Raw genomic sequence first — 115343 nt, 5'->3', positions numbered from 1 at the left:
AGATCGAACAGGCGATCGTGGCCGGCCTGTATGCAGCGCATGCGGAAAGCCGGCCGCTCGACACCGAGCTGCTGATGACCGAGATCCGTGCCACGCGGCCGCTGTCGGTGCTGATGGCCGAGCAGGTGGAGGCGCTGCGGGCGTGGGCGTCAGGGCGGACGGTTTCCGCGGACGACTGAGGGGTTTACCGCGAACGGCGCAGCCCCTCGTGGCGGGTTGGCCGTGAACATCAAAAGCCGCGCCTGGCCGGGCGGGGTGGGTTCGCGGGGGACGCCGTGAACCCCCTCCGGGGCCCGGCCCAGCCGCTGGCGGCTGTGCGTTCGGGCGCTCGCGAAGCAGTGCTTCGCAAGCAAAGCGCCCTCACCCCTGGGGGCTTGGCCGCGGCATCCATGCCGCGGACACCCCCGCGAACCCACCCCGCCCGTCCTCTGACAATTTCCGAGTGCGTCCGCCACGGAAAAGAAAAAAGAAGGTCAAAAGCAAAGCCGGTTGGCTGGCCGCCTCTTGTAGAGCCGAGCCCACGCTCGGCTGCATTTCGATCAGATATCGAATAATCGATTCCGATGCAGATTCACCCACGCATGGCGTGGATACCGTGTCGACCAAGGTCGACACCTACCAGCAGCAGGGAGCTGTCAGAGGCGGGGCGGTGTGGGCAGGCAGGACCGTTGGCGCCATGGATGGCGCCATCGAGCCCCCATGGATGGGTTTACGGCGTGTCCTGCCTGCCTGCACCGCCCCGCCTCCCTCGGTAAGTCCGCTGTTGCTTTGGCTTTGGCTCTGGCCCTTGCCTCTGCGGGTGCCGGGTGCAACCCGGCCGAACCCCTTCCTCAGGGCCAGGCTGGCGGCGCGGCCGCCCACGCCTGCTGCACCTCTGCCAGCGACGCACGCTCATCCTCGCGCCAGTGCGGCAACAACTGCGCAAACTGGGCCGTGCTGCTCCACTGCGACGGCTCGGTCCGCACCGCCGCCGCATACCACTGCACCGCCTCCTGCTTCTGCCCCGAGCGCCACAGCGCCAACGCATAGGTCGGCGGCACCCAGCTGGGCTTCGTGCGCGCATTGCCCGCCGAGGCCAGCCACTGTTCCAGCGCCGCTTCCGGCTTGCCCTGGCGAAGCAGGTCCCAGCCGTAGTTCCAACGCACGCTGCGGCCACTGCTGCTCTGGGCCGGCGCCTCTTTCATGGCCTCGCCATACAACTGCTCGGCCAGCTCGCCACGGCCCTGTGCACCGGCCACCATCGCCAGCTGCACCGTGGCTTCAACGGCACGCCTGCCGCGTTCACGCAGCTTCAGCAGCTGGGCGACCAGCTCATCGCCCTCGCCCTGCACCGCCACCATCGGCGCGGCGGCCGGATCGCTGTCGAAGTAGAACTCCTGGGGGGCCGGCAACGCCGGCGCCGCCCACGCTGTGGCCGCTCCCGAGGCCAGCAGAACGCTGGCCAGGATCTTTCCTGGAACTGACATCCCTTCTCCCCAGGCTGCAACCGCAGCCTCCCTCTCTCTGCCCGATCCTAACCCCAGCAGCGGCGCGGGCGCGAGTGCCGGGGGCATTACGGGCGCGCTGCTACAATCCGCGCCTTTCCCGCCGCGTGCCCGCACGCGGCCGGTGCCAGCCGATCCTACCGGGCCAGCCATGACCAGTACCGCGCAACTCACTTCGCCCTCTTCCGCCGACCTGATCGACCGTGACTACACGCTCGACCACAAGTACACCCGCAACGAGGGGCGGATCTACCTGAGTGGCGTGCAGGCACTGGTGCGGTTGCCGCTGATGCAGCGCCTGCGCGATGCCGCCGAAGGCATCGACAGCGCGGGCTTCGTCAGCGGCTACCGTGGCAGCCCGCTGGGGGGCTTCGACCTGGAACTGTGGCGCGCGCGCAAGCACCTGGAAGCGGCCAGGGTGAAGTTCACCCCCGGCCTCAACGAGGATCTGGGCGCCACCATGGTCTGGGGCACCCAGCAGACCAACCTGTTCCCCGGCGCCAACGTGCAGGGCGTGTTCGGCATGTGGTACGGCAAGGGCCCCGGCGTGGACCGCTGCGGCGACGTGTTCAAGCACGCCAACGCCGCCGGCACCTCGCGTTACGGCGGCGTGCTGGCGCTGGCTGCCGATGACCATGCCTGCCGCAGTTCGACCCTGCCGCATGGCAGCGAGGACGAGTTCGTCAGCGCGATGATGCCGGTGCTGAACCCGGCCGGCGTGCAGGACATCCTCGACATGGGCCTGCTCGGTTGGGCGATGAGCCGCTATACCGGCCGCTGGGTCGGCTTCAAGACCATCGCCGAAACGGTGGAATCGTCGGCCTCGGTCGAGGTCGATCCGCTGGCCCGCCGCATCGTGCTGCCCGAAGACTTCGACATGCCCGGCGGCGGCCTCAACATCCGCTGGCCGGACCCGCCGCTGGACCAGGAAATGCGCCTGCATCGCTATGCGGTGAAGGCGGCGCAGGCCTTTGCCCGCGCCAACGGCATCGACAAGGTGGTGATGGATGCACCGCGCGCGCGGCTGGGCATCGTCACCACCGGCAAGAGCTACCTGGACGTGCTGCAGGCGCTGGAATACCTGGGCCTGGACGAAGCAGCATGCGCCGACATCGGCATCCGCGTGTACAAGGTCGGCATGACCTGGCCGCTGGAACCGGAGGGCATCGCCCGCTTCGCGCAGGGCCTGGAAGACATCATCGTGGTGGAGGAGAAGCGTGCCTTCATCGAGCGCCAGATGAAGGAGCAGTTCTTCAACTGGCCGGCCAGCTGGGGCCAGCGCCCGTCCATCGTCGGCAAGTACGACGAGAGCGGTGAATGGATCCTGCCGTCCACCGGTGAACTGACGCCGGCCACCATCGCCGGCGTGATCGGCCGCCGCATCCAGAAGTTCTTCAACAACGACTCGATCGAACAGCGCCTGCAGTGGATGCAGGAAAAGGAAGCCGAGCTTGCGTTGCCGCGCGCCAGCTTCCCGCGCGTGCCGCACTACTGCTCGGGCTGCCCGCACAACACCTCCACCCAGGTGCCGGAAGGTTCGCGTGCGCTGGCCGGCATCGGTTGCCATTACATGGTGACCTGGATGGACCGCAGCACCGACACCTTCACCCACATGGGCGGCGAAGGCGTGACCTGGGCCGGGCAGGCGCCGTTCACCGATACGCCGCACGTGTTCCAGAACCTGGGCGACGGTACCTATTTCCACAGTGGTTCGCTGGCGATCCGCCAGGCGGTCGCCGCCGGCGTCAACATCACCTACAAGATCCTCTACAACGATGCGGTGGCGATGACCGGCGGCCAGCCGGTGGACGGCCCGCTGAGCGTGCCGGACATCGCAAGGCAGATGCGCGCCGAAGGCATCCACACCATCGTGGTGCTGTCGGACAACATCGGCAAGTGGACCGGCCAGCGCGAGCACTTCCCCAGCGATGTCGAGTTCCATGACCGCAGCGAACTGGATGCCGTGCAGAAGCGCCTGCGCGAAGTGAAGGGTGTCTCCATCCTGATCTATGAGCAGACCTGCGCCACCGAGAAGCGCCGTCGTCGCAAGCGCGGCAAGCTGGAAGACCCGCAGAAGCGGGTGATGATCAATTCGCTGGTCTGCGAAGGCTGCGGCGACTGCGGCAAGAAGAGTTTCTGCGTGTCGGTGCTGCCGAAGGAAACCGAATTCGGGCGCAAGCGCGAGATCGACCAGTCCAACTGCAACAAGGACTATTCGTGCGTGAACGGCTTCTGCCCGAGCTTCGTCACCGTGCACGGTGGCCAGCCGCGCAAGGGCAGCAAGCGCGATGCCTCCACGCTGCTGGACAACCTGCCGGCACCGGTGGTGCGCGGTACGCTGGAACAGCCCTGGAACATCCTGATCACCGGCGTCGGCGGTACCGGCGTGGTGACCATCGGCGCGCTGCTGGGCATGGCCGGCCACCTGGAAGGCAAGGGCGCGACCGTGCTCGACCAGACCGGCCTGGCACAGAAGGGCGGCGCGGTGACCACGCACATCCGCATCGCGCGCCGGCCGGACGACATCCACGCCGTGCGCATCGCCGCCGGTGAGGCCGACCTGGTGCTGGGCTGCGACATGGTGGTGGTCAACGACTACTGGGCACTGTCGAAGGTGCGCGCCGGCCGTTCGCAGGTGGTGCTGAACACCTACGAGGCGATGCCGGGCACCTTCACCACCCGCCCGGACATGCAGTTCCCCGCCGCCGACATCGTCGCCGGTGTGCGCGTGGCGCTGGGTGGCCAGGAACCGCTGCTGCTCGATGCCACCCAGCTGGCCACCGCGCTGCTGGGCGATGCCATCGCCGCCAACCTGTTCATCCTCGGCTATGCCTGGCAGCAGGGCCTGGTGCCGCTGTCGTTCGACTCGCTGATGCGTGCCATCGAACTCAACGGCGCCGCCGTGGCAATGAACCAGCAGGCCTTCGCCTGGGGCCGCCTGGCCGTGGTCGACCCGCAGGCCGTGCAGCAGGCGGCTGGCCTGGTGCGCAACCGCCACACCGATACCGAATCGACCCCGGGCCCGCTGCATCCGCTGCCGCCGGGCGAATGGGAGGGCAACGAATGGGGTGCCACCGCCGCACCGCGCAACACCGGCGACGAGCGCGAACTGCGGGGCCTGCCCTCGCACGGTGGCGATGTGGCGTTCCTGCCGCTGGACGACGCGCGCCTGTCGCGCTCACTGGATGAAATGATCGAGCGCCGCGCCGCGTTCCTGGTCGAGTACCAGGACGCAGCCTACGCCAACCGCTATCGCGATCTGGTGTCGCGCGTGCGCGCCGCCGAAGCCGAGCGCATCGGCGGCTCCACCGCGCTGACCGAGACCGTCGCCCGTTACCTGTTCAAGCTGATGGCATACAAGGACGAATACGAAGTGGCGCGCCTGTACACCAGCGGCGACTTCCAGCGCCGCCTGCAGCAGCAGTTCGAGGGCGACTACCAGCTGCGCTTCCACCTGGCGCCGCCGCTGTTCGCCAGGAAGGACGAGCAGGGCCGGCTGCTGAAGAAGGAATACGGCCCGTGGATGTTCAAGGCGTTCGGCCTGCTGGCGAAGCTGAAATTCCTGCGTGGCGGCCGCTTCGATGTGTTCGGGCGCACTGAAGAGCGCCGCATGGAGCGCAAGCTGATCGGTGACTACGAGGCGACCGTGCAGGTGCTGCTGGACGGCCTGGAAGACGGCCGCCTGGCCCTGGCGGTGGAGATCGCCAGCATTCCCGAGCACATCCGCGGCTATGGCCACGTCAAGGAAGCGCACTTCGCGCAGGCCAAGGCGCGAGAGGCTGCCCTGCTGGCGCAGTGGCGCAATCCGAAGGCGCTGCACATCGTGCAGGTGGCGTAACGCCGCGAAACAGGTAGTGCCGGCCGCTGGCCGGCATCCATCCAGGCAACAGGTTGCCGGCCAGCGGCCGGCACTACCGCCGGTTTACCCCAGCCGCCACAGCAGCAGGCGGTTGTTGGCCGGCATCGCCACATCGCCCAGTCGGGTGAACCCGTTGTCGGCAGCAAGCGCCTGCACCGCTTCGCTATCGCGGATGCCGCTGCGCGGATCACGCGCTTTCAGCCAGGCATCGAACTGCGCATTGCTGTCACTGGTGTAGCGGCCGCCATAGTTGAACGGGCCGTACACCGCCAGCAGCGCGCCGTGGCGCAGCACCGGTGGCAGCGCGGAGAACAGCGCCTGCACGTGTTCCCAGCCCATGATGTGCAGCGTGTTGGCGCTGAACGCGGCGTCGAATGTGCTGCCCTGCGGCAAACTCAGGCCGGGTGCCGGCGGCAGTTCCACCTGCAGCGCCAGCGGCGGCAACAGGTTCAGCAAGGCCGCTTCGGCGCGCCATGCCTCGATGCCAGGCAGGTGGTCGGGATGATCACTGGGCTGCCAGCGCAGCCACGGCCAGCGCTCGGCAAAGAACGCGGCGTGCTGGCCGGTGCCGCTGCCGATCTCCAGCAGCCGGTGGCGGTCGCCCATCCACGGGTCGAGTGCGGTGGCGATCGGTTCGCGGTTGCGCTCGCAGGCTTCTGAATACGGCTTGCTCGACATCAGGACGGTGTCCAGGCGGGGTCGGCTCCATTGTGCACGAGGGGGGATGACTGAGCAGGGCTGCGCCCTGCACCTGCTCAGAGCCAGAGCCGGAGCCGGAGCCGGAGCCGGAGCCGGAGCCGGAGCAACAGCAAAGGCAGAAGCGGGCTTCCTGTGGGATGGCGGGATGGGTCCGGTTGCGGGGGACGCCGTAAACCCCCCTCCGGGGTCCGGCCCAGCCGCTGGCGGCTGTGCGTTCGGGCGCTTGCGAAGCAGTGCTTCGCAAGCAAAGCGCCCTCACCCTTGGGGGCTTGGCCGCGGCATCCATGCCGCGGACACCCCCGCAACCGGACCCATCCCGCCTTCGACAATTTCCGGAGATCTGTCAGATCTCATTCGATTCATTTCGATATCTGACAGATGTGTCGACCAAGGTCGACACCTACCAACAGCACAGGGAATCTGTCAGAGGCGGGGCGGTGTCGGAGTGCGGGGTGTCAGCCGCATGGATGCGGCTGCCAAGCCTACACGGACGTACTTGCGGCGTCCCCGCACTCCGACACCGCCCCGCCACCCCTCGGAATGCCAGCTTTTGACGTTGGCGTTGATTCGGCGGGTGCAGGGCTGCAAGCCCTGCCGAAACCCTCCCCAACCATGACTGCAGTCACTTGCCCGGACGTGCTGCGCTGGCGAAAGTCGAGGGGTTGACGTGATCGGCTCGGCCTGTTGCCGGCCGCACGCAAGCGAGAGAGAGAAACGCTGTGCAACGACGTGAGTTCCTGGCTGTTTCCGGTCTGGGCCTGGCCGGCCTGCTGCTGCCGCATTCCCGAGCCATCGCTGCCGAGCAGCTGCTGGCCCCGGTCGATACCGCCCAGCGCCGGCGCCTGGCCGAGGTCGCCCTGGCCACCGCGCGCAACGCCAAGGCCAGCTACTGCGACGTCCGCATCGGCCGCTACCTCAACCAGTCGGTCATCACCCGCGAGCACCAGGTCGGCAATGTCACCAACCGCGAGTCGTCCGGCGTGGGCGTGCGGGTGATCGTCAACGGTGCCTGGGGGTTCGCCGCCACCCATCAACAGACCGAGGCGGCGGTACGCGCGGCGGTCGAGCAGGCCGCTGCGATTGCCCGCGCCAACGCCAGCATCCAGACCCGTCCGGTGCAGCTGGCACCGACGCCGTCGGTGGGTGAGGTGCGCTGGCAGACGCCGATCCGCCGCAATGCCATGCAAGTGCCGATCCAGGACAAGGTCGAGCTGCTGCTGGCGCTCAACGCCGCCGCGCTGAATGCGGGTGCCGACTACATCAATTCCACGTTGTTCCTGGTCAACGAACAGAAGTACTTCGCCTCCAGCGATGGCTCGTTCATCGACCAGGACATCCACCGCATCTGGCTGCCGTTCACCGCCACCGCCATCGACAAGGCCAGCGGCAAATTCCGCACCCGCGCCGGCCTGTCCTCGCCGATGGGCATGGGCTACGAGTTCCTCGAGGGTGATGCGCGCGGCAAGGTCCAGCTGCCCGGTGGCATCACCGCCTACCGCGATTCCTACGACCCGGTCGAGGACGCCATCGCCGCTGCCCGCCACGCACGCGAGAAACTGAAGGCGCCGTCGGTGAAGCCCGGCAAGTACGACCTGGTGCTGGACCCGTCCAACCTGTTCCTGACCATCCACGAGAACGTCGGCCACCCGCTGGAGCTGGACCGCGTGCTCGGCTACGAAGCCAACTACGCCGGCACCAGCTTCGCCACGCTGGACAAGCGCGATGCAGGGTTCCGCTGGGGCAGCGACATCGTCACCTTCTTCGCCGACAAGACCCAGCCGGGCAGCCTCGGCGCGGTCGGCTATGACGACGAAGGGGTGAAGACCCAGCGCTGGGACCTGGTGCGCGACGGCATCCTGGTCGATTACCAGGCCACCCGCGATGAAGCTCATATCCTCGGCCGCGACGCATCGCACGGCTGCAGCTATGCCGATTCCTGGGCCAGCGTGCAGTTCCAGCGCATGGCCAATGTCTCGCTGGCGCCGGGCAAGCAGCCGCTCAGCGTCGAGGACATGATCAAGGACGTGGAGAACGGCATCTGGATCCACGGCCGCGGTTCGTATTCGATCGACCAGCAGCGCTACAACGCGCAGTTCGGCGGCCAGCTGTACTACCAGATCAAGGACGGAAAGATCGCCGGCATGGTCGAGGACGCGGCTTACCAGATCCGCACGCCGGAGTTCTGGAACGCCTGCACCGCCATCTGCGATGAACGCGATTTCCGCCTGGGTGGTTCGTTCTTCGATGGCAAAGGCCAGCCCGGCCAGGTCTCGGCGGTTTCGCACGGTTCGTCCACCACCCGCTTCAACGGCATCAACATCATCAACACCGCGCGCAGTCTCGGCGCTTGAGCCACCCATCCTTCGACATGGAGAGCAGCCTTGCAAAGACGTGACTTCCTGGCCCTGACCGGGCTTACCGCGGGCGGGCTGATCGTGCCCTCCTTCTTCGGCAAGGTGATCGCCGCCGAGCAGCTGCAGTCCAGCCTCGACCCGGCGTTGAAGAAACGCCTGGCCGACGCCGCCCTGCAGGCCGCGCGCAGTGCCGGTGCCACCTACTGCGACGTGCGCATCGGCCGCTACCTGCGCCAGTTCGTGATCACCCGCGAGGACAAGGTGCAGAACGTGGTGAACACCGAGTCCACCGGCGTGGGCATCCGCGTGATCGTCAACGGTGCCTGGGGCTTCGCCGCCACCAATGCGCTGGGCACCGCCGACGTGGCCAGGGCCGCGCAGCAGGCGGCAGCGATCGCCAAGGCCAATGCCGGCGTGCAGACCGCACCGGTGCAGCTGGCCAAGGCGCCGGGCGTGGGCGAGGTGAGCTGGCGCACGCCGATCCGCAAGAACGCCATGGAGGTGCCGATCAAGGACAAGGTCGACCTGCTGCTGGATGTCAACGCCGCCGCGATGGGCGCCGGTGCCAGCTTCGTCAATTCGATGCTGTTCCTGGTCAACGAGCAGAAGTACTTCGCCTCCACCGATGGCTCCTACATCGACCAGGACGTGCATCGCATCTGGGCACCGATGACGATCACCGCGATCGACAAGGCCAGCGGCAAGTTCCGTACCCGCGAGGGCCTGTCCTCGCCGATGGGCCTGGGCTACGAGTACCTCGATGGCGCCGCCGCCGGCAAGGTGGTCAGCCCGAACGGCGTGGTCAACTACAGCACCTCCTATGACATGAAGGAGGACGCCATCGCCGCCGCCAAACAGGCGCAGGAGAAGCTGAAGGCACCGTCGGTGAAGCCGGGCAAGTACGACCTGGTGCTCGACCCGTCGCACACCTGGCTGACCATCCACGAGTCGATCGGCCACCCGCTGGAACTGGACCGCGTGCTCGGCTACGAAGCCAACTATGCCGGCACCAGCTTCGCCACCCTGGACAAGCGCGAACAGCACTTCCAGTACGGCAGCGAGCACGTCAACATCTTCGCCGACAAGACCCAGCCGGGCAGCCTCGGCGCGGTGGCGTACGACGATGAAGGCGTGAAGTGCAAGCGCTGGGACCTGATCAGCAACGGCAAGCTGGTGGACTACCAGACCATCCGCGACCAGGCCCACATCCTCGGCAAGACCGAGTCCGACGGCTGCTGCTATGCCGACTCGTGGTCCAGCGTGCAGTTCCAGCGCATGGCCAACGTGTCGATGGCGCCGGGCAAGCAGCCGCTGAGCGTGCCGGACCTGATCAAGGACGTGGAGAACGGCATCTACATCATCGGCGACGGCTCGTTCTCGATCGACCAGCAGCGCTACAACGCGCAGTTCGGCGGCCAGCTGTTCTACGAGATCAAGAACGGCCAGATCACCCGCATGCTGGAGGACGTGGCCTACCAGATCCGCACGCCGGAATTCTGGAATGCCTGCACTGCCGTGGCCGACGAGCGCGACTACCGCCTGGGCGGTTCGTTCTTCGACGGCAAGGGCCAGCCGGGCCAGGTCTCGGCGGTCTCGCACGGTTCGTCGACCGCGCGCTTCAACGGCATCAACGTCATCAACACCGCACGCAGCCTCGGCTGACCGGTCAGGAGCCCTTACACCATGAGTATCTTCACCGAAGCCCAGGCCAAGGCCATCCTCGACAAGGTCATCGCCCTGTCCAAGGCCGATGAGTGCACTGCCGTGCTGGCCGGCGCGATCAGCGGCAACATCCGTTTCGCGCTGAACAATGTGTCCACCAGTGGCATCGTCGACAACACCGAGCTGGCGGTCACCGTTGCCTTCGGCAAGCGCGTCGGCACCGCCTCGATCAACGAATTCGACGATGCCGCGCTGGAACGGGTGGTGCGCCGTGCCGAAGACCTGGCGCGCCTGGCCCCGGAGAACCCGGAGTTCATGCCGGCCATCGGCAAGCAGAGCTACCGCGCCAGCCCGACCTTCAGCGAATCCACCGCGGCGATCGACCCGGCGTTCCGTGCCAAGGTTGCCGCCGATTCGATCGCACCGTGCCGCGGGCATGGTCTGATTGCCGCCGGCTTCCTCGAGGATGGCCAGGGCTTCCAGGCCACCGCCAACAGCAACGGCAACTTTGCCTACCAGCGCACCACCAACTTCGACTACACCTGCACGGTGCGCACCGAAGATGGCCGTGGTTCGGGCTGGGTCGGCCGCAACCTGAAGGACGCAGCGGACTTCAAGGCCGACCAGGACATCCGCATCGCCATGCGCAAGGCTACCGAATCGGCCGAAGCCAAGGCGCTGGAGCCGGGCAAGTACACGGTGATCCTGGAACCGGCTGCGGCCGCGGGCCTGATCAGCTTCATGATGAACTTCTTCAGCGCCCGCTCGGCCGATGAAGGCCGCAGCTTCCTGTCGAAGAAGGGCGGTGGCAACAAGCTGGGCGAGCAGGTCTACGACCCGCGCGTGACCATGATCGCCGACCCATGGCATCCGGATGCACCGGTGCTGCCGTGGGATGGCGAAGGCATGCCGCGCGAGCGCATGGCGATCATCGAGAACGGCAAGATCGCCAACCTGGACTACTCGCGCTTCTGGGCACAGAAGCAGGGCAAGACCGCCAAGGCCACCCCGGGCAACCTGCTGATGAGCGGTGGTGACAAGAGCACCGCCGAACTGGTGCGTGGCACCCAGAAGGGCATCCTGGTCACCCGCACCTGGTACATCCGCATGGTCGATCCGCAGACCGTACTGCTGACCGGCCTGACCCGCGACGGTACCTTCTACATCGAGAACGGCCAGATCAAGCACCCGGTGAAGAACTTCCGCTTCAACGAGTCGCCGGTGATCATGCTCAACAACATCGAAGAGCTGGGCAAGCCGGTGCGCGTGGCCGGCGATGAATCCAGCTACGTGATGATGATCCCGCCGATGAAGCTGCGCGATTTCACCTTCACCTCGCTGTCCGACGCGGTCTGATGGATCGCCGGGCCTGCCTGCGCTGGTTGGCCGCTGCCGCTTCGGCGGCGGCGCTGCCGGCCTGGGCGCAGGCAGGCCCGCGCAGTTCGCGCTACGACTTCTGGTTCACCCGCCTGCAGTACGACTCCGGTGACTGGGACGTGGACGCGCGCATGCCGTCCAACCTGATCACCTCGCTGATCGACTACACCTCGCTGCGCGTGGACCCGCAGGAGCACGTGGTGGCACTGGCCGACCCGCGCATGCTGGAAGCGCCGTTCTGCTACCTGGCCGGGCACACGCTGGTCGAGTTCAACGCCGCCGAGCGGCAGAACTTCGTGCGCTACGTGCGCAATGGCGGCTTCGTGTTCGTCGACGACTGCAACCACGACATCGATGGCCTGTTCGCCACCTCGTTCGAGGCGCAGATGGGCCGCCTGTTCGGGCCGAAGGCATTGCAGAAGCTGCCCAACAGCCACGCGCTGTACCGCAGTTTCTTCCGCTTCCCGGACGGCCCGCCCGCCACCAGCTTCGAGCTCAACGGCTGGGGCGATGACCTGGTGCACGACTACCTGAAGGGCATCGAGGTCGATGGCCGCCTGGGCCTGCTCTACAGCAACAAGGATTACGGCTGCGAGTGGGACTACGACTGGCGCAACAAGCGTTTCCTGGCCGAAGACAACACCCGCTTCGGCGTCAACATCGTGATGTACGCGCTGAACAACTGACAGGACCTGCACGCCCATGACCACCCCCGACCTCGATTCCCTGCTGCCGCGCCTGGATGCGCTGCGCGGCGCCCTGGCCCGTGCCGTGGTCGGCCAGCACAGCGTGGTCGAACAGCTGCTGATCGGCCTGCTGGCCGGCGGCCATTGCCTGCTGGAAGGTGCGCCAGGCCTCGGCAAGACCCTGCTGGTGCGCTCGCTGGGGCAGGCACTGGAGCTGCAGTTCCGGCGCGTGCAGTTCACGCCCGATCTGATGCCCAGCGACATCCTCGGCACCGAACTGCTGGAAGAAGACCACGGCACCGGCCATCGCCATTTCCGCTTCCAGCAGGGCCCGATCTTCACCCACCTGCTGCTGGCCGACGAACTCAACCGCACCCCGCCCAAGACCCAGGCCGCGCTGCTGGAGGCGATGCAGGAACGCACGGTCAGCTACGCCGGCACCACCTACGCATTGCCTGCGCCGTTCTTCGTGCTGGCCACGCAGAACCCGATCGAGCAGGCCGGCACCTACCCGCTGCCGGAAGCGCAGCTGGACCGCTTCCTGCTGCACGTGCTGGTGGATTACCCCAGCGAGGACGAGGAACGCCAGATCCTGGAGCAGACCACCGGCGGCGCCACCGACGCAGTACCGAAGGTGATGGACGCCGAGGCGGTGATCACGTTGCAGGCCGCGGTGCGCCAGGTGCATGTCAGCCCCGACGTGCTGGCCTGGATCACCCGCCTGGTGCGCGCCAGCCGGCCCGGCGATGGCGCGCCGGCCGCGATCAACCAGTGGGTGAAATGGGGTGCCGGCCCGCGTGCCGGGCAGTCACTGGTGCTGGCGGCGAAAGCGCGCGCATTGCTGCAGGGCCGCTTCGCTGCCACCCGCGAGGATGTGCAGGCACTGGCCGCACCGGTGATGCGCCACCGCCTGCTGCTGTCGTTCGCCGCCGAGGCCGAGCAGAAGCGTGCCGACGACGTGGTCGCCGCCCTGCTGCAGGCCGTGCCGTTCCCGGGTTGATCCAGGCGTGAGTGCAGGCATGCCGCTGACGTTGCCACCGGAACTGCGTGCGCGCCTGCGCATGCTGCGCCTGCGGCCACGCCTGGCCAGTGGTGCCAGCGGCATCGGCCAGCATGCCAGCCGCAGCCGCGGCGCCGGCCTTGAGTTCGCGCAGTACCGTGCCTACGAGCCGGGTGACGAGCTGCGCCAGATCGATTGGAAGCTGTACGCGCGTTCGGATCGCTTCTTCGTGCGCGAATCGGAACGCGAAAGCCCGATCACGGCCTGGCTGCTGCTCGATGCCACCGCCTCGGCCAGCCAGGCCGATCGCGCAGCACCACAGCGCACGCGCCTGGACCATATGCGCGGCGTGGCCGCCTGCCTGGTCGAACTGGCCCTGCAGCAGGGTGACCGCTTTGGCCTGCTGGTGATCAATGGCGATGGGCTTCAACTGGTGCCTGCCGCCAGCGGTGCGCGACAGCGCGACCGGGTACATCTGCAGCTGCATGCGCTGCAGGCGCGCGGCAGCTGGCCCGCCGCCGATCGACTGCGCCCCCTGTGGGAGCGCGTGCGCCCGGGCGACCTGCTGCTGGCGATCGGCGATGGTTTCGATGAGGCGGGCATCGTCCTGCTGGAGCAGCTGGCCAGCGCGCGCCGCGAGGTGGGGCTGCTGCAGATCCTGACGGCCGACGAGCGGGATTTCCCGTTTGATGCCGGCCATCGTTTCCGCGATCCCGAAACCGGCGACGAACTGCTGGGCGACGGCGCGGCGATCCGCGCCGACTACCTGCAGCGCTTTGCCGCTGCACGCACCGCCTTGCAGGCGCGGCTGCAGGCCGGCGGCATCGCCCATGCCAGCGGCTGGCTCGACCAGCCGCTGGACCAACCGCTGCAGGCGCTGTTCGGCCGTGGGAGCGGCGCATGAACCTGTTGTTCCCGCTGGGCCTGGCGGCGCTAGCCACCTGGCTGCTGCCGCTGCTGATCCACCTCGCCCGGCGCCATCCGTATACGCCGCTGGATTTCGCCGCGCTGCGCTGGTTGCGCACACAGATCCGGCCGCGCCAGCGCATCCGTTTCGATGATTGGCCGCTGCTGCTGGTGCGCCTGCTGTTGCTGGCCGCGCTGGCCCTGTTGCTGGCGCGGCCAGCGTTGACCGGCCCTGCCCCGCTCCCCGCGGCGTGGACGGTCGTGGCACCGGGGTTGGACGCGACCGCACTGCGCGGCACCGCCGAAGAGGGCAACTGGCACTGGCTGGCACCCGGCTTCCCCGCCATCGATCATGCGCCACCGGTATCCAGCGCATCGCTGCCCAGCCTGTTGCGTGAACTGGACGCACAGCTGCCCGCGGGCACCGCGTTGACCGTGCACGTTCCCGATCCCTTGCCTGGCCTGGATGGCGCCCGCCTGCAGCTGTCGCGCGACGTGCAATGGCACACGCAGCCGATGCCGGTCACACCGCCGCAGACGGCAGTGGCACTGCCTCGACTACGCGTGCACGGCGAGGCATCCGCCACTACCCAGCACTGGTTGAACGCACTGCAGCGCGCGTGGGGCGTGCAGGCACTGCCCTCGCCCTTGGCGGAGGATGTTGTGCCCGAACGCGGCGAGATTGGCGTGTGGAGCCGCAACGATGCACTGCCGGCGAACTGGCAGGCGTGGCTGCGCGACGGCGGTCTTGTCATGAGTGCCGGCAAGCCTGCTGCCAGCGCCCGCATCCTGTTGCGCGACGCCGAGGGCGTACCGCTGCTATGGCAGCAACGCATCGGCCAAGGCCAACTGCTGTCGTTGCCCGGCGACTGGAATGCCGCCAGCAACGCTGCGCTGCGCGATCCGCAGTTGCCACGTGCCCTGCTGCTGGCGCTGCAGCCGCCCACGGCTCCGCGGCTGGGCGATGCACGTGACCAGGCGCCGCACCGGGCCGCATTGCCTGCTGTAACACCACCGCCGCGTGAGCCGACGCCTTGGCTGTTGCTGGCCATCGTGCTGCTGTTCGCGCTGGAACGCTGGATGGCCAGCAGTGCCCGACGCCGGGTGGCCGCATGAACACCCTGCAGCACGCCTGGCAACGCGCGCGCCGCCGTCGTGCGCTCATCACCCTGCTGCTGGGCCTGCCGTGGGCGCTGGCCGCAACGGTACTCGCGCTGCGCCTGGCGGGTTTCGATGTCGCCTGCGTGGTCGGCACGGTCAGTTTGCTCGCCTGCGCGGCCTTCGCCACGGCACGTGCCCGCCAGCTGGACCGGCAATGGCTGCAGCGCCAGCTCGATGGCAGCGGTGCCAGCGAGGACAGTGCCGACCTGCTGTTCGCCGATGCCGACACACTCAATCCGCTGCAGCAGCGCCAGCGCGCGCATGTGCTGGCCACGCTGGAGCGCACGACACCGGACCTGCGTCCGCGCTGGCCGCGCAGGGCGCTGGCCCTGAGCTGGATCGCAGGCCTGGCCATCGTTGCACTGGCAGTCGGCTGGCCACGTTCCAGCCCCAGCTCCGCGCCAGCCCGTACGGCGGCACCTGGCAGCACGGCCGCCGCGGGCCCCCTGCACCTGCAGTCGACGCGCCTGCGCATCGACGCACCCGCCTATACCGGGCAAGCCACGCTTTCCCAGAACGCGCTGGATGCCAAGGTGGCCGCCGACAGCCGGCTGTCGTGGTCGTTGCGCTTCGACCGCGCGCCGGACAAGGCCTGGCTGCAGTTCCACGATGGCCGACGCCTGCCGCTGAGCGCACAGGACGGACAGTGGCAGGCCCACGATGTGGCACGCGCGCCAGCGCTGTACCGCGTGGTGAGCGAACCTGCGCTGGCCGAAACCCGTCTGTATCGGCTGGATGTGGTGGCCGACCGTGCACCCAGCGTGCGCGTACTGGAGCCCGCGGCCAGCCTGGTGTTGGGCACGCCCGGGCAACGCCAGTGGGCGCTGCGCTTCGAGGCCAGCGACGACTATGGCGTGGCCGCGCAGGCAACGCTGTCGATCACCACCACCCAGGGCAGCGGCGAGAACATCACCTTCGTGAGGCGCAGCGTCGGCCTCACGGGCAGCGGCGAACCGACTGCACGCCGCTTCGCGCATACGCTCAACCTCGCCGCGCTGGGCGCGCAACCCGGCAACGATGTGATCGCCCAGCTGGAAGTGCGCGACAACCATGCGCCCACGCCGCAGACCGGGCGCAGCAGCAGCGTGATCCTGCGCCTGCCCAGCGCCGAGGTGGCACTCGGTGCCGAACTGGAAGGCCGCATCAAGAAGACACTGCCGGCCTACTTCCGCAGCCAGCGGCAGATCATCATCGATGCCGAAGCCTTGATCCGGCAGCGCCGCAGCCTGGCTGCCGAAGACTTCGTGAAGCGCAGCGATGCGATCGGTGTCGACCAGCGCATCCTGCGCCTGCGCTATGGCCAGTTCCTGGGCGAGGAAAGCGAAGGTGCACCGAAGCCGCCGCCGACCAGCGACCTGCCCACCAGCGATACGCCCGCCGCAGACGACCACGATCACGACCATGGTGCCGAGGCCGGAGCGCACGATGAGCATGGCCACGATCACGGCGGCAAGTCTGCCAACGCCGATACGCCACCGGTGTTCGGCAGCGCCACCGATGTGCTCTCCGAGTATGGGCATACCCACGACCATGCCGAAGCGGCCACCCTGCTCGACCCACAGACCCGCGCCACGCTGAAGGCCGCGCTTGACCAGATGTGGTCGGCCGAGGGCGAGCTGCGCCAGGGTCGCCCGGAGCAGGCGCTGCCGTTCGCCTACAAGGCGCTCGGCTTCATCAAGCAGGTGCAGCAGGCCGAACGCATCTATCTGGCCCGGGTTGGACCGGAGCTGCCACCGATCGATGAAGGCCGGCGGCTGGGAGGCGATCGTGCCGGCTTGGCAAGCCGTGAACTGCCTTTGGCCGCACGCGCGGCACCGGACCCGGCCATCGTTGAAGCCTGGCAACGTCTCGGCGACGCCACCGGCACGCCAGATCTCGATGCGCTGGCCGGCTGGCAGCAACGCAATGCCGCCTACCTGCCCGACGCTCTGGACCTGGCTGCGGCCATCGAGCAGCTGCGCATCGAACCCGGCTGCCGCGACTGCCGCCAGCGCCTGCGTGCGCAGTTGTGGCGTGCGCTGCAGCGACCGCTGCCGCAGGCGATGCGGCGCAGCGCGGCCGATGCAATGGGCCAGCGCTATCTGGACGCGCTGGAGGCTCAGCCATGAATGCCTCCGCTGTGAACCTGTGGATTGCACTGGCACTCGCCCTGATCGTGGTCATCGCCAGCGTGCGCCAGCTGCGTGGAAACACCGCGCACCCTGGCCGCCGGTGGATCGTGATCGCACTGCAGATCTTCGTCGCCGCGCTGCTGTATTTCTGCCTGGTGCCGCCCACCCGCCAGCAACCCGCAGGCGGGCTGGTCGTGCTCGGAACCGATGCCGGCAAGGCCGGCGCGCTCCCGGCCAGCGAAGGCCCGCTGTTGCTTTTGCCCGAAGCTGCCGACGTGGCCGGCGCACAGCGCGTTCCCGACCTGGCCACCGCGCTGCGCCAGCATCCGGCGTCCACACTGACACTGGTCGGTGCAGGTCTGGCCGCACGTGATCGCGATGCGTTGTTGCCGCCGGATGTACGTTGGCAGGCGGCACCGGAGCCGCGCGGCTGGATCGCGCTGCAACCACCGGCCGATGTCGCTCCCGGTGCTCGTTTTGACGTCCAGGCACAGGCGCGTGGCGTGGCCAAAGCAAAGGCAGAGCTGCTCGACCCCGCCGACAGCGTGGTTGATCGCACGGACGTTGCCGAGGACGGGCGCGTGAAGCTCAGCGGCATCGCCCGCGCCGAAGGCCGCAGCGTGTTCCAGCTGCGCCTGCTCGATGCCGAAGGCCATGTGGTGGACAGCGCGCCGGTGCCGCAGCAGACCCTGCCGGCCGCCCCCATACGGCTGCTGGTGCGTGCCAGTGCGCCGGGCCCGGAGTTGAAGTACCTGCGCCGCTGGGCCGCCGATGCCGGCATCCGCGTGCAGGTGCAGGCCGATACCGGCGCCGGGCTCAGCGTGGGTGATGGCGCGGTTTCGCTCGATGCTGCAACACTGGCACGCAGCGACCTGCTGCTGCTGGACGAACGCAGCCTGGCAGCGTTGAGTGCAGGCCAGCTGGCCACCGTGCGCCAGGCGCTGCGCGAGGGACTCGGCGTGCTGGTGCGCAGTGCAGGCGCGCCTTCGGCCAGCGCGCGCCAGCGACTGCACGATCTGGGCCTGCCGGTGCAGGGCGATGGCAGCAGCCGCCTCCTTGAACTTCCCGGCGATGGCGAAAGCACGATCCTCGCCGCACGACGCGGCCCGCTCGCCGCCGGCACGTTGCCGACCGGCTACGGTGAGGAGGCCGACCGCCGTTCGCACAGTGCCTCCCTACCCGCGCTGGAAGTCCTGGCGCTGCAGGTGCCGGGCAGCAGCGCGCTTCTGCAGGATCGTGCTGGCACCGCCATCGGCGGCTGGCGCGCGGCTGGCAAGGGCCGCATCGGCCTGCTGCCGATGACCGACAGCTGGCGCTGGGTGCTCGCCGGGCGCGACGACCGCCACGGCGAACTGTGGAGCAGCGTGGTGGCCACGCTGGCGCGTGCACAGGGCAGCGCTGATGCGCTCTGGTCACCGCAGCCGATCAGCTGGGCAGGCGAACGGCAGACGCTGTGCGGCGTGCAGGCGCCGCTGCAGGTCTTCAACGAAGGTGGCGACGGAGTACCGCTGGTCGTCGATGGCGCGACCTCGACCCTGCGCTGCGCCGGCTGGTGGCCACGTGACGCAGGCTGGCAGCGCCTGCAGCATGGCGACAGCATCGTCTGGCGCTATGTGTTCGACCCAAGGGCCGCGACCGCGCTGCATCGTCAGGTAATGATCGATGCGACTACTCAGGCGTTGGTCTCCAGCACGCCGGCGAACGCATCAGTGATGCAACCCGTGCCAGGATCGCGCTGGCCGTGGTGGCTGGCGTTCGTGCTGTGCGCCTCGCTGCTGTGGTGGCTGGAACGGCGGCGCTGAATCCAGCGATGGGATCGCAGACAGCATCCACGCATGGCGTGGATCTACTGGTCCCACCCTTCATCCCTCTTTCAACGCTTGCCGGCGCGCCGGTACACGCCATTGAAACGCACGTTCATGCCACCGCACTCGCTGTTGTCGGACACGATCAGTACGTCCCCCAGTGAATGCACGTGCACCCTGCAGGTGTCCTCGGCAAATTCCACATCCGCACCGCGAGGGATCGCGCGCGCTTCCACCTGGCCCAGGTTCGGCCCATACGGGCGCTGTTCCGGCGTGGGGTTGGCCGAGGGCCAGTAGGCATCGCCTTCCACCTGCAGCTGCCCACCCTGCACCGAAATGCGCAGGCCATTGTCGCCATCCTTCCAGTGACCCACCCAGTCCTGCAGCGAGGGGGTCGCCACCGGCAGCGGCTGCAGCGTGCTGCGCTCCACCCAGCCCGCACTGCCGCCCACTCTGTTCGGGAAGTACGCGCAGCGGTAGCGGCCGAGGTCGCGCCCGGTCACCACGACATCGCCGTTCACTACGTAGCTGCGCTGCCGGCAGGCCGGCTCGCCCTTGGCCGGGCAGCCGTCCATGTCACCGAGCAGGTACAGGCGTTGCGTGCCCACCACCCGCGCCAGTGCGAACTGGCTCTGTTCGGAGGGGAATGCACCGTTGCGGCACGCGCCGTCGCCGGCGATGCCGGCAGCGAAGGCAGGGATCGGCAGCACGGCCGCCAGCAGGACGAACGAACGCAGCAACATGGCAACGCCCCCATGGAGAAGGCCGAAGGATATACCGTCGCTACTTCACCGGAGGCGTGTCGCCGCCGGCATCCTGCTGCTGGGAGAACCGCAGCGCGCGCCGCTGCTGCTCCGCACTGAGTTCCGGCGGTGGCCGCGCCACGGCGGCCTGGATCTGCGAGGGTCCACCCGTGAGCTTGTTCACACCCTTGGCGGCCGCCATCACGCCCTTGACCACGCCCATCATGATGTAGCCGCCGCTCATGCTGACCTGTTCGGGCGACGGCGGCTCGCTCCAGTCGCGGCTGAAGCGGTTGTCACCGAACTTCACCGGGTTCTTGAAGCGGTACAGGTCCAGCGGCTGGTCGTCTTCGGGCTTGAGCGCCCGCACTTCGCCGAGGGTGGTGACGTTGTCCTGCGGCGGGGTGGTGGACACCGGCGCGGTGGTTGCCGCCGCAGCATCTGCGGGGGCAGCGGGCGCGGGATCGGGCACCGGCACGGCCTGCTGCGCGTGCGCGCGCGCAAACCCAACCAGCAACAGGCCAGCCAGCAGTGCGCCCTGCGATCCACGTCCTGCCACCGCCATCCACCCTGTTGGTTGCGTCCTGTGAACAAGGATACGGATGCGGGCTTCAGATTTCGTTGGCGTCGGCAGAGGCATTCAGGGTGTGTCACGCCTGGCCGATGCGCGGCCAGCACCGCCGAAGTTTGCAACGAACTTCATTCCCCCCGCGGGGCGGGGCCTGCATCCTGTGCTGTTCCCGCTACGGCCCCCCCCATGTCAGCTCCCTCCACCCTCCTACCGCCGCACCCGTTCGCCTGCTGATGTCGCGCGCAGCAGTGCTGGTTGGCGTGGCAATCCTGCTGGCGATGGTCGTGGCGGCCATTGCCGAATGGACGGCACGCGTGTGCAGCAGGCTGCGTGCGCTGCGCAGGGCCAGCGTGCTACGCACATTGAACGCTGACGAGGACGCCGCTCTGGCGCCCCTGCGCGCAATGACGGGCATCGTCCACGACGATCAGGTTCGATTGCTGCGCGGCGCGTTCATAGGGGGCGCTTACCGCCCCAGGCACCCGTTCAACGATGGCATGCTCGGTGGCATTCCCGTGCTGTTTCCGTCCGCTGCACGCGACCACATGGCCGCCTGGAACGAAGCGGAGGTGGTGCTTGCCGACCGTTGGGCGGTCATTGTCCGCCTCAACGGCGTGCAGATCGCCCCCCGATCACGCTCACGGCGCGTCCGGCACTGAACGGTTCACGCCCTTCGCGCGCGATGTCTCACATCCTGAGACGTGAATATGGTGCCATGTGACCCCTCGAAAAACGTCCCGGCTCCACTTTCCATGGCCTACGAACTCGCCAAGCGCACCGCCGATGCCGAGCAGAAGCTCGCTACCCGCGACGGCCTGCCCGCCCGCGACGGTGCCCTGCTCAGTGCGCGCCTGCAGCGCCGCTACCAGGACCGCATCACCGGCAGCTTCGCCATTCCCGGCCGCGAAGGCCGCTACGCGCCTATTCCCGATGCGGTACCGCCCGCCCTGGCCGCGGCACTGAAGGCACGCGGCATCGAGCAGCTGTACAGCCACCAGGCCGAGGCCTGGGAAGCCAGCCAGCGCGGCGAGCATGTGGCCATCGTCACCCCCACCGCCAGCGGCAAGTCGCTGTGCTACACCCTGCCGGTGGTCAGCGCGGCGATGCAGGACAAGGCCAAGGCGCTGTACCTGTTCCCCACCAAGGCACTGGCCCAGGACCAGGTGGCCGAGCTGCTGGAGCTCAACCGCGCCGGCGACCTGGGGGTGAAGGCCTTCACTTTCGACGGCGACACCCCCGGCGACGCGCGCCAGGCTATCCGCCTGCACGGCGACATCGTGGTCTCCAACCCGGACATGCTGCACCAGGCGATCCTGCCGCACCACACCAAGTGGGCGCAGTTCTTCGAGAACCTGCGTTACATCGTCATCGACGAAGTGCATACCTACCGCGGCGTGTTCGGCAGCCACGTCACCAACGTGCTGCGCCGGCTCAAGCGCATCTGCGCGTTCTACGGCGTGCAACCGCAGTTCATCCTGTGCTCGGCCACCATCGGCAATCCGCAGGCGCATGCCGAGGCCCTCATCGAGGCGCCGGTCACCGCCATTACCGAGTCCGGCGCGCCCAGCGGGCCCAAGCAGGTACTGCTGTGGAACCCGCCGGTGATCAACCCAGACCTGGGCCTGCGTGCCTCGGCGCGTTCGCAGAGCAACCGCATCGCGCGCATCGCGATCAAGTCCGGGCTGAAGACCCTGGTGTTCGCGCAGACGCGGCTGATGGTCGAGGTGCTGACCAAGTACCTGAAGGACATCTTCGACCACGACCCGCGCAAGGCACCGCGCATCCGCGCCTATCGCGGTGGCTACCTGCCCACCGAACGCCGCGAGACCGAGCGTGCGATGCGCGCCGGCAACATCGACGGCATCGTCAGCACCTCGGCGCTGGAGCTGGGCGTGGATATCGGCAGCCTGGACGTGGTGATCCTCAACGGCTACCCCGGCAGCGTGGCCGCCACCTGGCAGCGCTTCGGTCGCGCCGGCCGCCGCCAGCAGCCGGCACTGGGAGTGATGGTGGCCAGCTCGCAGCCGCTGGACCAGTACGTGGTGCGGCATCCGGACTTCTTCGCCGAGGCCTCGCCCGAGCACGCGCGCATCGCGCCGGACCAGCCGCTGATCCTGTTCGACCACATCCGCTGCGCAGCCTTCGAGCTGCCGTTCCGGGTCGGCGATGGCTTCGGCCCGATCGATCCGGAAGTGTTCCTGGAAGCGCTGGCTGAAACCGAGGTGATCCACCGCGAAGGCGAACGCTGGGAATGGATCGCCGACAGCTATCCGGCGAACGCAGTCAGCCTGCGTGCGGTGGCCGATGGCAACTTCGTGGTGGTCGATCGCAGCGATGGCCGCCAGCAGATCATCGCCGAGGTCGACTATTCCGCTGCCGCACTCACCCTGTACGAGGGTGCCATCCACATGGTGCAGTCCACGCCCTACCAGGTAGAGACGCTGGACTGGGAAGGCCGCAAGGCCTACGTCACCCGCACGCATGTGGATTACTACACCGACAGCATCGACTTCACCAAGCTCAAGGTGCTGGACCGCTTCGACGGCGGCGTGGCCGGCCGTGGCGATTCGCACCATGGCGAGGTGCACGTGGTGCGCCGCGTCGCCGGCTACAAGAAGATCCGCTACTACACCCACGAGAACATCGGCTACGGCCCGGTGAACCTGCCCGACCAGGAACTGCATACCACCGCGGTGTGGTGGCAGCTGCCGCAGGCGCTGTTGCTGCGCGCGTTCGCCAGCAAGCAGGATGCGCTCGATGGTTTCCTCGGCGCGGCGTATGCGCTGCACATCGTCGCCACCGTGGCGGTGATGGCCGATGCGCGTGACCTGCAGAAGTCCGTGGGCAACGGCGATGGTTCCTGGTTCGCGATCGCCGACCAGAGCGGCCGTGGCCAGCTGCGTGGCAGCGAGGGCGACCCTGGCGTTGTCGAGCTGCTGCAGGAGTTCGTGCCCACTGTTTACCTGTACGACAACTTCCCCGGTGGCGTTGGCCTCAGCGAGCCGCTGTGGCAGCGCCAGGCCGAACTGGTGCAGCGCGCGCGCGAACTGGTGCAGCGCTGCGACTGCAAGGCCGGCTGCCCGGCCTGTGTCGGCCCGGTTCTGGCCGCGCAGGAAGAGGATGAGACCTCGCCGCGTGCGCTCGCGTTGCGCGTGCTGGATCTGTTCGATGCTGAAGCCTGCCAGCACGTGCCCGACGTGGTGGTGACCATCCGCGACCCGATGGAGCTGCTGGCACCGTGAGCCTGAGCCTGGACAAGCTGCGCCTGCTGCGGAAGCAGGCCGGCGACCCGAAGGCGAGCACGCCGGCCGTGCCCGGGCCGCCACCGACGGTGCCGGCCCCAGTGGCCGCCAACGATGCACGGCAGCCACCGGCCGAGCGCTCGGTATTTGCCTGGGTCGAGCAGGAGATCCGCCACAAGCCGACCGGCGCGGCGGCGCCGGTTGCGCACCCCGCACCGCTGCGTCGGCCCGAGGTGGGCAGCCTGCATCGCCTGCTCGGCCTGCGCACACGCGGCAGTTCCGCACCGGTGCGAGCCAGTGCGCAGGATCGCCAGCTGCCCGGAGAGGAAATCGCGCCGGGCCTGTTCCTGATCGAGTCGCTGCAGGCGCAGCCGATTCCGGCACAGCCGCTGTCGCTGGATTTCGCCCGCCGCGAAGGCGAACACGTATCCCCGCGCGACCTGCTGTTCTTCGATACCGAAACCACCGGCCTGGCCGGCGGCACCGGCACCCGCGCCTTCATGATCGGGGCCGCCGACTGGCATGCGTGCCCGCAACGCGGCGAAGGCCTGCGCATCCGCCAGCTGCTGATGGCGACGATGGCCGCCGAGGACGCGATGCTGGCCACCTTCGCCAGCTGGCTGCAGCCGTCCACCGTGTTGTGCAGCTACAACGGCCGCAGCTACGACGCGCCGTTGCTGAAGGCGCGCTACCGGTTGGCACGCCAGCGTTGCCCGATCAGCGCGCTGGACCATGTCGATCTGCTCTATCCCACTCGCCGCCGCTATCGTGGGACGTGGGAGAACTGCAAGCTGTCCACCATCGAACGCCAGCTGCTGCGCGTGGTGCGCGAAGACGACCTGCCCGGCTCGGAAGCCCCGGGCGCATGGCTGCGTTTCCTGCGTGGTGGCGATGCAGTCAACCTGCGCCGGGTGGCCGACCACAACCACCAGGACGTGGTGACCCTGGCCCTGCTGCTGCAGCGGCTGGTGCACGAAGAACAGCGCGAGCGCGAGACGTTGGCATTGGTCGGGCAGTAGCGTGAAACCCCGTTGACATGCCCTGACGGGGAGGGCGGCGACACTGGCGCCACCATCCACGCGTGGAGCCCGACAATGCGCCTCAGCCCCCTTGCCCTGCTTGCCATCCTGCCGCTGGCCGCCTGCAGCCACGCCGGCAGCAGCACCACCCACGACGCCGCGCCAACGCCAGTGGCCGACGCCGCGCACGAATGCAGGCCGGAGGCGCTCGAGGCCTTCACCGGCAAGACCGCCGACGAGGCCACCCTCAAGAAGCTGGTGGCCGACAGCGGCGCGCGCAACGCGCGGGTGGTCAAGCCGGGCATGGCGGTGACCATGGACTTCCGCCAGGACCGCGTGACCGTGCAGGTGGACGGTCAGAACCGGATCGAGCGCGCCAGCTGCGGTTGATCGGCCTCGGGGAGGGTGCCGGCCAGCGGCCGGCACCACCGATCAGAGCCGCTCGGCCTTGCCGCTCGCCAGTGCACGCGCGATCACCTGCTGCGCCTGCCGCGACGCCTGCTCATGCACGCGTGCCTGGCGTTCACCCAACGCGGCCTGCTGGCTGCCCAGCGCCGCCTGGCGGCTGGCCAGTTCAGACTGCTGGCTGGCCAGGCGCTGCATGCCGCGGGTGTGGCTGGCCCGCGCGGTTTCGTTGTCCACTTCCTGCATCGCACGACGTGCCTCTGCGGCGGCCTCACGTGCAGCCTCACGTGCAACGGCCGCATCGTTGGTCGCGCCCCGCGCCGCCTTCGCCGCTTCTGCCGCCGCTTCGCGGTTGATGTCATGCGCTGCCATCGCGCTGCGCGCAGCCTCGGCGGCGGCCAGCGCCATGCGGCGTGCCTCCTCACCCTGCAGGCGGCCCATCTCGCCCATCTGCTTGCCGAGTTCGCTCTGCTGGCGACCCAGCGCACTCTGCTGGCGGCCCAGTTCGCTCTGCTGGCGGCCCAGATCCGCCGCGCCGCTGTAGGCACGCTGCAGGGTCTGGATCATCATCGGATCACGCACCACGTAGCGCTTGTCGCCCTGGCGGAACCACAGCGCCGGGCCTTTGCCGAGCTGCCTGCGGGCGACCGTCACGTCGTCCATGCCGCCGTTGGCGAAGGTCGAATCGCCATCGACCAGCACGAAGGCCTGCGGCGGCGATTTGCCCAGGTCCAGGCGGCCGTAGGTGGTGATGGAGGTCGTGCGGGAGGTCGTATGTTGACTGTGCATGCCGGTATCGACATCGACATCCGCATCCACGTCGACCGCCACATCTGCATCATCCGGACCTGACAAGGCCTCAACCCCAGCCGGCTCGGCAGGCGGCGCGGGCGCCACCGGCACGGCCGGAACGCGCGCGGACGAAGGCGGTGCGGGCGGTGCTTTCGGAGCCTTCGGCGGCGGCGGCACCACGGCCTTCGGTGCCGCAGGCGGCGCGGGCGGTGCCGGCGGCACCGGCGCGGCAACCAGGCGCATCGGCGCCACACCCACCACCAGCACCACAGCGGTCAACGCCATCGCCAGGATGCGCGGACAGGCCCGGCGCGGCTGCAGCGACATCAGGCGGCGCTTGAGACTGGTGGTGCTCGGCGCGGCACTGGCCACGCCCAGGTGCGGCTGCGGTGCCACGCCCAACTGCAGCAGCAGGCGACCATAGGCCTGGCGGCTGGCGCCGTGCTGGCCGACCACTGCCGCATCCACCGCTTCCTCGCGGGCCTGGGCGTATTCGCGCACCGACAGGCGCAGCAGCGGGTGGAAGAAGAACAGATGCTGGGCCAGCGCCGGCAGCAGGCCCCACTGCAGGTCACGCCGCTGCAGATGCTGCAGCTCGTGGGTCAGCGCCAGGTCCAGCGCATCGCCCTGCAGGGCGTTGTCGCCGGCCGGCAGCAGCAGTACCGGACGGAACGGCCCGACCAGCTGCGGCGAGTCCACCTGCGTGCTCATCCACAGCCGTGGTGCAGGGCGCACGCCGTGCGCTTCGGAGGCCAACTGCAGGGCCTGTACCAGCGCCTCGTCCTGGCAGGGATAGGCCGCCGCGAGCAGCGCGCGGCACTGGCGCCACTCACCGAAGGTGCGCCATGCCATCAGCAGCACGCCGGACACCCACAGCGCGGCCAGCGCAACGGCCCACCACGCCACCGCCGGCACGTCCGCGGCAGGCATCGGCATCGCGGCCAGCAGCTGTGCAGAGGCTTCCGGGGCCAGCGGGTAGATCATGTCGGCAGCCACATCGGTGGCGGTCATCGCCACTGCCTGCGGTGCCGGCAACCAGGCCAGCTGCAGCGGCTGGCTCCAGAACAGGCCGAGCACGGCCTGCAGCGACACCAGCCACCACAGGCGGCAGCGGGTCGCCGCCGACAGCGACGGCAGCGCGCGGCACACGCCGTACACCAGGGCCACCAGCAGCACGGTCTGCAGGCTGGTCCAGCCCAGCCGTTCCAACAACGGGATCAGCATCGTGGTGTCCATGGCTCAGCCCTCGTGGCGACGCGATTGGAGTTGGGCAACCAGCGCTTCCAGCTCGGCCAGTTCGTTGTCGCTGACCTGCTGGCGCTGCGACAGGTAGGCCACGAACGGCGACACCGACCCCTGCAGGGTGTTGTCGACGAATTGGGCCACGGCACCCTGCAGCACGCTCTGCGGGCCACGGGTGGCCTGGTAGCGGTAGATGCCGTCCTGCTGCCGGCGCTGAAGATACCCCTTCGCGCGCAGCCGCTCCATCATCGTCAGCACAGTGGAGCGGGCCAGGCCACGGGCTTCGCCGTAGCCGCTGGCGACCTCGCCGACGCTGGCCGGCGCATGTTCATCGATGTACTGCAGCAGGGCCAGTTCCTGGTCCCCGATCGTCTTGCCACGCATGACACCACTCCCTTGACTACACGTGTCGTCACTGTCAGCGTGACGACAACTGTAGTCAACCCCCCGGAAGTCATGGTCCGACGAACGGTAGCGACGCGACGCTGATGCAAGCCAAATCCAGCATCAAGGGATAACGGGATCCAAAGCCACGTGCTCAGTGGCTCTCCGGTACCTGTCCGGATGATTGCGCAGCCTTCAGCCTGAGATTGCTCGCTCGCACTCGGGTCGCCAGCACGACGTCGGCGTTTTCAACCACCATCACCCGATCTGCCCGCTCTATTGTCTCGGGGCGATGGGCGACAATGATCCGCGTCAGACGAAGTCTATCGACAGCATCATTTACCAGACGCTCATTGGCGACATCAAGATGGCTTGTCGCTTCGTCCAGAAACAGAACGCTGGGCTCACGGTAAAGCGCCCTGGCAAGAATAAGCCGCTGCTTCTGCCCGCCGGACAATGTGCTTCCCATGTCGCCTATCAGGCTGTGATAGCCCATGGGCATGCCCATTACATCGTCATGGATCGCCGCCAGCCGCGCCGCGTGCTCCACACGCTCCTGTTCGGCAGCTCCCTGAAAGAAGGATATGTTCTCTGCAATGCTGCCGGCGAAAAGCTGGTCATCCTGCATTACCGCGCCGATGGCTTCACGCAGGCGCCGAGCGCCAGCGCCGCGCAGCGTCTGTCCACCAATGCGGATACTTCCCTCCGTAGGCTCAAGAAGACCGAGCATGAGCTTCATGAGCGTTGTCTTGCCGCATCCTGATCCACCGATGAGCGCCAACGATTCCCCTGGCTTCACAACAAAACTGCAGTTGCGGAATATCCAGGGCTCACCGTTGCCATAGCGGAAGGAAAGATTCTCAACCTCCACGCCCATCTCACCGGGCAAGGCCGGGGCGATTCCCTCTCCGCAATCCTCGGGCTCGGACAGTACGATGTCCGACAGACGTTCACCATGCAGGCGCAGCATCCGGAACTCAACCCACTTGTCGACGAGATTGCCGACACGCTGCGAAAACTGCTCCCGGTATGCGAGGTAAGCGATCAGCATGCCGACGGTGAACACATTTGACATCGCAAGCAACGCACCGATCCAGATCACGGCGATCCGCTCAATGCCGAACACCAGCTGGTTGATGCTCGTAAAGCCCAGGCCCATCTGGGCCAACCTCAACTCTTCGTTGACGGTGTCAACCATCAGATTCTCGTGGGCAGCACGCCGCTGCGGCTCCTGACCCGCTACCTTCAGGCTCTGTATACCGCGGAGTGACTCGAGCAGATGCGTCTGCTGCCGGGCACCGACCATCAGCTGCTGCTCGGTCCGATTACGGAACTCACGGTAGGACAGAGATCGGGCACCCGCATAGACGGCCACGGCACACAGCGTCACCATCGCCAGTTCCCATGAGTAGATGAGCATCAGCGCGAAGGTCATGATCGCCATGAGACCGTCAATGATGCCCTCCACGAAACTGGTGGTGATGACCGTCCTGATCTCACGGATGGAGCCAAGGCGTGAGGTGATGTCACCAAGGTGACGTTTCTCGAAGAATGCCAACGGCAGACGCATCAGGTGGGCGAAAATATTGTTCGTCCACTGCAATCCGAAATGCGTGGAAAGATAGACCACAGACCAGCCACGCAGCAGGTTGATTGCAACCTGCAGAAGCAGGGCGATGCCAAATCCAATCCCGAGGACGGTGAGCATGTCACGATCCGCCGAGACAAGTGCCTGATCCACCACCCATTGCAGCAGGAATGGCGCCAGCACGACGAAAACCTGCAACGCCAGCGACAGAATCAGAACCTGGGCCAACGAGCGCCACATGCCGCGCACCGCGCCAGTCAATTGCTGCAGGCTGATCGCCGGTGCGCGCTTCACGGGCTTGAGCTCGGCCGTCGGTGTCAGCTCCAGCACAACTCCGGTAAAGTGCTCCGATGCCTCGCGGTAGCTGAGTTTCCGCTCACCGACGGCGGGATCACAAATGACGATCCCTGATGCACGCACCGTTTTCAGAACCACGAAATGGTTCATGTCCCAGTGCAGTATGCACGGAGTCGTCAGCTTCCCCAGTTCTTCGAGTTCGACTCGAATCGCGCGCGCCGAAAAGCCAATCTGCTGGGAGATCTGAACCAGCCGATCCAGACGCAGCCCTTTCAGCGAAAGATTAAACCGCTGGCGCAGCACGGCCAGCCCACCGTGCTGGCCATGGTGGTCAGCCACCATCGCCAATGCGGCCAACCCGCATTCGGCGCTTTCAGACTGCAGGATGACCTTCATGTGCGCAGCCGCTTGGATTGCCGGGAAAGGGGCATGACGGACGACACGATCACGTCAGCTGTCACTGTCGCGGTGCCCAGGGCGCTCAGGCTCCATCGGCGCATCTCCGGAAATCCGGAAGAGCGTCAGTCGTCCCTTGGTCACACCAGCATCGCCGCGCGCCTCGATGTCCGAGAACGAGACCAGGACAGACCCATCCGGCATTCGATGCGCGGAAGGAGCGAATGGATTGTAGGCAAGCCGTTCCGTCAGGAGCTGCTCGGGACCTGCCCTGCCCTGCACATCCACTGCGCGCCTGTACAGATCGAAACTGACGGGAAACCGCGCTGAGGCGCCCTTGTAGGAAGGGTAGACATAGTAGATGTCCACGCCGCCGTCCTGTCGAGGCAGCGCGAACCCGTCGTGGACATCCGGCTTGTTCGGAGACTTTGCTGGCGAAAGCTCCACAGGGCCGGACCAGGTTCTGCAGTCGGGGCTGACGCTATACAGCGTTGTCATGTAGCCACCTTCGGGCGCCTTCTGATAACTCATGAAGCAGCCATGCTGGCCCAGCGGCACCACGCGCGGATACGCCACGGGTGTCGATGCCGCCCCCTGAAACTCCGATGGTGATCGGGCATTGCGCATCGACATCCAGCGAGGACCGGTTCCCATTCCACGGAATGTCAGATAGAGATCGCCTTCTGCCTGCACCCATCGAGGTGCCTGGACCAGCTGGGTCAGTCCCGGGACATCCGGCAGCCGCTGTGGCGCCCCAAACCCCTGCGGCGTGGCCCGCGCGCGCCAAAGCGTGATATTGCTGAAATCAGCGTCACTGCCTGCAAAGTAGAGCCACGCATCGTTATCGATGTGAACGAGCACCGGAGCATCCTCCAGCACTGAACCAAACGACAGCGGCTCAGGCTGGTCCATGAGGCGACCATCAGAGGACCGGATCTGCATCAGCCGTGATGAGTCCATGTCGCCGCGGAGATACTGCGCATACACCACTTTGAATCCGCCGGCGGGCGCACTCAGTACCGCGATCTGCCGATCCACGCCGTTAGACACTGGAGACCGCCAGGTGCCCGCGGGGCCGACAGGCAGTTCCGTGGCCTTCGGAAGCACCATTGGCTTCGATGACACTGGATGTTGCGCAACCGGAGGCAGGCTTGGAGCAGCATCGGCCAAGGCGGGGGCGACGGCTGCATGGAACAGAAAGAAGACCGCGATCAGGCATCTAATTGGCATCTGAACACCAGATATTGCAGGCATACTTGCTCCCGCGGGTCACCGGTTGGCCCGCATGCAGCGCACCCGGATTGACGCTTCGCTGTTGTCGGCCACGGTTACGGAACATGAGCAGGGCGCCACGAAGAGGGCGCACACTCAGGTCGAAGGCAGGAAAGAGGGTTTCCCCGCCTTCGAACCCATCGTTGAGGTACGCAAGAAGTGTCCATGCGCGCGTGGACTGATCTGGCAGTCCTGCATCCAGGGGAACATCATAGTGTGGGGCGAACTTCTGTCCCATCTCATACCTGACGCACTGGATCGGCTCGAACAACGTGCTCGCACAGCCAAGCAGCTCCGCCGCGCGATCGGTGATGCGGGCACACAGGTCCCCCGAGCAGGCCGCCGATTCACTTGTGCGGCCGCTGGACATGACCTCACTCTGCAAGCTGCCATCCGCACTGACCATGCTCTTGCGGAACGCAGGTGACGCGCTGGCCATGAGTTCCTCGCATTCGTCCACCGTCATGAAATCCTGGATGAGTTGAATCTCAAGATCTGAAAGCAGCGCTGCGTCCCTACCTACGCGGCAAGGCCCACGGACAGCAGCCTCAAGGGTGAGAGCTACGCCTGTCCAGCGCTTGGAAAACGAACTCAGGCCGTCCAACTGCCATCCCAGGCGGCCGCTGTAGTAGACGATCGCATGATCGTCGATGCGGCTCACTACGACGAACTCCTGGCGTGTACCGGACCGCACTTGGGCCAGGGCGGGAAATCGCAGTTGTGCCAATCCGCCGAGGTCGGTGCGAACCGCGACACTGACGATGCCCAGATCACCAAGGATGCCTGCAGCTCGCTGCAGGGAGAAAGTTTCCGTGTACCTGCGGGGTGCGCCCAGCAGCGCGACGTCAGAAGACTGCACTGAGCACCCCGCGAGCCGAGCGGCAACGTCGATGATTGCCAGGTGCGGGCAATGGCCCTTCAGGATGGAATGCTCCAGCTGCATTGCGCTTCAGCTCCGTTCTCCGGAAAAGCGAGGCCGCGACGCCCACCTTGACGGCCAGGCATCGCAGCACTCGCCGTATTCAGTTACTCAAGGACCGGATGCGTGGTTCCGTTGTCACTGGCCGGCGTCGTCTTCACCGGCGGGAGCGTCGGAATTCCATCGCCATCGCCGCCGCCTACCTGCTCCATTTCTTCCTGGGAAAGAATGTGACCAAGCACGCGCGACTCCAGATCCTTCTTGATATCTTCGTTCTTCATGCCATTTTCTCCTCGATTTTCGACAACAGGAGTGTTGTCGGTGGATCACGCCAGGCGCCTGACGCAATGGGTTGACGTCCCACCTGCCGGGGTCAGGACGTAATCACTGAAGTGCTCTCGATGAATTCCGAATAGGAGATCCGGCGATGCGCATGTCCCATGTCGTATCGCCACTGCAGCGACGGTGCACGGATGAACTCACAGAACATGTCGAGCATCGGCAATCCAGGGCACCACTGTTCGACGAAAAGGAACTGTCCGGCCTGATTGATCTCAAGGAAGATCCAGCGCCCATCGTCCGTAACGAGAAAATCGAACCCCGCCGCCACGAGGCCGAGCGCTTCCATCAGACGATGGCAGCGTTGCTGCAGGTCGAGCGGGACATCCACCACTTCGCAGGTGTCAATCGTGCCCTGGCTGCGCCGCCAGTCGAGACTGCCATCTGTCGGCTGCTCGATACGGATCGCAGCGCACTGGCGGCCGAAAAACTGCGCCCTGACTTCGAAAGCATATTCCACGCGGGCCTGATAGATGCCTGGGGCGGCGCGCAGCAGTGAATCCGCCGGGAGATCTGCTTCGCTGACCTTGGCGGTGTAGGTCGCGCGTCGAGCAGAATCGGACTTCCAGACATGGCCGCGTAGCGGCTTGTAAACGCACTCCGCGTGTTGGGCAAGGAAACCTCGGACATCCTCAGGTGAGCCGCTTATCAACGTGGCCGGAAGCTGGAAGCCAAGCTCGGCCGCGTGCTTCAGCTGATGGATCTTGTTTTCGGCCCGGACAAGGGCATCCAATGGATTCACTGCCGGGACAAGCTCCAGGGATCGATACAACCCCTCGCGCATCAGTTGCGATTCGCCTCGGGCGAACACCTCATCCTCTGGTTGAACGCCAGCGTTCTGCAGCGCCTCAAACGGGCGGCGATGCCACACTGCCGACAGCTGATCAAGGGCTACGGTTTCTCCGTCGATCGCGAGCGTGGCACCACTTTGCGCAGCCCCTACGCGGATGCTGAAGGCCGTTGTCTGGCAGAACCTGTCGCTCGCCAGATGAAACACGGTCGTTCCTTTGCGCCGCAAGCCCCAAACGACGGCCTTGGCGTGTGTATCGTGCGTTCCAGCATTGATGAGAACAGTCATGCTACTGATCGCCTCGTCGGTCCGAGAAATTTCCGTCCATCGAACCGGTTCGCTGCATGCGGCCCGTCTGCATCGACGTAATGCAGGAAGAGCTGGAGCCAGGTTCCCACTGGCAGGCATTCGCGCCAGTGGGGCAGCTCACGTCCGGAGAACAGGAGCCCATCACCTGGAGCCAGGTCGAACGCCTGCACACCCTCCTGGGTCTCAATCATGATCGGCCAGGGCGCCCGTGTACCTTCGCTGCCAACGGTCAAGGTCAGCGTGTATTCGCAGGATGTGCGGTCAGTGTGTCTGCGCAGCCTCGATTCAGGCGTGTAGAAGCGCAGGAACGAGTAAGTGGCATGCAGCCGCTTTCCTACACAGTCTTCCACCTCAGGCAACAGTTTGGCCAGCAGCACCTCGCCCATGGCGTCGGCATATCGCCCCAGCGACGCGGTTTCTGTTTCCAGCTCATAGTACTTCGGCATGCGCGCATAGCTCTTCGCATACTGGAAGTAGAGATCCATCACTTCTGCCGCCACCAGCTGCTCAAGCCGCGCAAAACGGTCAACTGCAAATTTCCGACGGATGGATGAAGCGTTCAATGGAGTTCCTCCGCTGTCGGCCTGCCAGGGGCGGCGGGCGCCTTTCCACCCGCCGCGTACCCAGCAAGGAGCGAGCGCAGGCCAACGCTCAGCGGAAGGTCTGGATATGCGCTCACCCATGCGGACAGTCGCTTCAGGAACTGCTCGCCGCATCCCTGCTCGATGAGGTTGGCGGATTCGATCTCAAGCAACGCCGCACAGACATCCACGCCCGCACTGAAGCTTTCGCCGCTTGTTCTGTGGCGAATGATGCCGGTACCCAGCGCTTCGAGGAACGCACCGGGCCGATCACTGACGCAGAACAGATACACCAAATGCTCGGCACGTTCGCCCAGCATCCGACCCACCAGCGGCCGATCACTCCACCCAAGACGCTTGAATCCGAACACGTTCGTTCCGTAGATGCTGTGGAACATGCCAGCGATGCATACCGCCTCGTCGCATCCCCACTCCCGCAGAATGCGGCCCGTTCCTTCCAGATGATCCTTCAGCGTTCGCCCCGAGTGCGGCACCTGGTCAGCGCGCAGGAGTGACAGGTACTCCTGCAGCATCTGCAGGGAGGGCCGCTCCGGCATGTTGGCGACGGGCAAGGTCATTGTGCAAGCTGGGTCTTGAACACGACGGTGATGCGCAGCTCGGGACAGTCCCGGCTGGGTGAACGTGCAACGTGTGGCGTGGCGCCCCGGAACACCACCAGGCGCCCAGGTCGCGGGTAGACAGCATGGGTGATGTCACCCGTCTCCGGCACCACGAAAGCTGTCTCGCCCGACCAGTTGGGATGCCAGATTCCGTGGGCGTAGTAGACGACAGTGAAGTAATTTTCCTTGTCTGCATTGTCTGTATGAACATAGCCCTCCACGCCGTAGGTATGGGCATTGGCGTACACACGAAGGGGTTCATGGCCGGCCAGCACCGTCTGCGACAGGCACTCCCACAGCTCGTGGATCGGTCGTGCAGCTTCGTTTGCAGCAAGTTCGGCCAGGCACCCCTGACGGCTTTCCTTGTCGCCTCCGGCAAAATGCGCATGCCAGAAGCTGAAGCGGTCTTCAGACTTGACCGACTTCCATCCATACGCCCAGATGGGTTTACGGACCAGTCGCAGGATGTCGCGCCGAAGTTCGTCTGGTACCAGGTCATCGACAACATCGACATCGCCCAGATCCGGTACGCTCCCAAGCCTTTCCCGCTGCTCTAGTTCCATCGCTGCTTCCTCTGCGTGTCCGCCCGTTCGGTTTCAACGGCAGGACGGGTTGAGTGGAGGTGACCTTCTCTAGAAGATCCGTTTGCTTCGTGCGACCAGTGGCGCAAAGATCCATTCGGCCAAGCTGCTGCGCTCGCCAAGGATGTCAGCTTCAAGTGTCATGCCGGGCTTGAGTCGCTCGATGCGACCGTAAGCGTCCATCTCCTGACTGGAGAGTGCGACGGTGACCCTGTACATCGGTTCGCCTTGGATCGTCGAGCCGGGCATCAGCATTTCCAGCTCTGTCCCAGTAAGCGCGCTGCGGCTGACGCGCTGCACTGTTCCCTCATGGTGACCGAATTTCTGATAGGGGTACGCCTGGTAACGCAGCAGTACGCGATCGCCGGGATCAATGAAGCCGATGACACGACTGGGCACCAGCAGGCCAGCTTCCAGACGGCCGTCTTGCGGCAGGATACTCAGCAGAGGTTGGCCCATGGTCACCGACTGGCCCGGCTTCAGCACCTGCGTGACAACCGTTCCATCCACCGGCGCGGTAAGCACCAGCTCACCTCGTGCGAGCAGCTCGACGTGTTCCTGTTCAAGTTGGGCCAATGCGCCCCGCAGACCGGCTCTGGTGGCTTCACGCTTTTGCGGCAGCGAGCGCATGGCCTCCTGCAACTGCGCTATGAGTCGTTGTGTTGTGATTGCCTGGCGCTGCAGGGCCTGCACACTGGCATGCTGTTCAAGCGCCAGTGTCTGCTGCTGCTTGATCTGCAGTTCGCTTACGTAACTGCCTTCTCGCAGTCTCTCCAGCCGCGAGAGTGTCTCTTCGGCCAGTACGACCTGCCTGCTTCTTGTCTGGATTTCCTCCTTGAACTGCGCCAGCTCGCGTTGCGCCGCAGCCACCTGCGCAATGAGACCGTCACTTTGTGCATCGAGCTGGGATTGATCCGCAGCCTGCACATCCTTCAATCCCTGGACCCGCTCGCGGATGCGCTTCTCCAATGCGGCGGAGGTATCACCTTCGCCAACCGTTGCCCTTGGCACGGTGAGCACGGCAACCACCTGACCTGCACGCACATTCTCTCCCTCACTGACCTTGAGAAGAGAGACGACACCGCTTGCGGGTGCCATGACAGTGGACATGCCTTCGACAGGGACAAGCTGTCCCATGGCCCGGGCACGCTTTGTATAACTGCCAAGTGCAATGAAGAGAATGACGGAAACAGCTGAGCAGGCAGCGAAGGCGGTAAACAGCCAAAGCGGAATCGGCTGCACCATGTTGATGCGGCCCAGCCAACGATTTCCCTTCGCCTGCATCACTTCCCTGCGAAAAAGATGTCGTGACATCGGGGCATCCTTTCCCGTTGCGTTGGGCCTTTTTATCGATCATCGAGCGCATCACGTCAACACTTGAGTGAAGGCAATTGCGACATCGATAACCTCGTCACATTTCGCGTGTTCATGAAAATGATCCAATGCATTCACTCCTTCTGTGTGTGAATTTGCGGATTCCGCGTGTCCGCGCGATCACGTTCTCCACATCAAAAGTGCGCATTGCGCTGCGAGTATTTCGCAACAGCGCCCTGAACATCTGCAAGCAAGCAGGCGCGCCCGGCCGCCACCTCCAGCCACATATCTGCCAAGGAATCCCCTCGAAACTTCAATTCGATGCTGCAGATCAACTGGATACTTCAACACTGGAAGCCCAGGATGTTGGCGCAACATTTCAATCAAGGACGACTGGCGTTGGCACTATCGAGCATCGCCTGATAAGGGCCAAGCGCCATCTGCGATCGACGCTTGTCCAGACCGTCAAGATCGGACGTAGGTTGCAGCACGTACACGCCGTTCTGAAGGGTCATCTGCGTGCCGTGCAGTTGCGGCTCGCCTTCTGCCAGGGGAAACCCGGTCAGCCAGCATTGCATACTGGCGTCGCGACATGCCGCGTGACTCCATCAATGGTTTGGCCAGCTCCAACGCACGCCTCTGGAACGCTGGATCCTCATCCGCGTGCTGGACCAGGAGGAAGGCCCTCGAGACACCATCAATGCCCGCCATGTCCCGCGTCGGAAAGCCTACGCCTTCGAATACCTGCTTGATCCTTCACAGGCCGATCGGAGGCAGCGATCTCCTCCTTGAGCAGCTCGACCTTTGCTGAAACGCCCTTGCTGCGGGCAGCGCTCAGCGCTGCCCGCAAGGATTGATCGGGCTGGATCAGCTCACCGAGCAGCGTCCGGATGTCGGGCCAGGTGTACGTCGCCGGTGGCTGTGACAAGGTCACTTCGTAATCGATGCCGCCCGAGGCCAGGTCCTCCTCCAGGCTGGGCAGACCGTAGAAGTCACGGAAGAACAGCAGGGAGCCCAACGAGGCTACTGGCGGATCAACCGTAGCCACATCATCGAGCCGCTGCTGCAGGGTGCCGTACAGTTGGCTGGAATTGTGGGAAGCATGGATGCGATCCGCAAGCCGTGCATGGATTGCAGGACGGATGTCATCGCCGACTTGCTGATCAAGAACGCGAAGCATGTACTTCTGGAACTCGCAATCCAGGCCAGAGCGCTCCAGCAGCTTGCCGGCCGCATCAATCAGGGCTGGCCCCGAGGTGCGATAGGTGGGCCAGCCCTGCTCGACCAGCACCGCCTTGAATGCATCCAGTTCATCGCGAAGCAGCATTCGGCCATCAGAGTTTCTCTGGAGCTCCAGTATCTGGTCGCATGAGTGCTCCGGGTAAGGGCTTTTTCCATCAAGGCCGATGTCAAAAGTGCTTGCTTCCATGCAGAAGGGTGCGAAAGCCAGCAGTAGCGCAGGGACACTGGCCAAGCGACTGAAGGGTCTGCCGAGGCTGATCATCGTGCAGGGAGTGCGAACTCCGTTGTGATCTTCCATGTGGCGTTTCTGCCCGGTGGGCCGAGTATGCAGCTCCCACGCGCCAACCGCAGCGGTTCATTCCGCGCATCGCCGATCTTTACGCATCTGCCTTTACGCATCTGCTGCAACAGCGCCCTGAACACCTGCAAGCACGCGCGCCCGGTCGGCCACCCCAGCAACATGCAACACCCGAGTGTGCGGCAGCTCCAGCGTAGAGTGCTGGGCAATGGCGCAGAACGCCGACACCTCCGCCAGGGTGTCGCGATCATGCCAGGTGGTCATCACGAAGTCGGCGCACTCGACCTCCGGCGATGCCATGTCCACCGCATCATCCCAACCGCTGCACTCGATGCCCCAGGCCATCATGTAGCGGCAACCCCTGCGCACCAGCCAATCGCTCATCGGCGCCTGCCAGTCCGCCTCCACGGCGGCTTCGACAGCAACAATGGCCCGGCAAGGGGAGCAGGCCCGTTCGGGCGGTGTGGCGCCCGGCGGCAGCCACAGGTATTCAGCGGTGCCGTCCATGCCCACCCCATCCTCTGTTCGCATGCGCCGAGGATAGCTGCCGGCCAGCGGCCGGCACCGCCGCCGCGTCAGCCGCGCGGACCGCCCATCACCGGCAGGATCACCCCGCTGATGTAGCTGGCGCAGGCCGGTGAGGCCAGGAACACATAGGCCGGCGACAGTTCTTCGGGCTGTGCAGGCCGGCCCATGTCACTGTCCTTGCCGAACGCCGCCACGTCCTCCGCCGTCTTGTCAGCCGGATTCAGCGGCGTCCACACCGGCCCCGGCGCCACGCAGTTGACCCGGATGCCACGTGGCAGCAGCTGGCTGGCCAGCGCCTTGGTGAAGGCATGGATCGCGCCCTTGGTGGCCGAGTAGTCGATCAGCGCCTTGCTGCCGAAGATTCCCGTTTCCGATCCTGTGTTGATGATGCTGGCACCCTCGCCCAGGTGCGGCAGCACCGCGCGCGCCATCTGGATGTAACCGCCGATGTTGGTCTGCAGGGTTTCCTGCAGATGCGCGTCTTCCAGGTCTTCCAGGCGCTCGCAATGCAGCTGGAACGCGGCGTTGTTGACCAGGATGTCGATGCCGCCGAACGCCTTGGCCACCTGCTTGACCGCCTTGTTGCAGAAGCGCGGATCGCGCACGTCACCGGCGATCACCACGCAGCGACCGCCTTCGCGCTCCACGTGCTGGCGGGTGATGTCCGCGTCCTCGGCCTCGTCCAAATGCAGTACCGCCACATCGGCGCCTTCGCGTGCGAACAGTACTGCCACCGCACGGCCGATACCAGAATCGCCACCGGTGATGATCGCGCGCATGCCCTGCAGCTTGCCGCTGCCGGCGTAGTCCGGTGCAAGGAAACGCGGCGCCAGCTCCAGTTCGTGTTCATGCCCAGGCTTGGCCAGCTGCTGCGCCGGCATCGCCTCCGGTTGCCGGCGCGCACCGGCCTGGGTCGCGGTCTTCTTCGTTGCTTTTTTTGCCGCGCGCACGTCCTTGGCCTTCTCCTGGTCCTGCAGGCGCCGCTGCCGGGCCGCGACGCGCGCTGCGCGCGGATCACCGGCGGCGGCCTTGCGGGTGGCGGTCTTCACCACGCGCGGGCGATCGGAATCGGCGACGGTCTGGCTTGCGGTGCTGCCCTTGCGCACCTTGGGCGAGGCTTTGCGGCGGGCGGGGGTCTTCTTGATGGTGGCCATGCAGGGTCTCCTCGGGAGGGAAAGGGGCTGCCGGCCAGCGGCCGGCACTACCGGGGGCGGCGCATGCCGCTCCTGCAGTGTCTCCACCCCTGCTTTCGGCAGCAGTGAATACGCCGTGTCCACGATGTGCACGGTATTCATTCCGCCACTACGTGCGCCGCCGCAGGCTGCACGCAACCACACAAGGAACGCCTCCATGAAACATGCAATCGCCACCGCCACCATCTGCTTCGCCCTCGCCGCCTGCAGCAGCGCGCCCATGGCCCAGGTGCAGCCGATCGACGGCGTGATTTCCGGCCAGTGCCACAGCGACATGGTGCGCGGTGCGCTGGGCCTGGCCGCTTCGGACGCCACCGTTGCGCGTGCACGCGTGGACAGCGACAGCCTGCACGTGCGGGTGCTGCGCCACGACGGTCCGCGGGTGCCGCCGGCCAGCGAAGGCGGTGACCGCCTGACCATCGAGAAGGGCCGCACCAACAACATCACCGCGATCTACTGCGGATAACAGCCGTCGAGCGAGCTCGACGCTACCGAGGGTTCAGGCGCTGCGGTTGGCCAACCGCCGCGCCCGGCGCAGCACCTTCAGCGTTGCCTGCTCCCACTGGCGCGGGCCGCGCAGGCCGGCCAGCTTGGCCAGTTCGCCGCGTTCCCAGCCGGCGAACACGCACGGGTCGATATAGGCCTTGCGGCACACCGCCGGCGTGTTGCCCAGCAACGCCGCCACCTCGCACACCACCGCCCGTTGTGCCTGGGCCAGCGCGCGCTGGCTGGCCGGTTCCGGCAGCTCGGTGGCGGCGAAGGTCTGCACCGCCGCCACGGTGCCGCCCCAGGTGCGGAAATCCTTGGCGGTGAAGTCCTCGCCCATCACCTCGCGCAGGTAGTCGTTCACTGCGCCGGAATCCACCGGCTGCAGCGCACCGTCGTCATCGCGGTACTGGAACAGCGCCTGCCCCGGCAGCTGCTGCAGGCGCCGCACCAACAGGCCCAGCCTGCGGTCGCCCACGGTCACCTCCTGCAGCTGCCCGGACTTGCCGCGGAAGCGCATGCGCACCCGCCCGCCACGCAGCAGCTCCAGATGGCGGTTGCGTAGTGTGGTCAGTCCGAACGAGCGGTTCTGTTGTGCGTAGGTTTCATTGCCGACCCGCACCAGGGTGTCGGCCAGCAGCGCCACCACCATCGCCAGCACCTTTTCCCTGGGGAAACCCGGCCGCTTGAGATCGCGCGACAACCGCCGCCTCAGCGAGGGCAAGGCCTCGCCAAAGGCGATGATGCGGTCGAACTTGCCGGCGTCACGCTCCTTCGCCCAATCGGCGTGGTATCGGTACTGCTTGCGCCCACGCGCATCGCGACCGGTAGCCTGAAGGTGGCCGTTGGCGTGCGCGCAGATCCACACGGCGGTGTAGGCCGGCGGGATGGCCAGCGCGCGGATGCGGTGCAGGGTGGCGGCATCGCGCACTGCATGGCCGTCGGCGTCGCGGTAGCTGAATCCCGTGCCGGCGCGGCGGCGGCTGATGCCGGGCTGGGTGTCATCGACATAGCGCAGGCCGGCAGCACGTGCCGCCTGGCGCTCGGGTGTGGAGGGCGTTGGCATGCCTGCAGTGTCGCGGCTGCGATGCCGCGATCCTGTCGATAACGCAAGACAAACACGTGAGGGTCGGTTCGCCGCTATGCTCGGGTCTTCACAACCCCTTCCGGAGTCATGATGTCGTTCCCGATTCGCGCCCGTTCGCTCTCCGCCCTGTTGCTGCCGGCCGTGCTGGCCCTGACCGCCTGCCAGGCACCGGCGCTGGATGAACAGGATTCGGCCACCGCCCATGCCCAGCAGGCCGCCGAAGCCGCCAAGGCACCGGCCGACGACGCAGGCAAGGCGACCGAGGCGCCGCCGGTCGGCACCTGCGACGCCAGCCAGGTGCAGAGCCTGGTCGGCCAGGCCTACACCGACGCGCTGGGCAAGCAGGCGCAGGAAGACGCCGGCGCCAGCCAGCTGCGCGTGCTCAAGCCCAACGACGTGGCCACGATGGAGTTCCTCGGCGACCGCCTCAACATCGAAGTGGACGACAAGGGCGCAGTCAGCGGCACGCGCTGCGGCTGAGTCCGGCCCCGCGCCGGCACGGGCGTGCCGGCGCTTTCTGTTGCACCTGCAACCGTGTATTGCGGCGCTGCAGCAACCTGTGATCTAGTCGAGGCATCCGGTGGCCTCACGATGCGCTCCAGGGATTGGGCGGGCTTGAGTGTCCCCGTTCAATTCATTCCGCATCGAGGTAGAGATGGCCCCCCGCAACCGCCAAGGGCTTTACGACCCGCGCTCCGAGCGCGATGCCTGTGGATTTGGCATGGTCGCCCAGCTCGACGATCAACCTTCGCGCCTGTTGGTTGATACCGCCATCGCCGCGCTCTCGCGCATGACCCACCGTGGCGGCGTCGCCGCCGACGGCCTGACCGGCGATGGCTGCGGCCTGCTGCTGCGCCGCCCCGATGCTTTCCTGAAACTGCTGGCCAACGAAGCAGGCATCGTCGTCGCCGCGCGCTTCGCCGCTGGCCTGGTGTTCCTGCCGCACGACGCCGATGCCGCGCAGGCCTGCCGCACCCAGCTGCAGGCGCAGGTGGAAGCCGTGGGCTGCAAGGTGGCCGGCTGGCGTGAGGTGCCCACCGACGACAGCGTCTGTGGCCAGCTGGCGCGCGACACGCTGCCGCGCATCGAACAGGTGTTCGTCGACGCCGGCATCGGCCAGGACGACGCCGGCTTCGCGCTGGCCCTGTTCCTGGCGCGCCGTCGCAGCGAACAGCAGCTGCGCGCGCATGCCGACTTCTACGTCACCACGCTCACCCCGGATGCGATCAGCTACAAGGGCATGGTGCTGCCGGACAAGCTCAGCCGCTTCTACCCGGACCTGCAGCGCCGCGAACTGGCCTCCAGCGCGATCGTGTTCCACCAGCGCTTCTCCACCAACACCCTGCCACGCTGGCCGCTGGCCCACCCGTTCCGGATGCTCGCCCACAACGGCGAGATCAACACCATCGAAGGCAACCGGCGCTGGGCGCAGGCGCGCAGCAAGGTGTGGAAGACGCCGCGCTTCGATATCGGCGAATTCGATCCGGTGATCTCCATGCACGGTTCGGACTCGCAGAGCCTGGACAACATGCTGGAGTTGATGGTCGCCGGGGGCATGGAGCTGATCCAGGCGCTGCGCATCCTGGTGCCACCGGCCACCCAATCGCTGGAGTTCAAGGACCCGGACCTGGCCGCGTTCTACGAGTTCCATGGCCTCAACAGCGAGCCGTGGGACGGCCCGGCCGGCATCGTCGCCTGCGACAGCCGCTATGCCGTATGCACCCTCGACCGCAACGGCCTGCGCCCGGCGCGCTGGATGCTGACCGCCGACCGCCACTTCCTGGTCGCCTCCGAAGCCGGCGTGTGGGAAGTGCCGACCGAGCGCGTGGTGCGCAAGGGCAAGCTCGGCCCGGGCGAGATGATCGCCATCGACCTCAAGCGCGGCGACCTGCTCGATTCGGAAGCCATCGACCGCATCAACCGCGGCCGCGCACCGTACAAGCAGTGGCTGCAGCAGGGCGTCACCTACCTGCAGACCGAACTGATCGACCCGTCACTGGTGGAAGAGCCCTTCGACGAAGGTACCCTGCGCAGCTATCACAAGCTGTACCAGCTCAGCAGCGAGGAAGTGGAGCAGGTGCTGCGGCCGCTGGCCGAGACCGAACAGGAAGCTACCGGCTCGATGGGCGATGACACGCCGATGGCGGTGCTCAGCCAGCGCAGCCGTCCGCTCTACGACTACTTCCGCCAGGCCTTCGCCCAGGTCACCAACCCGCCGATCGACCCGCTGCGCGAAGACTGCGCGATGTCCCTGTCCACCCAGCTCGGCAAGGAGACCAACATCTTCCATGCCGGCCCGGAGACGGTGAACCACGTCATCCTCAATTCGCCGGTGCTCAGCCAGCGCAAGCTGCGCCAGCTGCTGAAGATGGAGCAGTACGTGCAGGCCAACCGCCTGCTCGACCTGTCCTACAGCGAGGACGAAGGCCTGCGTGCCGGTATCGAGCGCATCTGTGCCGAGGCCGAGCAGGCCGCGCGCGACGGCATGGTGATGCTGCTGCTGTCCGACCGCTACCCGGTGGCCGGGCGGCCGATGGTGCACGCCCTGCTGGCCACCAGCGCCATCCACCACCACCTCTCGCGGCTGGGCCTGCGCTGCGACGTGAATCTTATCGTCGAGACCGGCACCGCGCGCGACCCGCACCACATGGCCTGCCTGCTCGGCTTTGGTGCCACCGCGGTGTACCCGTACCTGGCCTACCAGACCCTGTTCGACCTCGGCCGCCGCGGCATCCTCAAGCTCAGCAAGGGCGGCGAGCAGTCGCAGATCGGCCGCCGCTACCGCAAGGGCGTCTACAAGGGCCTGTCGAAGATCATCTCGAAGATGGGCATCTGCACCGTGGCCAGCTACCGCGGCGCGCAGCTGTTCGAGATCATCGGCCTGGAACCGGAGGTGGTCGACCTGTGCTTCCCCGATACCGCCTCGCGCATCGGTGGCGCCGGTTTCGCGCGCCTGGATGCCGACGCGTGCGAGCTGTGCGCGCAGGCCTGGGACGCGCAGCAGGACGTGGATGTCGGCGGCCTGCTGAAGTACGTGCACGGCGGCGAGTACCACATGTACAACCCGGACGTGGTGACCACCCTGCAGCGCGCGGCGCGCAGTGGCGATCCGCGTGCCTGGCAGCAGTACTGCGATGCCGTGCATGCACGGCCGCCGTCGGCACTGCGCGACCTGCTGCAGCTGGTGCCGGCCGCCACGCCCACGCCGCTCGATGAAGTGGCACCGGCCAGCGAACTGTTCCCGCGCTTCGATACCGCAGCGATCAGCCTCGGTGCGCTGTCACCGGAAGCGCATGAGGCGCTGGCGATTGCCATGAACCGCCTCGGTGGGCGCAGCAATTCCGGCGAAGGCGGCGAGGACCCGGCCCGCTACGGCACGCCGCGGCGCAGCAAGATCAAGCAGGTGGCCTCGGGGCGATTCGGCGTCACCGCCGAATACCTGGTCAACGCCGAGGTGCTGCAGATCAAGGTCGCGCAGGGTGCCAAGCCCGGCGAAGGCGGCCAGCTGCCCGGCCACAAGGTCAACGAACTGATCGCGCGCCTGCGCTATGCGCGCCCCGGCATCGGCCTGATCTCGCCGCCGCCGCACCACGACATCTATTCCATCGAAGACCTGGCGCAGCTGATCTACGACCTCAAGCAGGTCAACCCGACCGCGCTGGTGTCGGTGAAGCTGGTCAGCCACGCCGGCGTGGGTACGATCGCGGCCGGCGTGGTCAAGGCCGGCGCGGACCTGATCACCATCTCCGGCCATGACGGCGGCACCGGCGCCTCGCCGGTCAGCTCGATCCGCTATGCCGGCGTGCCGTGGGAACTGGGCGTGGCCGAAGCGCACCAGGCGCTGCTGGCCAACGACCTGCGCGGGCGCACCCTGCTGCAGACCGATGGTGGCCTGAAAACCGGCCTGGACGTGGTAAAGGCCGCGCTGCTGGGTGCGGACAGCTTCGGCTTCGGCACCGCGCCGATGATCGTGCTGGGCTGCAAGTACCTGCGTATCTGCCACCTCAACAACTGCGCCACCGGCGTGGCCACCCAGGACGAGCGCCTGCGCGAGAACCATTTCACTGGCCAGCCCGAGCGCGTGGAGAACTTCTTCCGCCTGCTGGCCGAGGAAGTGCGTGGCTGGCTGTCGTACCTGGGTGCGCGTTCGCTGGAGGAAATCGTCGGCCGCACCGACCTGCTGCGGCAGATCGAGGCCGCGCCGCGCGATGGCGTGCGCGTGGACCTGTCGCGCCTGCTGGCCGATGCCCGTTACGAAGGCAGCCACTGCGCCGCGCAGCGCCTGTACGAATCGCCGGACAGCCTGGCCACGCAGATGGATGGCCTGCTGGCCCCGGCCATCGAGCACAAGCGCGGTGGCGAACACCGGTTCCTGATCCACAACACCGACCGCAGCATCGGCACCCGCCTGGCCGGTGCGGTGGCCCGCGCGCATGGCAACCAGGGCATGGCCGAAGCACCGCTGGAGCTGCGCTTCCGTGGCAGTGCCGGGCAGAGCTTCGGCGCCTTCAATGTCGGCGGCCTGCACCTGGAAGTGGAAGGCGAGGCCAACGACTACGTCGGCAAGGGCATGGCCGGCGGCCGCCTGGTGGTGCGACCGCCGCGCGGCGCGCGCTTCGAGGCACGCAGCACCGCCATCATCGGCAACACCTGCCTGTACGGCGCCACCGGAGGCGAACTGTTCGCGGCTGGGCGTGCCGGCGAGCGCTTCGCGGTGCGCAATTCCGGCGCGCTGGCGGTGGTGGAAGGTGCCGGTGACCACTGCTGCGAATACATGACCGACGGCGTGGTGCTGGTGCTGGGCAAGGTCGGCCTGAACTTCGGCGCTGGCTTCACCGGTGGCCTGGCCTATGTGCTGGACGTGGACCGCGATTTCGTCGATCGCTACAACCACGAGCTGATCGACATCCACCGCGTGTCGGCCGAGGGCTTCGAGAACTATCGCCAGCACCTGCATCGCCTGATCGGCCGCCACCGCGAGCTGACCGGCAGCATCTGGGCGCAGCAGATCCTCGACGAGTTCCGCGATTACATCGGCAAGTTCTGGCTGGTCAAACCCAAGGCCGCCAGCATCGAGTCGCTGACTGAAACCCTGCGCCGCGCCGCGTGATTTTGCCCGGTAGTGCCGGCCGCTGGCCGGCAACGTCCCCCCTCGCATTCCAGAGCCAGCCATGAGCCGCAAGCACGCCTTCCAGTTCCTCGACCTGCCCCGCACCATGCCGCAGCGCATCCCGGTGGAACTGCGCACCTCCGGCGACTGGGGCGAGCTGTACGGCAAGTTCGGCAAGGAAGACGCCCAGTACCAGGCCGGACGCTGCCTGGACTGCGGCAACCCGTACTGCAGCTGGAAGTGCCCGGTGCACAACGCCATCCCGCAGTGGCTGCAGCTGGTGCAGGAAAACCGCATCCACGAGGCGGCCACGCTGTGCCACAGCACCAACCCGCTGCCGGAAGTGTGCGGCCGCGTCTGCCCGCAGGACCGCCTGTGCGAAGGCAGCTGCACGCTGGAGGAATTCGGCGCGGTGACCATCGGTGCGGTGGAGAAGTACATCGTCGATACCGCCCTGGCCAGCGGCTGGCGCCCCGACCTGGGCGCGGTGCAGCCCACCGGCCAGAGTGTTGCGGTGATCGGTGCCGGCCCGGCCGGCCTGGCCTGTGCCGACCGCCTGGCGCGCGCCGGCATCACCGCCGTGGTCTACGACCGCTACGAACAGATCGGCGGCCTGCTGCAGTTCGGCATTCCCAGCTTCAAGCTGGACAAGGACGTGATCCACCGCCGCCGCGAAGTACTGGAAGGCATGGGCGTGCAGTTCCGCCTGGGCGTGGAGATCGGCCGCGATGTCAGTGTGCAGCAGCTGCTGGACAGCCACGATGCGGTGTTCGTCGGCACCGGGGCCTACCGCTACACCGATGGCGGCCTGGACGGCCAGGACCTGAAGGGCGTGCTGCCGGCGCTGCCGTTCCTGGTGCAGAACAGCCGCATCGTCGGCGGCGATGATCCGAAGGGCCGGCCGATTGCCGGCTGGGAGGACACCATCGCCCTGCCCGATCTGAACGGCAAGCGCGTGGTGGTGCTCGGCGGCGGCGATACCGGCATGGACTGCGTGCGCAGCGCGGTGCGGCTGGGCGCGGCCAAGGTCACCTGCGCCTACCGCCGCGACGAGGCCAACATGCCCGGCAGCGCGCGCGAAGTGGCCAACGCGCGCGAGGAGGGCGTGCGTTTCCTGTTCAACCGCCAGCCGCTGTCGATCGAAGCCGGTGCCGATGATGAAGTGATCGGCGTGACCGTGGTCGAGACCCGCCTGGGCGAACCCGATGCCAATGGCCGCCAGAACGCGGTGCCGATCGAGGGCAGCGAATCGCTGCTGGAAGCCGACGTGGTGATCATCGCCTTCGGCTTCTCGCCGACGCTGCCGGCGTGGTTGTCCGAGCACGGCGTGGAAGGCCGGTCGAACGGCCGCATCGTGGCCGGTGGCAAGGACCGCCTGCCGTTCCAGACCGCGCATCCACGCCTGTTCGCCGGCGGCGATGCGGTGCGTGGCGCCGACCTGGTGGTGACCGCCGTGGCCGAAGGCCGCGACGCTGCCGCCAGCATCGTGCGCCTACTGGCGGGCTGAGTCCGGTACCAGCAGTACGGCCAGCAGCGCGTGCAGCGACGGCGCTTCCACCGGCTTGGCCAGGAAATGCTCGATGCCGGCGTCGCGGCAGGCCTCGCGTGTCCTGTCCAGCACGCTGGCGGTGAGCGCGATGATCGGAACCCGCGCACGGGCTGCACAGGCATCGGCGCGGATCGCGCGCGCCAGCGTGAATCCGTCCATCTCAGGCATGTGGCAGTCGGTGATCACCAGATCGAACGACCACGCCTGCCAGGCCTCGAGAGCCTTGCGACCATCCGTGCAGGCATGCACATGCAGCCCCAGGCCGCGCAGGCGCTGCTCCAGCAGGTGCAGGTTGGTGGGATGGTCTTCGGCCACCAGCACCCAGGCGGACGGCAGCGCCGGCACCGTCGCGGCCGGCGGCGGTGATGCCTCCACAGGCCGCTCGCAGGCCGCCAGGTCCAGCTCCATCCACACCGTCGTGCCCTCGCCGGGCCTGCTGCGCAGCTGCAGTTCGGCGCCCATCGACGCCGCCAGTTCGCGGCAGATCGCCAGGCCCAGGCCACTTCCGCCGAAGCGGCGCGTCGTCGACGTCTCGGCCTGGGTGTAGGCGGCGAACACCGCCTGCTGCCGTTCCGGACTGATGCCCACACCGCTGTCGCTCACCTGCAGGCGCAGCCGCTGGCCATCCTCCAAGTGCTGCAGCACCCGCACCTGCAGGTCCACGCTCCCGTGCTCGGTGAACTTCAGCGCGTTGCCGGCAAGATTGAACAGGATCTGGCGCAGGCGCAGGCCATCAGCAAGCAGCCCGGCCTGCAACGCCGGATCGAGTTCGATGCGCAGATGCAGGCCCCGGCTGGCCGCAACAGGCATCAGCAGCTGCTGCACTGCCCGCAGCATCGCCGCCAGATCGGTCGGCCGCAGCTGCAATGGCGCAGGCTGCAGGCGCTGGCTGTGCAGCACATCGTCGAGGATCTGCCGCAGCATCCTCGCCGCATCGCCCACCGTGGCAAGCACCTGCTGCTGGCGCGCATCCAGGTCGCTGTCGGCCAACCGTTCCAGCATCCCCAGCAGGGTGCTCATCGGCGTACGGATCTCGTGGCTCATCGTCGCCAGGAAGTGGGTCTTGGCCAACGCCACCTGCTCGGCCTCGCCTCTGGCCTGTGCCAGCGCAAGGGTGCGCGACTGCACTTCGCTGACATCCATCCAGTAACCACTCCACTCGACGACGCCGCCACCACGCGGCAGCGGTCGTCCATGCGAATGCACCCAACGCCAGCCCTGCGGCGACTGCGTCCGGAAGAGGACATCGATCGGCTCGCGCGCCAGCGCGGCCGCATCGACCGCTTCCGTGAGCCGCGCATGATCGTCGGGGTGGACCGCGGCCAGCAGACGCCGATGATCGATCAGCGCGGTCTCGACGCTGATCCCGAACAGCGCATGTACATCCCCTGCGATCTGCGGAATGCTGTAGTGGCCTTCTGCCGAGCGACGCGCCTGGAACACCACCGCCGGCAGATTCGAGGTCACCTCCTGCAGCCGCTGGGCGGCCACGCGGCGTCGCTCGCTTTCGCGGTGCACGCGCCAATAGCCGAACGCGTACACCAGCGCGAGCGCCAGCAGGATCAGCGAGGCCGGCACCAGCCAGTGCAGTGCTGAAAGTGACGACTGGCTTCGCGGCACCGCCGGCAACCAGGCCGCACGCATTGCCTGGCGTCGCGCGCCAGTCAAACTGGACACGGCCTGCTCGAACTCATCGATGACGCCCGCACAGTCGGGTACCGTGGCCAGCACCAGCGCATCGTCGAAGCCGGCCGGTGCAGCGATGACCAGTGGATCTCCCCGGTAGCGCCGCAGGGCGGCCTCGACCTCACCGAGATTGGCGATCACCGCATCGACCAGGCCGGTGCCCAGCAGCGAGAGCGCGTCATCGAGCGGTGCCGGGGGAAGCAGCTGTGCGCCGGGTGCCTGTTCGGCCAGCAGCGCGGCCAACGGCTCGGGGTCCGGACTGGCCACGGTGCGCCCGCGCAGCGCCGCCATTCCCAGCACCGGCGGCGCATCCCGGCGCCGTACGATCACCTGCGGCAGCTGCAGGAAGGGGGCACTGGCCACCCAGCCCGGGGGCAGCTGCGAACGTGGCCAGCCCAGCAGGGCCTGGATGTTGCCGGGCACCCTGCCCTCGACCACCGCGACGGCCGGCAGCGGCTGCGGCAGCAACGGGCGCTGTGCAGCCAGCAATGCCAGGTAGTCCGCGCCGGGTCCGCTCGCCTGTCCATGCACATCGGCGGACAACGGCGCGCGGTCGGATGGCCAGGCGATGCGCAGCGGCGAGCCGCAACGTGCGGCAGAGGCAGTGGCTGGCAGCAGCAGGCATGCCATGACGGCAGCGGCGGGAAACCCAACGACGTTCACGGCAGGCATCCTCATTCGCCGGCGGGAGAAACGGCCGCACAGCGGTACCGCTGCCTGCCACGCTAGCGGCGTGTCAGCAGGCGGCAATGAAGAAAGTTGCAAATGCATCCGGCAGGGCTAATGCCGACATACACTGCCGCATTCACCCGTACCTGCGGAGCTCTCGATGCGCATCGGCCTGGCTGCCAACCGTCTCCACCACCACGACGCGCGGGCGGCCCTGTTCCGCTGGTTGCGTGCCAGTGAGTCCGGACTGCGCGAACTCGGCGTATCGCTGCACGCGGTCGGCCGCACCCATGACGCGATCGGGCGGCAGGGATTCCTGGCCGGGTACGACGGCCTGCACCGCTATCCCTACGGACGCGAAGGCGGCCTGATGAAGCTGGTGGCCGAGGTGGTCGGCATGGGCCCGGAGCGGACGCTGGATGGTGCGATCTATCTGATCGACCCGGTCGATCCGTCGTCCGTGTTTCCGGAAGCCACTGCACTGAAGCGACAGTGCGTGATCCACGGCAAGCCGTTCATTTCGACCGTGGCCACTGCGCGCGACTGGGTGGAGGTGGAGCGTATCCATGCAGGCCTGGATGCAGATGCCGGCGCCGATGACCTGCACGGCTTCGAAGGGCAGACGTTGGCGCTGATCGCCCACGATGCGATGAAGCCGGCGATGCTGGCCTTCGCCGACGAGCATTTCGCGGTACTGGCGCGATTCGGCGAACGCGTGGCGACGGGTACCACCGGGCAGCGCTTGAATGAACTGGCCTGGAGCCGCGGCTGGCCCAGTGACACGCCCTGGGTGACGCGCTACCAGAGCGGCCCGATGGGCGGTGATGCGCAGATTGCCGACCGCGTACTGGAAGGCCGCTGCCAGCGCGCGATCTTCTTCGAGGACCCGCATGTGGCGCGCCAGCACGAGGCGGACATCCAGCTGCTGGAGCGGGCGGTGACCACGGTGACCGACCAGGCGGTGTGCATCACCGCGCCGCGGGTGGCGGCACGCTGGGCGACGGCGGCGGCGCTGCGGGCGGGATGATGGAGGTTTCGGCCAACGGCTGAGCCCCTCGTGGCTGGCGGTATCTGAAGGCAAAGCCGTGCTTGGCCGGGCGGGTGAGCCATGCAGGGGACGCTGCAAGTACGTCCCTGTAAGCTCGATGGCGCCATCCATGGCGCCAACGCCCCTGCATGGCTCACCCGCCCGGCCTCAGACAGTTTCCGTGCGTGCCGAGCCACGGAAGAAAGAAAGAAGAGCAGGAGCCGGTCGCGCGCTCTTCTGTAGAGCCGAAGGTAGCGGCAGGAGCCGCTGCCAACGTCGCTTGCGACGGCCCGAAGGGTGCCGGTCAGGACGACCGGCATCGCCATGCTCGGCTGCTCTTCAACGTGATGACTGGAACCCCGCGCTGCGCGCGTTAGCCGAGCATCGGCCCGGCTCTACAACAGCTGGCGCAGCATGGCCTTCAGTCTGCGCCCTTCCAGTTGGAAGTAGTCGCGCTGTTCGCGCCAGGCGGGGAAGCGCTGTTCCACTTCATGCCAGAACGCGGGCGAGTGGTTCGGCTGGATCAGGTGGCAGAGTTCGTGCACCAGCACGTACTCGAACGCGTCGGATCGGCCCAGCACCAGCGCAAGGTCCAGCGCCATGCTGCCGTCCGGCGCCAGCGAGCCCCATTGCGAGGACATCACCTTCAGCCGCAGGCGGCTGGGTGCGCGTGGCAGGGAGGGCAGGTACTTCGGCAGCCAGCGGCCGACGTCGGCACGGGTCTGGGCTTCGTAGAACTCGCGCAGCAGGCGGCGCAGGGTGGCATCACCGCCACGGCTCGGCCATTGCACGCAGGCGCCGTGCTCGTCGATCTCCAGGCGCGCATAGCGACCTTCCTGCCAGCGCAGCGGCAACAGTTCGCCGCGCAACGGCAGCACACCGTCTTCGCCGGGCTGCAGCGGCGCCGGCAGGCCGTGCCCCTGGTACTGGCGCAGCTGCAGCGCCAGCCAGTCGCGGTGCTGTTCCAGGAAGCGTTCGCCCATCACCAGGCTTGCCCGCGGCGGCAGGGTCAGGCGCGCGCCGCGCTCGTCCACGCTCAGTTTGATGCGCCGCGCACGCGGGTCGCGCACGCGCAGCACCTCGATCTCGGCATCCTCCAGGCGCAGGCGGACAGTGTCACGCTGCACGGTGGCGGGCGGAGCGGGGGAGATCAGGCGGCGCAACAGGCGGCTCATGGCGCCAGCATAGCGCCGCTTCGGGCCGCTGGATGACCGGCGGCCCACGCAGTGCCTGTTCAGTCAGCCTTGCTGAGCTTGAAGGCTTCTTCCAGCAACAGGAACAGGCGGCGGATCTCGGCGCTCTGCAGGGCGAAGCGGGCGTCGAATTCGGCGCGGCGGCCGTCTTCGTCGGCATGTTCCAGCTGGTCCAGGGCGCCGTCGAGGAACTTCAGCTTGCGCACGATCAGGTCGTCGCCGATCACGAACGACAGGTTGTCTTCGAAGATCAGCGCCAGCTTGGTCACCTGCTTGCCGGCGTCCAGGTGCTTGTCGATTTCGTCGCAGCGCAGTTCCTGGTGCTGGCACTTGACCACCGCACCGCCCTCCACCGGGTCCTTCATCTCGCACTCTTCGCCCAGGCTCAGCCCGGTCGGCAGCGGCTCGCCGGCAATCCAGCCGGTCAGGATCGAGCGCGGCGCGACTTCGGCGTTCAGCGGCATCGCCGGGAAGCTGCCGAGCAGGCCGCGGATGTCGGACATGAAGTATTCGCCGGTCTTGCGGCTGGAGGTATCCACCGCGACATAACCGTGCTGCAGGTCGATGAAGGCGTCATTGCGCGAAGACTTCACAAAGGCGCGCGGCAGCAGTTCATGCAGCAGGTCGTCCTTCATGCGCTTGCGCTCGCGCCCGCCCGGGCGACGGCCTTCCTTTTCCTCGATCTCCTCCAGCTTGCGCTCGAGCAGGTCGTTGACCACCGCCGCCGGCAGGATCTTGTCCTCACCGCCCACGGTCAGCCACAGATGTTCGGCGATGCGGTGGGAGAGCAGTTCCTTCTCCTCGCGGCCGAACGGCGAGATGAAGCCGCGCGAATTCATTTCCAGCGCGCCGACCGGCTTCAGCAGGGCGTGCGGCAGCAGGGTGTCGACTTCGGAAAAATCGGTGGTGGTCGGGAAACGGAAGAACGTCAGGTTGCGAAAGAACATGGAATTCCGGATGGCAAAGAGGAAGGGCGACCGACCTTAAACGGTGGGCGTCTCGGGATCTGCGTCGGCGTCGGCCGGGGAGCCGGCCAGCCAGGCATGGGCGTCGGGCAGCGGCGCGTCGTCGCGACGGCCCAGCGCCATGAAGTCGAACAGGGTGGTATCGGCCAGCTGCGAGGGCCGCACTTCGCCCATGGCACGCGCGATCTGCTCGATGCGGCCCGGGTGGTCCTTCTCCCATTGCCTGAGCATCAGGCCGACCTGGCGGCGCTGCAGGTTCTCCTGGCTGCCGCACAGGTTGCAGGGAATGATCGGGAACTGGCGTGCCTGCGCGTACTCGACGATGTCGCTCTCGCGCACGTACGCCAGCGGCCGGATCACCACGTGCCTGCCGTCATCGCTGCGCAGCTTCGGCGGCATGCCCGACAGCTTGGCGTGGTGGAACAGGTTCATGAAGAACGTGGCCACCATGTCGTCGCGGTGATGGCCCAGCGCGATCTTGGTGAAGCCGTGGGTCTCGGCGTAGTTGTACAGCGCGCCACGACGCAGGCGCGAGCACAGCGAACACATGGTCTTGCCTTCCGGAATGACCCGGCTGACCACCGAATAGGTGTCCTGCTCGATGATGTGGTACGGCACGCCCAGCCCGGCCAGGTACTCCGGCAGCACGTGCTCGGGGAAGTCCGGCTGCTTCTGGTCCAGGTTCACCGCCACCAGCTCGAACGGCACCGGCGCCTTCTTCTGCAGCTGCAGCAGTACGTCCAGCAGGGTGTAGCTGTCCTTGCCGCCGGACAGGCAGACCATGACCTTGTCGCCGGCCTCGATCATGCCGAAGTCGGCAATCGCCTCGCCCACCTGGCGGCGCAGGCGCTTGGCCAGCTTGTGCTGCTCGCGCTCGGCCACGCGCGGATCGCGGGCGGCGCGGGGCGGGGGGTCGGGAAGGGAGATCACGGCACTCATGGGCTCCATTCTAACGGCTCGGAGCCGCCGCAGCCGGGCTGCGGGGCTCCCCTCTCCCGGCAGTCATCATCGCTGTGTATGCTCGGAGGCTGTGGACACCTACAGCCCCGCCGAGATCGTCGAGCACCTCGCCGCCCTGCGCGCCGAGCACCGCCTGCTGGATGAACAGATCACCCGCATGGCCGCCAACGGCGAGGACGAGCTGGAGTCCAAGCGCCTGAAGCGTCGCAAGCTGCAGCTGAAGGACTGCATCGCCAGGCTGGAAAGCCTGCAGATTCCCGACGAACCGGCCTGACGCCGGGTTCGGGTGGGGGCCAACCCTGGTTGGCCTGCTGCTCTGGTGGGTGCCAACCTTGGTTGGCACGACTGGAATGTGTGTGGACCAAGGTCCACACCCACCACAAGGATTCAGTTCAATCCTGCGGCGCAGCCTCGTCCGGGCGTGCCGCTTCCGGGCTGACCCGTTCGATGGTGTGGCGCAGCTCGCGGCCGAGGATGAACTTGGCATCCTTGGCCCAGGCATCCAGGCGTTCGTCGAACAGCAGCTTGCTGTTCTCGTCCGGCCACACCAGCCGCAGTTCGCGCAGCTTCTGGATGAAGCCGCGGAACAGGGACTTGTCGAAGAACTCCGGTGCCGCCGGTGCATACAGCAGGCTCAGCCGCTGCGCCGCCTGCTGGCACAGGCTTTCCAGCTCGGCCGCGCCAAGGACGCCGGGGCCGTTCTTCACCAGCACCGAAATGGCGATGTAGTAGCGCTCGAACGCCTGCTGCAGCGAATGGCCGATCGCACGCAGGCGGAACACTTCGTCGGTCTGCCCGGTGTTGCGCGCCAGGATGCCGCCGTCGTCATCGTTGACGTTCTGCAGCAGGCCCTCGCGCACGAACACATCGATGGTCCGGTCGATACGCTGGGCGAACTCGTCCTCGCTCCACGGCAGGAACAGCTCGGCCTGCAGGAACGGGTACACCGTGCGGCCCAGCTGGACCAGCCCGGTACGGCTCATGCGGCGGTTGTTCTGGAAGCAGCAGGCCACCCACGACGAGGCGGTGAACAGGTGCACCACGTTGTTGCGGAAGTAGCTCAGCAGCACCGCGGTATCGCCGCTGACGCTGAGCACGTCGCCCAGCGGGTGCTTGATGCGGGTGAGGACGTTGATTTCCTCGGCGTGGGCGATGATCCGCTCCGGCGAGTGCGGAGTCACCGTCACCCGGTCCGAATACGGCATCTCGACCAGCAGCGTCTTGCACAGCTCGATCTGCGCGATCAGGTCGGCCTCGCCCATTGCATGCTTGGGCGTGGACAGCAGGGCCAGCGCCAGCAGGTTGATCGGGTTGACGTCGGCGGCACCGTTGATGCGCACCTGGATGCGCTCGGCCAGCGTGTCCACCGTGGTCGACAGCCAGGCCGGCTTCTCGTCCTCGGACACCGCCTCGCCTTTCCACTCCGGCGCCTTCTCGGCCAGCACGTCGTTCAGCGCGATCGGCTCGCCGAAGTTCACCACCACCTGACCATAGTTCTGCTTGAGCACCTTGGGGATGCCCCACAGCAGCGACCAGATCGATTCCTTTTCCTTCGGCCGGCCGGACAGTTCGTCCAGGTAGCTGCCGCCTTCCATCAGTTTCTCGTAGCCGATGTAGATGGGCTGGAACAGCACCGGCTTGCGCGGCTGGCGCAGGAACGCGCGCAGCGTCATCGAGATCATGCCGCCCTTGGGCTGCAGCAGGCGACCGGTACGCGAGCGGCCGCCTTCGACGAAGTACTCCAGCGAGTAGCCACCGGCCACCAGCTGCGCGACGTATTCGCTGAGCACCGCCGAGTACAGCGCGTTGCCACGGATCGAGCGGCGGATGAAGAACGCGCCACCCTTGCGCAGCAGGGTGCCGACCACCGGCAGGTTCAGGTTGATGCCGGCCACGATGTGCGGCGGCACGATGCCGCGGTCGTACAGCAGGTAGGACAGCAGCAGGTAGTCCATGTGACTGCGGTGGCTGGGCACGTACACCACTTCGTGGCCCGGCGCGGCCGCCTTGAACTTGTCCAGGTGGTGCACCAGCACGCCGGCATAGATCCGGTTCCACACGTGGCTGAGCATGAAGCTGGCCGAGCGCACCACCGGGCTGGAATAGTCCGCGGCGATTTCCCAGGCGTAGGCGTGCGCCTTCTTCCAGGCATCGGCCGGCTTCGAATTGTCGCGCTTGGCCTGCGCGGCGATCGCCTCGCGCACCGGTTCGGCCGCCAGCACCTGGTCGACCAGCAGGCGCCGCGTCGACAGGTCGGGGCCGATCACCGATTCACGGATGCGGCGGAAATGGGTGCGCAGCACGCGCTGCAGCTTGCGCACCGTGCGCTCCGGCTCCAGGCCTTCGTCCACGGTGCTGCGCAGCGAGATCGGCGGGGCGAAGCGGACGATGGTGCTGCGGCCGTTGAGCAGCACCGCCAGCAGGCGGCGGAAGCGGCCGACCAGTGCCCAGTTTTCCGAGAACAGCACGGCGAACCAGCCGCTCTGCTTGTCCGGCGCGCGGCCGACGAAGATCGACACCGGCACCAGGTGCACGTCCAGGTCATCGCGCACGCGATGTGCCTGCAGCACCTTGGCCAGCGAATCGGAGTGGGTCTTGGCGCCACGCTGCTCGGGGATCAGCGAATTGCTGGAGCTGCGTCGCGACAGCGCCAGGTAGGCGCGCTTGCGGCCGGTCGGGTCACCGGCCAGCGGCACCAGCGGCGACGGCAGCCCGGCCTGGCGGCAGGCCTTGTCCAGGATCAGCGCATTCGACAGGCCGTAGTCTTCCAGCACATACATGACCGGGCGGCCATCGTTGTACTGGCCGGGGTCTTCCGGTTCGATCTTCAGCGACAGCCACGGCTCGACCAGGCGACCGAGGAGGCGCGCCCACAGCGGGCGGCGGCCGGCCGAACGCGCGTGCGCGGGCGGCGGTACCGGGTTCGGGCCGGTACCGGTCGAGGGGGACGCCGGCACCGTATCGGCGGGCGTCGACGGGGATTCTTCGCCGGGGAACGGCAGCGGGTTCTGTTTCGACATCGGCGCCATTATGGCTTAGGCGGTGGCGTTGCCGCTTCCCCGCCCTCGGCGGGTACTTCGGCCGGGGCCGGCGCCGCGTCGGCACGGGCCGCGTCGGCCTTGCGCAACAGCGCGTCGGTGTCGGCCAGGGTGCGGGTCAGGTACCAGTGGCCCTCGCGCCGGCTCAGCGGCAGCTGCAGGCTCATCTCGCGGCCCGCCAGGTCGTAGTGCAGGCGCACCAGCGCGTTGTCACCTTCCACCGACAGCAGTTCGCCTCGCACACTGCGCAGGGCTTCATCCACGCCCAGCCCGTAGCTGCCCAGCACGGCCTTGAGGGTATGGATGAACGGTGCCAGCTGCTGCAGGCTGCCTTCCATGCCCGCGGCCTGCAGGCCGGCCTCGTCATCGAAGCCAACCTTGCCGGCCGCACCGACCAGCGCGGCGATGGTGCTGCGCGCACGCGCGCGGTCGCTGATCGGTGCGCCCTGCGCCCAGACCGCCAGGGTCTCGACCAGGGCGATGTAGTGCGCCTGCTGACCGGGGGTGTAGCCCTTCTGGTGGCGCAGGTACTGCACGCCGAAGTTGCCCATCGACTGTGCGGCCTGGCGCACCGCACCGGCCTGGCCGGCCAGCTGGCGGTCGAAGCTGCGCTGCAGTTCGGTACTGGCATTGGGCTTGCGCAGGGCGGCCAGCATCGGCAGCAGCTGGTCACCCAACGGCAGCTCGGTCAGCGGCCACTGGCTGTGGCCCTCGGTCCAGGCCTGCTGCAGGCGCTGGTACTGGCTGGGCGGCACCGACAGCCTGGCGTAACCGACCAGATCGTCTTCGGCCAGCCGCAACGCCATCGCCTGCACCGCAGCCACCGGCTCGGCCGCCGGCTTGACCGGGGCGTTGCCAGACTCGCGGCACGCCGCCACGGCCAGCAGCAGCATGGCCGCCAGCCCCCATCCACGCGCAGACCTTCCTCGCACCGCCACGCTCATGCATTCGGACTCCCCGGACCGGTCCGCATCTTGCGGCCTGCGACGTGACAGCGGCAAGCCGGGCCGTCACGGTTTCCGCCAACGGCGATACAAGTGATTGAAAACCATAAAAAAAGAGCCGGGATCACGGGGATCACAGGCTCTTCAAGCCGGCACGGGGCCGGAGGACAGTGTTGTGGCACATGTCCGGTCCAGGGACCGGATGGCGGCGATCCTACGCTGCCCTGCAAGTTAAGGCAACACTTCACGTAATACGATATATCTATTTGATTTTATTGAATCAATCACGCTGCCAGACAGCCTCAATGAAATCTACGGCGTGTTTTTCGGCGATTCGGGCATAAACGCCGGGATAGCCGGCCAGCGCGCAGCCCTCGCCCCAGCTGACCACGCCGAACTGGGTCCAGCCCTCGCGCAGTCGCAGCAGCAGCGGACCGCCGGAATCGCCCTGGCAGCTGTCGATGCCCTCGCGGCCGGCACAGATCACCTTGCCGCTCGACAGCTCACCGCCGTAGGCCTGCTGGCATTCGTTGAACGGTACGAACGGCACCTGCACCGTCTGCAGCTGGGTGGGATAGACACGGCCATCGCCGATGTCGGTGTCGCCCCAGCCGATCACGGTGAACTCGCGTCCTGGCTTGAGATAGCTCGCATCGGGCCGCAGCCGCAGGGCGACCGGCTGCGCATCGGACAGCGGCGCGCTGAGCTGGATCAGGGCGACGTCGTGCTCCAGCGAATTGCCGCTGTTGAAGGCGGGATGGACGTGGATCGCCTTGACGTTGGAGCTGCGCGACGCGGTCTCTGTGGAGAGCGTGGTCTGTCCTCCCAGTACCGCCAGGCCGGTCGGTTGTTCGCCCTGCAGGCAGTGGGCGGCGGTGAGTACCCACGAAGGAGAAATGAGCGTTCCGCCGCAGAAATGGCGGTCATGGTCCGAGTCGCCGTCGAAGACGCCCTGGATGCTGACCATGAACGGGTACTCGCCCGGTTGGGCGGCTTCGCCGCCGATGATGCGCGGTACCTCACGCGCCTGCGGTGCGGCGATGACGGGTGCGGCGGACGCGGCCAACAGCAGGCCGATGAACAAAGAGGTGCTGCGATACATGATCCCTGTACTCCTCTATCGATGGTTGGAACCGGCGCGGCCGCGGTCCGTGCCGGTGCATCGATTGGGAAGCAGTGATGATCCCCACAGGGCGAACGCGCGCACAGTTTCCGCGCCTTGTGCTGCCTGCGTCAGTGGCGGCCGCACAAATGCGAACGCCATCGCGCACGGGTCGCGATGGCGTTCGTAGTGCCGGTGTGACCGGCGTATGCCGAAGGCTCAGCGTGCAGCCAGAGCCGACGCGATTTCCTGCTGGATCGCCCGTGCGGCCGACTGCGGATCGGCCGCCAGGCGGATCGGGCGGCCGACCACGATGGCATCGGCGCCATCGGCGAAGGCCTGGGCCACGCCCACGGTGCGCTTCTGGTCATCGCCGACCGGGCCGCCGGGGCGGATGCCCGGGCAGACAATCGAGAACCCGGCACCGGTGGCGGCACGGATCGGCGCAGCTTCCTGGCCCGACGCGATCACGCCATCGATGCCCGCCGCCTGGGCGGCCAGCGCGCGCTCGACCACCACGTCCACCGGCTCGCGGTCGATGCCCATCTGCGCCAGGTCCGGGCGGCCCATCGAAGTCAGCACGGTCACCGCCAGCAGGCGCATGTCGCTGCTGTTGGCGGCCGCGCAGGCCTCCATCATCGCTGGATGCCAGCCGTGGATGGTGGCGTAGCTGACCGGCCACTGCGACAACCGCTTGATCACCGCCGCGGCGGTGGCCGGGATGTCGAAGAACTTCAGGTCGACGAACACCCGCTTGTCGCGCCGGGCCAGTTCGTCGAGCACCTGGAAGTACTCGCCGGAGGCGAGCAGTTCCATGCCGATCTTGTAGAACGCCACGCTGTCGCCGAGGCGATCCACCCACTCCAGTGCCTGCACGCGGTCGGGCACGTCCAGCGCGAAGATCAGGCGCTCGTCATCGCGCAGCGGCAGTGGCGCGCGGCTCACGGTGCGTAGTCCAGGGCGGCGCGCTTGGCGTCGTGGCGGGCCTGGCGCGACTGGCTGTAGTCGTTGTTGAACTGCGCCGGCTCGAAGCCGCCGTAGGTCGGGTTCGGCAGCATCCACCAACGCTCGCCGAACCAGTCGTGGTACTGCTGCAGCAGCGCGTCACGGCCGTCGTTGGTGTTGGCGGTCACTTCCACGAAGTCACCCAGCTGGTCGCCGAACTGCATCAGCACGCGGTACTGCTGCCCGGCCAGGCGGCGGCGGCAGTTCTTCTCGCTGCCGTTCTGCTCGCAACCCGGCACCACGGTGCCCAGGCCGAGGAACACGCTGTCGTCGGCCACCGGCAGGCCCTGCTCGCGCAGGTTGGCCAGGGTCGCGTCCTTCAGGTGCACGGCGCGGTTGGAGATGTACAGCAGGGTCACGCCCTTGGCGTTGGCGGCCTTGGCGAAATCGACCACGCCGGGAATGGCCTTGGCCTTCTTCTCGGCCACCCACTGGTCCCAGGTCAGCTCGTCGTACTCCTTGCCGTCGCGCACCAGGCGCGCCTGGTAGGGCGAGTTGTCCAGCACGGTCTCATCCACGTCCAGTACCACGGCCGGCTTCAGGCCCTTGGCCTCGTTGCCGCGCTCCTCCGGCACCAGTGCGTCCCAGTGGGCTTCCTTCAGCGCTGCGTCCAGGTGGTCGGCGGCGGCACGGTAGGTCTGCTCGGTGATCGCTTTGTATTCCTGCGCGCGCTGCATCCACAGCACGGCATTGAGATTGTCGTTGGCGGTGGCATCAAGCGCACCCTCCGCCTTGGCAGCGGCGGCCGGGGCCTCCGGGGCAGTGGCTTCGGCGGCAGGCGCATCCACGCGCTTGCAGGCAGACAGGCCCAGCGCCGCGGTGGCGAGCAGGGTCAGGGACAGGGAAACGGGACGACGCATGGGTTCACCGGCAATCAGATATACCGGCGCATTTTACCGGCAAAGCCGCCGCCGGGACGGCTATGCTTGGCGGTTGACCCGTTGCCCTTCCGGAGGCGCCATGACCGATTCCGCCCAGACCCCCGACGTTCCCCTGCTCGACGCCGTGCAGGCCCGCCTGCTGGGCTGCCTGGTGGAAAAGGAGGCGACCACCCCGGACACCTACCCGCTGACGGTCAATGCCGCGCAGTCGGCGGCCAACCAGAAGACCGCCCGCGAGCCGGTGATGAACGTCGACGCCGGCAGCGTGCAGCACGCCCTGCGCCAGCTGGAGACGATGGGCCTGGCCCGCCAGCACTTCTCCTCACGGGCTGACCGCTACGAGCACCGCCTCCAGGCCGCGCTGGACCTGACCCGGCAGCAGACCGTGCTGCTGGCGTTGTTGCTGCTGCGTGGGCCGCAGACGCTGGGCGAGCTGGTGACGCGCAGCGAACGCCTGCACCGCTTCGCCGACACCGACGAAGCCCGCCACGCCATCGAGCGCCTGCAGCAGCGCGCGCTGCTGCTAGTGCTGCCGCGTGCCAGCGGCCAGCGCGAAGACCGCTACATGCACCTGCTGTGTGGCGAGGTGGACGGCGCGGCGCTGGCGGCCAAGTACGCCAGCAGCGGCGGTGGCGGCGAGGCCACCGACCCGGGCCTGGCCGAGCGCGTGGCCCAGCTGGAAGCGGCCGTGGCCGAACTGCAGGCGCAGCTGGCCGAACTGCGCGGCACTTGAGGGGGTGGGTGCCGACCGGTGGTCGGCACTGCATTTGAATCGTGCCGACCAACGGTCGGCACCCACCACGGCGCGGGGTCAGACCTGCGCCGCGCCCGGCGTGGCATACAGCCGGCTCGGGCTGTCCACGCCCGGCAGCTGGATCACCCCGCGTTCCTGCATGCCCAGGCCCAGCAGGATCTTCCCGGACGCCACGTTGTCCAGATCGGTGATGCCATACAGATCGTGCAGGCCCAGTTCGCCACGCGCGTAGGCGAACACCGCCCGCGCCGCCTCACCGGCATAGCCCTGCCCGGCGAATTCCGAAAGCACCGCATAGCCGATATCCGGCCCCGGCAGGCCATCGCGCCGCACCAGCCCGGCATTGCCCAGCCAGGCACCATCGGCCAGCCGCTCGATGGCGTACATGCCGAACCCGTTCAACGCATAGCTGTGCAGCACGCGCAGCGAAATGTACTCGCGCGCCTGCTCTTCGCTGCGCACGTTGCGGTCGCCGATGAAACGCAGGAAGCCCGGATCGTTGAGCAGTGCCAGCATCGGCGCAGCATCCCGGTCTGGTTCCAGGCGGCGCAGCCGCAGGCGTTTGCTTTCGATGGGTTGCATGGGTGGGCTCCGGAAGGAATACCTCGATTTTGCAACGCCAGCGCCCGCCGTGCAGCACGCTCAGGCCAAGTGGGCCACTACGATGCTCAGCCTAGCCACATGCCCCGTCACGCGGGCCGAACAGGATCGGCCAGTAGCGCACGCACAGGCGATGGACGCATGCGGCGATCAGGCAGAACCCCATGCCCATCAGCGCCAACAGCAGCGGTGCGCCCCAGCGCAATCCCGGGTGCTGGATACGAGCCTTGGAAGGCATGCCGCCGGGATATAGCACCTGTACCTGTTCGCCGACCACGTACAGTGGTGCCCCGGTAGCAAAGGACGCGGTGAACTGAATCATCTGCCCCTGTCCGGTCTGGAACCTCACCACCGGGCGATGCAGGGTGATGTCACGTGCGGGCATCCCCTCCATTTCCGACCGGGCATCCTCTGCCTGGACGGCCACCACCGTTCCGGTTACGGAAACGGCCTTGCGCGCGAAACGCTGGACGTCCACGAACAGCCAGGCGGCGGCCAGAAGGATCAGCAGGCCCACGGCAAAGAAAAACAGCAAAAAACATCTGAGGAGGGTGGGTATGGTGCTGGCCGGGTTGATCGATCAGCGTGCAGGTGCCGGCGCTGATCGAATGAAGGAGGTATCGACATGGTAGTAGCGCGGATTGCCCGGCATGACATGGACATCCAGTTCACGCCCACTCACCTGTGCACGGGGATCGGCCCAGAGATACGCACTGTGGAAGACATGCCATCGAGTGGTTTCAGGATCGCGCCAGGCGCAGACGATGACGAACGGATGCTTTCCCCCCGAAAATACTCCGCGATCGCGCTTGATCGCCCGGACCTTGGCTTGCACCCGTGTCCCGTGGCGAAGGAGCTGCCTGCGCCGCCATGCCCTCGCCGCCTGCGGCAGGCGCAGAAGTCCCGCCGCCAGCAGGAATGGGCCGCTGTTCAATCCCAGTATGACGCTCAGGCCCCAGGGTGATGAGAGCGAACGCACCAGGGCCTTGTCCGGGCGGTCCGGCAGGTACAGCACATCTACATGATCGCCCGTCATGTAGGCACGATGGCGGGTACGACCTGCGATGAACCGCATCACTTGCCCGCTGCTGGTAGTGAAGTCCACCGAGTACACGAACTTCACCACTGAAGTGCGCGAACCACCGCGATCAACACGGATGGCACCCACATGGGTGATCCTGCCATCGGCAATGACCGCCCCATCGAGGAAGCGCCTGGCACCAACGTAGGCCAGAAGCGCTGAAACAAGCAGGACCAGGCCCAGCCCGAGGAAGGTATGAGTGAGAACAGCAGGGATGTCGTTGGACACTATGAAGGACACGGCGCGCACTTCGGGTGCGCTCACACTAGGCCTCAACCCGATGCAGGCTCAAGGCCAGAAGCGTCAATCGGACGGATTGGAATACCAATTTAGTGGCTTTTCGATCCTCAATCGAACAGCGCCTCGATCGCCGCCAACCCCGCCGTTGCGCGCTCCTTCTTCCGCGCCGCATCGGCCACCGGATCCGCACCATCGCGCTGGATCTCCTCGGCCGGAATCTCCTCGAAGAACCGGCTCGGCTTCAGCCGCACGTGCTCGCCGAACTTGCGCGTCAGCTTGCTGTAGCTCATCCACAGCTGGATCTTGGCCCGGGTGATGCCCACGTACAGCAGGCGTCGTTCTTCCTGCAGGTTGCCCTCGTCCAGGCTGACCTGGTGCGGCAGCACGCCGTCCTCGCAGCCGACGATGAACACGTACGGGAATTCCAGGCCCTTGGAAGCATGCATGGTCATCATCCGCACCTGGTTGCCGCCCTCGTCCTTGTCGCTGCGCGACAGCAGCGCCAGCTGTCCGGCCAGGTCGGCGGCGGTGGCACCGCGCGGGCCGCCCTCGAACCACTGCGCCAGTTCCTCGATGTTGTTGGCGCGGCGCTGGTAGCTGGCCTCCTCCTTGGCCTGCTGGCGCAGCTCGCTGAGCAGGCCGGATTCCTTGGCGACCTTGCGGATCATGTCGCCGGAGGTGACCTGCCGGGTCTGCGCACGCAGGTCGCGCAGGATGTCGGTGAAGCGGGCCAGGCTGTTGGCGGCACGCGGCGGCAGCTGCTGCAGGGCACCGATCGCCTCGGCGGCCTGCGCCATCGGCATGTCCTTTTCCTGTGCCAGTTCGGCCAGCTTGGCCAGCGTGCCGGCGCCGACGTCGCGCTTGGGCGACTGCACCGCGCGCATGAACGCGGTGTCGTCGTCCGGGTTCACCAGCAGGCGCAGCCAGGCCAGCGTGTCCTTCACTTCCTGGCGCTCCAGGAACATGGTGCCGCCGGTCAGGTGGTACGGGATGCGCAGCAGCTGCATCGCCTTTTCCAACGGACGCGACTGGAAGTTGCCGCGGAACAGGATGCAGAAATCACTCCACGGCACATTGCGCGACTGCGCCACGAAGGCGATCTCGGCCGCGACCTTTTCGGCTTCGTGCTCGCTGTTGCGGCATTCCCACACGCGGATGCGCTCGCCGTCGGCCTGGTCGCTCCACAGCTTCTTCAGGTGCTCGTGCGGGTTGTTGGCGATCAGCGCGTTGGCCGCGCGCAGCACGCGGTTGGAGCAACGGTAGTTCTGCTCCAGCTTGATGATCTCCAGCGCGGGGTAATCGCGCCCCATCTGCTGCAGGTTTTCCGGGTTGGCGCCGCGCCAGGCGTAGATCGACTGGTCATCGTCACCCACGCAGGTAAAGTTGCCTTTGTCGCCGGCCAGCTGCTTGAGCAGGCGGTACTGCGCGTCGTTGGTGTCCTGGCATTCGTCCACCAGCAGGTAGCCGATGCGCTCGCGCCAGGCCAGCGCGATCTCCGGGTTCTCTTCCAGGATCTGCACCGGCAGGCGGATCAGGTCGTCGAAGTCGACCGCATTGAACGCGGTCAGGCGCAGCTGGTAGCGCTCGTAGACGCTGGCCGCTTCCTTCTCGCGGTTGCTGCGTGCGGCGGCCATCGCCTGCTCGGGCGACAGGCCGGCGTTCTTCGCGCGCGACACCAGGTTCTTCATGTCCTCGATGTCGTCGGGCTTGGCCCCGTACATCAGGTCCTTGATCTGCGCAGCGGCATCGTCGGCATCGAAGATCGAGAAGCCGCGCTTCAGGCCCACCGCAGCGTGCTCGATCTGCAGGAACTTCAGGCCCAGCGCATGGAAGGTACAGATCGTCACCTCGTCGGCATCCTGCTCGCGCAGGCGCTTGGCCACGCGCTCGCGCATTTCCTTGGCCGACTTGTTGGTGAAGGTGATCGCCGCGATGCGCCGGGCCGGGTAGCGGCCACAGCCGATCAGGTGGGCGATCTTTTCCACGATCACGCGGGTCTTGCCACTGCCCGCGCCGGCGAGCACCAGCAACGGACCTTCGATGTGCAGGACGGCGGCGGCTTGGGGGGGATTGAGACCGTGCATGGGGACAGGATTGTAGCGGGGCCGGGTGACGACCACAGCCGGCCGCCGGTGGGGTTGCTGAACGGCTTCGGCGGACTGGGGCTGCGGCGTACAATCCGTCGATGGCCAAGCTCTACTTCTACTATTCGGCGATGAACGCCGGCAAGACCACCACCCTGCTGCAGAGCGCACACAACTACCGCGAGCGCGGCATGCGGGTGGCGATCCTGACCCCGCGCCTGGACGATCGTGCCGGCGCCGGCGTGGTCGCTTCGCGCATCGGCCTGCGCGCCGATGGCATGGCCTTCGACCGCGATACCGACCTGCAGCGCTGGGTCGAGCAGGATCTGGCGGCGAACGGGCCGATGGGCTGCGTGCTGGTGGATGAGGCGCAGTTCCTGACCCGCGCCCAGGTCTGGCAGCTCAGCGAGGTGGTCGACCAGCTGCGCATTCCGGTGCTCTGCTACGGCCTGCGCACCGATTTCCGCGGCGAGCTGTTCGAAGGCAGCCAGTACCTGCTGGCCTGGGCCGACGAGATGCAGGAGATCAAGACCATCTGCCACAGCGGCAAGAAGGCCACGATGACCGTGCGCGTGGACGAGCATGGCCACGCGGTACAGGATGGCCCGCAGGTGGAGATCGGCGGCAATGACCGCTACGTGTCGGTCAGCCGCGCCGAATTCAAAAAGATCACCCGCGGTGAAGGGCGGATCGACCCGGCGCAAGCGCCGCTGCCGTTGTAAGGGGTGTTCGGCAGGGCTGCGCCCTGCACCTGCGGTAGTGCCGGCCGCTGGCCGGCAACAGCAACAGCAACAGCGAAAGCTGGCATTCCGTGGGATGGCGGGGCGGTGTGGGATTGCAGGACACGCCGTAAACCCGTCCCTGGGGGCTCGATGGCGCCATCCATGGCGCCAACGGTCCTGCAAGCCCACACCGCCCCACCTCTGACAGATCCCCGCGACTGTTGGTAGGTGTCGACCTTGGTCGACACATCTGTCAGATATCGAATGAAATTCCGGGGTCAGATCCGTTTTCCTTCGGAAAACGGATCTGACCCCACGAGCTGTTCCAACAGATCGCGCAAAACTGTCGAAGGCGGGGTGGGTCCGGTTGAGGGGGCGTGAGCGCCATGGATGGCGCGACCGAGGCTACATGGACGTATTTACGCCGTCCCCCTCAACCGGACCCACCCCGCCATCCCACGGAATGCCCGCTTTTGACGTTGACGTTGACGTCAGCAGGTGCAGGGCTGCAAGCCCTGCGACCGCCCCCCCCTCAGTACAGCGTGCGCTCCGGCGCACCCGCCGGCGGCGGGGTGTACTGGTACAGCCAGGTCTCGGTGAGGGTCTTGCCACCACTGCGCAGGAACAGGCGGATGTCGATCTGCTCGGTGCTGCCTTCCGGCGGCACCAGGTCGAACATCGCGCGGTAGCCGTTGATCTCGCGCAACGGCCGTGCCGACACGATCTCGACCCGGCCGCGGCTGGCTTCCACCACCGCTTCAACCTCGGCCTTGTCGATCAGCGAGGCCAGCTCGCCACCTTCGAAGTCCACCGCGAAGCGCCAGCTGAAATACTCACGCTTCTTGCCGACCACGCCGCCCAGGCCGGTGCGGCTGGCGACGCAGTGCGCCAGCGGCGGCCGTGCCGGCGGTTCGGCGCCCCAGTACAGGCGGTAGCCGACCAGCAGTTCCTGGCCCGGCTGCGGCTTTTCCTTCGGGTTCCAGAACGCCACGATGTTGTCGAAGGTCTCGTCCACGGTGGGAATCTCCACCAGCTGCACAGAGCCCTCGCCCCACCCGCCCTTCGGCTCCACCCACAGGCACGGGCGCTTCTCGTAGAACACGCCATCGTCCTGGTAGTGGTCGAAGTTGCGGTCGCGCTGCAGCAGGCCGAAACCGCGCGGGTTGCGGTCCACGAACATGTTGAAACGCAGGTTGCGCGGGTTCAGCAACGGCCGCCAGATCCACTCACCGGCACCGGTCCACAGCGACAGGCCGTCGGTATCGTGGATTTCCGGGCGCCAGTCCCAGCCCATGCGGCGGTCGTTCTCGCCCACCTGGTACATGCTGGTGCACGGTGCGATGCCCAAGCGTTCGATGGCCTTGCGCGGGTACAGCGCGCTGTCGATGTCCATCAGCAGCACGTCGCCATTGGTGATGGCGAAGCGATAGGCGCCGGCCACGCTGGGCGAATCCAGCAGCCCATAGACCACGATCGTCTCCGAATCGGCCGACGGCTGTTCCAGGTAGTAGGCGATGAAATCCGGGAATTCCTCCGGCTTGCCCATGCCGGTGTCGATCGCCAGGCCGCGTGCGGACTGGCCATACTGGCCCTCCTTGCCGACCGCGCGGAAGTAGCTGGCGCCGAGGAACGCGGCGAAGTCGCGGTCGGTATCCTTGCGTGTGTTGAGGCGGAACCCGGCGAAGCCGAGGTCGGCCGGCAGTTCGCCATCCTTGATGCCGCTCTTGCCGTAGTTGAACGCCGCGCCGTCATAGGCCAGCTCCTGCGCCTTGCCGTCGACCACGTCGAACATGCGTACCGGCGAATGGAAGTACAGGCCCAGATGGAAGAACTTGGCCTGGAACCTGCCTGGCTGGTCCGCCCACAGCGCGTGGTCCTGGCGGTAGCCGATCGACTGGTACTGGTCCCAGTCCAGGCCTTCCAGGCGGCCCGGCAGCACCCGCTTGTGGCTCTTGTAGGGCGCCTGTGCCAGCGCGCGTGCCTGGCCCTTCAGGGTGGCAAAGTCGAACGGCTGCGGCTGGCCGAGGCGGCGCAGGCCCATCTGGCCGCTCTTGCTGGCCGCGCATGCGGGCAGGGACGGCAGGCCGAATGCAGCCAGGGCAAGGGAGGCATTGCGGATGAAGTCGCGTCGTTGCATGCAGGCGCGTCAGGCACAGGTGGGAAGGTCGGCCATCATAGGCAGACAAACGTTAACGGGCAGCGGAGACGCCCCTTGCCCGTTCAGCTGCCGCTGGCTGCCCGGCTCAGCGCTGGCAGTGGCTGCACCAGACGCTGGCCCGCTGGCCGATGGTGGCGTGCTTCAGCGCGCGGCCACAGTTCGGGCAGGGCAACCCATCGCGGCCGTACACCAGCAGCTCCTGCTCGAAGTAGCCCGGTGCGCCGTCGGGGCTGATGAAATCGCGCAGGGTGGTTCCGCCGCGGGTGATCGCATATCCCAGGATCTCCTTCACTGCGTCGGCCAGCCGCTGGTAGCGCTCGCGCGAGATCTTTCCCGCCTCGCGCAGCGGACTGATGCCGGCCTTGAACAGGCTCTCGGCGGCGTAGATGTTGCCCACGCCCACCACCACCGCCTGGTCCATCAGGAAGGTCTTCACCGGCGCGCTGCGGCCACGGCTGCGGGCGAACAGATAATCGCCATCGAAGGCGTCGTCCAGCGGCTCCGGGCCCAGCCCCTGCAGCAGCGGGTGGATCTCGCCGGCCGGCTGCCACAGCAGGCTGCCGAAGCGGCGCGGGTCGTTGAAGCGCAGCAGGCGGCCGTTGTCGAGGCTGATGTCGACGTGGTCATGCGCACGCAGCGGGGTATCACCGGGCAGCACACGCAGGCTGCCGGACATGCCAAGGTGCAGCACCGCGCTGCCGATGGCGGTATCCAGCAGCAGGTACTTGGCGCGCCGGCGGATATCCTCGATGCGCTGACCCGGCAGCAGCTCGGCCACTTCCGGCGGAATCGGCCAGCGCAGATCGGCGCGGCGCAGGATCACCCCATGCACACGGCGCCCCTGCAGGTGCGGCGCCAGGCCGCGACGGGTGGTTTCGACTTCGGGCAGTTCAGGCATGCGGCGATTCTACGCCTCAGCGCCGGGCATGGCCGGGCGCCGGCAGGCGTGCTCAGCGCGGCGGCGCCGCCAGCTCGCGCGCATCCAGGAACCCGTCGCCGTTGGCATCCTGCCTGTGGAAGCGCTGCACGATCACCTGCCGCTGCTGCTCGCGGCTGATCGCCCTGCCCTTGCCCCCGGGCAGCTCCTCGGCGCTCAGCACGCCATCGCCATTGCGATCCATGCGGTCGAAGGCGTACAGCATCCACTGCACATACTCGGTTTCGCTGACCTTGCCGTCGCCATCGCTGTCCATCCGCTGCAGGTAGCTGGCGGTATCGGTGACCTGGGCCAGCGCAGCACCCGGCAGCAGGGCAGCCAGCAGCAGCCCGAGCCCTGCCCTCACGCGCCCACCAGGCTGTAGCCCTTCAGGCGTGCGGCGTAGGCCTGCAACGCCGCGATACCGCTTTCCTCGGCCTCGCGGCACCAGGCCTGCAGTTGATGCAGGCGCTCGGCCGCATCGTGGCCGCGCGCTTCCAGCAGCGCGGCCAATCGCCCGCGGTACTCGACCAGGGTGCGGATGCGCGGCCGCTGTGCCACCCATTCACTGAGCTGGGCACGGCTGTCCGGCTTCAGCCAGCGGCCGTCGTTGACCAGGCCGCGACGCAGCCGGTGTGGCAGCAGGCGGCGCAGCTTGGCCCCGGCGTGGGCGGCCTCCTCGCGCAGGGCCGGCATGAACACATTGCGCTGGTAATCGGTCATCGCCTGGAAACGGTGCGACAGCAGCGCCTTCAGGGTTTCGGCATCAGGCACGGCGATGTTCGGGCGCACGTCCATGGCCGGCGCCACCCGCAGCACCTTGGCCAGGCGCAGCGCCTGCAGCAGGCGGATCGCACTCCAGCCGATGTCGAATTCCCAGCGCCGCATCGCAAAGCGCGCCGAGCTGGGGAAGGCATGGTGGTTGTTGTGCAGCTCTTCGCCCCCGATCCAGAAGCCCCACGGCGTCAGATTGGTGGAGGTATCGGCCGACTCATAGTTGCGGTAGCCCCACCAGTGGCCCAGGCCGTTGACCACGCCGGCCGCCCAGAACGGAATCCATGCCATCTGGATCGCCCACAGGGCCACGCCGGGCAGGCCGAACAACAGGGTATTGATCGCCAGCAGCAGCACCGGGCCAAGCGTGGCGTGCGGGGTATACAGGCGGCGCTCGATCACGTCGTCCGGGGTGCCGCGCCCGTACTGCTCGATGTCCGCGCGCTGGCCGCGGGCTTCGCGGTACAGCTCCACGCCGTGCCAGAACACCTTGCCGATGCCGCGGGTGACCGGGCTGTGCGGATCGTCCTCGGTCTCCACCTTGGCGTGGTGCTTGCGGTGGATGGCCACCCATTCGCGGGTGATCATCGAGGTGGTCAGCCACAGCCAGAAGCGGAACATGTGGGCCAGCACCGGGTGGAAATCGACCCCGCGGTGGGCCTGGCTGCGGTGCAGGTAGAGCGTCACCGAGAAGATGGTGATCTGGGTGAAGACCAGCAGGACCGCCAACATGGCCCACCACCCCAGGCCGAGCACACCACCGGTCAACAGGGACATCAGGGCATCGGGCATGACGGCGCTCCGGTTCGGCGCGGGGATGGCAGACATCATGGGCGCTTGCGTTGCAAACTGCATCCCTGCGGCGGCGATCTGCACCGCCATCCGTGGCACCGTTCACAGTTGGGGACCCGAGTTGTCGAACCTTGATCCACGCGCCAGCACCATGACCGCCGCCGCGCCCGCTGCGGCACTGCCCCCGTTGATTGAACTGGACCGCGCCACCGTGGTGCGCGGACAGGTGAAGGTGCTGCACGGGCTCAGCCTGCGCATCGCGCAGGGCCAGCACACCGCCCTGCTCGGCCCCAACGGCTGCGGCAAGTCGACCTTCATCAAGCTGATCACCCGCGAGCTGTACCCGCTGGCACAGGGCGACGGCTCGGTCGCCGTCAAGGTGCTGGGCCAGAACCGCTGGCAGGTGGACCGGCTGCGCTCGCAGCTGGGCATCGTCACCGGCGACCTCAGCAGCAACCTGGCCGACATGCCCGGGCTGACCGTGGAACAGGCGGTGCTGTCCGGTTTCTTCGCCAGCTACGTGGTGCCGGCCTTCCGCGAAGTGACCGCCGACATGCGTACACGCGTCGGCGAGACGCTGGCGATGACCGGAGCGTTGTCGCTGCGCGAACGCGCCTATGCCGAGCTGTCGGCCGGCGAGACCCGCCGCGTGCTGATCGCCCGCGCGCTGGTCAACCGGCCGCAGGCGCTGCTGCTGGACGAGCCGTCCACCGGCCTGGACCTGGTCGCCCGCGAGCAGCTGGTGGCAACCATGCGGGTGCTGGCGCAGCAGGGCATCACCCTGGTGCTGGTGACCCACCACATTGAAGAAATCATTCCCGAGATCGAGCGGGTGGTACTGCTGCGCGATGGCCGCGTACTGGCTGATGGCAGCCGTGCCGAGCTGCTGCGCAACGAACCGTTGTCGGCGGTGTTCGGCGGCGCGATCACCGTATGCGAACAGGAAGGCCGGTTGACCGCGTATGCAGGGTAGACAGACGCATCGCTTTCCGTAGCCGTCTGTAGAGTCGAGCCGTGCTCGACTGCCGTTCTCCGCGAGCAGAAGCATCCGAGCATGGCTCGGCTCTACAGGGAGCGTTACAGCGGGCCGGAACCCGGCCCGCTGCACGCAACCTCAGAACCGCAACGCCAGCGCGCGCGACTCGATCGGTGCCATCCGGCTCTGGTCCTGCAGCTGCAGGTCACGCAGTTCGTACGGCGCACCGAAGCCCGCGGGCAATGCCGCCTGGTCGAACGGCAACACCAGCTGCCCAGCACCCGGGCCATCGAACCACGCCGCCGCATGTGCCTGTGCCACCGGCTTCAACTGGCCATCGCGGGCAGTGGCATACAGCGTGCCCCGCGCCTCGTAGCGGCCGGCGGCGGCCACCTGCAGCGGCAGCGCCACCTGGCGGCTGGCCGGGTCCGGCGTCGCCTGGCCACTGAAGCGCGCGGTCGGTCGCGCCACCGCGAAGGCCACCTTGCCATCGCGCAGCACACCGTCGGCCTGGGCGAACACCTGCAGTTCCCACAGCCCCTGCGCAGTACCGACATCGGCCGGGATCCGCACCTGCGCGCGCAGGCTGCCATCGGTGGTGCGCAGCAGGCGCTGCGGCCAGCTGCGGCCATCCGGTGCGACCAGCAGGGCCTCACCGCCGAGGCCGCCACGACGCGATGCCAACGTTGCAGTGGTGGCACCGTCTTCCAGCAGGCGTGCCTGCAGCTGCACGCTACTGCCAGCCAGCACCTGCGCCTGGCTGGCCTGCACTTCCAGCCGCAGCGGGCTGTTCGGTTCCAGCACCTGCACCACGTAGCGGCCCTGCGCCTGTGCACTCTGCAGCGTGTAGGCACCGGCCGCGCTGGTCGCGCCGGTACGCAGCATGCTGCTGCCGTCACGCACTGGCATTCCGGCGTCCTGCAGTGCGCGTGCATCGACACTGCGGGCCACGCTGCTGCGGCCGGCCGGGTCGCGTACCTGCAGGGTGCTGGCCGGCAGCGCGCGGGCACCTTCGGCCGGGCTCAGCTGGATCACCGCATCGGCCGCCGTCAGCGGCAGGTCCAGGCCGCGCTGCAGCTGCGTGCCGTCGACCTGCTGCCAGTAGCTGCGGCTGACCGAGGCATACGGCGTGGCGGCCTGCAGCGGTTGTGCCGGGTCCAGCGCCCAGGCAAACGACAACGGCGCGTGTTCGCTTTCATCAGCAGGCAGCGGCGCGGCCACCAGTGCCGCAGGTACCTGATCGCCTGCGCGGGTGGCTTGCAGCGGCTGCGCGGCCTGCACGGCGGAAAGGGACAGTACTGCCAGCACGGCACTGGCGAGCAGGGTGGAATGGATCGTCATGGTCGTCTCCCTCACTGGGCCAGGTCGTTGCGCAGGATCGTGCCAAGGCCGAAGCACTCGCGTCGGCTCTGGTTGTGGCTGAGCGGCTCTGCCCCCTGGGTGCGCGCCTTGTCGGTAAACCAGGTGGTGCCGGCGGCCTTCTGGCTGCTGCACTCCAGGAACCCATCGGAACAGGACGACAGCCAGTTCTGGGTGAACTCCAGGCCGACATTGGCGGCATAGCCGCCGCAGTAGCTGTTGCTGTCCCACACCGCCGATTCGACATCACTGCCGACCACCGCGCGGAAGGGTTTGGGCAATGCCGGGCGGCCGGCAGTGCCGTACAGGTTCTGCGCGTTGTAGGTGGCCATGCTCGCCACCTGCTGCTGGCGCACCGCGTCGTTCTTGTAGCCCAGCAGCCAGCCCAGCGAGGTTTCGAAGGTGTTGCCGTTGAGCACCGCATCGGCCAGCGGCGTGCCTGCCGAAGACGGTGCCAGTGCGTTGACCCTGCGCACCGTGCGGATGATCTTCGGATAGCGGCTGTCGTAGGTCGGGTTGGACAGGATCCAGCGCATCACGTTGCCGCCGTTGGAGTGGGTGATCACCACCAGCTGGGTGATGCCACGGCTGTCGATGAAGCCGGTCAGCTGGTTGGCCAGGCAGCCGGCGGCTTCCGGCTTCCACATGTACTGGGTGAAATCGCAGTTGATGACCACGTAGTTGCTGCTGTTCGGCAAGCCCTGGCGCACGGTGTCGATGATGGCCGGCTGCCAGTAATCCTGCGTGGCATTGGTCTGCGCGCCGGTACCATGCACGAAGGCCACGCCGACCACGTCGGCGGCCTGCGCCGGCGCTGTTGCCAGCCCGAGGACCAGGGCCAGGACGGTACTTCCTGTTGCGGTGCTGCGCATCGCGTCTCTCCCTCTGTCAGCGGATCCCCCCGACCCGGCTGTGACTGGACGGCCCCCGGTGCCTGCCGTTGTGCCGATGCTCACGGCGCAGGCGCGTGAAAGTCCGTGCGCTGCGCCCGGATTCAGAAGACTGAGGCCAATCGATGACGCTTTTCATATCGCGGCAATGACCGTGCCGGGTCTGGCGGTATGACCGATGGCCACTGCGATGTCGTATGGGGGCTGCGATCATGGCGCGATGTTTTCTCCCCGGAGCCTGTCCATGTCGCCGATTTCCCGCCCTGCCCGCCCGCTGCTCGGCCTCGCCGTAGGGGTTGCCCTGGCCGGTTGCGCCGCCACCGCCGCCAAGCCGACCGCCGTCGAAGCCAACATCACCACCAAGGCGGTGGGTTACCTGGACAAGAGTGCGGTACCGGCCAGCCTGGACCTGGTGCCGGCGCCGCCGGCGACCGGTTCGGCTGCCCTCGCCCTCGACGAGCAGGTCAGCCGTGAAGCCCGCGCGCTGCGTGGCAGCCCGCGCTTCGCCCAGGCCGGCATCGATGCCGAACTCGGCTTCCCCGAGGGCGCCAACCACTTCTCCTGTGCCGCCGACATCGACGTCGATGCGGTGAAGACCCCGGCCCTGTATCGCCTGCTGGAACGCAGCCGGATCGACGCCAGCGCCGCCACCAAAGCCGCCAAGAACCATTACCAGCGCCCGCGCCCGTTCATGGTCAACGGTGAGCCGACCTGCTCGCCGAAGGACGAAGACGGCCTACGCAAGAATGGCTCCTACCCGTCCGGCCACACCTCGATCGGCTGGGCCTGGGCGTTGATCCTGTCGGAGATCGCTCCGGATCGCGCCGATGCCATCCAGGCCCGCGGCCGCAACTACGGCGAGAGCCGCCTGGTGTGCAACGTGCACTGGCAGAGCGACATCCTCGAAGGCCGCTTCATGGGCGCCGCCGCCGTTGCCCGCCTGCACGACAACGCCGCGTTCAACAAGGATCTGCTGGCCGCACGCAGGGAGATCGCCGCCGCGCGCAAGGCCGGCCTGCACTCCAGCCGCGACTGTGCCACCGAGAATGCCGTGCTGAAGGTGCGCCCGCAGAGCGCGCTGTAATCCCGCTCCGCTGCGCTTGCGGTCATGGCGGTCCGGCTATCCTGATGCCAGCCTTGGCGAATGCCTGCACAAGCGCAGTCTTGTTCCCATCGCGTGGCCAGCCGACAACACGTGCAGCAACCTCGCCATCGCGCAGGACGTAGAAGGTCGGCGTTCCCCAGTAGTCAAACGCAGGGAACGCCGACTGACGTGCCGCGATGCGTATCGGCAGATCGGGGTGACGCCTGCTCCAGTTGGTGAAGATGCGGGTATCCAGCGTTCCGTCCTGTGGTGAAAGCCAGAGCGAACGAACGCCGGACAGCATCTGGAGCAGCTGTGGATCCACGCGTGCTGCGTCGGCGACCGCGCGGGTGAATCCACAGGCCGGATGCGCGATGACGACGATATCCAGTGAGGCCATGTCTGCGACTCCGCTGCTGTAGGCCGCGCCGTCAGGGCTGGGCATCCAGTACTCGAAGCGCTGTACGGCCTCCGGCATCTGGGGTAGCGGGTGGCCGCCAAAGGCGGGCGCCCATGGCGATGAGGGCTTCAGTGCACTGCGATCGCGGCTGATCACGGCAATGGCTGCACCCTCGCGCATGTCAGCGGCAAGCAGCGCGCCTCGCGCGCGCAGCTGCAGGCCGACCCGCATGGCGAGCCCGGAATGATCGGGCTGCCTGGTTGCACGTGTCGTCGCGTGGATCGCTCGCAACAGAAGACGCAGGTCCTGGGTCGAAAGCGCGGGTAGAGCACGCGCATGAGGCAGGACGTGGGCCTGGAAGGTGTACTCAACCTGGTTGCCGCGGTCGTGCCAGGCGTGGTCTGGCCCGGAAAGCCTGTCCATCGCATGCAGCACGGCAGCGTAGCCTTCCTCGAGGGTTTCCGCGGCCATGCAGGGCCAGGCCCGCGTCGCTGCGTACAGCACGGCAACAGTCCAGAGGCTCGCCCGCAGGACCATGGCGTGACCAATCCGTGGGTGCCGCATCGCGGCGATCAGCAGTTGGACGTGCATATGTGCTGGGTCGAGTCCTCGCAGGTCGCATGCTGGATGCACTTGTAACCCGGGTAGTCCGTTTCATTGCAATGCTCGCCCATGCCGCAACGCAGGGCACGGGTCGCCCGCAATGTCTCCAGTACCTCCTTGTCCTCCTGCGAGTTCACCCTGACATCTGGAATCACGGCAAGCAGATGCTGGAAGCCGAAGGGCTTGAGCAGCCGGTGGATGTCAGCAGCTCCCAGTTCCCTCACGAGATCGGAGTAGTCGAACGTGGTCAGTCCGCGGGCATTGAATCGCAATGATTCGACAAATCGGGCACGCGATGCAGGGGCAAGCTTGTAGAGTGGAAAGGCGCCGGTGCCTTCGGTTGCTTTTGCATGCGCATCGAAAGATCGACGGTCGGTGATCGATGCCGTTCGCCTGTCCAGATCGCGCCGCTGCTCTTCCAGCTGTGCCAGTGGGGCCGTGTCGACGCCAGCCACATGCGCACGCGATTGAAGGGACACCAGCAAGGCGATCGATACCACGACAGCCTGAAGCGTTCTGCACGTCATCGCGCTTCCTCCTCTCCCCGGAGATTCCGGTGCGCACAGTCCTACACCGCTTTTGTCTGTCGACGCCAATCAGGACTGATTTGAGTCCAAATGCGACATTATTTCGCCGTATCCTGCAACAAAGAAGGCGCAGCTTGCGCCGCGCCTTCCGTGCTCCCGTCCCCCTTTCGGCGAACGGTCATTGCCTCAACCGCATCAGAACTTCGCGGTGAATTCCACGCCCCAGGTACGCGGCTCGTTGAGGAAGCCGGTCAGGTTGTTGAAGTCGATCGCGCCGACCACGCGGGTCTGGTTGGTCAGGTTGCGGCCGAACACGGCCACGTCGTACTGGCCGTAATCCCAGTTGTAGCCCAGGCGCAGGCCGCCTTCCAGCGAACTACGGCCGCGGAATTCCGGCGACTCGTAGATGAAGAAGTTGACCTCGCTGCGGTAGGCCCAGTCGGTGTAGGCGTACAGCTCGCTGCCATCGCTGAGCGGGAAGCCGACGCGCAGGGTCGCGTTGTGGATCCACTTCGGCGCCTGCGGCAGCGGGTTGCCGTTGACCAGCGCATAGGTCTGGCCACCGATCACGGTGGTCGGGTCGGTGATGGTGCAGCCACCGCCACAGATCGCCACCGCCAGGTTCTTGTCCTTGATCTCGGTGTCGTTGTAGCTGCTGCCGAAGGTCAGCAGGACGTTGTCGGCCAGGTAGGCCTCCAGGTCCAGCTCCACGCCCTGGCCGATGGTCTTGTTGGCATTGAGCAGGGTGGCGGTGTTGTTGCTGCCGCCCACCGCGATCAGCTGCTGGCCGTCGACGTTGTAGCGGAACACGCTCAGGCCCAGGCGTGCACGACGCTCGAACAGGTCGGCCTTGATGCCGGCTTCATACGAGATCACCTTCTCCGAATCGGCCTGCGACAGGCCCGGGGCGAAGGCCAGGCGGCCCTGGATCGACGGCGCGCGGAAGCCCTTGGCCACGCGTGCGTAGGCGTTGATGTCATCGGTCAGCTTGTACACGCCGCTGACATCCCAGCTGACGTCGTTGACGTCGGTGTTGGCCAGGTACGGGCCACTGACCGGGGTGCCGAACGGAACGGCCTGCAGCACGCTGGCGCTGAAGTCCTTCTTGTCCTGGGTGTAGCGCACGCCGGCACGCAGCTTGAAGCGGTCGGTGACGTCGAAGTCACCCGAGGCGAACACCGCCCAGGCCTTGTTGCGCTGGTTCTGCACCACGTGGCCGGTCTGCGGATTGCCCGGGGTCAGCGAGTCGTAGTTGAAGTTGTTGATGGTCACGTCTTCATCGAAGTAGAAGACGCCGGCCTGCCAATCGAAGCGGCCCCACTCGTTGGACTCGATGCGGACTTCCTGCGTCCACTGGCGGTGGTGCGGCAGGCCGTCGGCCGATTCGGACGAGAACGGAATCAGGCCCGGGCCGTAGTTGCCGGCCCCCAGGAATGCTGCACCGTAGCCGCCGTCGATGTCGCCACGGTTGAGCGATTCGGCGGTTTCATAACCGGTGATCGAGTGCAGGGTCACCGAGCCGAGGTTCCACTGCAGGCGCGCGCTGCCACCCCAGGTTTCCAGGTCGGAGAAGTTGACGCCGTCGTTGGCCACCTTGTCGCGGTCGAAGTTCTCGACCAGCGAATTGCCGCCCTTCTGGATGATGTTGGCGCGGAACAGGCGCGCGGTGCCGTTGAGCTTGCGCTTGTGCAGGTTGAACAGCGCTTCGAAGTCGTCGCCTTCGTACAGGAACTGCACGCGGCCGGCAGCTTCGTCGTAGCCTTCGAAGCCACTGTTGGGTGCGCCGACGCGGGTGTTGTCGACCCAGTCGTCGCGGCGCTGGTAGATCGCCGACACGCGCGCCGACCAGCGGTCGGTCAGCGGGCCGCCATAGGCGCCCTGCACGTTCCAGCTGTTGTAGCTGCCGTAGCCGACGCGGATGTAGCCATCGGCATCCTGCGACGGACGCGCCGAATCGAACTTGACCACGCCGGCCGGGGTGTTGCGGCCGAACAGCGTGCCCTGCGGGCCGCGCAGCACTTCCACGTTGGCCAGGTCGAACAGCGGGAAGCCCTTCAGCAGCGGGCTTTCCTGCACCACGTCGTCATACACCAGCGACACCGGCTGCGAGGCATTGAGGTCGAAATCGGTGTTGCCCAGGCCGCGGATGTAGAAGCGCGGGAAGGCACGGCCGTAGGACGACTCGATGTTGAGGCTGGGCACGCGCGCGGCCAGGAAGCGGATGTCATCGCCGGCCGAGCCGAGCACATCCAGCTTCTCGCCCTGGATCGCGCTCAGTGCGACCGGTACGTCCTTGGCGTTCTCGACGCGGCGCTGCGCGGTCACCTGCAGGGCATCGAGGGCAACCGGATCCTTGGCAGCGGGGGTTTCCTGGGCGGCTGCTACCAGCGGCAGCAGGGCGGAAAGAGCGGCAACGAGGGGGCGCGCGACCGGAAATCGGCCACGGGAAGTGCGGGTCGGGGACATGGCGGTAGGCTGTGTTTGGAGGGGTGGTAAAACGGCGCTACCAGATAATTGTTGCAATACAGCACCTGCCTCGCAAATGCCTGCCGTTCATGGCGCCGTCGCCCGCGCCCCGGCGCGCTCGCTAGACTCGGGGTTTTCCAGCCCTGCGGAGCCGTCGCGATGACCCAGTGGTACTTCCATGCCTCCGCCCAGGCCGACCGCGTCGGCCCGCTCGATGACCCAGCCGCGCGCCGCTATGCGCAGGCCAACCCGCGCGCGCTGGCCTGGTGCCAGGGCATGAGCGGATGGACCCCCATCCCCGACGTGGCCGAGCTGCAGGCGCCGGCACCGGGCATGCCCACGACCCCGCCGCCGGTCCCCGCCGTCTCCAGCGGCCGCGCTGACGACATCGACTTCCGTATCGTCGGCCATGAAATGCAGTTCGTGGAGATCGAGCTCGACCCCGGCGAAAGCGCCATCGCCGAGGCCGGCGCGCTGATGTTCAAGGACGCCACGGTGCAGATGGACACGGTGTTCGGCGCTGCCAATGGCGACCCGGGCGGCTTCATGGGCAAGGTGATGGCCGCCGGCAAGCGCGTGCTGACCGGCGAGAGCCTGTTCGCCACCGTCTACACCCAGAGCGGCCACGGCAAGGGCAAGGTCGCCTTCGCCGCGCCCTACCCCGGCACCGTGCTGGCGATGAAGCTGGACCAGCATGGCGGCCGCCTGATCTGCCAGAAGGACAGCTTCCTGGCAGGCGCGCGCGGCGTGCAGATCGGCGTGCAGTTCCAGCGCAGGATCATGACCGGGCTGTTCGGCGGCGAGGGCTTCATCATGCAGAAGCTGGAGGGCGACGGCTGGGTGTTCATCCACGCTGGCGGCTGCGTGATCGAGCGCGAGCTGGCCGCTGGCGAGCGCCTGGACGTGGATACCGGCTGCGTGGTGGCCTACCACCCGACCGTGGACATGGATGTGCGCCGCGTCACCGGCGTCAAGAGCATGCTGTTCGGTGGCGAGGGCGTGTTCCTGGCCACGTTGACCGGCCCGGGCAAGGTCTGGCTGCAATCGCTGCCGTTCTCGCGCCTGGCCGGACGCATGTGGATGGCGGCGCCGCAGGGCGGTGGCCAGAGCCGTGGCGAGGGCTCGGTGCTCGGCGGACTCGGCCGGATGCTGGACGGCGACAACCGGTTCTGACCCACTCGCCCGGTAGGTGCCGACCTTGGTCGGCACTGGAATCTGCGGGTGCCGACCAAGGTCGGCAGCTACCGCACTCCTTTCCTGAATGGGCGAGGCTCCCCACCCTGCCCGCCCCGCCAGCGCTTCGGTATGCTGGCGCCCTTTCCAGAATCCGGCGCCGCGAGCGCATTGCCGATGAGCCTGTTCCGCCCCCGCATGCTGCTGTCCGTCGCCCTGATAGGCCTGCTGGCCGGCTGCGGCGGCGATCCGGTCCGTCCCACGCCGCCGCCGGCACCGACCGTGGTGCCGCAGGCCAAGCCGGTGAAGATCGGCATCGCGCTGGGTGGCGGCGCAGCCAAGGGCTTCGCCCACATCGGCGTGATCAAGATGCTGGAAGCCAACGGCTTTGAACCGGTGGTGGTGTCCGGCACCAGCGCCGGCAGCGTGGTCGGCGCGCTGTATGCCAGCGGCATGGACGCGTTCCAGATGCAGAGCAAGGCGGTGGCGCTGGACGAAGCCAGCATCCGCGACGTGCGTTTGTTCTCCGGCGGCCTGGTGCAGGGCCAGAAGCTGCAGGACTACGTCAACGAACAGGTGGCCAACCGCCCGGCCGAACGCCTGAAGAAGCCGTTCGCCGCGGTCGCCACGCAGCTGGAAACCGGCGAGCGCGCGATCTTCGTGCGCGGCAACGTCGGCCAGGCCGTGCGTGCGTCGAGCAGCATCCCCGGCGTGTTCGAGCCGGTGAAGATCGGTGGCCACAACTACATCGATGGCGGCGTGGTCAGCCCGGTGCCGGTCGATGCCGCGCGCCAGCTCGGTGCCGACTTCGTGATCGCAGTGGACATCTCCAGCAAGGCCAGTGGCAAGGCGCCCACCGGCATGCTCGGCATCGTCAACCAGTCGATCTCGATCATGGGCCAGCGCCTGGGCGAGCAGGAACTGGCGCGCGCCGACATCGTGATCCGGCCGAAGGTACTGGACATCGGCGCTGCCGATTTCAGCCAGCGCGGCACCGCGATCCTGGAGGGCGAGAAGGCCGCGATGGCGGCGATGCCGCAGATCCGCGCGAAGATCCAGCAGCTGCAGAAGGCACGTGCTGCGGCAGCCGCACCCGCGCCGGTGGCGGCGCCGAAGTGCGAGGAAGCCTCGCGCCTGGGCAAGCTGATGGGCCGCAAGGACAAGTGCTGATCGGTTGATGCCTGGCCACCGGGCACGCCCGGTGGCCGCTCAGGACTCCAGCTGCGACAGCGGCAGTGCCTGGAAGCCCTTGACCGTGCGCAGCACGAAGCTGGAATTGGCATCGGCCACGCCCCCGGCGTTGAGCAGCCGGTCCAGCAGGAAGTGCGAGAAGTGTTCCAGGTCGCGCACGTAGACATGCAGCAGATAGTCCATGTCGCCGGTCAGCGCATGGCAGGCCACCACTTCATCCCAACCCTGCACGCTGTCCACGAAGTGGCCGATGGCGGCCTGGTCGTGTTTTTCCAGCTGCACCCGCACGAAGGCCTGCAGGCCCAGGCGTAGCTGCCGTGGCTCCAGCCGCGCGCCATAACCGACGATCACGCCCTCGCTTTCCAGCCGCTGCAGGCGGCGCAGGCAGGCCGAGGGGGAGAGGTTCACCCGCGTCGCCAGTTCGGCGTTGGTGGCGCGCCCATCCCGCTGGATTTCGGCCAGCAGACGTATATCCGTGCGATCGAACTGGACTTCTCCGGCCATTGTTGCCCCGCAACATGGTGAGTACGCAAGGATATTGCGCCAATAAGGCCAATCGACGCAACTTTTGCAACCCTGTTGCGCGCCGCCTGCCCTAGCATCGTGGGTATCCCCTCAAGGAGCGTCCCATGGATCTCGCCCAGCCCCGCCGCGTCGAACACCAGCAGACCGACAAGGGCTACGTGCCGGTGTACACCACCGCGCTTGTCGAGCAGCCGTGGGACACCTACAGCGCCGACGACCACGCCACCTGGAGCACGCTGTACCAGCGCCAGCGCGAGCTGCTGGTCGGCCGTGCCTGCCAGGAGTTCCTGGATGCGCAGGACGAGATGGGCATGAGCGCGCACATGATTCCGCGCTTCGACCAGCTCAACGAAGTGCTCGGCGCCGCCACCGGCTGGACCCTGGTCGGCGTCGAAGGCCTGCTGCCGGAACTGGATTTCTTCGACCACCTGGCCAACCGCCGTTTCCCGGTGACCTGGTGGATCCGCCGTCCGGACCAGATCGACTACATCGCCGAGCCGGACCTGTTCCACGATCTGTTCGGCCACGTGCCGCTGCTGATGAACCCGGTGTTCGCCGACTACATGGAGGCCTACGGCCGCGGTGGCGTCAAAGCTCACGCCATCGGCCCGGATGCGCTGCAGAACCTGACCCGCCTGTACTGGTACACGGTGGAATTCGGCCTGATCGACACGCCCGACGGCCTGCGCATCTACGGTGCCGGCATCGTGTCGTCGAAGGGTGAATCGCTGTACTCGCTGGAATCGGCCGCGCCCAACCGCATCGGCTTCGACCTGCAGCGGATCATGCGCACCAAGTACCGCATCGACACTTTCCAGAAGACCTACTTCGTCATCGACAGCTTCGAACAGCTGATGCAGGCGACGTCGCCGGACTTCACCCCGATCTACGCGGCACTGGCCGACCAGGCCCACCTGCCGGCCGGTGATGTGCAGGACGACGACCGCGTGTTCCAGAAGGGCACCGGCGAAGGCTGGGCCGACGGCGGTGACGTGTAAGCGCATCACGCACACGGTGTTGCACTGGAAACGGCGCACTCGGGTGCGCCGTTTCCATTGATGGCGGCCCGCGCCGTTTCAGCGCTGCAGGCCAGGGCAGGGCACTCAGGCGTCCACGGCCCGGCAGGAACCACGCACCATCAGCTGCGGATGCACGCTGGCCGCGGTCGGCGCCTCCGGTACGCCGGTCTGCACCAGCATCGCCGCGGCCATGCGGCCGATATCGGAGACGTGGCGGCGCACCGAGGTCAGCGGTGGCCACAACCGCGATGCCAGCGGGCTGTCGTCGTAGCTGACGATCGACAGCTGCTGCGGCACCGCGATGCCCGCACGCAGGGCCACCTGGTAAACGCCAGCGGCCATCTCGTCGTTGCCGGCGAAGATCGCACTGGGCCTGCCTTCGCCCATCAGCAGTCGTTCGGCGGCATGCACGCCGGATTCGAAGGTGTCGCCCGCTTCCAGCACACGCTCACCGGGCAGGGTCAGGCCTACCTGGGCGAGCCGATCGAGGAAGCCATGGGTACGTTCGCGTGCAGCGCGGCGGTCACCTGGGCCGGCGATCACCGCGATGTCGCGGTGGCCGAGCGAAAGCAGGTAACCCGCTGCGGCGGCAGCGCCATCGCGATCATGGGTGACCACGGCCTGCGCCTCATCATCGGACACATGCGCGTTGATGCGGACGTAGCGGCAGTCGATCTCGTCCAGCACCTGCGCCAATGCAGCCGACTCGGACGCGCGTGGGCCAAGGATCACGCCATGCAGCTTCTGCTGCTGCACGAAGCGACGCACGCCCTGTGCGCACTCTGGATCCTCGCTGTCGCACGGATGCACCACCAGCTCGTAGCCGGTGCCGCGCAGCGCTTCCAGCGCGCCGTGCTGCAGGTCGACGATGCATTGGGCGCCCGGGTCGTCATACACCAGGCCGATCAGGAAGGAGCGGCGGAACGCGAGTCCGCGTGCCAGGGGGTCGGGCACGTAACCGACCTCGCGCATCAACGCCTCGACCTTGTCGCGGGTGTCCTTGCGCACCAGCGGCGAGTTGTTGATGATTCTTGAAACCGTTTTCTTGGAAACTCCCGACAGTCGTGCGATGTCGTTGATCGTGGCAGCCTTGCCCTTCGATGCCGGCAACGCGGCATCGCTAATAATTCGCACTGACATGTATAGAACCAGGTAAGTCGGAAAACTCTAGCCTTGCGCCCGTCGGGCGCGAAGTTGCGGAGTGTCGCAGCGGATGGGGAACGCGTCCTGTTCGACCACGCATGCTGCACAGGGTTCCATTGTGATCGTTCTACCCATTTCGCATCTGAACCGTTTTTCACGCGCTCGTGTCATCAATGCGGGCGCGACGCGTGCCAACGCCAACATTCCCTTAACCATGCTCCGCTACATTCGGGGCATGGACCTGCAGACTTCTCCGTTTCCGCCGTTCCGTGGCCGCGACCGGTTGATCGCCGCAGTCGATGCGGCGATGACCTCCGGTGATGCCGAACGCATCACCGCCGACCTGCAGCTGGCGCTGCAGGAAGCCATCGCGGACAGCCGCATCGAATTGCCCGAGTGCGTGCACCGTCCGGTCAGTGATCATTACGCTCGACGCCCGCTGTACCACAGCCGCGAACACGGCTACAGCGTGATTGCCATGAGCTGGGGCCCAGGGCAGGGCACGCCGCTGCACGACCACGATGCCATGTGGTGTGTGGAGGGCGTGTGGTTGGGCGAGCTGGAGATCACCCGCTATGAACTGCTGGAATGCGCCGGCGAGCGTTGGCGCTTCCGTCGCCACGCGGCGCTGCGCGGGGGCTGCGGCAGTGCCGGCAGCCTGATTCCGCCGCACGAGTACCACACCCTGCGCAATGCCAGCGACCAGTCACTGGCGATCTCGGTGCACGTGTACGAGGCACCGATGGAGCGATCTGCCGTATTCGACCCGCTCGGCGGCGACTGGTATCAGCGCCGCATCCAGGCATTGCAGGCCGACCCGGCCTGAAACCAGCGCGCAGCACGGCGCGCTGCAGCACCTTCGCGATCCACGTGGCATCATGCGCCGCTGCGCTGCCGGGCCCGGCAGCGATCCGCGATGCCCCGTCGGGCAAGGAGCAAGACCATGTCCAGCACTGATCCGCGCCTGCGCGCGCTGCTGAAGCTGGCACCGGTGATTCCGGTGTACACCCCCGAAGATGTGAATGAAGCGGTCAACGTGGCCCAGGCGCTGTTCCGCGGCGGCCTGCCGGTGATCGAGGTGACCCTGCGCACGCCGCAGGCACTGGATGCCATCAAGGCGATGGTCGAGGCCGTGCCGGATGCGGTGATCGGTGCCGGCACCGTGCTCAACGCTGCGCAGATGCAGGCGGCCAGGCAGGCCGGCGCGCGTTTCGCGGTATCGCCGGGTGCCACGCCGGCGCTGTATGCCGCGGCGCGTGATGCCGACCTGCCGTACCTGCCTGGCGCTGCCACGGCCTCGGACCTGATCCTGGGCCTGGAGCACGGCCACGACACCTTCAAGTTCTTCCCGGCGGTGCAGGCCGGCGGTGCCGCGCTGCTGGCGGCCTGGCACGGCCCGTTCGCCGACGTGCGCTTCTGCCCGACCGGCGGCATCAGCGCGCAGACCGCGCCGCAGTTCCTGCACCTGCCCAACGTGCTGTGCGTGGGCGGTTCGTGGCTGACCACGCCGGCGCTGCTGCAGACCCGTGACTGGGACGCCATCGAGCGCCTGGCCCGCGAGGCCTCGGTGCTGGCCAGCTGAACCAGCGGCACGAATCTTCAAAGGTTTGATCGTGATCAAAGCGCCGGCCCCGGGCCGGCGTCATTCTGTGGGCAAGCGCACTACGGAGATCCGGACATGAATCCAACCATGAAGGCCGCTGTCGTGCGTGAGTTCGGCAAACCACTGGTGATCGAGGAAGTCTCGGTACCGCGCCCGGGGGCGGGCGAGGTACTGGTCAGGATCGAGGCCTGTGGCGTCTGCCACACCGACCTGCACGCCGCCGAGGGCGACTGGCCGGTGAAACCGAACCCGCCATTCATCCCCGGCCACGAGGGCGTGGGGCACGTCGTGGCCGTGGGAGGCGGGGTAGGGCACGTCAGGGAAGGCGACAGGGTCGGCATCCCCTGGTTGTACTCGGCGTGTGGCCATTGCGAACACTGCCTGGGTGGCTGGGAGACGCTGTGCGAGACGCAGCGCAACACCGGTTACTCGGTCAACGGCGGCTTCGCCGAGTACGCACTGGCCGATGCCAACTATGTCGGCCTGCTTCCGAAGGAAGTGGGCTTTGTCGAGATCGCGCCAGTACTGTGCGCCGGCGTGACCGTCTACAAGGGGCTGAAGGTCACCGACACCAGGCCCGGTGACTGGGTGGTGATCTCCGGCATCGGCGGCCTCGGCCACATGGCCGTGCAGTACGCCCGTGCGATGGGCCTGAACGTGGCCGCGGTGGACGTGGACGACAACAAGCTGGCACTGGCGCGGCAGCTGGGTGCCCAGGTCACCGTCAACGCGCGCACCACCGATCCGGCCGCCTACCTGAAGAAGGAGATCGGCGGCGCACACGGTGCGCTGGTCACGGCGGTATCGCCGAAGGCATTCGAGCAGGCGCTGGGCATGGTCCGCCGTGGCGGTACCGTCTCGCTCAATGGTTTGCCGCCGGGCAACTTCCCGCTGGACATCTTCGGCATGGTGCTCAACGGCATCACCGTGCGTGGCTCGATCGTCGGCACCCGACTGGACCTGCAGGAGTCGCTGCAGTTTGCCGCCGAGGGCAAGGTCGCCGCCACGGTCAGCACCGATCGCCTGGAAAACATCAACGACGTGTTCGCGCGCATGCACGCGGGCACCATCGAAGGCCGCGTGGTGCTCGACTTCGCCGCCTGACCGCCTGTGCATGGCCGCCGTTGCACCGTACCCCTCTCCCACGGGCACGGCGGCCATGCCGATCCACCGGTAGCGCCGGTGGCTGGCCGGCAACCGCAGGCGCTTCGCGCAGCCGTACAATGCGCGCATGCCCGGCCTGCTCAAGACCCTGTTCCTGTCCATCGTTGCCCTGATCGGCGGCGTGCTGTCGCTCGCGCTGGTCAGCAGCGTCGCCAGCTGGCTGCCACCACTGCTGGGCCTGTCGCCGGACAACAACAGCGTGCAGTTGGGCTGGGACCTGGCGTTCAGCGTGCTCGGTGGCGTCGCCGGCATTTCCTTCGCCACCTACTACGCACCCTGCTGGCCGCGTTCGCATGGCTTCTCGATCTGGTCGCTGATCGCGCTGGGCTGCGGCTACGCGGTGTGGAGCGTGGGCGCGGATTTCCCGCTGTGGTTCGTCGTTTCCCTGCTGGTCTCGCTGCCGCTGCAGCTGCTGGTTGGCTGGTGGTTCGGTCGCCGCGCGTCGCGCGATCCGGGCTGAGCGCATGCAGGTACTGTCGGCCGCTGGCCGGCAACCTCGGCCATCCTGCAGTTGCCGGCCAGCGGCCGGCACTACCGCTTCAGCGACGGCAGTGTCTGCTTCAATCGTTCCATGCCCTGCCAGGGGTCGCCCTTCAGCCGTTTCGCGCGCGCCAGAGCCCTGGCCATCGGGAACGCATCGGCGGCGGTCACCTTTGCCAGTTCCTCCCAGCGCAACGGCACCGCCACGCCAGCGTTCGCGCGCGCCCGCAATGACCACGAACACACGCTGGTAGCACCGCGCGTGTTGCGCAGCCAATCGATGAAGATCACACCGCTGCGCTTCGCCTTGCTCATCGTCGCTACGTAGCGATCAGGCTGCTGCAGCGCCATCGCCTGCGCGAACGCCTCGCAGAACGCCTTGGCCTGCTCCCAGTCCGCCTTCGGCTGCAGCGGCACCACCACGTGCACGCCCTTGCCGCCAGACAGCCGCACGAAGCTCTGCAGGCCGATCTGCAGCAGGCGGTCACGCACATCACGCGCCCCCGCTTTCACCTGCGCCCAGTTCACGCCGTCGCCGGGGTCGAGATCGAACACCAGGCGGTCCGGATGCTGCGGGTCGTCTACCGTCGCACCCCACGGATGCAGCTCCAGCGTGTTCATCTGCACCAGCTGGAGCAGGCCACGCGCGTTGTCGATGTAGACGTAGTCCTCGCGACCGCTCTTCTGCTGCAGGGGCACCGCATGCACGGCGTCACCCAGCCCGGGGCCATGGTGCTTCTGGAAGAAGCAGGCCTTGCCGACACCCTCGGGACAGCGCAGCACTGACAACGGCCTGCCGGCAATCTCCGGCAGGATCCAGCGCGCCATCTGCCGGTAATAGTCGGCCACGTCGCCCTTGCTGAGTTTCTGATCCGGGAATACCACGCGTTCGGGGTGCGTGATCTGCACCTCGCCCACGGTGTCCATGTCTGCAGCGTTCACTTCCAGGTCCTCCACCTGCTTGTCGTTGCGCAGCCGCTTGAAACTGGCCTGGCGCAGCAGCCCTTCCTTGCCCCAGCCACGGAAGGCGACCTCGGCCACCGCCACCGGCTTCACCCAGCGCACGCTGGCGGCGCTGAACGGCACATGCGCCGGCAACGGCAGCACGGGGGTCTTCACCGCCAGCGGCTGCAGTGCCTTGTGCAGCGCGCGCAGGCGTTCATCGTCGAAGCCGGTGCCCACGCGACCGACATAGCGCAGGCCTGCCTTGTCCTGCGCGGCCAGAAGCAACGAGCCGAATCCCACCCGCGAACCCTTGGGTGCCGTGTGACCGACGATCACGAACTCGTCGGTGTCCTCGTGCTTGACCTTGACCCAGCTGCGCGCACGGGCATTCACATACGGAGCATCCGCCTGCTTGCTCACGATGCCCTCGAAACCCGCCTTGCCACTGGCAGCGAACACCTGTGGCCCGTGATCGATCACATGCTCGCTGAAGGCGAGGATGCCGGGTACATTGCCCAGCAGCGCTTTCAGCAGCGCCTTGCGTTCCAGCAGGGGCGCGCGGCTGATGTCGATACCGGCAACACCTGGCAGGTCGAAGACGATGTAGCGCAGCGGCTGTTTCGAACTGCCGTCGATCACCCGTTGCAGTGCTGCGAAGTCACTGCGGCCCTGCGCATCCAGTACCACCAGTTCACCGTCCAGGCGCGCATCGCGCACCGGCAGCGCCCGGATGGCCTGCACGACTTCGGGAAAATCGGCCGTCCAGTCCAGGCCGTTGCGCGAACGCAGTTTCACTTCGCCATCGTGCAGATCAGCCAACAGTCGATAGCCGTCCCACTTGATCTCATGCAGCCAGTGCTGGCCATCCGGCGCGGTGTCGCGGTGATCGGTCAATTGCGGTTTGAAGGCGCGTGGGTAGGGCGTGTCACGTGCACCGTCCAGTTTCAGCGCCCGCGCATGCCAGTGTGCATCGGCCTTGCGGGTAGTCCTGCGTGCGGCCGGCGTAGCGCGCTCTGTCCTTCCTGCCGTGCGCGCCTTCACCGCCGATGAGCGTTTCGGCACGGGCGCTTCCAATAGATCGTCCGCTTCGGCATCGCGCGCTTGCTCATCATCGCGCTTGATCAGCAGCCATTGCACCTGGCGCCCCTTCATCGCCGTGCGCACCAGCTTCCAACTGCCGGCCAACCGCTGCCCGTGCAGCACGAAGTCGATCTTGCCCGCCGCCAGCGCCTGCAATGGATCACCTTCACAGGCCCAGGTGCCATGATCGAAGACCTCCACGTGGCCGGCACCGTAATGACCTTCAGGGATGTCTCCCTCGAAGCCGGCATAGGACAGCGGATGGTCTTCCACTTCCACCGCCAACCGCTTCTCGCCAACGCGCAGCGAAGGCCCCTTCGGCACGGCCCAGCTCTTCAGTACACCGTCCATTTCCAGGCGGAAATCGTAGTGGCGCGAACTGGCGAGATGCAGCTGGATGACGAACGTTGGCCGTCGCTTCGGGTCACCGTGGGCGGGGGTGTCGTCAGGCTCCGGCGTCTGACCGCTACCTCTGCCGAGGCGACGCTTGCGCCGGTACTGGTGCAGCGACATGGCTCAACCTGCCTTGCGCCGCGGTGCGGTCTTCTTTGTGGCCTTCTTGGTGGCCTTCCGCGCGGCCTTCTTCGCAGGCTTCTTCGCGGGTGCCTTGCGCGTTGCCGTCTTCTTCGCAGGCGTGCGCGTGTTCGCATCCAGGCTCTTCTGCAGCAGCGCCATGAAGTCGACCACGTTGGTGGCCGCATCCTCATGCGGTGCCGGCTCCTCTTCCACCCGGGTGGTGCCGCCCTTGGACTTGATGCGCTTGTTCAGCACCTGCTGCAGGCGCTCACGGAACTCGTCGTGGTACTGCGAGGGGTCCCAGTCGCCAGCCATCGACTCGATCAGCTGCTCGGCCATTGCCGATTCCTTGCCGGTGATGCGGTAGTCGGACAGTTTCCCGGCGGGCAGCGCGTAGTCCTCCGGGTCCACCAGCTCCTGTGGATAGCGCAGGATCATCAGCACCAGCGCGTCTGCCTGCGGCATCACCGCGCACAGGTACTCACGCGTGCGTACCACCACCCGCGCGATGCCGACCTTGCCGGTCCTGCGCAGGGTCTCGCGCAGCAGCACATAGCCCTTCTCGGCCTTCTTGCCTGGCACCAGCAGATACGGCTTCTCGTAGTAGCGCGGATCGATCTGCGCCGCATCCACGAACGATTCCACTTCCACCGCTTCGTGGCTTTCCGGCGCAGCCGAGCGGATGTCGCCTTCCTCCAGCACGACATAGCTGCCCTTGTCGTACTCGTAGGCTTTGACGATGTCCTTCCAGGGCACTTCCTCGCCGGTATCGGCGTTGACCCGCTCGAAGCGGATCGGCTTGCGGTCGCGCGAATCGAGCATGCGGAACTGCAGGTCGACCTTGCGTTCGCCGGACATCAGCGACACCGGCACATTGAGCAGTCCGAAGGACAGCGTGCCGGTCCAGATTGGGCGGGCCATGGAGATTCCTGTGACGGGGCAGGGGACAGCCAGCTTCAGTCCGGCGATGTAAACCACCCGTGTCGGTGCCGTGCACGTGGGTTCTATGCAGATGCGGTAGTGCCGGCCGCTGGCCGGCAACCCCAGAAAACTTCAGGCAGCGAACCTCTGCCGGCCAGCGGCCGGCACTACTGCAGCAGTGGCCGCACTGCCGCGGCCGGAATATGGTCCAGCGCGCGCCAGGCGTCTTCCACCACCGGCCGCGCCTGCGACCAGCTCAGCCGCGACTGCCCGCGCATCTGCTCCCAGTGCTCGGCCAGTTCCTCGCAGGTATCGGCGGCGTCACCGCGCGGCCAGTCGGCGGCGTGGGTGGTCAGCGCGAAGGCATAGACCGGGCACAGGTCACGCCAGTTGCGATGGCCGGGCCCGCGACGCTCCTCGTAATCGCTGAGCATGTACTGCAGGTAGTCCTGCGCCACCGCCTGCGGGTCTTCATGGCGACGCGTGCGGCGCTGCGCGGTGCGCTGGCCGAGCGGATCGAGCAGGGCGTTGAACACGGACGGTGCGGGTCGTTCAAGACGGGGCATGGCCGGCTCCTGCAGCGGGGGCGGGTGGGCAGGAATACGCGCGATGCCGTTACCGGCGGGTGAGCGAGATGTTCATGACGCCAGGTTCGCGGCGGCTTTACCTTGCTGGCGGTGTAGTGGAGGCCCCCGAGCGCAGGTAGCCAGACCATGAGCCGTGAAACCTCCCGAGACCCGCTGCGGGAAAACCACCCGCCCATTGCCGGCGAGCAGCGTGGCAAGCGCGACGCCGACACTGCCGACTACCGCGGTACCGGGGCCCCCTTCTTCGATGCCGCGCAGGGCGACGACCACCTGCCGGTGAAGCATGAGTCTGAACAGGCGGCCCAGGACCGCAAGGACGGCGGCGACCGCCATCGTGGCGGCCAGGAAAGCCCGCTCAAGCGTCGCGAGCGCAAGCAGCGGGCCAGCGACAACCAGGACGAGGCACTGGAGGAAACCTTCCCGGCCAGCGACCCGACCTCACCGTTCGTGCCGGCCAAGGCGCCTGATTGACGGGTCGTGCCGCCTAGTGCCACGACCACTGCAGTCCCACGCTGGCCCGCCGCCCCGGTCCCGGCTCGTAGAAGCGGCCGTTGCCGTCGTTGACGATCACCGAGCCGATGTAGGCCTGGTCCAGCACGTTCTCCAGCCGGGCGAAGGCACGCAGCTCGCCGCCGGGCAGGGTCCAGCGGCGGCCACCTTCCAGATGCAGCAGGGCGAAGCCCGGCGCTCGCTCGGTGGCCACGTCGTTCACCACCGTGTCGCTGCTGGCATTGGCTTCCAGCGCCCACTGCCAGTCGCCCGGCGTCCACTGCAACCGGGCGAAGGCCTGCTGGCGCGGCACGCCGGGCAGGCGGCTGCCGGTGGTAACCACGGTATTGGAGGTCAGGTAGGGCGAGCGCACCTGCGCCTGCAGCCAGGTCCAGGCCAGCTGCAGTTCCAGCTGCTCGGCCAGCGGCTGGCGGTACTGCAGCTCCAGCCCCTGGCGGCGGGTACGGCCAATGTTGCGATAGGTGCTGCGTCCGCCGATATTGCTGGCAACAGCCAGCTCATCGTCGGTATCTGCACGGAACAGGCTGACATCAAGCTGGGTTCCATCCTGTGCATGCCACTTGCTGCCCACTTCCACGGAGCGGCTGCGCGCGGCGGCAAGATCCAGTGCCAGTCCCGCCTGACCGTCGGCGCGGTAACCCAGTTCGTTGAAGGTAGGCGTCTCGAAGCCGCGGCCAACGGCAGCGTGCAGGCGCCACTGCGGGCTGGCCTCGAAGCTGATGCCGGCCACCGGGGTGGTCGCCTGGTAGCGACGGCGGCCGCTGTCGTCCGGGTTGCGGCCGGTGATGTAGCGATCGTCCGATTCGAAGCGCACGCTGCTGTGGCGCACGCCCGCCAGCAACGACCAGCGCGGGCTCCATTGCCACCAGGCCTGCGCGAACTGGTCCACGTTCTGCACGACGTCGATCTGGTCGCGGCGCAGCTGCCCGCGTACGCCCAGCGTGCTGCCGATGAAGTTCTCGTAGCCGGTGCGGTGCTGGCGCTGACGGTCGGCGCTGAGCCCGGCCACCAGGTCCAGCGGCCGTCCGGCGAGATCGCCGTGCCAGCCCCAGCGCGCGTCCAGCCCGCCGTAGCCTCCGTCCAGGTCGATCACCCCGCCCGCATGCAGGGGATTGGCCTGGGCCGCCGGCGGAATCGGCAGGTACTGACGCACCGCGCGCTGGCCGGCATAGCCCATCAGCTGCCAGCGCTGCGCGCCGGCCTCGCGGGTCCAGCGCAGCCCCGCCTGCTGCTGGCGCACCGATTTGCGGGTGTTGTACTGGTGTGCCACGGCGGTAGCCTGGCGCGGGTCCGCCGCCACCTGCGCGCGGGTCAGGCCCAGCGGATCCTGCGCATCGGGCGCATCCAGCGCATTGAGCAGCAGCTCCAGCCGCCCACCGCCCAGCTCACCGCCGATGCGCGCGTTGAGCGATTCACGGCGCGCCCGGCTGTGGTCACGCCAGCCATCGGTACGGAAGTGGTTGGCGGCGATGTTGTAGTCCAGCCCGTGGCCTGCGCCCTTCAGTTGCGCGCCGACACTGAGCGTGTTGTCGGCGCCGGCATTGAGGCGCAGCCGCCACGGGTCGCCGGCCTGGCCCTGTGCGCTCCACACCTGCAGCACGCCGCCGGAGGAGTTGCCATACAGCGCCGAGAACGGCCCACGCAGCACGTCGATGCGCTCGGCGCCGAGCAGGCTGGCATGCGACAACTGACCCTGGCCGTCGGGCATGGTCGCCGGTATGCCGTCGATCAGCACCCGCACCCCGCGCACGCCGAAGGTCGAGCGCGCGCCGAATCCACGTATCGACAGCTGCGTATCCTGCGCGAAATTCTGCCGGTCGCGCGCGACCAGGCCCGGCACCCCGGCCAGTGCTTCGGACAGCTGCGCCCCAGCCCCGGCGCGGCCGGCGTCGATCCAGACCGTGTCCAGGCTGGCAGGCAGGGCGAACGGGTCGATGCCCGGCACCCGCGCGGCCTGTACCTGGACGGCAGGCAGGGCGGTGGGGGCGGGCTCGGCCATGCTGGCAAATGGCGACATCAGCAGGGCGGACAGCGGCAGGCAATGGCGTCGTGCGGCGGGATTCATGATTCAGGTTGATGGATCGAGCGGCAACGCACGCCATGGTACGGGCCCGGGGATGACGATGGCGGCGGCCAGCCCCGGCAGGCTTTGTTACGATGGGCTGTTTCCGGCTGGAAAGCCGCAAGCCGCGTGGCGCAATTCCTCCCCCTTTCCGTCTACCGAACGAGTACCGCCGTGTCCTTCTTTGCAAACGTGGAACTGGTCCCAGGCGACCCGATCCTGGGCCTGACCGAGGCGTACAACGCCGACAGCCGCCCGACCAAGGTCAACCTGGGTGTGGGCATCTACTACGACGAGAGTGGCCGCATTCCGCTGCTGCGCGCCGTCAAGCAGATCGAGCAGCAGCTCGCCGCTGAAGCCAAACCGCGCGGCTACCTGCCGATCGATGGCCTGCCGGCGTACACGCAGGCCACGCGCGAACTGGTGTTCGGCAAGGACTCGCCGCTGCTGGCCGCCGGCCGCGTCACCACCGCACAGACCGTCGGTGGCAGCGGTGCGCTGCGCGTCGGCGCCGACGTGCTGAAGAAGCTGCTGCCGCACGCCACCGTCGCGCTGAGCAATCCGAGCTGGGAAAACCACCGCGCCGTGTTCAGCGCGGCCGGCTTCGAGGTAGTGGATTACACCTACTTCGACCCGAGCACCCATGGCGTCGATTTCGACGGCATGCTGGCCGACCTGGGCAAGCTGCAGGCCGGCACCGTGGTGCTGCTGCACGCCTGCTGCCACAACCCCACCGGCGCCGACCTCACCGTCACCCAGTGGAAGCAGGTCGCGCAGCTGCTGAAGGACAAGCAGCTGTTCCCCTTCATCGACATGGCCTACCAGGGCTTCGACAAGGGCATCGAGCAGGACGGCGCCGCCGTGCGCATCATCGCCGAAGCCGGCATCGACAGCTTCATCGTCGCCAACTCGTACTCCAAGTCGTTCTCGCTGTACGGCGAGCGCGTGGGTGCGCTGTCGATGGTCGCCCCGACCGCCGCGGACGCCAAGGCCGTGCAGTCGCAGGTCAAGCGCGTGATCCGCACGATCTACTCCAGCCCGTCCACCCACGGTGCCGCGCTGGTGGCCGGCGTGCTGACCAACCCGGACCTGCGCGCGATGTGGGAGCAGGAGCTGACCGAGATGCGCGAGCGCATCCATGCCCTGCGCCACGGCCTGGTCGAGAAGCTGGCCGCCGCCGGTGCGCCGCAGTTCGGCTTCATCAACGAGCAGGCCGGCATGTTCTCCTACTCCGGCCTGAGCCGTGAGCAGGTCGAACGCCTGCGCGACGAGTTCGGCATCTACGCCGTCGGCACCGGCCGCATCTGCGTGGCCGCACTGAACCAGAACAACCTGGAATACGTCGCCAAGGCCGTGGCCACCGTCGCCAAGGGCTGAAGCAACGCTCCAGTAGCTTGAAGACAAAGGCGCCGAAAGGCGCCTTTGTTTTTGCTTCTGCTTTGCCTTTGCCTCTGCCTTTGCCACACCCTCCGCGCTCGCGGCGAACCCTGAAGCGCAGGGCGAGGTACACCGTGGACAGGACCGTGAGGCGCATGGATGCGCCGACCGAGCCCCCATGGATGGGTTTACGGCGTGTCCTGGCCACGGTGTACCTCGCCCTGTGCCTCCATGAAGGAAGGCGCCACGAGCGCAACGCCTCTGGAAACGATTACGCCTTCCCGCGGTCACGCACGCCCCCGCCAGACCGGCGACAATAGGCGTTTTCCCGCTGCCGAGACCTGCCCGCTCATGTCCCGTACTTCGTTGACCCGCTTCCTGATCCAGGAACAGCACGCCGGCCGCATCAATGCCGACCTGCGCCAGCTGATCGCGGTCGTCGCCCGCGCCTGCACCAGCATCTCCATCGCCGTCAGCAAAGGCGCCCTCGGCGGCGTGCTGGGCGAGGCCGGTACCGGCAACGTGCAGGGCGAAGCGCAGAAGAAGCTGGACGTCATCAGCAACGAGATCCTGCTCGAAGCCAACGCCTGGGGTGGCCACCTCGCCGCCTGCGCCTCGGAAGAAATGGACCACAGCCAGCCGGTGCCGGACATCTATCCGCGTGGCGACTTCCTGCTGCTGTTCGATCCCCTCGATGGCAGCTCCAACATCGACGTCAACGTCTCGGTCGGCACCATCTTCTCGGTGCTGCGCTGCCCGACCAACGTGGAACTGCCGGGCGATGACGCGTTCCTGCAGCCGGGCAGCAAGCAGATCGCCGCCGGCTACTGCATCTACGGGCCCAGCACCCAGCTGGTGCTGACCGTCGGCCATGGCACCCACGCTTTCACCCTGGACCGCGAGAAGGGCGAGTTCGTGCTGACCACCGAGAACATGCAGATTCCGGCGGCCACCCAGGAATTTGCCATCAACATGTCCAACCAGCGGCATTGGGAAGCGCCGATGCAGGCCTACGTCGGCGACCTGCTGGCCGGCAAGGAAGGCGCACGCGGCAAGAACTTCAACATGCGCTGGATCGCCAGCATGGTCGCCGACGTGCATCGCATCCTGACCCGCGGCGGCATCTTCATCTACCCGTGGGACAAGAAAGACCCGTCCAAGGCCGGCAAGCTGCGCCTGATGTACGAAGCCAACCCGATGGGCCTGCTGGTCGAGCAGGCCGGTGGCGCCGCCTCGACCGGCCGCGAGCGCATCCTCGATATCCAGCCCGACCAGCTGCACCAGCGCGTGCCGGTGTTCCTCGGCTCGCGCGAGGAAGTGGCCGAAGCCGTGCGCTACCACCACGCGCACGACGGCGCGCAGGGCTGAGGGCCGTCACCCGACAACGGTCATGGCAGATCGATGACATGACCGTGGGGTGACACCACGGGCGGCAAACGGCACCATCGAGCCATTGCCGCCTAAGGAATGCACGCATGCACGAGCAGGGCCCGGTCGATTTCATCGAAGTCATCCACAATGCCGTCCCCAGCGACGTCTGCGCGGCGATCGTCGAGCGCATGCGTGCAACGCGTGGCCTGCTGCCCGGTGCGGTCGGCAGTGGTGTGTTCCCGGAACTCAAGCACAGCAAGGATCTGCGCATCAGTGGACTGGACGGCTGGCAGGATGTCGACCAGCAGCTGCAGATCGCGGTGTTCAACGGCCTGCTGACTTATCTACGCCGTTATCCACAGGCGTTGATCGCTCCGCTGATGTTGCAGATCCAGGACAGCAATGGCCAGCCGCGACGCCTGTCTGCCGAGGACTTCCCCGACATGCCGCAGCAGCAGCTGGCCGACCTGGCCCGCACCTGCCTGCGCCCGGGTGCGATCAACCTGCAGTGGTACGCGGCGGGCGAGGGCGGCTATCCGTACTGGCACTGCGAGCTGTACCCGAAGGATGCCCAGGCCGAGACCCTGCACCGGCACGTGTTGTGGACGCTGTACCTCAACGATGACTTCGAGGAAGGCGAAACCGAGTTCCTGTTCCAGGGCCGCAAGATCGCGCCACGCACCGGCAGCCTGCTGATAGCCCCGACCGCGTTCACCCACACCCATCGTGGCAACCGGCCGCAGGGCGGCGACAAGTTCATCGCCACCAGCTGGATCCTGTTCCAGAGCGCGCAGAAGTTGTTTGGGGCGTAGCGTCGAGCTTGCTCGACTACGTTGTATTCCCCGTAGCGTCGAGCTTGCTCGACTGCTTTTCCGTCGCCAGTCGAGCAAGCTCGACGCTACTCAAAACAACGAGCCCTGCGGCGAATCCTTCTTCGGCGGCAGCGGCTTCTGGAACCGGCTGCAATCCAGCTTCGGCCAATGACTGTTCTGCGCATTGAACCCGAGGCGCTTGCGCGCCAGCTTGAAGCGGTTGTTCAACAGGTCCGCATACACGCCCTGACCGCGCATGCGGGTGCCGAACTGGCTGTCGTAGTCCTTGCCACCGCGCAGCTGCTGGATGGTGCTCATCACATGCGCGGCGCGATCCGGATGATGGGTATCCAGCCAGTCGCGGAACAGCGGTGCCACTTCCAGCGGCAGGCGCAGCAGCACGTAACCCGCAGTACTGGCGCCAGCGTCATGCGCGGCCTCCAGCACGGCTTCCAGTTCGCTGTCGTTGATCCATGGAATCACCGGCGCCACCATCACCCCGACCGGAATGCCGGCCTCATGCAGGCGCTTCATCGCGCGCAGCCGTGCATGCGGTGCCGATGCGCGCGGTTCCAGCTTGGCCGAGAGATGCGGGTCCAGCGAGGTCACCGAGAAATGCACGCTGACCAGGTTTTCCGCGGCCAGCGGCGCGAGCAGATCGATATCGCGCTCGACCAGCGCGTTCTTGGTGATCAACGAGAACGGATGCCTGGTTTCCAGCATCACTTCGATCAGCTGGCGGGTCAGCTTGAACTTGCGCTCGATCGGTTGGTAAGCGTCGGTGTTGATGCCCAGCGCGATCGGCTGCGGCACGTAACCCGGCTTCGACAGCTCCTTGCGCAGCAGCTGCGGCGCATTGGTCTTGGCGAACAACTTGGTCTCGAAATCCAGGCCCGGCGACAGGTTCAGATAGGCATGCGAGGGGCGCGCAAAGCAGTACGAGCAGCCATGCTCGCAGCCCCGATACGGATTCACCGACTGGCTGAAGCCGACATCCGGCGAGTTGTTTCGGGTGATGATGCTGCGTGCGGTTTCGGCGCGCACCTCGGTGCGCAGGCGCGGGGCCAGGAACTCCTCGCTCTCGTCGACCGCCCAGCCATCATCTATCGCCTCGCTCACGGTGCTTTCAAAGCGCCCGGCAAGGTGGGACGTGGAACCTCGGCCCTTGATCGCAATACCCATGCACGCAGAGTACGCCGCAACCGTCTCAACGGCTGCGACGGCCGCCTGAAGGGTTCAGCCCCCTTGTAGAGTCGAGCCATGCTCGACTCCATTTCCCATCCGTCCCGGGACAGTCGAGCATGGCTCGACTCTGCTGGGTAAGGGTCAGAGCAGCGCCAGGTACCCGCGCACGGTGGCATCCAGGCCGTCATACAGCGCTTCGCCGATCAGCGCGTGGCCGATCGACACCTCCAGCACATCCGGCACGTGGGCCAGGAAGTCGCGCAGGTTGTCCTGCGACAGATCGTGGCCAGCATTGACGCCCAGGCCGACGGCCTGCGCTCGACGTGCGGCAGTGGCGAACAGCGCCAGCATCGCCTCGGCGTCGCCGGCGGCGTGTGCCTCAGCGTAGGGGCCGGTGTACAGCTCGATGCGGTCTGCGCCGACTTCAGCTGCCTGCTCCAGCAGTGGGTTGCCGGCGTCGACGAACAGGCTGACCCGGCAACCCATTGCTTTCAGTTCGGCGACCAGCGGGCGCAGGCGCTCGGCGTCGCGCTCGAAGTCGAAGCCATGGTCGGAGGTGATCTGGCCGTCGCCGTCCGGCACCAGGGTGGCCTGTGCCGGGCGGGTCTGCTCGCACAGCGGCAGCAAGCCCGGGTAACCCTCGCGTGGCGGTGCGAACGGGTTGCCTTCGATGTTGAACTCGACGCCACGCGCGCGGGTCAGCGTGGACAGGGCCAGCACGTCCTCGGCGGTGATATGGCGGCGGTCCGGCCGCGGGTGCACGGTGATGCCATGCGCACCGGCATCCAGGCAGGCCTGGGCGGCACGCACCACGTCCGGTTCGGCGCCGCCACGCGAATTGCGCAGGACGGCGATCTTGTTGACGTTGACGCTGAGCTGGGTCATGGAACGGAACTACTTGGAAAGAGGGGACGGATCGTGGTCGTTGCCGTCGTCGTTGCGGCGGGACCGGGCCTGTTCGCGCAGGCGGCGCAGTTCTTCGGCATCGACCAGGGTGGCAGGGTCGCGCTGCAGGTCGCCAAAGCGGGCCACGTAGCGGCCGCGTACCCAGGCCAGCAGGAAGGCGAGGGCAGCCAGCAGGCACAGGGTCATCAGCCCGGCGCTGGGGGTCTTCAGCGCAAAGGCGAAACAGCCCAGCGCCAGCAGCAGGTACAACCAGTACATAGTCGGGCTCCCCGGATGATCGGCGCAGTGTAGCGCTGCGTCAGAGCAGCGGCGAGGCCAGCCGCGCGAACGCCTCGGGCAGGCGGTGCAGCCACAGCGAGCGGCCGGCCTGGTCGTGCACGCGGGTGGCACGGTCGAATTCGCCCTGCAGCAGCTCGGCCAGGGCAGCGACGCGGTCACGGTCGCTGATCATCATCGACAGCTCGAAGTTCAGCCGGAAGCTGCGGTGGTCGAAGTTGGCACTGCCGACGATGCAGACATCGTCGTCGGCGATGAAGGCCTTGGTGTGCAGCATGCGCGGGCCGTACTCATAGATCTTCACGCCGGCATGCAGCAGCTCGTCGAAATAGGAGCGCGCAGCCTGGGTGACGAACCAGGAGTCACTCATCTTTGGCACCAGCAGGCGTACGTCCAGGCCGCCCAGCGCCGCCGAGGTCAGCGCCATCCGCGCGGCCTCGCCGGGCACGAAGTAGGGCGTGACCAGCCAGACGCGTTCGTGCGCCTCCTGGATAGCGGCCACATGCAGGCGGTGGATCGTTTCCCATCCCGAGTCGGGCCCGGACACCAGCACCTGCGCGTTGATGGGTCCGTCCGCGCGCAGCGGCATCTCGGCCGGCCACAGCCGCGCGATGTCGAAGCGCGAATGGTCCTGGCCACTGGCGTACAGCCAGTCCTCGGCGAACACCAGCTGCAGGCTGCGCACCACGTGGCCGCGGATGCGCATGTGCAGGTCACGGTAGGCGTCGGCCCTGCGGCTCTCGTCTTCGTCGTCGGTGATGTTGATGCCGCCGGTGAAGGCCAGGCGGCCGTCCACGATCACCAGCTTGCGATGGGTGCGCAGGTTCAACCAGGGCCGCTTGAACGGCTTCAGCAGTTGCCGCGGATGGAACCAGATCGCTTCGCCGCCTGCATCCAGCAGCGGCTGCAGGAAGCGGCGGGGCAGGGCGGAAGAACCCACGGCATCCAGCAGCAGGCGTACCTGCACACCGGCGCGGGCACGTTCGACCAGGGCATCGCGCAGCGCGGTACCTGCGTGGTCCGGGTTGAAGATGTAGTACTCCAGATGCACGTGGTCGCGCGCCTGTGCGACGGCTTCCAGCAGGGCAGCGTAGGTGGCGGCGCCATCCACCAGCCAGGTCACTTCGGTGGCGCTGCTCGGTGCCAGCCCGGTGGTGGCCTGGGCGATCTTGGCCAGCTCGGTGCAGTCGGCATCGGGTGGGCAGACGTCGCTGTAATGCTCCATGCCCGAGCGCGCACGGCCACGGCGCAGGCGCTGCCGCTTCACCTTCTGCGGGCCCAGCAGGTAGTAGATGAAGAGGCCCAGGTAGGGCAGCAGCGCCAACGACAGGATCCAGCTCAGCGTGGCCACCGGCTCGCGCTTCTGCAGCATGATCCAGCCAGCCAGCGCGAACAGGTACAGCAGGTAGGCCACCGCCAGGATCGTGCCGAGGTGGGCGATGCCGTCGAGCCAGTGGCGCAGGGAGTCGAAGAGGGCGAGCATCCGCCGATCATAGCGGCCCGGGCGGCCAGGGATAAAAAAAGACGCCCCTGTTTCCAGGGGCGTCTGCAGTCGCGTCATGACTGTTGTGTTGCGGCGTAGCGATTACTGCTGCACAAAACCGATCTTCTTCATCTGAGCATTCTTCGCGGCGGCCAGGACCTTGGCCATCACGTCGTACTCGGAATCCGGGCTGGCGTCGATGCGCAGTTCCGGCTGGTTGGTCGGGTCACGCTGGACCTCCTGCTCCATCCGCTGCTGCAGCTCGCTCGCATTGATCGGGCTGTTGTTCCACGAGACCTGGTTGCTGGCGTCGATCTTCAGTTCGATCGGCGGCGGCGGTTCGACCAGCTGCGGCGGTGGGTTGAGCACGCGCTGCGGCAGGTCCACGGCGATCGGGTACGTCATGATCGGCGCGGTCACGATGAAGATGATCAGCAGAACCAGCATCACGTCCACGAGGGGCGTGACGTTGATGTCTGCCATGGGGCCCTTGCCACCACCACTACTGAATGCCATGGCTTATTGCCCCTTTTCTTTGGTCGCGACGAAGCCGACGTCCAGCATGCCCTGCTCCTGCGCGACCTTGGTCAGGTCGTTGATGACGCGCATCTTGGTGGTGCGGTCACCACGCAGGTTCAGCGGCGGCTGCGGGGTCTGCTGGGCGGCGGTCGCCAAGCGCGACTCGAGAGTCTGCTTGTTGATTTCTTCGTCGTTCCAGTAGATCGAGCCGTCTTCCTTGACTGCCAGGGTGATCGGGCCGGCACGCTTTTCAGCGTCTTCCGGCTTCTGGATCAGGTTGGCTTCCGGCAGATCCACCTTGACCTTGTGGGACATCAGGGGCGCCGTGATGATGAAGATGATCAGCAGCACCAGCATCACGTCCACGAGGGGCGTAACGTTGATGTCGGCCATGGGGCCGCCGCTGTTACCACTACTGAAAGCCATAACGGGCTCCGTCTAGATCGTGTTGACTACGTTCTCGCTGGGTACAGCGCGTCGCAATTAGCGGACGCGCGAACCGGTGGCGAAGAAGTCGTGCAGGTCGTGCGCGAAGGTATCGAACTTGCTGATGGTCGCGCTGTTGACCTTGCTGAAGAAGTTGAAGGCGAACACGGCCGGGATTGCGACGAACAGACCGATCGCGGTCATGATCAGCGCTTCACCCACCGGGCCGGCAACGGCGTCGATCGAAGCGGAGCCGGTGGCACCGATCTTGATCAGCGCGCCGTAGATGCCCCACACGGTACCCAGCAGACCGACGAACGGAGCGGTCGCACCGACGGTCGCCAGCAGGGTCATGCCCGACTGCAGCTTGTTGCTTTCGCGGGTGACGGCCTGGCGCAGGGCGCGGTCGACGAACTCCGAACGGCTCAGGTTCTCACCGACGCCGCCGGTAGCACCGCCTTCAGCGCGCTGGTGGTGGGCAGCTGCCTGGGCAGCGTCCAGGGCGATCTTCGAGAACGGCTCGGATGCCGGCTGTTCTTCCATCGCACGGATGGCGTCCTGTGCGTTCGGGGTGTCCCAGAACAGGCTGACGACGCGATCAGCGGCGCTCTTCAGACGGACCGAACGGAAGATGTTGATGACGGTCCAGTACCAGGACATGGCCGACATCACGATCAGGGTCAGCAGCACGACCCAGGAAACCGCGAAATCACCCGGCTTGGTGGTCATTTCGTGGATCAGGTGCTCGAAGCCCATCTGCGACAGGGCGTTGGACGGATTGCCCCCGGCAGCAGCGGCGATGAAAAGTTCCTGCAGCATGACGCTTACCTTTGTTGTGTGTGGTGATAAAGGGTGTAGCTAAGCTAAACAATCGAACCGTGGGCGGGGGGTGGCCAGGCGGCCACCCGGCCCATCAGTTCAGCGCAAAGTTGACCGGGACGCGAACGCGACCTGCCGCCTTCTTACCGCCAGATTCAGCGGCGTTGAAGCGCCACTTGCGAGCTGCTTCCATCGCAGCACGGTCCAGGTCGCGGTTACGGCTGGACTTTTCCACCGTGACATTGGTGACGTTGCCGCTGGCATCGACATCAATGATCAGGATCACTTCGCCCTGGATACCGGCGCGGAAGGCTGCCGGCGGGTAGCGCGGCGGATTCATGGCCTTCGACGAGATGTCCACGCTGGCCTCGATCGTGCTCGGCGGCGACGGCGGCGACGGCGGCGACGGCGGGGTGACGATGTCGTTCGGGCGCGGTTCCGGCACGTCCACGACCGGCGCCTGCGGCGGCGGCGGGACCGGCGACGGCTTCGGCGGCGACAGATTCTTCACCGGCGGCGGCGGAGTATCAGTCGGCGGCGGCGGCGGCGGCGGCGGGGGCGGCGGCGGCGGCGCATCGACGATGGTCACCATGACGTTGCGCTCCTTCTCCGCAACGGCCTTGGGAGCCACGGCGGGAATGAGGAGCATCATGAAGGCGGCCAGATGCAGGGCAATTACAAACGCGATGCCGACGATGCGAGGCCAGCTCAGCCCCTTGTCATCGGGTTGTTCGTACCGGTGAACGACTAGTTGTTCCGTCATGCGCCAAGAGCTCAATAGTGGGGCCGGGATGCCGGGGGCGGAATCCCTGATCAGCGGTGCATGACACCGCAGGAACCTCCAAGCTTATACCAATCCTGAGCGCCTGCGCATCAACTGAGCAGGCATTCAGGCGTTATTCCTACTTACTTCAGGTTGATGATTTTTTTGGCATCAGCCTGGTTCTTCACACCCTTCGCCAGCGCCTGCTGGGCGGCCTGCTTGGCCTCCGGGATGCGACCTTCGGCATGCAGGACGCGTGCCAGGTTCAGGTAGGTCTCACCGTCCTTGGAGAGCGGGGCGGCCTTCTGCCACGCATCGATCGCCTGCGGCACCTGGTCGGAGTAGTAGTAGGACTGGGCCAGCGCCAGGTAGACCTGGTAATCCGGCTTCAGGATGCCCTTCTGCAACCCTTCGTTGATGACCGCGATGACGTCCTTTTCCTTGTGCTCGGTGTTGGCATAGATCGAGTACAGCTGCTTGTACTCGCGCTCGTCGGTGAGCTGGCCGCTGCTGCGCAGCTTGTCCATCACCGCAGCCGCCTTGTCCATCTGGTCGGCCTGCATGTACATGCTGGCCAGGTTCAGCTGGGTCTTCTTGTCGTTCGGGTTCTTGGCCGCCAGTGCCTCGGCTTCCTTGACCGCCTCACCGGACTGGCCGGCTTCGGACAGGGCCGCCATCAGCAGCTGGTTCCAGTTGTCCTTCGGCTCGGCGGCGCCGGCGATGGCCTGCTTCAGCACCGGGATCGCTTCCTGGTAGCGCTCCAGCTGGTACAGGGCCTGGCCCTTGGCGATCAGCTCTTCCGGCTTGGTCGACTTGCTCTCGGCGAAGTACTTGTCGAGGGTGGCCAGGCCTTCGGCGGTCTTGTCTTCCTGCAGCTGCAGCTGGCCCAGCATCAGCATCGACTGGAAGTGGCCGTTGTTGTCCAGGCCGTTGAACTGCAGGACCTGCTTCAGGTAGGCGATCGCCGCCGGGGTATCGTCGGTCTGGTAGGCGGCCTGCGAGGCCAGCTGCGCGGCCAGCGACTTGTCGTACTCGTTCGAGGCACTGTCGGCCAGGATCGCGTCAGCCTGCGTGCGCGTCTCTGGGAACTTTTCCTTGTTGTAGCTGTCGATCATTTTCTGCAGCTTGCTGCCCATCTTGGCCGAGGCCTTGACGGTCGGCTCCTCGCGGGTCGCGTTCGGATACAGCGCCTCGGCCTTGGCCTGCTTGCTGCCGCCACGGTTGCCGCGCTCGGACGAACGCGAGGACTGCGCGAAGGCATCGGTGACCACGGCGCCGGTCAGGGCGGTCGCGACGAGGACGGAAAGCACAGCTTTGTGGTTACGGAAAATCATCGTTCACCTCGATCGAACCGCCGGTTAGCGGCAAAGTCGGACTGTCAGAAAAATCTGAGCCGCCAAACGTATCAGAAACAGATGGCGTGAGAAATCGTTTTATGTGCTGCAATACAGCATAGAACTGCGCACTCATCCGCACTTTGGCCGCAGTCCAGCCGCCTGCGCCTGCTGGTAGACCGGCGTCAGCGCCGGTGCATCGCGTCGCAGCTCCTGGATCCGGTTGGCCGGGTCGGGGTGGGTGGACAGCCATTGCGGGCTGCGACCGCCACTGGCGGCCATCATGTTCTGCCACAGGTCGACCGCCTGCGCCGGGTTGAAACCGGCCTGGGCCATCAGCCGCTGGCCGATCACGTCGGCCTCGCTCTCCTGGGTGCGCGAGCCCGGCAGCAGGAAGGCGGTCTGGGCGCCCATCCCACCCAGCTGGTTCACGGTGCTGGCCGCGCCCTCACCGTAGGCGGCCCCGGCCAGTGCGCCGAGCACGGCCAGGCCGGTCTGCGCGCCCATCTGGCGGGTAATGCGCTCTTCGTGGTGGCGCGCGATGACGTGGCCGATTTCATGGCCGATCACGGCAGCCAGCTGGTCCTGGTTCTTCGCCACGGTGAAGATGCCCGTGTTCACGCCCACCTTGCCACCGGGCAGTGCGAACGCATTGGGTTCCTTGTCGATGAACACCGCGGTCTCCCACCGTACGCCACGGTATTGAGGCGGCAGCTGCGCGACCAGCGCGTTGACCACGCACTGCACGTAACCGTTCTGGCGGCCGTCGGTGCTGATCTTTTCCTTCTGCTTGGTTTCAGCAAACGCCTGCGCTCCCAACTGGTCCAGCTGGGCCTGGGAGACGCCGCCCACCATCTGCCGGCGCCCGGTCGGGGACGTGGTGGTCGCGCAGGCGCTGACCAGGGTGGTGATGACAAGGGCCAGCAGCAGTTGTTTCATGGAAGCTCCCTCGTGTTCATGTCCGCAGTGTGTAGCGTACCGGCTTAATCTTTCGTCAAGCGGACACGGCGTTACGTTGACCCCAGCAACACCATCGCGGCAAGCGCAACGGCGTTGTTCAATGCATGTGCGGTGATGGCCGCCCACAAGGTGCCGGTACGCTGGTAGAGCCAACAGAACGCGGCGCCCATGCCGCCATACACCAGCCACAACTGGAGCATGCCCAGCAGGGAGTTCTTGCTCAGACCCGGCACTTCGTGCACGAGGGCAAATGCCAGGCTGCTGAGGATGATGCCGAGCCAGGGACGTCCCGCCTTCCACAGGCGCCCGAACAGAACGCGGCGGAACAACAGCTCTTCGTAGGCCGGCGCCAGCACCACGGCGAACAGCACGAGGAACAACGGGAAACGCGCAATCGCGTTCTGCATCAGCTCCACGTTGGTCGGCACCGGTTCGATGCCGAACTGCCTGGCCAGGAAGGCGATGCCATTGCTGCCGATCACGATCAGCGCAGCCACCAGCACGGTCCAGCCCCAGGTCGAGGGCCGCCGCAGCGCCTGGCGGGAAGTGGAGCGCTCGTCCGTCGTGGCCGGACGCCGCCAGAAGTACACCACCAGTGCGGCGCCGCCGGTGGCGATCAACGCCATCAGGATCTGCGCCAGTGCACCCGGCTGGCCAACCGCCGCGCTGATCGCGTCGGGCGACAGCCCGCCACCCTGGGCCTCCGCATTGGCACGGCCGACCACGATCGCGCGGTAGAACCCCCAGAACAGCCCGGTGATCAGGCTCAGGCTGAACAGGGTGACGATGGCGATGCCCAGGTCGATGAAGAAACCCGCCAACGGGGAACCGGCGCGCGGCGCGGCCGAGGCCGGCGGAATCGGGGGCGGGGCGGAAACCGGGGCGGAAGCGGACATCAGGTACCTGCGTTCAAGGGTCGAAGGCCGGCGCGCCTCCCCGCGCACCGGCCGTGTCCCGATTGTGTCAGATATCCAGGTTGGCGACCTTCAGCGCGTTGTCCTCGATGAAATCGCGACGCGGTTCAACCACATCGCCCATCAGGGTGCTGAAGATCTGGTCGGCGGCAACGGCATCTTCGATGCGCACCTGCAGCAGCCGACGGGTTTCCGGATTCACGGTGGTGTCCCACAGCTGTTCCGGATTCATTTCACCCAGACCCTTGAATCGCTGGATCTGGCGGCCGCGCTTGGCCTCTTCGAGCAGCCAGTTCTGCGCCTTGGCAAAGCTGTCCACTTCGATCGACTTGGCGCCGCGGGAAATGGTTGCACCTTCGCGGATCAGGCCATGCAGCAGCTTGGAGGCCTGGTGGATCGCGCGCAGTTCGCCGCTTTCGAAGGCCGACATCGGCAACACCTGGATGTGCTGCTCGCCCATATGGCGACGGGTCACCAGCACGGCGGCCGGGCGCTCGTCGTTGGCTTCCTGCAGTTCCAGGCTGAAGCGCGGGCTGCCCAGGCTGCCCTGGTTGAGGCGCTTGGCCAGTGCATCCAGGCCTTCGCCTTCGCCGGCCGTGCGCAGGCTGTCCATGTCCATCGGCACGAAATCGACCAGCGCCTCGAGCAGGTTGCGGTCGTAGCGGTGCGCGTTGCGTTCGATCGAATCCAGTGCAGCAGCATAGGCCAGCAGCAGCTTTTCCAGCGCCAGGCCTTCGATGCCCGGCTCGCCGGTGGCCGGCACCAGTGCGGCGTTTTCCACTGCGCTGCTGGCCAGGTAGCTGTCCAGCGCCGGGTCGTCCTTCAGGTACAGCTCCTGCTTGCCCTGCTTGATCTTGTACAGCGGCGGCAGGCCGATGTAGACATAACCGCGCTCGATCAGCTCCGGCATCTGACGGTAGAAGAACGTCAGCAGCAGGGTGCGGATGTGCGCGCCGTCGACGTCGGCGTCGGTCATGATGATGATCTTGTGGTAGCGCAGCTTGTCCGGGTTGTACTCGTCACGGCCGATGCCGGTGCCCAGCGCGGTGATCAGCGTACCGACCTGGTCGGACGACAGCATGCGATCGAAGCGCGCGCGTTCCACGTTGAGGATCTTGCCGCGCAACGGCAGCACCGCCTGGTTCTTGCGGTTGCGCCCCTGCTTGGCCGAGCCACCTGCCGAGTCACCCTCGACGATGAACAGCTCGGACAGCGCCGGATCCTTTTCCTGGCAGTCGGCCAGCTTGCCCGGCAGGCCGGCGATGTCCAGCGCACCCTTGCGGCGGGTCAGGTCGCGGGCCTTGCGCGCGGCTTCACGTGCACGCGCGGCATCGACGATCTTGCCGGCGATGGCCTTGGCTTCGTTCGGATTTTCCTGCAGGAACTCTTCCAGGCGCGCACCAAAGGCGTTTTCCACCGCCGGGCGCACGTCGGAGCTGACCAGCTTTTCCTTGGTCTGGCTGGAGAAGCTCGGATCCGGCACCTTCACCGACAGTACCGCGATCATGCCTTCGCGCATGTCGTCGCCGGTCAGGTTGATCTTGGCCTGCTTGGCGATGCCGTTCTGCTCGATGTAGTTGTTGAGCACGCGGGTCAGCGCACCACGGAAGCCGGCGAGGTGGGTACCGCCGTCCTTCTGCGGGATGTTGTTGGTGAAGCAGTACATCGTCTCCTGGTAGGAGTCGGTCCACTGCAGCGCCACGTCCACCACGATGTTGTTGTGCTCGCCGGTGACCGAGATGACGTTCGGGTGCAGCGGGGTCTTCAGCTGCGCCAGATGCTCCACGAAGCTGCGGATGCCGCCCTCGTAGTGGAAGTCGTCGCGACGACCGTCGCCGCGCTCATCGGCGAGCACGATCTTGACGCCGGAGTTGAGGAACGACAGTTCGCGCAGGCGACGGGCCAGGATGTCGTAGTGGAATTCCACGTTGTCGTGGAAGGCCACGGTCGACGGCCAGAAGCGCACGGTGGTGCCACGCTTGGTGGTGGTTTCCAGCTTGGCCAGCGGAGTCACGGCCGCACCGTTGCTGAATTCCTGCTGGTAGTGGAAGCCGTTCTGGAACACATCCACCAGCAGCTTCTGCGACAGCGCATTGACCACGCTGACACCCACGCCGTGCAGGCCGCCGGACACTTTGTAGCTGTTGTCGTCGAACTTGCCGCCTGCGTGCAGCACGGTCATCACGACTTCGGCTGCCGAAACCTCGCGGCCCAGCTTGGCGCTCATCTGCTCATGCTTGCCGGTCGGGATACCGCGACCATTATCGGACACCGAGACCGAGCCATCGGTGTGGATCGTCACTGCCACGTGGTCGGCGTGGCCGGCCAACGCTTCGTCGATCGAGTTGTCGACGACCTCGAACACCATGTGGTGCAGGCCGGTGCCGTCATGCACATCACCGATGTACATGCCGGGACGCTTGCGGACAGCCTCCAGGCCTTCCAGGGCGGTAATGCTGTTGGCGTCGTAATTGCCGTTGTTTGCCGGGGTGTTCTGTTCGTCGCTCATTGCGCTTGCCGTAGGCTCCGCAGGTCGGCCACCGCGTGGAGCGATGCGCCGAGAATGAAAGGATTCCAACCCGAATTATACCAGCCGGGGTCGAGCGGCCCTGGTGTGACCACTATGGCACAGCCACGATCTGTGCATGTTCCACGTGGAACCGGGTGATGTCGGCCAGATCCTGCAGTGCCGACGGGGTTTCGGTGGCGGTAATGAAGATCTGCGCCGGGCCATCAAGCAGGCGCTGCAGCACACGCGCCTGGTGGGTGCGGTCCAGCTCCGAGGCCAGGTCGTCGAGTGCGATCACCGGCCACTCGCCGCGCTGTTCCGCATAGTCCTCGGCCTGCGCCAGCAGGCACGCCAGCGCGGTCAGCTTGGCCTGGCCACGTGACAGTGCGTCGCGACCGGGAATGCTGTGGAAATCCACGCTCCAGTCCGCGCGGTGCGGGCCCACCGAGGTGTAGCCGGCCTGGCGGTCCCGCTCCCGGGCCAGAAGCAGGGCGTCGGCCAGAGGAAGTTCGTGGCGACGCCAGCCTGGGCTCAGTTCCAGCCCTTGGATTCCGAGTTGCGGAGCAAGGGTGGCTGCCAACGACACCGTGCGCTGCTGCAGTCTCTCCAGGTAGTGCTGGCGGCGGCTGGTCAGCGGTTCTCCCGCCTCGGCCAGCTCGTGATCCCAGGTATCGAGCATCCGCGACGGTCCACCCTGCTTGAGCAGGGCATTGCGCTGCTTCAGTGCCCGCGAGTAGCGACGCCACAAGGACAGAAAATCAGGTTCCACGTGGAACAGGCCCCAATCGAGGAAGCGACGGCGGGGTTCACCACCACCACTCACCAGCGCATGGCTGCCTGGCTCGAAGGTCACCACCGCCAGGGCGGCGCAGAGATTGCCCAGCTGCGCGACGTCCTCTCCGTCCAATCGGCCTTTCCAGTCCTGGCCACTGTGGCGCAGGCCCGCTTTGCGGCGATGCGGCGGGTGATGGGCGCGCTGCTCGTCCCATTCCACGAAGATTTCCAGCGCCTCCTGGCCCTGACGGACCAGGCCATCGCGAACCCGGCCGCGAAAGCTGCGGCCATAAGCCATCAGGTGCAGCGCCTCGAGCACGCTGGTCTTGCCCGCACCGTTGTCGCCGGTCAGCAGGTTCAAGCCCGGCTGCGGCAACAGGTCCACCGCACTGAAGCGACGCAGTTGGTGCAGGGCGAGGCGGCGGATCTGCATGGGGCGCGAAGGACCATCCGCACTGGGCGGTAGAAGGGTGGGTAATCCATCAGCTTACTGCATCGGTCAAGCCGGTCGTGTTGCGGGCACCATCCGCCCCGGAACGCGACGGCTGCCGGCCACTGCTCGCTCGTTTCACGTGGTGTGCGGCTCATGCCTGCGGCCCCGCCGCAATCGGGAAGGGCGCGAATTCCTTCAAATCTGGGCACGGCACCACTCCGTAGGCCCACAGATTTCAGCAGTTTCACCGCCATCCAGTGGGAATCGCGGGATGCCTCAACGGCGATGCCAGCGGCAAACCACCCGGATTCCTTCAATTCTGCGGTCCAGGACCCTGGAGGGTTCCACAGAATTCAACGAATTCAGACCTACAGTTCCACGCTATCCACAGCGGGACGGTATGACTTATACACAAGGTATGGGCAATCTGTGGATAAAAAAGCCCTTTTACCGTGCCGGCGAAACTATCCACAGGTTCCCCCCCAGCCCGAAGGCCCTCTATACAGGGGGTTTCAGCCTCATAAACATTTTTAAAATCAAACAGATAAGGCGTTTTTCCACGAAATCTGGCCCTACCATCACCACCATGCTTTAGATTTATACCCAGATTTAGAAGCAAGGCCCAGCCCGATCTGCCTCGAACGGGCCCTGTGGACAGTGGCGTCTGCAGAATCAGGAGTCATTGCTTCGCAGACGATCGCGAGGCCTGCTTCACCTGGGACAAGAAGGCCATTCGACTGAGCATGACGATCCAGCAGCCGGAATCCTGATTGCCTCCAATCCGAGAGCCCACTCGCACCGTCAATGTTGGAACCCAACGACGGGACAGCAGAGGTCCCCGTTCCAAGGCGTCGAATCAGCGCCTGTAGCAGGACGAACACTCATGCTCCACGTGGAACAAAAAAACGCCCGGGAAAATCCCGGGCGTCATTCGGTTCCACGTGGAACAGCGCTGGTGTCAGAGACGCAGCGGCATCACCACATGACGCGACTTCTCGCTGCTGGATTCACGCACCAGCGCCGAGGAGTTGGAGTCGCGCAGCTGGATGATGACTTCCTCGTCGCGCAGCGCCGAGAGGGCATCCAGCAGGTAGTTCACGTTGAAGCCGATGGCCAGGTCGCTGACCGTGGTGTCGGCTTCGATCTCTTCCTGGGCTTCTTCCTGTTCCGGGTTGTGCGCGCTGATCTTCAGGTTGCCCGGCGAGACTTCCACGCGGATACCGCGGTACTTCTCGTTGGACAGGATCGCGGCACGCTGCAGCGAGGCACGCAGGGCTTCACGGTCAACCTTCACTTCGCGGTCGGCCCCGATCGGGATGACAGCCTCGTAATCCGGGAAACGGCCGTCGATCAGCTTCGAGGTGAAAGTGACATCGTCGCGCTTGACGCGCACGTGGCTGCGGCCGACTTCCAGCTCGATCTCGCGATCACCGCTTTCCAGCAGGCGCTGCAGTTCGGTCACGCCCTTGCGCGGCACGATGATCTGGCGCTTGGACCCGCTGGGCTTGGCCAGATCGGTTTCACACAGCGCCAGGCGATGACCGTCCGTGGCGACGGTACGCAGGGCGTCACCGCGCAGATCGAACAGCAGGCCGTTGAGGTAGTAGCGCACATCCTGCTGGGCCATCGCGAACGCGGTGCGTTCGATCAGCTCCTTCAGGGTAGCTTCGCCGATGGCTACGCGCTCGGTGGCTTCCACTTCGTCCACCGACGGGAAGTCGTTGGAGGGCAGGGTTGCCAGGGTGAAGCGACTGCGACCGGCCTGCACGGTGATCTTGTCACCGGTCTGCGAGACGGTGATCCGGCTGCCATCGGGCAGGGCGCGGATGATCTCGAACAGCTTGCGGGCGGGAATGGTGGTTTCGCCGTCCTGCGCATCTTCAACCGCGATCCGCGACACCATCTCCACTTCCAGGTCGGTACCGGTCAGCGACAGCTGGCCGTTCTGCACCTGGACCAGGAAATTGGCCAGAACCGGAAGGGTCTGGCGGCGTTCGACCACGTTGACGACCTGTGCCAACGGCTTGAGAAAGGCTTCGCGCTGCAGTGTGAAACGCATGTGGTTCCGTGCCCCTATGCTTTAAAAAATGTGGAATAAATCAAAAGCTTGGTGGTGCTGGTAGAGACAGAATCGCTGGAAAACAACGCTAAGTCTTTGTAAATAAAAGAATTTCAGACATCGAAACCCTCTGTATTACCGACCCCCAGGGGGTGGGGAAAGCTGTGGATAGAATCGGCGCGATTTCAGACGCCATTTTTATCCACAACGTGTCCCGCGCTTGCTACCGGATTCTGCACCGTTTTGTGCGATGACGCCTCATCGGCATCCGTGCATCATTCGCTCAGCTTCCGGATCAGCTTGTCCCAGTCCTCGCGGAGCTTGCCGTCGGTTTCCATCAGGGTCCGGATCTGGCGGCAGGCATGCAGCACCGTGGTGTGATCGCGACCGGCAAAGGCATCGCCGATCTCCGGCAGGCTGTGCTCGGTCAGTTCCTTGGTCAGGGCCATGGCGACCTGGCGCGGGCGGGCCAGCGAGCGGGTCCGACGCTTCGACAGCAGATCCTTGATCTGCAGGCCGTAGTAGTCGGCAACGGTTTTCTGGATGTTGGGAATGCTGATCGCCTGCTGCTGGGCACGCAGCAGGTCGCGCAGGGTTTCCTGGGCGAATTCGGTGGTGATCGCGCGGCCGGTGAAATTGGCGCGGGCGGTCAGGGTATTGAGCGCGCCTTCGAGGTCGCGCACGTTGGAGCGCATCTTCTTGGCGATCAGGAACGCAACGTCATCGGGAATCTCGGCACCGCGTTCGCGCGCCTTGGCCAGCACGATCGCGGCACGGGTCTCGAAGTCCGGCGGTTCGATCGCGACCGACAGGCCCCAGGCAAGCCGCGACTTCAGGCGCGCTTCCAGGCCTTCGACTTCGCGCGGATAGCGGTCGCAGGTCAGGATGATCTGCTGCTTGCCATCGAACAGCGCGTTGAAGGTGTGGAAGAACTCTTCCTGGGTGCGGTCCTTGCCGGCGAAGAACTGGATGTCATCGATCAGCAGCGCGTCCACCTGCTGGAACTGGCGCTTGAACTGATCCATGGTCTTTTCCTGCAGGGCCCGGATCATCGCGCTGAAGAACTGCTCCGAACGCAGGTACAGCACCTTCGCCCCCGGGTTGGCCTGGCGCATGGCGTTGCCGGCGGCGAACATCAGGTGGGTCTTGCCCAGGCCGGTGCCTCCGTACAGCAGCAGCGGGTTGTGCGCACGGTCGCCCGGCTTCTGCGCCGCCTGGAAGGCAGCGGCCAGGCCCAGCTGGTTGCTGCGGCCTTCGACGAAGTTGGCGAAGGTGTAGTGGTTGTCCAGGTTGCCGGCGAACGGCACCTGCGGTTCGCTGGAGACGTGCGCCGACGGCGTGGAAACCGGCGCGTTCTGCGCCTCCACCGGGCGTGGGCGCGAGCCGATTTCAAGAAAAACGTCGCTGAAACCGGCGAAATGAGCCAGCAGTTCGCGGATCCGGGCCAGGTACAGCTCGCGGACCTGGTCGACGATGAAGGCATTCGGTGCATACAGCACCAGGCTGTCCACGCGCAGATCGGCCTGCAGCGGCTTCAACCAGGTATGAACGTCTTCCGGCGGGAACTCCGCTTCGAGGCGCTCGAGACTACGGGACCAAGCATCCAT

Annotated in this window: 99 protein-coding genes and 1 pseudogene (1 of these 100 running past the window's edge); 36 read left to right on the top strand and 64 right to left on the bottom strand. The window is 66.8% G+C overall.

The window, feature by feature from the left end; all coding sequences use genetic code 11:
* A protein-coding gene (locus tag K5L94_RS00495) for an AAA family ATPase (RefSeq protein WP_040006739.1) crosses the window boundary here: on the top strand, nt 1-179 show its 3' end. The gene continues 1306 nt to the left of window position 1, outside the view; the window shows 179 of its 1485 coding nt (coding positions 1307-1485); its start codon lies off the left edge, out of view; it ends in the stop codon at nt 177-179.
* Nucleotides 180-830: 651 nt separating this feature from the next.
* Here the strand turns inward: K5L94_RS00495 and K5L94_RS00490 are convergent.
* Nucleotides 831-1466, bottom strand: coding sequence for a hypothetical protein (locus K5L94_RS00490; RefSeq protein WP_053448439.1), 636 nt, complete (start codon nt 1464-1466; stop codon nt 831-833).
* 169 nt (nt 1467-1635) lie between these two features.
* Here K5L94_RS00490 and K5L94_RS00485 point away from each other — a divergent pair, with 169 nt between their 5' ends.
* Nucleotides 1636-5322: an indolepyruvate ferredoxin oxidoreductase family protein gene (locus K5L94_RS00485; protein WP_053448438.1), complete on the top strand. Its 3687-nt coding sequence runs from the start codon at nt 1636-1638 to the stop codon at nt 5320-5322.
* An 84-nt stretch (nt 5323-5406) separates the two neighbouring features.
* On the opposite strand, the gene K5L94_RS00480 is transcribed toward K5L94_RS00485, so the two are convergent.
* Complete coding sequence (locus K5L94_RS00480) at nt 5407-6021, bottom strand: DUF938 domain-containing protein (RefSeq protein WP_053448437.1); 615 nt, start codon at nt 6019-6021, stop codon at nt 5407-5409.
* Between the two features lie 740 nt (nt 6022-6761).
* Between K5L94_RS00480 and K5L94_RS00475 the strand changes: the two genes are divergently transcribed.
* From K5L94_RS00475 to K5L94_RS00435, 9 genes are read left to right on the top strand one after another with little or no spacing between them, the layout of a single operon-like run.
* Entirely contained in the window at nt 6762-8393 is a 1632-nt protein-coding gene (locus K5L94_RS00475; RefSeq protein ID WP_274511578.1) for a TldD/PmbA family protein, read from the top strand.
* Between the two features lie 30 nt (nt 8394-8423).
* On the top strand, nt 8424-10058 hold the full coding sequence (locus K5L94_RS00470; protein ID WP_053448435.1) for a TldD/PmbA family protein: 1635 nt from the start codon (nt 8424-8426) through the stop codon (nt 10056-10058).
* A 21-nt stretch (nt 10059-10079) separates the two neighbouring features.
* Nucleotides 10080-11414, top strand: a complete 1335-nt coding sequence (locus tag K5L94_RS00465) for a TldD/PmbA family protein (RefSeq protein ID WP_019336350.1) — start codon at nt 10080-10082, stop codon at nt 11412-11414.
* The gene (locus K5L94_RS00460; RefSeq protein WP_005421001.1) at nt 11414-12121 is read left to right on the top strand and encodes a DUF4159 domain-containing protein; all 708 of its coding nucleotides are present in this window, start codon (nt 11414-11416) and stop codon (nt 12119-12121) included. Before K5L94_RS00465 ends, K5L94_RS00460 begins: the two co-directional genes overlap by 1 nt.
* 16 nt (nt 12122-12137) lie before the next feature.
* Nucleotides 12138-13121, top strand: coding sequence for an AAA family ATPase (locus tag K5L94_RS00455; RefSeq protein WP_180878581.1), 984 nt, complete (start codon nt 12138-12140; stop codon nt 13119-13121).
* 7 nt (nt 13122-13128) lie between these two features.
* Nucleotides 13129-14025, top strand: coding sequence for a DUF58 domain-containing protein (locus K5L94_RS00450; RefSeq protein ID WP_180878580.1), 897 nt, complete (start codon nt 13129-13131; stop codon nt 14023-14025).
* A complete protein-coding gene (locus tag K5L94_RS00445; RefSeq protein ID WP_274511571.1) occupies nt 14022-15143 on the top strand; it encodes a BatA domain-containing protein in 1122 nt (373 codons plus the stop codon). Before K5L94_RS00450 ends, K5L94_RS00445 begins: the two co-directional genes overlap by 4 nt.
* Nucleotides 15140-17296 (top strand): hypothetical protein, encoded by a 2157-nt coding sequence (locus K5L94_RS00440; RefSeq protein ID WP_274511569.1) that lies wholly within the window; start codon nt 15140-15142, stop codon nt 17294-17296. The genes K5L94_RS00445 and K5L94_RS00440 overlap by 4 nt, the downstream gene beginning before the upstream one ends.
* Nucleotides 17293-19101 (top strand): hypothetical protein, encoded by a 1809-nt coding sequence (locus K5L94_RS00435; protein ID WP_053448429.1) that lies wholly within the window; start codon nt 17293-17295, stop codon nt 19099-19101. Before K5L94_RS00440 ends, K5L94_RS00435 begins: the two co-directional genes overlap by 4 nt.
* Before the next feature lie 71 nt (nt 19102-19172).
* Here K5L94_RS00435 and K5L94_RS00430 read toward each other — a convergent pair whose 3' ends face one another.
* Nucleotides 19173-19847, bottom strand: a complete 675-nt coding sequence (locus tag K5L94_RS00430) for a hypothetical protein (protein ID WP_053448428.1) — start codon at nt 19845-19847, stop codon at nt 19173-19175.
* Between the two features lie 40 nt (nt 19848-19887).
* On the bottom strand, nt 19888-20412 hold the full coding sequence (locus tag K5L94_RS00425; protein WP_053448427.1) for a hypothetical protein: 525 nt from the start codon (nt 20410-20412) through the stop codon (nt 19888-19890).
* A gap of 266 nt (nt 20413-20678) precedes the next feature.
* Here K5L94_RS00425 and K5L94_RS00420 point away from each other — a divergent pair, with 266 nt between their 5' ends.
* From K5L94_RS00420 to K5L94_RS00405, 4 genes are all read left to right on the top strand, one after another.
* Nucleotides 20679-21077: a hypothetical protein gene (locus tag K5L94_RS00420; RefSeq protein WP_053448426.1), complete on the top strand. Its 399-nt coding sequence runs from the start codon at nt 20679-20681 to the stop codon at nt 21075-21077.
* Between the two features lie 93 nt (nt 21078-21170).
* On the top strand, nt 21171-23660 hold the full coding sequence (locus K5L94_RS00415) for a DEAD/DEAH box helicase (protein ID WP_274511565.1): 2490 nt from the start codon (nt 21171-21173) through the stop codon (nt 23658-23660).
* Nucleotides 23657-24679 carry a ribonuclease H-like domain-containing protein gene (locus K5L94_RS00410; protein WP_053448424.1) on the top strand — a complete coding sequence of 341 codons (1023 nt, stop codon included), beginning with the start codon at nt 23657-23659 and terminating at the stop codon, nt 24677-24679. Before K5L94_RS00415 ends, K5L94_RS00410 begins: the two co-directional genes overlap by 4 nt.
* Nucleotides 24680-24754: 75 nt before the next feature.
* On the top strand, nt 24755-25069 hold the full coding sequence (locus K5L94_RS00405) for an I78 family peptidase inhibitor (protein ID WP_053448423.1): 315 nt from the start codon (nt 24755-24757) through the stop codon (nt 25067-25069).
* Nucleotides 25070-25111: 42 nt separating this feature from the next.
* On the opposite strand, the gene K5L94_RS00400 is transcribed toward K5L94_RS00405, so the two are convergent.
* From K5L94_RS00400 to K5L94_RS00330, 16 genes and pseudogenes are all read right to left on the bottom strand, one after another.
* Nucleotides 25112-27112: a M56 family metallopeptidase gene (locus tag K5L94_RS00400; RefSeq protein ID WP_053448422.1), complete on the bottom strand. Its 2001-nt coding sequence runs from the start codon at nt 27110-27112 to the stop codon at nt 25112-25114.
* Nucleotides 27113-27115: 3 nt separating this feature from the next.
* Entirely contained in the window at nt 27116-27502 is a 387-nt protein-coding gene (locus K5L94_RS00395; RefSeq protein ID WP_053448421.1) for a BlaI/MecI/CopY family transcriptional regulator, read from the bottom strand.
* Between the two features lie 154 nt (nt 27503-27656).
* Nucleotides 27657-29783: a peptidase domain-containing ABC transporter gene (locus K5L94_RS00390; RefSeq protein ID WP_053448420.1), complete on the bottom strand. Its 2127-nt coding sequence runs from the start codon at nt 29781-29783 to the stop codon at nt 27657-27659.
* Between the two features lie 54 nt (nt 29784-29837).
* Nucleotides 29838-30821: a hypothetical protein gene (locus K5L94_RS00385; protein ID WP_180878570.1), complete on the bottom strand. Its 984-nt coding sequence runs from the start codon at nt 30819-30821 to the stop codon at nt 29838-29840.
* Between the two features lie 181 nt (nt 30822-31002).
* Entirely contained in the window at nt 31003-31998 is a 996-nt protein-coding gene (locus K5L94_RS00380) for a prolyl hydroxylase family protein (protein ID WP_053448419.1), read from the bottom strand.
* 83 nt (nt 31999-32081) lie between these two features.
* Nucleotides 32082-32255 carry a hypothetical protein gene (locus K5L94_RS00375; protein WP_154582884.1) on the bottom strand — a complete coding sequence of 58 codons (174 nt, stop codon included), beginning with the start codon at nt 32253-32255 and terminating at the stop codon, nt 32082-32084.
* A gap of 92 nt (nt 32256-32347) precedes the next feature.
* Nucleotides 32348-33391, bottom strand: a complete 1044-nt coding sequence (locus K5L94_RS00370; RefSeq protein WP_274511559.1) for an MvdC/MvdD family ATP grasp protein — start codon at nt 33389-33391, stop codon at nt 32348-32350.
* On the bottom strand, nt 33388-33975 hold the full coding sequence (locus tag K5L94_RS00365; RefSeq protein WP_154582886.1) for a hypothetical protein: 588 nt from the start codon (nt 33973-33975) through the stop codon (nt 33388-33390). Before K5L94_RS00365 ends, K5L94_RS00370 begins: the two co-directional genes overlap by 4 nt.
* A complete protein-coding gene (locus K5L94_RS00360) occupies nt 33972-34571 on the bottom strand; it encodes a DUF6817 domain-containing protein (RefSeq protein WP_274511558.1) in 600 nt (199 codons plus the stop codon). The genes K5L94_RS00365 and K5L94_RS00360 overlap by 4 nt, the downstream gene beginning before the upstream one ends.
* Entirely contained in the window at nt 34568-35176 is a 609-nt protein-coding gene (locus K5L94_RS00355) for a 2OG-Fe(II) oxygenase (RefSeq protein WP_141401631.1), read from the bottom strand. Before K5L94_RS00355 ends, K5L94_RS00360 begins: the two co-directional genes overlap by 4 nt.
* Before the next feature lie 69 nt (nt 35177-35245).
* Nucleotides 35246-36508 carry an HlyD family secretion protein gene (locus K5L94_RS00350; RefSeq protein ID WP_053448414.1) on the bottom strand — a complete coding sequence of 421 codons (1263 nt, stop codon included), beginning with the start codon at nt 36506-36508 and terminating at the stop codon, nt 35246-35248.
* Nucleotides 36509-36891: 383 nt separating this feature from the next.
* Nucleotides 36892-37086 carry a hypothetical protein gene (locus K5L94_RS00345; protein ID WP_053448413.1) on the bottom strand — a complete coding sequence of 65 codons (195 nt, stop codon included), beginning with the start codon at nt 37084-37086 and terminating at the stop codon, nt 36892-36894.
* A 34-nt stretch (nt 37087-37120) separates the two neighbouring features.
* Nucleotides 37121-37219, bottom strand: a pseudogene (locus tag K5L94_RS21950) (DUF6624 domain-containing protein); the annotation flags it as partial.
* The gene (locus tag K5L94_RS00340; protein WP_148564908.1) at nt 37206-38048 is read right to left on the bottom strand and encodes a hypothetical protein; all 843 of its coding nucleotides are present in this window, start codon (nt 38046-38048) and stop codon (nt 37206-37208) included. The gene K5L94_RS00340 and the pseudogene K5L94_RS21950, both read right to left, overlap by 14 nt.
* Nucleotides 38049-38141: 93 nt before the next feature.
* On the bottom strand, nt 38142-38555 hold the full coding sequence (locus K5L94_RS00335; protein WP_053448411.1) for a DUF7684 family protein: 414 nt from the start codon (nt 38553-38555) through the stop codon (nt 38142-38144).
* A 68-nt stretch (nt 38556-38623) separates the two neighbouring features.
* A complete protein-coding gene (locus K5L94_RS00330; protein WP_274511552.1) occupies nt 38624-39730 on the bottom strand; it encodes an SDR family oxidoreductase in 1107 nt (368 codons plus the stop codon).
* 196 nt (nt 39731-39926) lie between these two features.
* Here K5L94_RS00330 and K5L94_RS00325 point away from each other — a divergent pair, with 196 nt between their 5' ends.
* Entirely contained in the window at nt 39927-40235 is a 309-nt protein-coding gene (locus tag K5L94_RS00325) for a hypothetical protein (RefSeq protein ID WP_053448409.1), read from the top strand.
* 33 nt (nt 40236-40268) lie between these two features.
* Here K5L94_RS00325 and K5L94_RS00320 read toward each other — a convergent pair whose 3' ends face one another.
* Entirely contained in the window at nt 40269-41321 is a 1053-nt protein-coding gene (locus tag K5L94_RS00320; protein WP_053448408.1) for a DNA topoisomerase IB, read from the bottom strand.
* A gap of 111 nt (nt 41322-41432) precedes the next feature.
* Here K5L94_RS00320 and K5L94_RS00315 point away from each other — a divergent pair, with 111 nt between their 5' ends.
* From K5L94_RS00315 to K5L94_RS00305, 3 genes are all read left to right on the top strand, one after another.
* Complete coding sequence (locus tag K5L94_RS00315; RefSeq protein WP_053448407.1) at nt 41433-41822, top strand: I78 family peptidase inhibitor; 390 nt, start codon at nt 41433-41435, stop codon at nt 41820-41822.
* Nucleotides 41823-41997: 175 nt separating this feature from the next.
* Nucleotides 41998-46452, top strand: coding sequence for a glutamate synthase large subunit (gltB, locus tag K5L94_RS00310; protein WP_053448406.1), 4455 nt, complete (start codon nt 41998-42000; stop codon nt 46450-46452).
* Nucleotides 46453-46513: 61 nt separating this feature from the next.
* Nucleotides 46514-47959, top strand: coding sequence for an FAD-dependent oxidoreductase (locus K5L94_RS00305; protein WP_053448405.1), 1446 nt, complete (start codon nt 46514-46516; stop codon nt 47957-47959).
* On the opposite strand, the gene K5L94_RS00300 is transcribed toward K5L94_RS00305, so the two are convergent.
* Entirely contained in the window at nt 47945-50359 is a 2415-nt protein-coding gene (locus K5L94_RS00300; protein ID WP_274511545.1) for an ATP-binding protein, read from the bottom strand. The two genes, K5L94_RS00305 and K5L94_RS00300, sit on opposite strands and share 15 nt — an antisense overlap.
* Before the next feature lie 157 nt (nt 50360-50516).
* On the opposite strand from K5L94_RS00300, the gene K5L94_RS00295 reads away from it, so the two are divergent.
* Nucleotides 50517-51383: a methylglyoxal synthase gene (locus tag K5L94_RS00295; RefSeq protein ID WP_053448404.1), complete on the top strand. Its 867-nt coding sequence runs from the start codon at nt 50517-50519 to the stop codon at nt 51381-51383.
* Nucleotides 51384-51778: 395 nt separating this feature from the next.
* Here the strand turns inward: K5L94_RS00295 and K5L94_RS00290 are convergent, their stop codons facing one another.
* From K5L94_RS00290 to ttcA, 3 genes are read right to left on the bottom strand one after another with little or no spacing between them, the layout of a single operon-like run.
* Entirely contained in the window at nt 51779-52558 is a 780-nt protein-coding gene (locus K5L94_RS00290) for a M48 family metallopeptidase (RefSeq protein WP_053448403.1), read from the bottom strand.
* 59 nt (nt 52559-52617) lie between these two features.
* Nucleotides 52618-53523 (bottom strand): recombination-associated protein RdgC, encoded by a 906-nt coding sequence (locus K5L94_RS00285; protein WP_005411825.1) that lies wholly within the window; start codon nt 53521-53523, stop codon nt 52618-52620.
* 36 nt (nt 53524-53559) lie between these two features.
* Complete coding sequence (ttcA, locus tag K5L94_RS00280; RefSeq protein WP_187299786.1) at nt 53560-54480, bottom strand: tRNA 2-thiocytidine(32) synthetase TtcA; 921 nt, start codon at nt 54478-54480, stop codon at nt 53560-53562.
* A gap of 91 nt (nt 54481-54571) precedes the next feature.
* Here ttcA and K5L94_RS00275 point away from each other — a divergent pair, with 91 nt between their 5' ends.
* A complete protein-coding gene (locus tag K5L94_RS00275; protein ID WP_004153435.1) occupies nt 54572-54775 on the top strand; it encodes a YdcH family protein in 204 nt (67 codons plus the stop codon).
* Nucleotides 54776-54893: 118 nt separating this feature from the next.
* Here the strand turns inward: K5L94_RS00275 and plsB are convergent, their stop codons facing one another.
* The 5 genes from plsB to K5L94_RS00250 all read right to left on the bottom strand — a co-directional run bounded on the left by plsB (nt 54894) and on the right by K5L94_RS00250 (nt 61450).
* Nucleotides 54894-57530 (bottom strand): glycerol-3-phosphate 1-O-acyltransferase PlsB, encoded by a 2637-nt coding sequence (plsB, locus tag K5L94_RS00270; RefSeq protein ID WP_053448401.1) that lies wholly within the window; start codon nt 57528-57530, stop codon nt 54894-54896.
* The gene (locus tag K5L94_RS00265) at nt 57530-58483 is read right to left on the bottom strand and encodes a hypothetical protein (RefSeq protein WP_053448400.1); all 954 of its coding nucleotides are present in this window, start codon (nt 58481-58483) and stop codon (nt 57530-57532) included. The genes plsB and K5L94_RS00265 overlap by 1 nt, the downstream gene beginning before the upstream one ends.
* A gap of 280 nt (nt 58484-58763) precedes the next feature.
* Nucleotides 58764-59585 carry a S1 family peptidase gene (locus tag K5L94_RS00260; protein WP_053448399.1) on the bottom strand — a complete coding sequence of 274 codons (822 nt, stop codon included), beginning with the start codon at nt 59583-59585 and terminating at the stop codon, nt 58764-58766.
* A gap of 219 nt (nt 59586-59804) precedes the next feature.
* Nucleotides 59805-60530: an orotidine-5'-phosphate decarboxylase gene (gene pyrF, locus K5L94_RS00255; RefSeq protein WP_053448398.1), complete on the bottom strand. Its 726-nt coding sequence runs from the start codon at nt 60528-60530 to the stop codon at nt 59805-59807.
* Nucleotides 60527-61450: a 5'-nucleotidase, lipoprotein e(P4) family gene (locus K5L94_RS00250; RefSeq protein ID WP_053448397.1), complete on the bottom strand. Its 924-nt coding sequence runs from the start codon at nt 61448-61450 to the stop codon at nt 60527-60529. Before K5L94_RS00250 ends, pyrF begins: the two co-directional genes overlap by 4 nt.
* Before the next feature lie 100 nt (nt 61451-61550).
* Here K5L94_RS00250 and K5L94_RS00245 point away from each other — a divergent pair, with 100 nt between their 5' ends.
* Nucleotides 61551-62204: a YceH family protein gene (locus K5L94_RS00245; protein WP_053448396.1), complete on the top strand. Its 654-nt coding sequence runs from the start codon at nt 61551-61553 to the stop codon at nt 62202-62204.
* A gap of 78 nt (nt 62205-62282) precedes the next feature.
* Here the strand turns inward: K5L94_RS00245 and K5L94_RS00240 are convergent, their stop codons facing one another.
* The 4 genes from K5L94_RS00240 to K5L94_RS00225 all read right to left on the bottom strand — a co-directional run bounded on the left by K5L94_RS00240 (nt 62283) and on the right by K5L94_RS00225 (nt 66230).
* Nucleotides 62283-62807 (bottom strand): GNAT family N-acetyltransferase, encoded by a 525-nt coding sequence (locus K5L94_RS00240; protein ID WP_053448395.1) that lies wholly within the window; start codon nt 62805-62807, stop codon nt 62283-62285.
* Between the two features lie 91 nt (nt 62808-62898).
* Nucleotides 62899-63342 carry a DUF3592 domain-containing protein gene (locus K5L94_RS00235; RefSeq protein ID WP_187299785.1) on the bottom strand — a complete coding sequence of 148 codons (444 nt, stop codon included), beginning with the start codon at nt 63340-63342 and terminating at the stop codon, nt 62899-62901.
* 63 nt (nt 63343-63405) lie between these two features.
* Nucleotides 63406-64170 (bottom strand): DUF3592 domain-containing protein, encoded by a 765-nt coding sequence (locus K5L94_RS00230; RefSeq protein WP_187299784.1) that lies wholly within the window; start codon nt 64168-64170, stop codon nt 63406-63408.
* Nucleotides 64171-64253: 83 nt separating this feature from the next.
* The gene (locus tag K5L94_RS00225; protein WP_053448392.1) at nt 64254-66230 is read right to left on the bottom strand and encodes a UvrD-helicase domain-containing protein; all 1977 of its coding nucleotides are present in this window, start codon (nt 66228-66230) and stop codon (nt 64254-64256) included.
* 101 nt (nt 66231-66331) lie between these two features.
* Here K5L94_RS00225 and K5L94_RS00220 point away from each other — a divergent pair, with 101 nt between their 5' ends.
* On the top strand, nt 66332-66952 hold the full coding sequence (locus K5L94_RS00220) for a thymidine kinase (protein WP_008264720.1): 621 nt from the start codon (nt 66332-66334) through the stop codon (nt 66950-66952).
* A gap of 532 nt (nt 66953-67484) precedes the next feature.
* Here K5L94_RS00220 and K5L94_RS00215 read toward each other — a convergent pair.
* The 4 genes from K5L94_RS00215 to K5L94_RS00200 form a co-directional block, all read right to left on the bottom strand.
* Complete coding sequence (locus K5L94_RS00215; RefSeq protein WP_053448391.1) at nt 67485-69089, bottom strand: OpgD/OpgG family glucan biosynthesis protein; 1605 nt, start codon at nt 69087-69089, stop codon at nt 67485-67487.
* Nucleotides 69090-69195: 106 nt separating this feature from the next.
* On the bottom strand, nt 69196-70008 hold the full coding sequence (mutM, locus tag K5L94_RS00210; RefSeq protein WP_005421105.1) for a bifunctional DNA-formamidopyrimidine glycosylase/DNA-(apurinic or apyrimidinic site) lyase: 813 nt from the start codon (nt 70006-70008) through the stop codon (nt 69196-69198).
* 52 nt (nt 70009-70060) lie between these two features.
* A complete protein-coding gene (locus K5L94_RS00205; protein ID WP_053448390.1) occupies nt 70061-70393 on the bottom strand; it encodes an EF-hand domain-containing protein in 333 nt (110 codons plus the stop codon).
* A complete protein-coding gene (locus K5L94_RS00200) occupies nt 70390-71592 on the bottom strand; it encodes a DesA family fatty acid desaturase (protein ID WP_274511522.1) in 1203 nt (400 codons plus the stop codon). Before K5L94_RS00200 ends, K5L94_RS00205 begins: the two co-directional genes overlap by 4 nt.
* Before the next feature lie 151 nt (nt 71593-71743).
* On the opposite strand from K5L94_RS00200, the gene K5L94_RS00195 reads away from it, so the two are divergent.
* Nucleotides 71744-72565 (top strand): ABC transporter ATP-binding protein, encoded by an 822-nt coding sequence (locus K5L94_RS00195; RefSeq protein WP_274511520.1) that lies wholly within the window; start codon nt 71744-71746, stop codon nt 72563-72565.
* A 141-nt stretch (nt 72566-72706) separates the two neighbouring features.
* Here the strand turns inward: K5L94_RS00195 and K5L94_RS00190 are convergent, their stop codons facing one another.
* Both K5L94_RS00190 and K5L94_RS00185 read right to left on the bottom strand, forming a co-directional pair.
* Nucleotides 72707-73909 (bottom strand): DUF4785 domain-containing protein, encoded by a 1203-nt coding sequence (locus K5L94_RS00190; protein WP_274511513.1) that lies wholly within the window; start codon nt 73907-73909, stop codon nt 72707-72709.
* Between the two features lie 11 nt (nt 73910-73920).
* Nucleotides 73921-74799 carry a hypothetical protein gene (locus tag K5L94_RS00185; protein WP_053448386.1) on the bottom strand — a complete coding sequence of 293 codons (879 nt, stop codon included), beginning with the start codon at nt 74797-74799 and terminating at the stop codon, nt 73921-73923.
* Nucleotides 74800-75061: 262 nt separating this feature from the next.
* Here K5L94_RS00185 and K5L94_RS00180 point away from each other — a divergent pair, with 262 nt between their 5' ends.
* A complete protein-coding gene (locus tag K5L94_RS00180; RefSeq protein ID WP_274511507.1) occupies nt 75062-75901 on the top strand; it encodes an acid phosphatase in 840 nt (279 codons plus the stop codon).
* A 22-nt stretch (nt 75902-75923) separates the two neighbouring features.
* Here the strand turns inward: K5L94_RS00180 and K5L94_RS00175 are convergent, their stop codons facing one another.
* From K5L94_RS00175 to K5L94_RS00165, 3 genes are all read right to left on the bottom strand, one after another.
* A complete protein-coding gene (locus K5L94_RS00175) occupies nt 75924-76892 on the bottom strand; it encodes a hypothetical protein (protein ID WP_274511503.1) in 969 nt (322 codons plus the stop codon).
* Nucleotides 76874-77431, bottom strand: coding sequence for a hypothetical protein (locus tag K5L94_RS00170; RefSeq protein ID WP_180878551.1), 558 nt, complete (start codon nt 77429-77431; stop codon nt 76874-76876). Before K5L94_RS00170 ends, K5L94_RS00175 begins: the two co-directional genes overlap by 19 nt.
* 195 nt (nt 77432-77626) lie before the next feature.
* Nucleotides 77627-79897 (bottom strand): TonB-dependent receptor, encoded by a 2271-nt coding sequence (locus tag K5L94_RS00165; RefSeq protein WP_053448382.1) that lies wholly within the window; start codon nt 79895-79897, stop codon nt 77627-77629.
* 159 nt (nt 79898-80056) lie between these two features.
* Between K5L94_RS00165 and K5L94_RS00160 the strand changes: the two genes are divergently transcribed.
* Both K5L94_RS00160 and K5L94_RS00155 read left to right on the top strand, forming a co-directional pair.
* Nucleotides 80057-81070: a TIGR00266 family protein gene (locus K5L94_RS00160; protein WP_053448381.1), complete on the top strand. Its 1014-nt coding sequence runs from the start codon at nt 80057-80059 to the stop codon at nt 81068-81070.
* Nucleotides 81071-81247: 177 nt separating this feature from the next.
* The gene (locus K5L94_RS00155) at nt 81248-82240 is read left to right on the top strand and encodes a patatin-like phospholipase family protein (RefSeq protein WP_133936308.1); all 993 of its coding nucleotides are present in this window, start codon (nt 81248-81250) and stop codon (nt 82238-82240) included.
* Between the two features lie 39 nt (nt 82241-82279).
* Here K5L94_RS00155 and K5L94_RS00150 read toward each other — a convergent pair whose 3' ends face one another.
* On the bottom strand, nt 82280-82765 hold the full coding sequence (locus tag K5L94_RS00150) for an Lrp/AsnC family transcriptional regulator (protein ID WP_053448379.1): 486 nt from the start codon (nt 82763-82765) through the stop codon (nt 82280-82282).
* 125 nt (nt 82766-82890) lie between these two features.
* Between K5L94_RS00150 and phhA the strand changes: the two genes are divergently transcribed.
* Nucleotides 82891-83784 carry a phenylalanine 4-monooxygenase gene (gene phhA / locus K5L94_RS00145; RefSeq protein ID WP_133936315.1) on the top strand — a complete coding sequence of 298 codons (894 nt, stop codon included), beginning with the start codon at nt 82891-82893 and terminating at the stop codon, nt 83782-83784.
* A 105-nt stretch (nt 83785-83889) separates the two neighbouring features.
* Here the strand turns inward: phhA and K5L94_RS00140 are convergent, their stop codons facing one another.
* Nucleotides 83890-84945: a LacI family DNA-binding transcriptional regulator gene (locus tag K5L94_RS00140; RefSeq protein ID WP_164086793.1), complete on the bottom strand. Its 1056-nt coding sequence runs from the start codon at nt 84943-84945 to the stop codon at nt 83890-83892.
* Between the two features lie 238 nt (nt 84946-85183).
* On the opposite strand from K5L94_RS00140, the gene K5L94_RS00135 reads away from it, so the two are divergent.
* The 4 genes from K5L94_RS00135 (at nt 85184) to K5L94_RS00120 (ending at nt 88175) form a co-directional block, all read left to right on the top strand.
* Complete coding sequence (locus K5L94_RS00135) at nt 85184-85774, top strand: cysteine dioxygenase family protein (RefSeq protein WP_053448376.1); 591 nt, start codon at nt 85184-85186, stop codon at nt 85772-85774.
* A gap of 117 nt (nt 85775-85891) precedes the next feature.
* Nucleotides 85892-86530, top strand: a complete 639-nt coding sequence (gene eda, locus K5L94_RS00130; protein WP_053448375.1) for a bifunctional 4-hydroxy-2-oxoglutarate aldolase/2-dehydro-3-deoxy-phosphogluconate aldolase — start codon at nt 85892-85894, stop codon at nt 86528-86530.
* A 96-nt stretch (nt 86531-86626) separates the two neighbouring features.
* The gene (gene adhP, locus K5L94_RS00125) at nt 86627-87655 is read left to right on the top strand and encodes an alcohol dehydrogenase AdhP (protein ID WP_053508081.1); all 1029 of its coding nucleotides are present in this window, start codon (nt 86627-86629) and stop codon (nt 87653-87655) included.
* Nucleotides 87656-87782: 127 nt separating this feature from the next.
* Complete coding sequence (locus K5L94_RS00120; RefSeq protein WP_164086795.1) at nt 87783-88175, top strand: hypothetical protein; 393 nt, start codon at nt 87783-87785, stop codon at nt 88173-88175.
* 71 nt (nt 88176-88246) lie between these two features.
* Here K5L94_RS00120 and ligD read toward each other — a convergent pair whose 3' ends face one another.
* From ligD to K5L94_RS00105, 3 genes are all read right to left on the bottom strand, one after another.
* Nucleotides 88247-90733 carry a DNA ligase D gene (gene ligD / locus K5L94_RS00115; RefSeq protein WP_053448372.1) on the bottom strand — a complete coding sequence of 829 codons (2487 nt, stop codon included), beginning with the start codon at nt 90731-90733 and terminating at the stop codon, nt 88247-88249.
* A 3-nt stretch (nt 90734-90736) separates the two neighbouring features.
* On the bottom strand, nt 90737-91657 hold the full coding sequence (gene ku, locus K5L94_RS00110) for a non-homologous end joining protein Ku (protein ID WP_274511490.1): 921 nt from the start codon (nt 91655-91657) through the stop codon (nt 90737-90739).
* Between the two features lie 167 nt (nt 91658-91824).
* Entirely contained in the window at nt 91825-92223 is a 399-nt protein-coding gene (locus K5L94_RS00105; protein ID WP_053448370.1) for a hypothetical protein, read from the bottom strand.
* A 147-nt stretch (nt 92224-92370) separates the two neighbouring features.
* Between K5L94_RS00105 and K5L94_RS00100 the strand changes: the two genes are divergently transcribed.
* Nucleotides 92371-92715: a hypothetical protein gene (locus K5L94_RS00100; RefSeq protein WP_271261228.1), complete on the top strand. Its 345-nt coding sequence runs from the start codon at nt 92371-92373 to the stop codon at nt 92713-92715.
* Nucleotides 92716-92728: 13 nt separating this feature from the next.
* Here K5L94_RS00100 and K5L94_RS00095 read toward each other — a convergent pair whose 3' ends face one another.
* Nucleotides 92729-94819 (bottom strand): TonB-dependent receptor family protein, encoded by a 2091-nt coding sequence (locus K5L94_RS00095; RefSeq protein WP_274511486.1) that lies wholly within the window; start codon nt 94817-94819, stop codon nt 92729-92731.
* A gap of 171 nt (nt 94820-94990) precedes the next feature.
* On the opposite strand from K5L94_RS00095, the gene K5L94_RS00090 reads away from it, so the two are divergent.
* From K5L94_RS00090 to K5L94_RS00080, 3 genes are all read left to right on the top strand, one after another.
* On the top strand, nt 94991-96193 hold the full coding sequence (locus K5L94_RS00090; RefSeq protein ID WP_164086799.1) for an amino acid aminotransferase: 1203 nt from the start codon (nt 94991-94993) through the stop codon (nt 96191-96193).
* 351 nt (nt 96194-96544) lie between these two features.
* Complete coding sequence (locus K5L94_RS00085; RefSeq protein ID WP_008265475.1) at nt 96545-97561, top strand: class 1 fructose-bisphosphatase; 1017 nt, start codon at nt 96545-96547, stop codon at nt 97559-97561.
* 107 nt (nt 97562-97668) lie between these two features.
* Nucleotides 97669-98376 carry a 2OG-Fe(II) oxygenase gene (locus tag K5L94_RS00080; RefSeq protein ID WP_053448365.1) on the top strand — a complete coding sequence of 236 codons (708 nt, stop codon included), beginning with the start codon at nt 97669-97671 and terminating at the stop codon, nt 98374-98376.
* Between the two features lie 90 nt (nt 98377-98466).
* Here K5L94_RS00080 and K5L94_RS00075 read toward each other — a convergent pair whose 3' ends face one another.
* The 15 genes from K5L94_RS00075 to dnaA all read right to left on the bottom strand — a co-directional run bounded on the left by K5L94_RS00075 (nt 98467) and on the right by dnaA (nt 115343).
* A complete protein-coding gene (locus tag K5L94_RS00075; protein WP_197606271.1) occupies nt 98467-99558 on the bottom strand; it encodes a PA0069 family radical SAM protein in 1092 nt (363 codons plus the stop codon).
* Nucleotides 99559-99702: 144 nt separating this feature from the next.
* On the bottom strand, nt 99703-100446 hold the full coding sequence (locus tag K5L94_RS00070) for a pyridoxine 5'-phosphate synthase (protein ID WP_053448362.1): 744 nt from the start codon (nt 100444-100446) through the stop codon (nt 99703-99705).
* 9 nt (nt 100447-100455) lie between these two features.
* Nucleotides 100456-100725, bottom strand: a complete 270-nt coding sequence (locus tag K5L94_RS00065; RefSeq protein ID WP_274511479.1) for a hypothetical protein — start codon at nt 100723-100725, stop codon at nt 100456-100458.
* Between the two features lie 40 nt (nt 100726-100765).
* The gene (gene cls / locus K5L94_RS00060) at nt 100766-102226 is read right to left on the bottom strand and encodes a cardiolipin synthase (protein WP_053508105.1); all 1461 of its coding nucleotides are present in this window, start codon (nt 102224-102226) and stop codon (nt 100766-100768) included.
* A gap of 102 nt (nt 102227-102328) precedes the next feature.
* Nucleotides 102329-102742 carry an ExbD/TolR family protein gene (locus K5L94_RS00055; RefSeq protein ID WP_004132666.1) on the bottom strand — a complete coding sequence of 138 codons (414 nt, stop codon included), beginning with the start codon at nt 102740-102742 and terminating at the stop codon, nt 102329-102331.
* 3 nt (nt 102743-102745) lie between these two features.
* The gene (locus K5L94_RS00050; RefSeq protein ID WP_040006786.1) at nt 102746-103171 is read right to left on the bottom strand and encodes an ExbD/TolR family protein; all 426 of its coding nucleotides are present in this window, start codon (nt 103169-103171) and stop codon (nt 102746-102748) included.
* A 57-nt stretch (nt 103172-103228) separates the two neighbouring features.
* Nucleotides 103229-103990 (bottom strand): TonB-system energizer ExbB, encoded by a 762-nt coding sequence (exbB, locus tag K5L94_RS00045; protein ID WP_008265438.1) that lies wholly within the window; start codon nt 103988-103990, stop codon nt 103229-103231.
* 94 nt (nt 103991-104084) lie between these two features.
* Nucleotides 104085-104753 (bottom strand): energy transducer TonB, encoded by a 669-nt coding sequence (locus K5L94_RS00040; protein WP_053448359.1) that lies wholly within the window; start codon nt 104751-104753, stop codon nt 104085-104087.
* A gap of 143 nt (nt 104754-104896) precedes the next feature.
* Nucleotides 104897-106087 (bottom strand): tetratricopeptide repeat protein, encoded by a 1191-nt coding sequence (locus tag K5L94_RS00035; protein ID WP_274511475.1) that lies wholly within the window; start codon nt 106085-106087, stop codon nt 104897-104899.
* A gap of 132 nt (nt 106088-106219) precedes the next feature.
* Nucleotides 106220-107026: a M48 family metallopeptidase gene (locus K5L94_RS00030; RefSeq protein WP_274511474.1), complete on the bottom strand. Its 807-nt coding sequence runs from the start codon at nt 107024-107026 to the stop codon at nt 106220-106222.
* A gap of 71 nt (nt 107027-107097) precedes the next feature.
* Nucleotides 107098-107943: a CPBP family intramembrane glutamic endopeptidase gene (locus K5L94_RS00025; protein ID WP_274511473.1), complete on the bottom strand. Its 846-nt coding sequence runs from the start codon at nt 107941-107943 to the stop codon at nt 107098-107100.
* A 67-nt stretch (nt 107944-108010) separates the two neighbouring features.
* Nucleotides 108011-110470, bottom strand: coding sequence for a DNA topoisomerase (ATP-hydrolyzing) subunit B (gyrB, locus tag K5L94_RS00020; RefSeq protein ID WP_053508123.1), 2460 nt, complete (start codon nt 110468-110470; stop codon nt 108011-108013).
* A 112-nt stretch (nt 110471-110582) separates the two neighbouring features.
* Nucleotides 110583-111677: a DNA replication/repair protein RecF gene (gene recF, locus K5L94_RS00015; RefSeq protein ID WP_274511471.1), complete on the bottom strand. Its 1095-nt coding sequence runs from the start codon at nt 111675-111677 to the stop codon at nt 110583-110585.
* A gap of 958 nt (nt 111678-112635) precedes the next feature.
* Nucleotides 112636-113736: a DNA polymerase III subunit beta gene (gene dnaN, locus K5L94_RS00010; RefSeq protein ID WP_005411731.1), complete on the bottom strand. Its 1101-nt coding sequence runs from the start codon at nt 113734-113736 to the stop codon at nt 112636-112638.
* Nucleotides 113737-114011: 275 nt separating this feature from the next.
* The gene (gene dnaA / locus K5L94_RS00005; protein WP_005411730.1) at nt 114012-115343 is read right to left on the bottom strand and encodes a chromosomal replication initiator protein DnaA; all 1332 of its coding nucleotides are present in this window, start codon (nt 115341-115343) and stop codon (nt 114012-114014) included.

The sequence above is a fragment of the Stenotrophomonas forensis genome, assembly GCF_028752115.1.
Lineage (GTDB): Bacteria > Pseudomonadota > Gammaproteobacteria > Xanthomonadales > Xanthomonadaceae > Stenotrophomonas > Stenotrophomonas forensis.
This window is presented reverse-complemented; position numbering and strand designations above follow the sequence as displayed.

Coding starts and splice junctions, on each gene's coding strand:
- K5L94_RS00120 (WP_164086795.1), top strand. CDS start 87,783: ATGCCCGGCCTGCTCAAGACCCTGTTCCTGTCCATCGTTGCCCTGATC.
- K5L94_RS00195 (WP_274511520.1), top strand. CDS start 71,744: ATGACCGCCGCCGCGCCCGCTGCGGCACTGCCCCCGTTGATTGAACTG.
- ligD (WP_053448372.1), bottom strand. CDS start 90,733: ATGTCGCTGCACCAGTACCGGCGCAAGCGTCGCCTCGGCAGAGGTAGC.
- plsB (WP_053448401.1), bottom strand. CDS start 57,530: ATGGCGCCGATGTCGAAACAGAACCCGCTGCCGTTCCCCGGCGAAGAA.
- gyrB (WP_053508123.1), bottom strand. CDS start 110,470: ATGAGCGACGAACAGAACACCCCGGCAAACAACGGCAATTACGACGCC.
- K5L94_RS00460 (WP_005421001.1), top strand. CDS start 11,414: ATGGATCGCCGGGCCTGCCTGCGCTGGTTGGCCGCTGCCGCTTCGGCG.
- K5L94_RS00160 (WP_053448381.1), top strand. CDS start 80,057: ATGACCCAGTGGTACTTCCATGCCTCCGCCCAGGCCGACCGCGTCGGC.
- K5L94_RS00305 (WP_053448405.1), top strand. CDS start 46,514: ATGAGCCGCAAGCACGCCTTCCAGTTCCTCGACCTGCCCCGCACCATG.
- K5L94_RS00325 (WP_053448409.1), top strand. CDS start 39,927: ATGAAACATGCAATCGCCACCGCCACCATCTGCTTCGCCCTCGCCGCC.
- K5L94_RS00445 (WP_274511571.1), top strand. CDS start 14,022: ATGAACCTGTTGTTCCCGCTGGGCCTGGCGGCGCTAGCCACCTGGCTG.
- K5L94_RS00260 (WP_053448399.1), bottom strand. CDS start 59,585: ATGTATCGCAGCACCTCTTTGTTCATCGGCCTGCTGTTGGCCGCGTCC.
- recF (WP_274511471.1), bottom strand. CDS start 111,677: ATGCAGATCCGCCGCCTCGCCCTGCACCAACTGCGTCGCTTCAGTGCG.
- K5L94_RS00345 (WP_053448413.1), bottom strand. CDS start 37,086: ATGCAATGCTGGCTGACCGGGTTTCCCCTGGCAGAAGGCGAGCCGCAA.
- K5L94_RS00030 (WP_274511474.1), bottom strand. CDS start 107,026: ATGAAACAACTGCTGCTGGCCCTTGTCATCACCACCCTGGTCAGCGCC.
- K5L94_RS00105 (WP_053448370.1), bottom strand. CDS start 92,223: ATGCCCCGTCTTGAACGACCCGCACCGTCCGTGTTCAACGCCCTGCTC.
- K5L94_RS00480 (WP_053448437.1), bottom strand. CDS start 6,021: ATGTCGAGCAAGCCGTATTCAGAAGCCTGCGAGCGCAACCGCGAACCG.
- K5L94_RS00360 (WP_274511558.1), bottom strand. CDS start 34,571: ATGACCTTGCCCGTCGCCAACATGCCGGAGCGGCCCTCCCTGCAGATG.
- K5L94_RS00485 (WP_053448438.1), top strand. CDS start 1,636: ATGACCAGTACCGCGCAACTCACTTCGCCCTCTTCCGCCGACCTGATC.
- K5L94_RS00370 (WP_274511559.1), bottom strand. CDS start 33,391: ATGACTGTTCTCATCAATGCTGGAACGCACGATACACACGCCAAGGCC.
- adhP (WP_053508081.1), top strand. CDS start 86,627: ATGAATCCAACCATGAAGGCCGCTGTCGTGCGTGAGTTCGGCAAACCA.
- K5L94_RS00185 (WP_053448386.1), bottom strand. CDS start 74,799: ATGCGCAGCACCGCAACAGGAAGTACCGTCCTGGCCCTGGTCCTCGGG.
- K5L94_RS00180 (WP_274511507.1), top strand. CDS start 75,062: ATGTCGCCGATTTCCCGCCCTGCCCGCCCGCTGCTCGGCCTCGCCGTA.
- K5L94_RS00085 (WP_008265475.1), top strand. CDS start 96,545: ATGTCCCGTACTTCGTTGACCCGCTTCCTGATCCAGGAACAGCACGCC.
- K5L94_RS00055 (WP_004132666.1), bottom strand. CDS start 102,742: ATGGCATTCAGTAGTGGTGGTGGCAAGGGCCCCATGGCAGACATCAAC.
- K5L94_RS00155 (WP_133936308.1), top strand. CDS start 81,248: ATGAGCCTGTTCCGCCCCCGCATGCTGCTGTCCGTCGCCCTGATAGGC.
- K5L94_RS00170 (WP_180878551.1), bottom strand. CDS start 77,431: ATGACGTGCAGAACGCTTCAGGCTGTCGTGGTATCGATCGCCTTGCTG.
- K5L94_RS00025 (WP_274511473.1), bottom strand. CDS start 107,943: ATGTCCGCTTCCGCCCCGGTTTCCGCCCCGCCCCCGATTCCGCCGGCC.
- K5L94_RS00245 (WP_053448396.1), top strand. CDS start 61,551: ATGACCGATTCCGCCCAGACCCCCGACGTTCCCCTGCTCGACGCCGTG.
- K5L94_RS00285 (WP_005411825.1), bottom strand. CDS start 53,523: ATGTTCTTTCGCAACCTGACGTTCTTCCGTTTCCCGACCACCACCGAT.
- K5L94_RS00175 (WP_274511503.1), bottom strand. CDS start 76,892: ATGCACGTCCAACTGCTGATCGCCGCGATGCGGCACCCACGGATTGGT.
- K5L94_RS00490 (WP_053448439.1), bottom strand. CDS start 1,466: ATGTCAGTTCCAGGAAAGATCCTGGCCAGCGTTCTGCTGGCCTCGGGA.
- K5L94_RS00380 (WP_053448419.1), bottom strand. CDS start 31,998: ATGCAGCTGGAGCATTCCATCCTGAAGGGCCATTGCCCGCACCTGGCA.
- cls (WP_053508105.1), bottom strand. CDS start 102,226: ATGCTCGCCCTCTTCGACTCCCTGCGCCACTGGCTCGACGGCATCGCC.
- K5L94_RS00335 (WP_053448411.1), bottom strand. CDS start 38,555: ATGGACGGCACCGCTGAATACCTGTGGCTGCCGCCGGGCGCCACACCG.
- dnaA (WP_005411730.1), bottom strand. CDS start 115,343: ATGGATGCTTGGTCCCGTAGTCTCGAGCGCCTCGAAGCGGAGTTCCCG.
- phhA (WP_133936315.1), top strand. CDS start 82,891: ATGGATCTCGCCCAGCCCCGCCGCGTCGAACACCAGCAGACCGACAAG.
- K5L94_RS00395 (WP_053448421.1), bottom strand. CDS start 27,502: ATGCGTGGCAAGACGATCGGGGACCAGGAACTGGCCCTGCTGCAGTAC.
- K5L94_RS00340 (WP_148564908.1), bottom strand. CDS start 38,048: ATGGAAGATCACAACGGAGTTCGCACTCCCTGCACGATGATCAGCCTC.
- K5L94_RS00165 (WP_053448382.1), bottom strand. CDS start 79,897: ATGTCCCCGACCCGCACTTCCCGTGGCCGATTTCCGGTCGCGCGCCCC.
- K5L94_RS00315 (WP_053448407.1), top strand. CDS start 41,433: ATGTCGTTCCCGATTCGCGCCCGTTCGCTCTCCGCCCTGTTGCTGCCG.
- K5L94_RS00065 (WP_274511479.1), bottom strand. CDS start 100,725: ATGTACTGGTTGTACCTGCTGCTGGCGCTGGGCTGTTTCGCCTTTGCG.
- K5L94_RS00225 (WP_053448392.1), bottom strand. CDS start 66,230: ATGCACGGTCTCAATCCCCCCCAAGCCGCCGCCGTCCTGCACATCGAA.
- K5L94_RS00300 (WP_274511545.1), bottom strand. CDS start 50,359: ATGCCTGCCGTGAACGTCGTTGGGTTTCCCGCCGCTGCCGTCATGGCA.
- K5L94_RS00250 (WP_053448397.1), bottom strand. CDS start 61,450: ATGCGTCGTCCCGTTTCCCTGTCCCTGACCCTGCTCGCCACCGCGGCG.
- K5L94_RS00050 (WP_040006786.1), bottom strand. CDS start 103,171: ATGGCTTTCAGTAGTGGTAACAGCGGCGGCCCCATGGCCGACATCAAC.
- ku (WP_274511490.1), bottom strand. CDS start 91,657: ATGGCCCGCCCAATCTGGACCGGCACGCTGTCCTTCGGACTGCTCAAT.
- K5L94_RS00240 (WP_053448395.1), bottom strand. CDS start 62,807: ATGCAACCCATCGAAAGCAAACGCCTGCGGCTGCGCCGCCTGGAACCA.
- K5L94_RS00390 (WP_053448420.1), bottom strand. CDS start 29,783: ATGAAGGTCATCCTGCAGTCTGAAAGCGCCGAATGCGGGTTGGCCGCA.
- K5L94_RS00440 (WP_274511569.1), top strand. CDS start 15,140: ATGAACACCCTGCAGCACGCCTGGCAACGCGCGCGCCGCCGTCGTGCG.
- K5L94_RS00425 (WP_053448427.1), bottom strand. CDS start 20,412: ATGGCGGTGGCAGGACGTGGATCGCAGGGCGCACTGCTGGCTGGCCTG.
- K5L94_RS00040 (WP_053448359.1), bottom strand. CDS start 104,753: ATGACGGAACAACTAGTCGTTCACCGGTACGAACAACCCGATGACAAG.
- K5L94_RS00190 (WP_274511513.1), bottom strand. CDS start 73,909: ATGACGATCCATTCCACCCTGCTCGCCAGTGCCGTGCTGGCAGTACTG.
- K5L94_RS00455 (WP_180878581.1), top strand. CDS start 12,138: ATGACCACCCCCGACCTCGATTCCCTGCTGCCGCGCCTGGATGCGCTG.
- K5L94_RS00200 (WP_274511522.1), bottom strand. CDS start 71,592: ATGCCCGATGCCCTGATGTCCCTGTTGACCGGTGGTGTGCTCGGCCTG.
- K5L94_RS00220 (WP_008264720.1), top strand. CDS start 66,332: ATGGCCAAGCTCTACTTCTACTATTCGGCGATGAACGCCGGCAAGACC.
- K5L94_RS00140 (WP_164086793.1), bottom strand. CDS start 84,945: ATGTCAGTGCGAATTATTAGCGATGCCGCGTTGCCGGCATCGAAGGGC.
- K5L94_RS00070 (WP_053448362.1), bottom strand. CDS start 100,446: ATGACCCAGCTCAGCGTCAACGTCAACAAGATCGCCGTCCTGCGCAAT.
- K5L94_RS00215 (WP_053448391.1), bottom strand. CDS start 69,089: ATGCAACGACGCGACTTCATCCGCAATGCCTCCCTTGCCCTGGCTGCA.
- K5L94_RS00150 (WP_053448379.1), bottom strand. CDS start 82,765: ATGGCCGGAGAAGTCCAGTTCGATCGCACGGATATACGTCTGCTGGCC.
- K5L94_RS00295 (WP_053448404.1), top strand. CDS start 50,517: ATGCGCATCGGCCTGGCTGCCAACCGTCTCCACCACCACGACGCGCGG.
- K5L94_RS00405 (WP_053448423.1), top strand. CDS start 24,755: ATGCGCCTCAGCCCCCTTGCCCTGCTTGCCATCCTGCCGCTGGCCGCC.
- gltB (WP_053448406.1), top strand. CDS start 41,998: ATGGCCCCCCGCAACCGCCAAGGGCTTTACGACCCGCGCTCCGAGCGC.
- K5L94_RS00400 (WP_053448422.1), bottom strand. CDS start 27,112: ATGGACACCACGATGCTGATCCCGTTGTTGGAACGGCTGGGCTGGACC.
- K5L94_RS00320 (WP_053448408.1), bottom strand. CDS start 41,321: ATGCCAACGCCCTCCACACCCGAGCGCCAGGCGGCACGTGCTGCCGGC.
- K5L94_RS00465 (WP_019336350.1), top strand. CDS start 10,080: ATGAGTATCTTCACCGAAGCCCAGGCCAAGGCCATCCTCGACAAGGTC.
- K5L94_RS00080 (WP_053448365.1), top strand. CDS start 97,669: ATGCACGAGCAGGGCCCGGTCGATTTCATCGAAGTCATCCACAATGCC.
- K5L94_RS00100 (WP_271261228.1), top strand. CDS start 92,371: ATGAGCCGTGAAACCTCCCGAGACCCGCTGCGGGAAAACCACCCGCCC.
- eda (WP_053448375.1), top strand. CDS start 85,892: ATGTCCAGCACTGATCCGCGCCTGCGCGCGCTGCTGAAGCTGGCACCG.
- K5L94_RS00075 (WP_197606271.1), bottom strand. CDS start 99,558: ATGGGTATTGCGATCAAGGGCCGAGGTTCCACGTCCCACCTTGCCGGG.
- K5L94_RS00355 (WP_141401631.1), bottom strand. CDS start 35,176: ATGGAACTAGAGCAGCGGGAAAGGCTTGGGAGCGTACCGGATCTGGGC.
- K5L94_RS00330 (WP_274511552.1), bottom strand. CDS start 39,730: ATGGCCACCATCAAGAAGACCCCCGCCCGCCGCAAAGCCTCGCCCAAG.
- K5L94_RS00415 (WP_274511565.1), top strand. CDS start 21,171: ATGGCCTACGAACTCGCCAAGCGCACCGCCGATGCCGAGCAGAAGCTC.
- K5L94_RS00350 (WP_053448414.1), bottom strand. CDS start 36,508: ATGTCACGACATCTTTTTCGCAGGGAAGTGATGCAGGCGAAGGGAAAT.
- K5L94_RS00430 (WP_053448428.1), bottom strand. CDS start 19,847: ATGTTGCTGCGTTCGTTCGTCCTGCTGGCGGCCGTGCTGCCGATCCCT.
- exbB (WP_008265438.1), bottom strand. CDS start 103,990: ATGCTGCAGGAACTTTTCATCGCCGCTGCTGCCGGGGGCAATCCGTCC.
- ttcA (WP_187299786.1), bottom strand. CDS start 54,480: ATGAGTGCCGTGATCTCCCTTCCCGACCCCCCGCCCCGCGCCGCCCGC.
- K5L94_RS00290 (WP_053448403.1), bottom strand. CDS start 52,558: ATGAGCCGCCTGTTGCGCCGCCTGATCTCCCCCGCTCCGCCCGCCACC.
- dnaN (WP_005411731.1), bottom strand. CDS start 113,736: ATGCGTTTCACACTGCAGCGCGAAGCCTTTCTCAAGCCGTTGGCACAG.
- K5L94_RS00095 (WP_274511486.1), bottom strand. CDS start 94,819: ATGAATCCCGCCGCACGACGCCATTGCCTGCCGCTGTCCGCCCTGCTG.
- K5L94_RS00375 (WP_154582884.1), bottom strand. CDS start 32,255: ATGAAGAACGAAGATATCAAGAAGGATCTGGAGTCGCGCGTGCTTGGT.
- K5L94_RS00035 (WP_274511475.1), bottom strand. CDS start 106,087: ATGATTTTCCGTAACCACAAAGCTGTGCTTTCCGTCCTCGTCGCGACC.
- mutM (WP_005421105.1), bottom strand. CDS start 70,008: ATGCCTGAACTGCCCGAAGTCGAAACCACCCGTCGCGGCCTGGCGCCG.
- K5L94_RS00265 (WP_053448400.1), bottom strand. CDS start 58,483: ATGAGCGTGGCGGTGCGAGGAAGGTCTGCGCGTGGATGGGGGCTGGCG.
- K5L94_RS00435 (WP_053448429.1), top strand. CDS start 17,293: ATGAATGCCTCCGCTGTGAACCTGTGGATTGCACTGGCACTCGCCCTG.
- K5L94_RS00135 (WP_053448376.1), top strand. CDS start 85,184: ATGGACCTGCAGACTTCTCCGTTTCCGCCGTTCCGTGGCCGCGACCGG.